Below are 115,343 nucleotides of genomic sequence, written 5' to 3' on the forward strand. Positions count from 1 at the left end.
AACTACGCCTATCCGGTCACGATTGAACGTGAGCAAGGGCGAGTCAAAAAGTTACAGCCCGGACAGAGCACCACGTTTGAGCTAACGTACAGCTTGTTGAGTAACGCGGGTGCGGTACAAAAAATGGAACAGAAAGTGAAAGCCATTCAGGGCGACAACAAAACTACGCTGACGGAAAAACCGATCGCCGTCGAGTAACCGCCATCTATTATGCCGACCACCGATGTGGTGGTCGGCTATCTCATGTGACGATAACGTGTTGTCATCATCACGTGACGCCATAATTATCTTTTCTTATCCGTTTTTTCATTTTACGCGTACCTTGAGGAAGGTATTTGTTACGTATTTGATCAGGGGATGAGGATGTCGTTGAAAGATGCGCTGCTCGCGCTGTGTGTTGTCGTGTTATGGGGCGTGAATTTTGTCGTAATTAAGGTCGGGCTGAACGATATGCCGCCTTTTTTACTGGCAGGGCTGCGGTTTTCGCTGGTGGCGCTCCCGGCTATTTTATTTGTTCCTTTCCCGCGTATTCCTCTGAAATGGCTGCTCGCCTATGGCATGACGATTAGCTTTGGCCAGTTTGGTTTCTTGTTTCTCGCTATCAAATTGGGTATGCCCGCGGGAATTGCATCGCTGGTATTGCAGGCTCAGGCCTTCTTTACACTGCTGGTTGGCGCGATCTTACTGTCGGAAAAGCTGCGCTGGAATCACGTTGTTGGCATTCTGGTCGCTGCGATAGGGATGGTGGTGCTGGCGGAAGGGCGCACAGCGCTGCAAATGTCATCCGGTATGACCACCACTACGCTGCTGCTGACGCTCGCGGCAGCGCTGTCATGGGCGGTGGGTAACATCACTAATAAAATAATCATGAGTAAAAATAACGATGTACGCATCATGTCGTTGGTGGTGTGGGGTGCATTAGTGCCCGTCGTGCCGTTTTTCATCAGTTCATGGCTGTTTGAGGGCAAGGAGGTGATTGTTCACAGTTTAACCACCATCCAACTGCCGACGATTTTATCTCTGATGTATCTGGCGTTTGCGGCAACGATTATTGGCTACGGGATTTGGGGCAGCCTGCTGGCGCGCTACGAAACCTGGCGCGTGGCTCCCTTGCCGCTGCTGGTGCCGGTGGTTGGGCTGGTTAGCGCCGCTGTATTCCTTGGCGAATCCCTCTCGCTATTACAGATCGTGGGGGCAGTGCTGATTATGGTTGGTCTGCTGGTCAATGTGTTTGGTGCGCGGCTGCGTGCATGGCGGCCTGCGCGGCAACCATAGCAGAACGTATTAACTTGCAGGAGAAAACAGCGCCCGCCGGGCGCTGTCGAGGTTGCTGACAAAGTTCGCAGAGCGGGGGTAACGGATAGATCGTAAAGACGCTGTAAACACGTCCTTGTGCGCTCGGCTTGCGCCATCCCTGGCGCAAACGCTTTACTATTCTATTCCGTTACGCCCGTTTTCATTCGACAAGTAGGTTTGTCAACGGTCTGAACAGCGCCCGTCGGGCGCTGTCGATCATCATTATCCCCGCGCTTTCACCGCCTGACGCATCCCTTGCGCCAAAATATCGCTCAGATCGGCTGTCACCTGCTCCACTAAACCTGACCGTTGGGTGAGATCTTCCTCCCAGTGTGCGGTATCGGCGAGCACCTCGTTGACCAATTCATACACGGTTAGATCGGTTCCCACGCGTGGCCACAGCTGGCGGTAACGGGTGAGCCACTGTTCATCATCCTGTAAAGGATAAGTCTCGCCCGCTCGTTCTCCACGGTAGAAGGCAATCAGCGCGGCCAGCGCAAACGTCAACCGTGCCGGAAAGCGCCCGTTGCGGTGGCCTGCCAGCAGCTGTGGCAGAATACGTGTGCGGAATTTAGTCATGCCATTGAGTGCGATGGAGAGCAACTGATGGCGAATATAGGGATTCTGAAAACGTCCGGTGACGGCATCGGCAAATTCACGCAACTCATTCGCCGGTAAATCCAGCACTGGGATGATCTCTTGATGTAGCGTATTTTCTACAAAGCGACGGACATCGGCGTCCTGCATCGCTTCACCTACCGTATCCAGCCCGCAGAGCCAGGCAACCGGAACCAGAGCGGTGTGTGCACCATTCAAAATCGCCACTTTACGTTCTTTATACGGCCTGATGTCGTCAACAATGCGGATATTAAGCGGACATGCCGCAAGTTTCAGCTCATCCGCCAGCCAGTGGGGGCCTTGAATGACAAAGAGGTAAAAATGTTCGGCGGTATCCAAAAAGGCATCGTGGTAGCCCAGTTTCTCTTCCAGCGCTGATGATTCTTCACGCGGGTATCCCGTTACGATCCTGTCTACGAGCGTGGAACAGAAGGTATTTGCCGTCTCAATCCAGTCGATAAACGCGGGTGAGAGTTGCCATTCCTGAGCATAGCGTAGAACCAGAGTTTTGAGCGCCTCACCGTTATAGTCGATCAGTTCGCAGGGGATGATGACCCAGCCTTTATCGCTCTCACCGTTAAAATGCGTAAAGCGTTCCAGCAACAGGCGTGTCAGCTTGGCAGGAAAGCTGACCGGCGGCGTATCGTTGAGGCTGTCGCCAGCGTGATAGCTGATGCCCGCTTCCGTGGTGTTTGAAAAAACAAAACGAATGGCGGCGTTATGGGCTAATGCCAGATAATCGGCAAAATGCTGATACGGGTTAATCTCGTTATTCACCGAACGGATCAGGCGCGCATCGCTGACGGCCTCGCCCTGTTCGTTAAGTCCCCTAATGACCGTAGTGTAAAGCCCATCTTGCGTATTGAGCGACGGTGGAAAATCGGTATTAATGGGGCGCACAATCGTTACGCCCGCCTGAAGATCGGTCTTCTCATTCAGCACATCCAACAGCCAATCTACAAAGGCGCGCAAGAAGTTGCCTTCACCAAACTGAATCACTTTTGTTGGATAGCATGCGCCGGGAAAGTCTTTCCGATTCAATGTCTTCATGATTATTCCCTCATCAGAATGTGATGACGCCTTTGATTAGCTCGCGGTTGTTAATGACATCCTTTTCATAGATGTCAGCCAATGTGGCAAACGGGTAACGGTGCGTCAGCATCATTTCTGCGGTGAGTTTGCCTTCAGACATCAGACGTCCCACTTTGGCGAAATCTTCCGGTGTGGCGTTACGGCTGCCCATCATCGTGGTTTCTTTCTTATGGAATTCAGGATCGGAGAACTGCAAATCACCTTTAAATAGACCGACAAACACGATGCTGCCACCGTGGCGGATCAGGTTAATGGTGTTGTTCATCGCATGTTGGTTTCCCGTGGCATCAATCACTTTCTCTGCCAATGAACCGCCAAATTCGGCACGTAGCTGGGTTTCAAAATCCTCGGCAGAGGGATCGACGACCGGCAGATTCAGGTTGGCAATGACGTGTTCGCGGCGGGCAGCGCTGGTATCCGCAACGACCACCTGAGCGCCGTCTGCTTTGGCGATGGCTGCTGCACCGAGGCCAATGGGGCCGGCACCGACGACCAGCACCTGTTCGCCATGTTGCACTTTCGCCCGACGAACGGCATGCGCGCTAATGGCGTAGGGCTCGATTAATGCTGCCGCTTGTGGATCGATCCCTTCTGCCAGCAGTACGTTTGTGGCGGGCACCGCCAGATATTCGCTGAATCCGCCATCCTGATGTACGCCAATGACTGAAATTTTCTCGCAGCAGTTGGTACGGCCGCTCTTGCAGGCTGGGCATTGCTGACAGGCTACGTAGGGAATGACGGCCACCTGCTGACCTTTTTTAAATTGATGTACATTTTTGCCTGTATCGACAACCTCACCACATATTTCGTGACCTAATACGCGTGGGTAGCTAAAAAAGGGTTGATTCCCTCCCCAGGCATGAATATCTGTTCCACAAATACCCACAGACTTAATTTTAATTAATGTTTCACTCTCACCCGGAATAGGTATTTCACGTTTTTTCCAGACAAGTTTTTTCGGTTCCTGGCAGATCAATGTATTCATTGTTGACATGATTCTTCTCTCCTGTTTTTTGTTTTTTCAGATATTGATGAAAAAAAATATTGATGAGAGACAGGAGCTGTAAATTGTGAATACGGACTCATAAAAATGTTTTAAATCGGTTTTTAATGTGTGCAAAAAAGGAGATCTCTCATGAGCCGTTCACAAAATTTACGTCACAATGTGATTAACCAGATTATCGACGATATGGCTCGTGGTCATATTCCGTCGCCTCTGCCGTCGCAAAATGCGCTGGCGGAGATGTATAACATCAGCCGCACGACGGTGCGCCATATTCTGGTTCATCTGCGTGACTGCGGTGTGCTTACACAGGTTGGCAGCGATTATGTGATTGCCCGAAAACCCGGCCACGACGATGGGTTCACCTGCATTACCGCGCCAATGGATGAGCAAAACCGTATTTTCGAGCAGGCGTTTTTCACCATGATCAACCAGCGTCAGCTCCGTGTCGGCGAGGTCTTCTCAGAGCTACAGCTCGCGCGTGACGCGGGTGTCAGCCCGGTGGTCGTACGCGAGTATCTGTTAAAATTTGGGCGCTACAACCTGATTCAGAACGAAAAACGTGGGCAGTGGAGCATGAAAGAGTTCGATCAGGCCTACGCGGAACAGCTATTTGAATTGCGGGAAATGTTGGAGACGCACGCTCTGCAACATTTCCTCAATTTGCCGGACGATGACCCCCGTTGGCTACAGGCCAAAACCTTGCTGGAACGCCACCGTATGTTACGTGACAGCATTGGTAACAGCTTTCGTATGTTCTCGCAGCTTGACCGCAACTTTCATGCGCTTTTACTCTCTGCTGCTGAAAATGTCTTTTTTGATCAGTCTCTTGAAATCATCTCTGTGATATTTCATTTCCACTACCAGTGGGATGAAAGCGATCTCAAACAGCGCAACATCATCGCGATTGACGAGCACATGACCATCCTCAGCGCACTGATTTGTCGAAGCGATCTGGATGCCACGTTGGCGCTACGTAACCATTTGAATTCAGCTAAACAATCGATGATTCGCTCAATTAATCAGACAGCGCGAGCTGATCATTAAAAACCGATTAAAAACCATAAATCATTATCAAGAGCACGGTTTTATCAAAATAAAAACGCCTGAGAAATATCTCTTATCTATGCTCACGAGAAGTCGACTTTATTAATAAAAATCGTGAGTGGTGATGAAATATTTCATTGCTTTCCGTTTAAAACCACTTTGCTCAACCCTGCGTTGAGTAAAGATAAAATTATAATTTCCAGGAGCCAGACGTGGAAAAAAATAATATAACGCTAGACCCGCGTTCTTCGTTTGATACCCGTTCTTCAGCACCGCCAGAGGGAATAATTCAGCGCAGTAGTCGAATTAAACGTATTCAAACTACCGCAATGATTATGCTATTTTTTGCGGCGGTGATTAATTACCTCGACCGAAGTTCTCTATCGGTGGCTAATTTAACGATTCGTCAGGAATTGGGGCTAAGCGCAACGGAAATCGGGGCATTGCTCTCCGTTTTCTCTCTTGCCTATGGGATTGCACAGCTCCCTTGTGGCCCGTTGTTGGATCGTAAAGGCCCGCGCATTATGCTGGGCCTTGGGATGTTTTTCTGGTCACTGTTTCAGGCGCTGTCTGGCATGGTACACAGCTTTACTCAGTTCGTACTGGTTCGCATTGGTATGGGAATTGGTGAAGCACCGATGAATCCATGTGGCGTGAAGGTGATCAACGACTGGTTTAACATCAAAGAACGTGGCCGCCCGATGGGATTCTTTAATGCGGCTTCAACTATTGGTGTTGCGATAAGTCCACCCATTCTGGCGGCGATGATGTTAGTGATGGGCTGGCGCGGTATGTTCATTACCATTGGTCTATTCGGCATTTTCCTCGCTATCGGCTGGTATATGTTATATCGCAACCGTGAGCAGATCGAACTCACCGCGGATGAGCAGAATTACCTGAACGCGGGCAGTGTGAACGCTCGCCGCGATCCGTTGAGCTTTATTGAATGGCGCAGCCTGTTCCGTAACCGCACGATGTGGGGCATGATGCTGGGTTTTAGCGGCATCAACTATACCGCGTGGTTATACTTGGCCTGGCTGCCCGGCTATCTGCAAACGGCTTATAATCTGGATTTAAAAAGCACGGGTCTGATGGCGGCGATCCCTTTCCTGTTTGGTGCCGCCGGGATGCTGGTGAACGGCTATGTCACGGATTGGTTAGTGAAAAAAGGAATGGAACCGATCAAGAGCCGTAAAATCTGCATCATTGCGGGTATGTTGTGCTCAGCCGCTTTTACTTTTGTGGTACCACAGGCGACAACCTCAATCGAGGCGGTGTCACTGATTAGTATGGCGTTGTTCTGTATCCACTTCGCGGGAACATCGTGCTGGGGGCTGATCCATGTTGCCGTCGCGTCGCGTATGACGGCATCGGTCGGCAGTATCCAAAACTTTGCTAGCTTCATCTGCGCATCATTCGCCCCGATTGTGACCGGCTTTATTGTGGATACCACGAATTCCTTCCGTCTGGCGCTGATCATCTGCGGCTGTGTGACGGTATTGGGTGCGCTGGCCTACGTTTTCCTCGTTCGCCAACCGATTAGCGATCCTCGTAAGGATTGATTCTCCGCCGTCCCGCATCCTTATTTGTTCTTTTCTTTTGCGGGGCGGTTTTTTGTCACGTTGCTTTATGACGGTGCGTATAGATCGTGCCGGGTCGCAAAGGTGGCACGACATGTTCGCAATTTCTCATGCCTTTCCTACGCTTTTTACTGCCGTTAGTGAGTCTGTTGAGCCGCTGCTGTTTGTTGGCGCGGACTTTGCAAAACCTTGTCGAAAGAGTAGTCATAAAATACGGTGAGTAACATCAACGGGGTAAAGGGGTCTTCATGAGAATAAAAAATGCGGTATTGGGATGCAGGACGTCAGGAAAATGGCTGCTGTCGATGAGCACGGTGGCGCTGCTGGTGACGGGAACCGTGCAGGCTGCGTCGGCTCCTGCGGTGGAAGCGAAAAACGGCATGGTGGTCAGCTCGCAGCACCTGGCTTCGCAGATTGGCGTCGATATCATGAAAATGGGCGGCAATGCGATTGATGCCGCCGTGGCCGTTGGCTACGCACAGGCGGTGGTGAACCCCTGCTGTGGCAATATCGGCGGCGGTGGATTTATGACGCTGCATCTGGCCGATGGGAAAGACACCTTTATCAATTTCCGTGAAACCGCACCCGCGGCGGCCAGCGCCAACATGTATCTCAACGCGGATGGGAGCGTGAAAAAGGATGCGAGCCTGTACGGCTATCTGGCCGCTGGCGTACCGGGAACGGTACTGGGGCTGGATACTGCGCTACAAAAATACGGCAAATTGACGCGTGAGCAGGTGATGGCTCCGGCGATTAAGTTGGCGCGTGAGGGCTTTGAACTCACACGTGCGGATACCGACATTTTGGATACCACCATCAAACGCTTCAAGGCCGATCCTGAAGCCGCGCGCATCTTCCTGCGCCCTGACGGCAGCCCGTTGCAACCGGGTGATAAACTGGTGCAAACCGATCTGGCGAATACACTGGCGGCAATTTCTGCTCAAGGGCCAGATGCCTTCTACAAGGGCACGATCCCACAGGCAGTGGAGAAAGCGGCGAAGCAGGGCGGTGGCATCCTGACGGCGGCTGATTTTGCCGATTATCGCATTACCGAAACGGCACCAGTAACCTGTAACTATCGCGGTTATCAATTCGTCTCTTCACCACCGCCCAGCTCTGGCGGCGTCACGATGTGTGAAATTCTCAATATTGTCGAAGGCTATGATCTTAAGTCGACGGGCTTTAACTCGGCAGCCACCGTTCATGTGATGACCGAAGCGATGCGCCACGCGTACATGGACCGCAATACCTACCTCGGTGACCCGGCGTTTGTCAGTAACCCCGTTGAGCGCTTATTGAGTAAGGATTACGCCGCCGACATTCGCAAACAAATCGAGCCGGAGAACGCGACGCCGTCCAAAAACGTACAGCCGGGGATTGGCCCGCATGAGCGACCAGAAACCACGCACTATTCCATCGTGGATAATCAGGGCAATGCAGTGTCCACCACGTATACCGTGAACGGGCGTTTTGGGTCGGTGGTGATTGCGCCGGGCACGGGTTTCTTCCTCAATAACGAAATGGACGACTTTACCGTTAAAGTTGGCGAGAAAAACCTGTACGGGTTAGTGCAGGGGGAACGTAATTCGATCGCCCCCGGTAAGCGCCCACTTTCGTCCATGAGCCCGTCACTGGTGACGAAAGACGGCAAAGTCTTTATGGTGCTCGGCTCGCCTGGTGGTTCGCGTATAATCACCATCACGCTGCAAACGGCGCTGAATATCATCGATCACGGTATGGCACCACAGGAAGCGGTAGATGCACCGCGTATCCATCACCAGTGGTTGCCGGATGAGGTGTATTACGAACAGCGCGGGCTGTCTGCCGATACGCTGAACCTGCTGAAGCAGCGCGGCTACAAAATGGTAGAGCAGACCCCTTGGGGCGCAGCGGAGCTGATTCTGGTCGGTTTACCGGGGGCGGTGGGCGTGACACCGGCGGATTCGGGTAATGACTCGGCGGTATCCGGTAAAGTGCGCGAAGGCTACCTGTACGGTGCCAATGATATCCGCCGTCCGGCTGGTGCGGCGATCGGGTATTGAGGTTAAGGAACCTCAGGGGGGCGGTTCTCTACCCCCCTGATTTCAGCGCGTTAACGTCCTGCTACGACCAAGTAATCAGAGAAAAGATTGAGCTCATTTCTGCAATTCGTAGACTTTGAACGTATTCTCGCTATCGATACCGATCAGCTTATTTTCTCCAGCACGACGGAAGACGAAATCGTCTTTCTGGCCTCGTGGAATACGAACCAGACCATTATCGAGCTGCGCCTTAACCGAGGCGTTCCCTTTCATTTTTACCGTACCGTCTTGTGCGATAAACAACTCTGCTCCACCGCTGCGTGTGACATAGTGCCCTACCGGCAAACCAGAAGTTGGGGAGGAAATATCACTCTCTGTGAGCGATTGTAGCGCTTCGGCTTTTGGACATCCTTTATTGTTCCATTCCAGCGCATCGCAAGCACGCTGTAGTGCATCTCGTGCTGCAAGGTATTGTCCGCTATACCACAAGGCGTTGGCCGCTTCGTTGCACATTTTCCCTGACAGCCCGATACGACATGATTCAGAAAGGGTAGCGATCCACTCTGGATCGGATGGCATGGGTAAATCCAGATTCGTTGTCGCGGCTAATGCTTTTTTAATTCGATCGCCGGAAAAGGCGACACTGTCCCAACGGTCACAAGCGGCGTAAATATTATCTCGGCATAGTTTTTTAAGTGCATCAACATCACTTTTTTGCACTAGCGCCGAGCATTCTGACATATTATTCCAACATTGTTGGCCTACTTCACTCTCTGGTTTTTTTACATTCTCACTACACTCTTTGGTCTCCGTTAAAACATATTCTCCCGAGAAATCTTTAAGTGTTTTATGGTCGGGGGAGATATCAAAGTCTGACGTCATGAGTGATTCCATGGAGACCATGTCAACTTTGTTACCATTCAGAACGTAGTGTGATGTGATGCGGTCATTTTTATACACTTTGTGTAATAGCTGTGTATTCATGACATGAATTTCAAATCCACGATCGCTTGTGTAGATCCCGCAGCTGAGCCCAGAAGAGGGCTGTGCGAGGGCGGGGAATGCGAAGAAAGTTATGATGAAAAGGAAAAACGTACGTAATTGCATAAATAAAGACATTGCTTTTCACTCCATTGATGTTTGCATTCATTGCCACAATCGTTTGGCAAGAGCGCAAATCATACTCGTATAACTCCTCAATGGCGAACGTATTCTTTTAATTAACCAGTAAAATATAAGGTGATAATGTTACTATCACCCGACTTTACTGCTTCTGCAATATATTCAATTGCATTATAAAAAACTTTACCTGATATCATTGCATCTATTTTTTTCTTATTTTGGACCTTCCCACTGAAGCTTCGACTTCATTTCTTGTGGAACCATCTCAAAAAGAGATGATATAAGCTCTTTCTGACCACTATAAGCTATTGAAATATTATCATTACAGTTTTCAATATAATACCTTGCTTGGTTGTTAAGAAAATAGATGTCGTGATCTTCAAAATCTGGTGTCAAGATCGTGTAAGCTAGGTTATGGACAAGTTCCGCTTCATAGTAGCATGATAAATCAGATGCTTTTTTATGTTGTTGCATGTTCCTGATATAAGGAATGGAAAGTAACAACATTTTTATATATATATCGTTCTTTTTTAATTTTTTCATGAATATGATTTTCTCTCTATTTCTGTTATATTTTTAAATTATCTTCGGTACTTTCCATTCAAATTTTACTCTAAAATGATCTGAAAGGATTCTTAATAATATTTTATATTATTATCATGTTACCTCAGCCAAAATGGCAGATCATCAGACCCCAGCGCATCATACTGTTCGAGGGGACGATTTTTATCTTCGATAAACCAAGGTAAATCAGAGATAACGGTTTTTACAGAGACGTAAGTGCCAAAATCATGATAAAAAGATTCGGCCGATTTTATGGCATGATGCAAATTTTTAAAATGTTCTGAAAAAATGGTCGCCAAATTATCTTTATCAAAGCATAAAGTTGATAAATTAATATTTCTGCCAATATCACCCCAATTTATTTCTGTGGGTAAAGTTCGACTAAATAGCGTCTCTATCTGAATTGCTTGCTCGGAAGCGAGATGGAGATCATTTTTTTCCAAGTAGCGACGATAAAGTCCATCAGCCAACAAACTAGTATCCATCCCTGAAGTGACCTGCGCGATACATTGGAAAAAAATATACATATCAAGAGATGTACCGCAGTTGTAGACGGTATGTCCACCATGGAATCCTACGTTTTTCATTTCGTCATGAATCCTATATCTGTCACGCTAAGTATTTTATTTGGTTACAATTTCTTTGATGTTCGCACTCTTTTGAGCATCAGTCACAGCCTGCCTGCGTATATCAATAATAATCTCTTGCCTCATTCCTGCAGGTAAATTCGCCTGACGTTCAATGGCTTGTTTTGATTCAATGTTAATCAGACCATTTTAGTTAGTAGCCAGATTATAAATTTTTTACTCTCCACCAATCAGCAATTGATAATTTATCATCCCCAGTGACGTTTGGGATACGAAAATATTTATTCATATTGCTTTTTTGTATTATTCATCAATACTTTCTTCTTCGTCAGGAAGAAAATAAATGTTAAGTGAGCACTCTAGATCTAAATCAGCTAATGCTTTCATTTGCTCTGGCCAGAGAACGGGGCCACCTTCGCCATGTGCAGACCACCACACGCACCTCAGTGTCATTTGTATGCCAGAGGTGTTTTGCAACTCTCGTAATCCAGAATGAGAGGCGCTTAGCTTATCGATGACCCAGTCAATATGCTCTCTTAAATCTTTCGATTTAACATTGTTTTCAGATGAAAGAAACCATGATGATATTTTTACCTTGCGTGTACGTCCAAGGCTATTTGTTATTTCATCACCAACTATAAATTTCTCTGTTGGCTCGATGTTTAGTAATTCACTAATGTTATCTGGATGCATTTCACCAGGATAGATTGATAGCATTGCATGGCATTCTAGGCATGTCTGAAAATCAGGATCTACGGCGTTTATCCTTGAGTGGATAGGATTCATTATAAGCAATCTCCGATGTTTCTGAGTATTCTACCAGTGTGATCAATATAGTCGCCATTGTCTAATATTCTTCCGTGAAAATCATGTCATAAACTGTGATCCTAGCTGATAATAATTTATTTCATGAGAGTCGATGGTGTGGCGAACTGGGTTTCGGCATCAATTGTATCATGCCAGTTATCCTGCGATATTTTATTATGATCACATGTGCTCATAATTATTCCCTCATCTCAGGCATGAATCTTACATTGTTACTATAAAGTGTGTTTATATTAACGAATAGGGACAGCCCGGCAGGGGGCGCTCTACCTGCGTTATTCTGGTTTTTTATCAACTAATCCTAATAAAGACATGTCATAGAGAAGATCTGATTTTTCTTCCTCAGTGATCTCCTCTAACAACTGTTCCAGAGAATGTTCAGTGAAAATTTTTTCTATCATCTCTCTATGATATTTCTCTGCTTTTCCTGGTCCTCTTCCTGCGATCATAATTAAAGATAATACCTCAAGCATTAAATTTTCAATGGGGAAATCATAAGCATCTTCAGACTGGTAGTAGGCATGCCCTATTTCTGAGTCCCCATACTCCCATAATTCACCTAATTGATTAAAGGTGTGTAACTTATGACGACAGCATAAATAGTAATCTTCCAAGAAACTCCTACGTATTTTATTATAATTTAATCTTTCTTCACTCATTTTTTCTTTCCTGATTTCAGTATGATTCCATTTTTTATAGCACGTCTATTTTTATACATTTTATTAAATTTTTAAATAACACCTAAATAGCTTTCACATTCAGGCTGTTAATTAAAGACTGCCAACTTATAAGAAATTACACAGCCTTATGGGATTTCGACCTAGAAAGAGCCACTCTGCCGCCTCTATTTTAAACTATCTTGGGTCCTTCCCATTCAAGTTTTTCTCTCAAATCATCCGGAACAATTGAGAAAAGGTCAGAAAAAATTTTTAAGTGGTCGTTATAAAGCATACTGATCTTTGCGTTACAATTTTCATAGTAATATCTACAGTGATGATTTAAGAAACGTATGTCATCATCTTTAAATTCTTCATGAGACAACAGGGAATAGAATCCATGAATCAACTGTGTCTCATATATCGCGGAACGGTTTCTAATTCTGCGAAGAAAGCTAGACTGGGCCACCATGCGCAAATGAGGTAGTGTTACTTGTAGTATATCGATGTAAATTTCATTTTTTTTCATTATACCTCCCTCTAAAATTGGGTTTAGTAAATAACTTAGTGATAGTTGCAACCGAGGATAGCGGCCCACAAGGGCCGCTTTGTTATTTATTAGGATTGCTTATCAATCAATCCCAGTAAAGACATATCATAGAGAAGGTCTTTTCTATCATCATCAGCTATACAGTCGAGGAGTTCATTTAGACTGTGTTTTGATAAAATAGTTGAGATTACATCTTTGTGATATTTTTTAGTTTGTTCAGTCTCCCTTCCTGCGTCCGATATAAGGGTAATGACTTCAAGCATTAGGTCTTCTGTTGGTGAATTAAAGGAGCCTTCCAATGCATCATAGGCAAATGCATGCTCGGACTCATTCTCACTCCATGTTTTACCGTTTCCTTTTGATACCAAATTTTTATTTTGGCAATAAGAGTAGCATGCATTAAAAAAAATGTTCTTTATTTCGTCATAATTGTTCATTTTCAATTCATCCTTTCTTCTTCGGAATCAATCTGACATGATTGTTATCTAACACGTCTATATTAATATTAGGATATCTATCTTGGAATTTTTTCATAACACCTAAACAACTCTCACAGGATGCCCGTTCTGTGAATATGGGGGTTACACTGCCTTTTGCTGAGATATTTCTTCCTAATCTATCGGCTAAGTTATCTAGTATTTTGTATTCTGAATCAGTGTTTCTTGAAATAGGTCTCACAGCCTGCGGTTGGCGTCACGAGGCTTTTTGACAGGTACTGATTATCGACGCCTGCTTTCCCGATGCCCGCGAATGTATTCGCTATCGAAATGCTAAATCCTAAGGTTTCTTTAGCCTCAAGATGAGGTCAATTAATTATTTTTTTGGCGGCGGCCCGCAAGGGCCGCTCTATCTTAACTATTTAGATTTCTTTTCAATCAATCCAAGTAGTTGCATGTCATAAAGTAAGTCTTTCTTCTCATCTTCGCCAATATCTTTAATCAGTTCTTCCAGAGAGTTTTCCGCAAGTATATCAGTAATGAATTTTCGTAGGTTAGACTCTACATCTTTCAGTCCTCTACCTGCTTTAAGTATTAGTGTGAGTACATTAAGCATGAGGTTTTCTATAGGCCGTTCGAATGCATTTTCATATTGATAGTAAGCATAAGCTATTTCTTCGCCACTATATCCCCATTTTTCTCCGGTTTTTTTGTATGTATCTAATTTGCTTCTACAGCAGCTGTAAAAACAGTCTAAAAATTCAGCTTTTAATTCATAATACGTTATGCGGTCTTCCATTAATTTTTTCTCCGAGGGATAAGCATTACATCATTGTTATCGAGGATTTCTATTTTGATATTTGGATATTTTTTCTGAAACTGATCCACTACGCCTAGGCAGCTTTCGCACGCAGCTCGCTCTGTGAAGATTGTCACCGTCCCTTTAGCATCTGTGTTTTTTCCTAATTTGTCAGCTAGATTGTCCAATATCTTGTATTCTGAATCAGAGTTTCTTGATATTTTATCTCCCGCCTTATTTGGCAAAATCATATGAGTAAAGTTGCTCTGACTACCTTTTCCTACAAAACTTTTTTCTCCAATGTCAATCTTACTGTGTGCCGCCATGGATTTTGGCATGTCGGGTATATCAATTTGTGCCACGGCTACATTACCTGAGGTTCTTATGTCATGTGAAAATGGTGCTCTTGCGTCCAGCACCTGCTGCCTAAAGCCAGCCGCTTGCTGTATGGTCTTCTCATTAATCAGATAACTTTTCCAGCTTGCGGTTGGCGTCACGAGGCTTTTTGACAGGTACTGATTACCGACGCCTGCTTTTCCGATGCCCGCGAATGTGCTCGCTATCGAAATACCAAATCCTAAGGCTTCTTTAGCCTCAAGATGAGGTCAATTAATTATTTTTTTGGCGGCCCATAAGGGCCGCTTTGTTATTTATTAGGATTGCTTATCAATTAATCCCAGTAAAGACATATCATAGAGAAGGTCTGATTTTTCTTCCTCGGTGATCTCCTCTAACAGCTGTTCAAGAGGATGTTCAACGAGAATTTTTTCTATCATCTCTCTATGGTATCTTTCGGTTATTTCTGGCCCTCTTCCTGCGATCATAATTAAAGATAAGACTTCAAGCATCAAATTTTCAATGGGGAAATAATAAGATCCCTCTGCTTGATCATAGGCATAGCCAATCTCTTGAAAGTAAATATTTTCTATTTCTTTCCCTTTGTTTTTAACAAATATCATGTTTCTACAGCAGTCATAATATTTAATTAAAAATGATTCTTTTATTTCTTTATAATAAATATGTTCCATTTTCTAGTCCTTTCTCCCAAAAATAAGCCTGACACCATTATTATCTAAGACATAAACTTTAATTTCAGGTTTTTTTTCTGAAATTTTTCAATAACACCTAAACAGTTTTCACATGCTGGTTTTTCAGTGAAAGTAGTTTTATTATTGATTTTGGTGATCGTCTGTGCAGCCACTTCTAAGAAATGGCCTGTTCACCGAATGGTAAATAGGCTTGCAATTTAAATGATATCAATTAACTATAGGTCGACGTTTTTTATGTTCATATTTATTTCCCATGAAAATGGATTTTTTAACTATTCACAACATCCATGAATTAAATTTCATGGATGTTGTCTAAATTACTCTTAATCTCTTATTTTGGACCTTCCCACAGAAGTTTCGACTTCATTTCTTGTGGAACCATTTCAAAAAGAGATGATATAAGTTCTTTTTGTCCACTATAGATTATTGAAATGCCATCGTTACAATTCTCAATATAATACCTTGCCTGATTGTTAAGAAAATAGATGTCGTGATCTTCAAAATCTGGCGTCAAGATAGTATAAACTAAGTTATGGACAAGTTCCGCTTCATAGTAGCATGATAAATCAGATGATTTTTTATGTTGTTGCATGCTCCTGATATAAGGAATGGAAAGTAACAACATCTTTATATATATTTCGTTCTTTTTTAATTTTTTCATGAATATGATGGCTCCTCTATTTATTAGTGTGTTGTTTTAAATCAGATACTTTATGATGTTATTCTTCAGGAGAAAAATAGATATCAAAAGCACACTCTAGATCTAAATCAGCTAATGCCTTCATCTGCTCTGGCCATAGTACTGGGCCAGAGTGACCGACTGCCGACCACCATACACAGCTGAGTGTCATCTTAACGCCAGGTATATTTTGTAGTTTTTTTAGACCCTCTTGGCAAGGATCAAGCTTAGCGATAATCCAATCAATATGATCTCTTAGGTCTTTTGAAGAAATGAAGTCTTCGGATGACAGAAACCATCCTGATGTTTTTACTTCACGGGTTCGACCTAAACTATTTGTTTTTCTATCACCAATGATATTTTTCTGAGTCGGTTCAATATTGAGGATCGCGCTAACTTCATCAGGGTGCATCTCACCAGGATAAATCAGCAACTTTGCGCGACACTCCAAACATGTCTCATAGTTCGGATTTGGCGGTGTGATTCTTGAATTAACAGTGTTCATGGTAAGTAATCCTCAATATTACCAATTATGTAAACCAATTTATCTATATAATTTCCGAATTTTCTGCTCTATTTTTAAATTATCTTCGGTAATTTCCATTCAAATTCTCCTCCTAAATGATCTGGAAAGATTCTTAATAATATTTTTATTATTTAATTACCCCTGAGCCTATGGTTGGCTCAGGGGGATGGGTTTTATATTATTATCATGTTATCTAAGCCAAAATGGCAGATCATCAGGCCCCAGTGCATCATACTGTTCGAGGGGACGATTTTCATCCTCGATAAACCAAGGTAAGTCAGAAATAACGGTTTTTACTGCTTCGTATTCATACCCCTGATATGAATTGAAAAGATGGTAATTTATTTCAGCAGATTCCACACACTCTAAGAATGCTTCGAAATAACGCTTGAATATATCTGATAGCATAGCTTGATTCGGATTTATCCAGCTTTTTTCTCGACAGCCTATCATTTTATGATCCCAATCAATTGATGTACTGGGGAAGATAGAAAACAAGTCTCTTACTCTATTCATTTTTTCTTTAGCAAGTGATAGTTCTTCAAGGCGTAGATACCTCTTGTAGAGTCTATCAACTAAAATATCCCAATCTGTATCTGGGTAGTTCAATTTTGTTAAATTGTTAATACACTGAAAGAATAGTGAAAGATCATTGACTGTGCCCAGCTCAACGACTAAACCTCCACCACTGAATCCTATTGTTTTCATTCTGTTTTAAACCTGATTGATGAAGGGGTAATACTGCCATTGGATCTCTCGGCTATACTTTTTCTGATAACTGCTGTTTTCCTTTGTGTCATCTGTCGCGCCCCAGCTCCGCAGGCCATGGCTTAGCATCGGGTTGAGCGTAAAATATCCCCCGACCAGCGTGGTGCTATAGCTGAGCCCAAGGCTGGCGCTACTGACCGTAGGGCTGCTGACCTCGAGGCGCTCACCCGCCATCCGGTTCTCGGTGCGTCGACGAGAGAGCGCGCCATCCAGCGCCAGCTTCTGCTTCCCATCCCGATAGAGCGTTCTGTTGAGGCTGAGCCGATGAGTGTTGCTTTGTCCTTCATAGCGATACGCGCTGCTGCCGATCGGGATCGGTTGGAAAAAGTCATTCCAGGCGTATTGGTAGCCGAGCGTCCAGTAGCCATAAGGCAAAGACATCCCGCCCGATAAGGCTTTGCTGCCGTAGTTATGGCTGAACGCGCTATCGCGGCTGGCGGTGAACCACCAGCGATCGGCGAGCCGCAGCGGGTTATCGAGGGTAAGGCGGGTCGAAAGCTGTTCGCGCCCCGTGTTTTTTTGTCCGCTGTTGTCAGCGCTGAGAGAGAGGGTGACAGGACGGGCTTGCGTGGTGCGCTTGAGATAAACAATCGAACTCCCTGCTTGTTTTCCCGGTTGAATATCAATGGCAACCTGCTGCGAAGGCAGACGATTCAACTGTTCCATCCCTTGTTCGATGTCGCGCAGATTAAGAATATGTCCTTCCAGCCTAGGGAAGGCCATCTTGATTGCGAGTGGCGTTTCCCCTTCCATGCGAATAGCTTCTATCTTTCCCTCGCTGACGCTGATGATGAGCGTGCCGCCGGAGAGGTCTTGCTCCTGTAAATAGGCCTGACTGGTGACAAAGCCACGATTGAGGTAGGCATTGGTGGTTTCCCTCACGGCGTTATGGATTGTGGCTAAATCAAGGCAGCGGCTTTGGTAGCGTTGCTGAATGGCCGTGCGATCTTTCGCTGGGAGCGACTCTGCATCATGAAAGACAACTTTTTGGATGGGGAAGCAGACGGCATCTCTTGTGGTTGGTGCGGTGACCGCCGGTATTGTTAAGGTTGTGCTGTTTTCCAGCGATAAACGCTGCTGTTTGGCCTGTTCCAGTAATGACTTTTGTTGGAGTTCCAGCGCATCTCGATCCGTTGGGCTGATGGCGGTGGCGGCAAAGGTTGAGCTGCTGAGACTCAAAAAAATAAGGCTTATAAAAGAAAGGGTTTTACACAAAATGAACGCAATCCTTACGTTGATTTACATTTTGCGCTTATATACACAAATGCCTTATGCCGTGGCTAGGTAAAATCGATACCCGATAGAAATTCGACAGAATGCATTGAGAAGTTTAATTTATGAGAATAAAAATGATAGTCATTATCATTTTTATATAATTAGGCAGATAACTCTATCGCAAGATAGCGTTATCTTTATATTTATCATAGGGTTTCCGCTGTGGTGGAAACCCTATGAAGTTTGAAGCGAGGAAGGCTATTTAAAGTCTGCGTACGGCGTAAGCGGTTGCGGCGGGCTGTCGAGATCGCCCTGCCAGCCGGCCGCTGAGTAGCGCAGGTAGAGGAGACCGTGGCTTGGGGTATAGTCCTTCGCTTGCTGAATATCAATACCGACACCCAACGTCCAGTGTGAGCTGAGGCGGCGTTCGACGACTGCACGTGCCGTATAGCCGAAGCCGGAACTGCTACTTCCCTGCTCGATGGTGTCTCTGTCGGTGAGCGCGGCGTTACCGAGCAGGCCAGTTAGCGGATAGCGGCGCTGGTCTTTGGTAGAGGAGCGTGACCACGACAGCGATCCGCCAAGTTCCCATGACCAGTTTTCTGTCCGCTGCCGATAGTTTACCGGCACGCCCAGCGAGAAGTATTGCTGTGGACTGTAGTAGCCGCCCTGACCGAGTGAATAGCCGCTTAAGTCTTTCTGGTGGCGCCACCACATGCTGTTCAGGCCGACCGTGACGCGTCGGTTATCTTCGTTAATCAGCTTGTAGTAGTAGCCTGCCATCGCACGGGCGCGATCGTTATCGGCCACGTTTTTACCGGTAATCTGGTGGACGCTGAAATCACTCCAGACGCCGTGTGCTTCGCCCCGATCGTAGCTCAGACCAAGGCTGACACCCGCCGCACGTACGCCGCCCCAGGTAATGCCGGTGCCCGGATCTCTGGTGCCGCCGAATGCCAGTAATGAGCTGGAGATCGGACGGCGTGAGGCGGTCGCTGTCCAGCCGATCTGGCGCCAGTCGCCGCTGTAGCTGGCACCGCCGACGACATCGACGACGTCAAAGCCGAGCGGCGTGGTGCCGATATCCGCTGACCAACGGTTGTTTTTCCAGCCTGCGGCGACGCTGGTTCCGGTGGCTTTCTGTGATTTCCCGTCGAAACAGTCCCGCGTGGCGCAGGTGCCGAAGGTTTCTCGGTAGGCACCGGTACTGTCTGCTGAGAAGGAACCGGCGTTCATCTGCACAGTATCGGTGCGGAAGAAGACGCGGCCATCGTACAGCGGCATATCTAACTGCAACAGGGTGTTGTGGGCGCTTAGATCGGAAATCCCCCCGGTGCCGCTTGAACTCGAGTAATCATGATCGAGGGTGACGGTAATATCCTGTTTGCGATACAGGTCTGCGGCATCGGCGCGGATGCTGCGTTGTAGCCAGTCGTCGCTGCGATTATTACGCGTCAACCGGGTGTAGTCGTCGTCACTTTGTGGCAGCGCGGGGGTAATGCCGCTGGCGACCATGGCCTGTTTATAGTCCTGCTTTGCCTGCTCTGGTTGAGACTGCTGCTGTTCAACGCGCGCTGCATCGCGATAGACCAATGCTTTCCCCTGACCGATCGGTTCTTTCTGTGCGTCGATTTTTAGCTGACGGAAAAGCGCGGTCGATTTTTGTGGATTCCCTACCGCTTGCCAGGCGTTGGCGACGCGCCGTTGGCCGTTGAGTGTATCTGCTGCCTGCGCTGGAAGCTGGTTCAGACGCTGACGCGCGTCATCTTGTCGACCCTGTGCGATAAACGCGTCGATCTCACCTAATTGTGCATCGGGGTTCTGCGGTTCTCGTGTACGAATGCGTTGATATTCCGCCAGCGCCGTCGCGTATTCACCCCGAGCCAGCGCCCAGTCTGCCAACAGCAGGTCGATACGGGAGTCTGTCGGTTGCTGACGCAGAAATGCAATGGCAGCGGATTCGTCACCCGCATCGCGCATCGCTTCCGCTTTCGCCAGCGTGGTCTGAATTGTCAGGCGCTGGGATAAATCGCGCATGTCATCGCTCCACTGCGCAGTAGGCAATGTGTTCAGGTGAGCGAGTGCTTGCTCATCCCGGTTGGTGGATGACAGGTAAAGTGAATAAACATAGTTTTTTTCCGCGTTGGCTGGTGGAACGGCAGCAGCACCGTGTACCACGCTGTCCGCCTGCTGCGTTTTCCCCTGTTGGCGCAGCACTTGGGCATAGTGATAGGCCAGCCAGACGTCATTCGGATCTTGCTGGTTCGCCTGACGATATTTTTCCTCCGCCTGCGCCCATTGCTGCTGTTCTGCCAACTGATCCGCCTGCTGTTTCAGGATGTCGAGTTGCAGCGCCGCCAGCGTCTCTCGCATTGTATTCTGCTGGCTGCGCGGCAGGCTGTTGAGGTAAGCGAGTGCTTTCTCCGGCGATTGACGTTGGTAAATACCGACCAGACCGCGCAAGGCGTTGTCATTGCCGGGTTCGAGATGTAACGCCTGTTGGTAGAGCGGTTGTGCGGCGGCATCATTTTTACTGGCAACGGCCACGTCGCCCAGACCAATCAGCGCATAGGCATTGGTGTTATCCATCTGGCGTGCCTGTTGATACTTCTGCCGCGCCAGCGGTAGATTGTTGGCCTTCAGCGCATTGTCACCTTCCGCAATGGTGGTCCAATACTGTGTGCTTTGGATGAGTCCTTCCCATTTGCCGCTGTTCAGGCGATTCACATCCGCCTGTAATGCCTTCTGGAACTGCGCCAGTGCTGTTACCCGATCGCCTGCACGCAGGTAAACCAGACCAATTGCACCGATTAGCTCAGGATCGTTTGGTGTGGCAGCCAGCGCTTTATTTAACTCGCCAAGCGTGGCGCTATTGCCGCCGCCATCCTCAATCTGTGCCAACGCGCGCAGCCGACCTTGATAAACAGGGTCGGCGAGTATTCCCTGCTGACGACTGAGTTCTTTACGTGCAGTTTCCGCCTGCTCACCTTCATCAAACACGGTCAGAAAACGGTTTAGTTCAGCCACGCTTTGTGGCGTAACCAGCATCCGGCCGATAATTTCCAGCCACAGCGAAGCCGCCTGTCCACGCCCGACAGGATCGTTAGAAAGCTGCTTCAGTAGAGGATAGGCTTGTTCGTTACGATTCTGACTAAACAACAAGCGCGATAGCGCCATGCGCAGCGGCACATTATTCGGATAGGCCTGATCCAGCGTTTCCAGTTGCTTAATGGCAAGAGGTTGCTGGTTTGGCAAACGTGAAACCAGACGCCAATACTCCACGGCAAGATCGAGTGTGGGTGGGTCGCCGTGAAAGAGCGCGTCGTACTGCACTTTGGCTTCCGCATAGTGCCCAGATGCTGATAACAAGCGCGCCTGCTGCAATTGTTTACGCGGCTCTTCCTGCGTCAGCGCCAGCGTCATTGCTGACTGACGGTAGATTGCAGAGTCGGGTGCCACAGCCTTCAACTTTTCCAACTGCTGGCGAGCCTGCGCCTGATCGCCTTGACGCAGTACCAGCCGCAACCTGGCAGCGATAACATCGGGGTTATCCGGGTTGATCAGCTCCAGTCGATAGAGCGACTGGCGCACGATATCGTCTTTATTGCTGGCTTCTCCCAAACGCACCTGATCCATCAGGAACTGCTCTGGTGATGCGGTTTCTGCGCTGTAGGCCTGCGGTGCCGCAATCAACAATAACGGGAGGAGTCGCAGCCAGTTTACGGTGTTGTTGTGCATTGGCTGCCTCGGGACGGTAAAAGTTGGCCTTGTGACGTGAAGCGGTAGCGCTTCTCATCCCATCCCTGACCAAAGAGCGTCAGGGATGCAGCGAAATAGGCATTGTCGCCCGGTGGATTCGCGGTGAGCCGTTGTCGCTGGGCCGCTAGTGCATCCGGCTGGCGTGATAGCATTGGCAGCAGTGAAGCGGAAAACCCTACCGGCCCCTGTCCGGTGACGGCACCTGTTGCCGTGTCCGTTTTTTCAGGTGGTAGCCCTTGTTGGATCGTGTGTTGAATCATGGGCTGAAACTGTTTGATCAAGTCGGCTTTTCCTCTGCTGCTATCAGCCATCATCCCCGCCCATAGATAGACGCGAATGGCGTCATAGCTACCGACATTGGGTTTGGTGGTATCGGGTTGCCAGCCTTTGTCTTTTTGCCAGATGACCCAATCAGGCGAAAACCCTTTCGGCGCGGTTTCCAGCAGCAGGCGCTGCGTGGTGCGCTGCATGTTCTTCCACGTTTCACCCAGCGGAGCAAAGCGAGCCAGCAACTGTGGCGGCAGGTAGCTGGGGTTTACGCGCCAGCTTTCTTTTTCTGCAAAGCCTACCTTGCCAGGCAATAGCATCACGCCCAGCCCCGGAATCGTCACGACCTCTTCCTTAGCAATACGTTTAAGCAGTGCCGTCCCCAGCGTTTTGTAGCGCGTATCTTTCCACAACCGACCCGCTTCAAGCAGGTTATAGGCGATCCACAAATCGGCGTCGGACGCGGAGTTAGGGTCGAGCACCGTCCACTGCTTATCTTTGCTTTCTCCCCACAGCCAGGCGGGTAGGTTGGCACGTAAATCGCCTGCGGACAGGTTGTTTTCCGTCCATTGCAGCAGCCGATCAAACATCTCTCGATCGTTGGCGACCAGGGCAAAGAACATGGCGTAGCTTTGCCCTTCAGACGTGGTGATTTTATTGGGGGCGGAGGTATCAATCACCCGCCCTTGCTCGCTGATGTAATACCGTTTGTACTGTTCCCAGGCGGGCCAGTCACAGACGGCCGCGGTGGCTAGGGAAGCCCATAGCCACAACAGCGTTGGGATCAGGTAGCGCAGCACGCGTGGCATGGTGCGTTAATCCCTTTCATCTGGTGACAGGCGACGGCGGCTGAAGAATTTCAGGCCACGCCACAGCAGCCAGGCAACAATAATCACGGTGAGCGTCGATATGACCGCGAGCCAGATGGGATGTTGTGCTAATGCGTGCCAGATACGTTCCCACCACGGCAGATGACCGACGTAATAAACGTCTCCGACACGCAGATTATTGATGCCTGACTCGCGGATGACGGAAACGGAACCGAACAGCGACGCTCTTTTCTCGCTGTCGATTAGCGCGTTGTTGAGTAACGCATAGCCCTGTGGACTATCGGCCAGTAGGGCGACAACACTGCGCTGGTCGTGATACGGGGATTGAAAGCCAATAATCGCCGACATCGCCCCCGCGCTGCTGACGGTGGTTTTACTGTCTGGCTTCGCGTCAGAATCGGGCGAGCCGATGTCTGGGATAGCGGTCTGGCGTATCGGCTGCTTGATCCAACTTTGCGTTTGCTCGACCAGTAGATTGATCTTGCCGTCGTCATGCAGTTCAGGCGGGATCGCGCCGATCATCAAAATATCGCTGTCCTGTTTGTCGACCTGTGTCCAATCATCGCTGAGCTGTACCGCCAATGCTGGGTAGCCAGTTTGTGCCCCAATATTGCCGATGGCGTTCAGCATTGCGCTGACCTGAGCGGGTTGAGGCTGTTTGTTCACCAGTACCAGCGTTTGTGATAGGTCAGCCAGCCGGCTGAATGGGTAGCCCGCATTGGCAAAGGCACGCAGATCCGGCATCGCCATAAAGTGGCGATAACCAGAGAAGTTAATGGTTGAATTGCTATCGATGACGGCGTGATTCACGACCGGTGTATAGGTTTCACAGCGGTCAGCAGTGCCGCTGGAGAGCAGCGTGGTGTAATTGAAATCAAAGCGCAGCTGGTTGATGGTGCCGAGTTTCAACGCAGGGATAGTCAGGGTTTTGTTGGAATCCAATAACCCCTGTGTGAGCGGCAAACGCATCAACAGTGAATTCTGGTCGTGTTCCGCTGCCAGCGAGAAGGCTTGTACAAACTGATTATTTAGATTGATGCTCAGACGTGAACCGTCCTGCACCTGCGGCGCGGTGTAGCGATATTTCAGGCGCATATCGATGCCCTGACTGCGGATAAGAAACAGGTCAGGCGGCAGGTTCATCGTCAGTGAAATTGGCCGAGGTACGATACCGTCGGTCTGCAACTGCTCGTTATATTGCTGAAGCTCGGCGAAGGTCATCGGGCGGTCGGTGCGTACCCAGTTTGGCGCATCATACGGTTGGCGTGGGGCGAGCTGTTCGACCTTATCGATGGTAACGCTTTGCCCACGGAACAGCGTGTTCCCCTGTGCAATGCCCTGCACGGCGGTGAGCAACTCATTATCATCACGACCCTGTACCAATAACAGCTTAACGTGGGGATCGTTAGGGTGGCTGATGATAGACACTGTCGGTCCGTTTACGGCCGGGGCATCATGCAGGAAATCAGGGCGCTTGTCGTTGGTGGCGAAAACAATGCCGTGGCGATCTGGCAGTTGGTTGAAAAGAGCAGGGAAAGATTGCCCACGCCATTGTGCTTTGCTGCCAAACCAGGAGGCGAGCATGGCGGCGGCACGCTGTTGCACCAGATCCGGCTGGCCGGCAAAGACAATAGGCAGCGTCAACGGTCGCGTATCGCGACTGTCAAAAAATGGTGCGGGGAACGGCGATAGGTCGTCCTTCAGCGTCAGCTTCTGGAATTGCAGATTGAGCGCGCTGGCTTTGCTGACATCCAACCACAGGCTGGTGCTGGCTGGATTTTCACAGATGTTTTGATAATGACCGACGAACACCAGTTGCAGGCGGTTGAAGTCCGTGATGTAGCGCGGGTCGATAGGAATACGGACGCGGCTGGATTTACCCATCTGCTCTTTGCTAATGGTGGTGACGCCCATCAGCTCATTGTTCAGGTAAACCTTGATATGAGATTCGGTGGGGATTAGCGCCGGTGACGGCGTAAATTCGAGGTCAAGCGACGCCTGCGTGACCACCTCATCACTGCGAACGCCGAATTCAATCTGTCCGTCGGGATTAATACCGCGCAGCGCAAAGGAGCCCGGTGCAGGCGCAATTTGCGCAAACGGCAGCACCATGTTGCGCACGGCGGCGTTGGCTGACGGTTGCACCAGTGGGATCGTGGGCATGTTCGTCGTAGACATGCCAGTCGCTGGCGCGGCGGTGGCAGCATTGGCGGGTGGCAGGGCGGCACCTCCCGCAGCCGGAGTGGGTGCGTGCGGCGCGGTGACAGCCTGAGATAATGAGCTGACGCCTAAAGCCAATGCGGTGAACCAGATTATTTTTTTCGTCATTGTGTCATCATCAATGTTAAGGGTCTTTTTCTTTGTCGGGAAAAAGACCGTTGGTCACGGCCTGTGAATGGCAATCAAGCCACTGTCTTTTCTGTAAACAGGTTCTCTTGTGCAAATCGCGTTTCATGGGCAGATGGCGTATTGCCCCGATGTACGGCCTTTTTCGCCAGTACAGCATCTGGCTGGTCAGTTACTGCGCGTCTTCCTACATAGCGCGGGATGAATGACACAACCCACACCACGACGTTGAGGAAGGCCAGGATAATATTGCGTATCACTGGCGGTGCGTAATCTGCCAGACGCAGGTAGCCGCGAAAGCCAAGTGCCAGTACATCGACCAGACTTTCGACCGGTTTATCCTGCGGGAAGCTGTCTTGCCAGAGCGCCCAGGTATCGGCGCGGGCAAAGGTACATTGAATGAAATCAATATGCTGGCGGATGCTCAGGTTGGTCATGCGTAAGCCAATTTTATTGTCGAATGCGCGGGTGACGCTGAAAGGGAAGGCGTACTCCTGCTGGCCGCGTTTTAGCAGCAGCGAGACGTTGTCTCCGACCTGAAGAATACCTGATTCACGGGCTTCAACGCCGACTCCGCCGTCAGAGTAGTCGCGCAAGACGCAAGGGAAAAGGTGGCCATCGGCACGGAGGATGGAAGCGGACATCGACATTTCCACCCGGTGGGCCTGACGTACCTGCTTGGCTTCTACGGCAACCGCGACGGCTCCGCCTAAAATGGTCATGTTGTACACGACCCACAGCAGGCTGATGAGCACCGTCATGATCTCTTCCGGCGGCCCGTAAATTAGACGCCAGAGGCCATACACGACCCCTGCGATATTCAGCAGCACCAGCACCAGATAAGGTCGCGTAATCACCCAATCGACATGCTGTTCTTCCACCAGTCCGCCTTTGGCCGTCACGTTGAATTTCCCTTTGTGTGGGTTAAACAGCGCGACGGTAGTCGGGCGGGCGATGTACCAGGCCAGCACGGTTTCATAGATCTCACTCCAGAACGAGTGACGGTAGCGTCCCTGAATGCGCGAGTTGGTCAGGCTGGCGTGCACCATGTGCGGCAGCACGTAGAGCGCAATAGCTAACGCCGGGGCGAAGATGATGTAAGCATGCATCAGGAGAAACGCCAGCGGCGCGGTCAGGAAGATCAGCCGGGGAATACCGGACAGAAAGTGCATCATGGCGTTGGCGTAACACAGCCGCTGTCCTAGCTTCAGCCCTTTGCCGAACAGCGGGTTATCCAACCGGAAAATTTGCACCATCCCGCGCGCCCAGCGAATACGCTGACCGATGTGAGCCGAGAGACTCTCGGTTGCCAGTCCCGCCGCTTGCGGAATGCGGATATAGGCTGAGCTGTAGCCACGGCGATGCAGACGCAGTGAGGTGTGGGCATCTTCCGTCACTGTTTCGACCGCGATGCCGCCAATCTCATCCAGCGGTTTACGCCGCAGAATGGCGCAGGAGCCGCAGAAGAACGTGGCATCCCACATGTCGTTACCGTCCTGAACCAGACCGTAGAACAGTGTGCCTTCATTGGGCGTACGGCGGAAGCGTCCCAGATTGCGCTCGAACGGATCGGGCGAGAAGAAATGGTGCGGTGTTTGTAACATCGCCAGCTTTTTATCTTTGAAAAACCAGCCCATGGTTAACTGCAAAAAGGAGCGGGTAGGGACGTGGTCGCAGTCGAAAATGGCAACGAACTCGCCTTTTGCCTGCTTCAGGGCATTGTTGATGTTCCCGGCTTTGGCATGTTCGTGTGTGACGCGGGCGATGTAATGGACGCCGACTTCTTCTGCGAAGGCCTTAAATTCGGCGCGGCCGCCGTCATCCAGAATATAGATGTTGAGCTTGTCTTTAGGCCAGTCGATGCCTAGCGCGGCATACACCGTTGGTTTCACCACGCTCAAGGGTTCATTATAGGTCGGGATCATCAGATCGACGGTCGGCCACGTATTGCTGTCTTCCGGCAGTGAAACCGGGTGGCGGTTCAGCGGCCAGATCGTCTGGAAATAGCCTAGCACCAACACAACCCAGGCGTAGGTTTCCGCTGCGAGCAGTAACAGGCCACATACCAGGCTGACAGGGTCGTCCCAGTTCAGGGTTTCGGTATAGCGCCACCACAGGTAACGGCAGGAAACCGTGAAGGAAAGGGCAATCATCATGAGCGTCGGCATGCGTCCCGGCATGTTGCGAACGAACATGGCGATGCCCCACAGCAGCGTCATGAAAATAAACTGCGACAGCAAATCAAACGGCTGCGTGATGCACAGGAGTGCCAGCGCCGCACACAGCAGACTCAGTGCCACCGTGACCAGCCTTTGTACGCGGTTCGTCGGTGTGGTGCCTGATTGACTATCTTCGCGTTCGTTCGTATTCGCGTGGCTAAAGCGGGCGAACAGCGCTTGCTGCGCGTTCATGTAGCGTTGCCGCCAGCGCGGCAGCGCGGAGAAGTAATTGCGGCGCGATGTCGGCAACTGGCCATTTTTGATGGTCAGCAGCCAAATACCCTGCGTCACATAGCGAAGCACATCGGCTGGGCGCGGGCGCTGAGGCGAGATGTGCGGGAACCAGTAGGTTCGCTGCGCGCGAATCTGTTGCCATCCCTCAGACTCCAGCCGCAGGACGATCCAGCCGAGTATCGCAAACAGCGTGGCGAAAAAGGCGGCAAAGGCGGAGGCACCCTGCTGACGATAGCTGCGGTAGCGCCGCTGTATCGCCTGTCTGGCGGGCGGAACGAGGAACAAGCGCAGGATGCCACTCATACGCCGCTTTCCTTAACGTGAATCAGGCACCAGTTTGCCAGCGTCATGATCTCTTCCGCTGCCACGCTGTCCGGGCGACATTCGCCCAGCGGTTGCTTCAGCATCAGCGATTCTGCTAAGGCTTCGTCACGGTGTACCACCAGCGGCAGCAGGTGTGACAGCGTGTGCAGCCAGAGCTGGTGCAAATCCTGTTGAAGTGTGCTGAGAGTAGAAAATTGATTCACCAGAAAATGGCACTGGCGCGGCAAGGCCTGCTGATGTAAGCGCGAATGGCAGTTGGCATCGGCCACCACCACCTGAAAAACGGTATTCGCGGTGGCTAACGCCTGCCGCGTGAGCGGGCTATTGTCTGCCGGTACATCGATCAGTATCCAGCGATGGCGACCTGCCGCGCTGAGCTGTGCCAGATTGTTTTGCCAGAGTGCGGGGTGCTGGTGGTAATGCTGTTGGAGCGTCGCGATCTCCTGTGTATTCAGGCGACCAAACGGCAGGAAATCCAGTCCGGGGAGATATTGCATGGCACCCGTTTGCCACGGCGCGCCATCGGCTTCCGCTCGCGCCCAGCCGCGGCGCTGTTCAAACGGCATATTAAAATTAATGCGCAGCAAGTTGTCCGGCGAAAAATCAATCACCAGTGCGGATTCGCCCAGCCGTTGGAAGGCCCAACCCAGCGCGGCGGCGATTGAGGTGGTGCCTACGCCTCCGCGGATTCCTTGCAATGCAATAACGGGCATTGTCAGTTGCTCCCAGCCGGTTCTTTTAATTCATCCAGCAGCGGCCAGCGAGCCATCATTTGGCTCAGACGCGCCTGACGGGAAATATCGATATAGCTTATTTCAGGCAAAGAAAAAGCCTGACTGAGAACCCGTAGATCGTCGTCGGTTCTTGCATTTTCGGTTAAATCGGCGCGTGCGCTGGTATCTATACGAGTCGGTTCGTTATTCATCCCATGCCTCTGAAATAGGCTATCCATTATCATTGATATCGATAAAGGGAAAACATCCAAATAACAGATGTGGTGCGTCTTTTACTGCACCCATAACAGACAGTCTGGCAGATGAAGGGTTACGCCTCTGCTGTCTTTAATAAGGAGTCAGGTGTGCCCGTTAACTATAGCAATGAATTGATGATTGCAATGTGAATAGGAAAAAATAGTAACGGGTGATTTATCAAGGGATAGGAATAATTTATAGCGCAAAGTTGTGATCCTTCGGGGGGCTGCTAGAGTTTATTTTGACTGCGTCATTCTCGTCATACTTCGAGTTGCCTATGCGTTGACTTTCTTAAGTACCCGGCCCGCCGTAAAGGGCTGCGGCAAGCAGCGTTCAAATCTGCTCCCAGCAGGTTTGCTACTCCAGTCTCCTACTGGTGTATGTCTTATAGCCGCCTGCCTGCAATTCGAATTATCTAGGGAATATTTAAGGGTTGGTTGCTGCCATTAACGGAAAAGAAAATCAGTCTATGAAGCAGAACTTTTCATTAGGTATCCGTCACCTTTGGGATGAGTTGGCTACGCTCCAACTGGCGGGATTTTATTGGGTGAATATTGACCGACAGGTTGATGCCGCATTATTTTGCCAACAAGTTATGCATAGCCAAAATAACGACGCGAGAGTGGCGTTAATCGGCTGTGGGGAACGGTCTGACGCGCTGTTGACGACATTGTTTAATACCGAAACAAAACAGTTATCTTGCTATATATTGCCGGAAAATAAAGCCGCGTTGCTGAATTTAACCGATGACTTGATGCGCGCATTACGTCCGAAACATCGTCTGTTAGTGCTTTATGCTCCCGCCAGCCTGTGGAGAGATATCTCACCGGAAAGACTACAGCGCTGGGTGGATGACACGGCAGTATGGCTACATCAGCGCCAATGTACGCTGGTGGTTCTCAGCCATAGCAGCGGCGTAACCCGTTTGAGAAATATGTTGATCTCCCAACACCGCGGGCTTTACGGCTTGGCCAGCCTGCAATGGCAGCAGGATCGCGCACAGTATCTGGTGTCATGGTGGGCAACGGAAAGAGGCGTGCGGGCGAATAAGGTACAGATGCTGCAACCCGATCATGGCGGTTGGCAAATGCTGGCGGAAGAGGAACCCATCCTCACACCATCTCTGAATGACGATGGGCTCTTTCTGATGGAAAAGAGCGTGATGGAGGGTGCCCCCGCGCTGTCAGAAAATTGGCAGTTACTGGACGATAATGCCATTTTGGTACAAACCGGCATGTTGACGAATGCGGCGACGCTCGTTTTTGCACTGAATCAAACCAATCAGGTGGATACACTCGTCAAACAGGTTCATAGCCTGCGGCGGCAGCGTGGTGAATTGCTGAAGATTGTGGTGCGGGAAATGAAGCCCTGCCTGCGCGCCAGCGACGAACGCTTGTTATTGGCGTGTGGCGCAAATCTTATTGTCTCCCATTCAGAACCGCTATCTCGCTTCCTGACACGGATTGAAAGCGTGCAAGGGCAGCGCTTTACTAAACATGTTCCTGTCGATGTCGAGGTTCTGCTGACCACCATGCGGCCGCTGCAAATTAAGGGCTATCAGCCGCCTGAGACCTTTCGCCAGTCTGTGCAAATGTTGATTGATAGTACGTTGATGCCTGAAGGCAGCAAAGGCGTGCTGGTGGCATTGCGCCCGGTTCCGGGGGTACGAGCAGCGCAGGTGCTGACGCTGTGCACGCTGCGGCGTTTTGGTGATGTCGTCACGATCGCGCAGGGCCGTCTGTTTTTATTTCTGTCTAATTGTCGTTTGAATGAATTGGATATCGCGCTGAAGTCTATCTTCCGTCTTCCGGTAGATGAAGTGTTCAGTAATCGGATTGTGTGGTCACAAGACTTACAGATTTTAGCGGAAATCAAATCGTTGGTGCAGGACAGCACTTCCGGGCAAGAACAGCAGATTAATGATTACGTCCAATTGCAGCAGACCGAATCTGCACCACGCAGCCAAACGCCGCGGCGTGAGCCTATTGCGATTGATTTACTAAACCCTGATTTACTGGGACCCGATTTACCGACCCGTGTACCGGGAGAACCATCATGATGAACCTGATTGATATCGTTCAACTGGTGCTATTAAGCGCAGTCATCTTCTTTACGCTCGGCTATTTGGCGCACCGTGTGATTCCCCACTGGCTTCAGTATTGGAAAAACAGGCTGTTGTCACCGCGCTACCTGAAGCCAGCAAGTGTCTGGATGCGTAGCCCTTCTTCAACCAAGACGGTCTCAACCAAGCCGACTTCAGCAGAGACTAAAAAATAAAATGGACGAAAAAACACGCAAGCAACAGCAGGATACGCAAAAACAGCAGGATATATGGCGCTACTGGCGCGGGCTCGGTGCCTGGAATGTGTATTTCTTGCTGAAATTTGCCCTGTTATGGTTTGGATACCTGAATTTTCATCCGTTGCTTAACCTGGTATTTCTGGCGTTTTTGTTGTTCCCGATCCCCAATGTCACGCTGCACCGCTGGCGTCATATTATTGCTATCCCACTCGGTATTGGGCTTTTTTACCACGATACCTGGCTGCCGGGCATCAACAGTATTCTCAGCCAGGGGACGCAGGTTGCTGGCTTTAGCGCCGCCTATTTGCTGGAGCTGTTAAACCGCTTCATTAACTGGCAAATGGTCGGTGCGGCTGTGGTTATCACCGTGGCCTACCTGTTTTTCGCGCAGTGGATTCGTATTACGGTGTTTACCGTGGCGGCGCTGACATGGCTAAACGTTGTCAATCTGGCAGCCCCTGCCGTTTCGCTGATGCCGACGGCCTCGATGGCACCCGCGCCCTCGGCGGCGGCTTCCCCAGCGGGTGGAGATACTGCGCTGCCTGAAGCCACGTTACCGCCAACGAACGCGAACCTCACCGCTTATCTGAACCAGTTTTATACGCGAGAGAAAGCACGAACTACGGCCTTTCCTACCGCGCTGCCACAGGATGCACAGCCGTTTGATCTCCTGATTATCAACATTTGTTCGCTGGCATGGTCGGATATAGAAGTGGCGCAGTTGGAAAATCATCCGCTGTGGAAGAAGTTCGATATCCTGTTCCGTCAGTTTAATTCCGCTACCGCGTATAGCGGACCGGCGTCAATTCGCCTGCTGCGGGCAAGCTGTGGTCAACAGTCTCACACCGATTTGTACCAGCCAGTGAACCAGCAGTGCTTCTTGTTCAGTAATTTGGTGAAACTGGGTTTTGAAGAGCAACTGATGCTCGATCATTCCGGCGTCTTTGGGAATTACCTGCGTGAGGTGCGTGAAGAGGGTGACATTCAGATTCCGATGCTGTCACAGGAGGGCATCAGCCACCAGATTACCTCGTTCGACGGTGAGCCGATTTATAACGATTTGGAGCTGTTAAATCGTTGGTTGGGTGAGCGAAATAAAGCAACGCCGACGCGTAACGCGACCTTCTTTAACCTGATTCCGCTGCATGATGGTAACCGCTTCGTGGGCACCAACCAGTCGGCTGACTATGCGCCACGTGCAAAGATTCTGTTTGACCAACTGGATGCTTTTTTTGACGTGTTGCAGAAATCTGGTCGCAAAGTCATGGTGGTGGTGGTACCGGAGCACGGCGCAGCGCTGGCTGGCGATAAGATGCAAATGTCTGGCCTACGTGATATTCCCAGTCCGAGCATCACGCATATTCCTGTCGGCGTAAAACTGTTTGGTTTGCAGGCCCCGCATCAGGGCGACGCGCTGGAGGTGACGTCACCGAGCAGCTATCTGGCGATTTCGGAACTGGTCGCACGGATGGTGGATGGCAAAGTGTTCACCGCACCTTCTGTGGATTGGCAAACGCTGGCGAGCACGTTGCCGCAAACGGAAGCGATTTCGGAGAATGAGAACGCGATCGTGATGCAATATCAGGGAAAACCCTACATTCGTTTGAACGGCGGAGACTGGGTGCCATATCCGCAATAGCGTCAATCGCCATAACATAGTGCGAATCGTTTAAGTATCGAGATACACGGGGCGACCACCGGGGTGAGGCATCTCTGCGGGAATCTCCCCTTGTGTTTCCCCTAAAAACGGGCTTAAGTGAGCAGGAGTAGCCCGTCATCACACGTCTTATCGGGTAGCGGCGAGGCTGCTGCCCGCCTTTCTTCATCGCTCGTTATCTTCGCTCTGCCCCTGAATCGCTATGCTGGCTTATACAGGGGATATCCCCTATTCTGAGGCCGCGTTACGGCTCCCACCAAAGGGAGCCTAGGATTAAGATGAAATCCCCTGAGCACCAGCAGAAAACAGCGTTGAGGCGGCGATAAGCTGCCTTATACTGTTTGCTGCGCGTTACTGGTGCGCGTGGCGGTGCGTTTTTCGCGCTGGGTATGGGGCAGATATTCAGATCTGCATAAAAGGTTGACGGAGAAAGCGCTTGCGGCTCAGACGTTCATTAACGATTAAACAGATGACAGCCGTGTCTGCCGTGGCACTGGTGACAATCAGCCTGTTCATCGTCATACAGCTTTTCCACTTCGTTCACCAGCGCCGTGAAGATTATGCCAAGCAGTTGGAAAGCATCGCGTATTCCGTGCGTCAACCACTGACGGACGCGGTGCTACAAGGGGAGGTGCAACGCGCTGGCAATATTCTGGATAGCTTGCTGCCGGTTGCCTTTCTTAGCCGGGCAGATGTATTGCTGCCGGATGATTTTCAGACGCTCCACGCCAATTTCCCGAAAGAACGCCCGGTGCCGGACTGGATCGCGCGGGTCTTTAAGCTGCCGATCCGTATCTCTATTCCACTCTATTCGCCACCGCAGACGCAATATTCGGCACCGCTGGCGCATCTGGTCTTGCAGGCAGATTCCTATCGGATGTATCAATTTATCGTCAGCACCTTTTCAACCATGTTGGCGACGTATCTGCTGCTGGCGTTGATTATGTCGATCGCTATTACCTGGTGCATTAACCGACTTCTGATACACCCGCTGCGTGGGATTATTGTCGAGTTACAGAATCTACCGCCGGATGCGATGCTTCACCGACCCCTCACGCTGCCACCCTGGCATCAGGATGATGAGCTGGGCGCGCTAGTGCGCAGCTACAACCGTAATCAACAACTGCTGGAGCAATCTCTCTCTGCCAGTACTGAAGGTGTCGGGTTGCCGGACAACGCGCATTTTATACGACGCCTTGAGCAGCGTCTGGCGGATGCGACTCCGTTTAGCCTGCTCGTTTTTGGGCTTGATTCCTCCGCCAGCCAGAGTGATATGGCTGCGCTGGCGAAGCAATTCTGTGCGGTGATAGAAGAACAACATGAGGCAGGGAGCCTTTATCTGGCGCGCCTCGATTGTGACGAGTTCGCTATCATCGGGAAGACGCTAGAATCCGCTGGACGGGCGCAAGATTGGGCACAAAACGTGATGCTGGCGATTAATTCCCCCTTTTTACCTACGGGATCGCACCCTGCTCGGGCTGTCAGCGCCGGTGTCCTAACGATTACCGACCCTCGGCCAGAGGAGGCGGCACTGCGTTTGTCGCAGGCGCGTTTCGCCATGCAGCTGGCGCGGTGTGATAAGAAATGCGGTATTCATCTCCTTATCGCGTCTTCCTGAGTATTAAAAGGTAACGGAAATGTTACTTTTTATCGTGGTATTCCCTGAACGGCATCTTCCCCGTATAGCGGGGCTTTGAGAGCTTTTTACGGATTTTTTATGCTGTAAAAATGTGCATCTGTTACAAGTAAATTGCACTGATGTTTCTTTATAACTCTTGCTGACGTGATTCAGCTCTTGTTTTTAACCTGTCGTTCACAAACTAAACTTATAAAACATTCTCAGCTTGTTATTGCAATGTTACTTTCCGGCGCAATCACAGGCGGCATTTTCGTACCCTATTCCCCTCCTGTGTTTTCCCCACCATAGGACGTATGTATGAAAACATCAATTTTTAAAAGTCTTTATTTTCAGGTTCTTGCCGCCATTACGATAGGGATACTGTTGGGGCATTTCTACCCCCAGCTTGGTGAGCAAATGAAGCCTCTGGGCGATGGGTTTGTTAAATTAATTAAAATGATTATTGCGCCGGTTATCTTCTGTACGGTCGTAACCGGTATCGCAGGCATGGAAAGTATGAAGTCGGTCGGTCGTACTGGTGCGGCCGCTCTGCTGTATTTTGAAATTGTGAGTACGATTGCGCTGATTATCGGTCTGGTCGTGGTCAACGTGGTGCAACCAGGCGTGGGAATGAATATCGACCCGAGTACGCTTGATGCTTCTGCGGTGGCGGTCTATACCCAACAGGCTTCGCAACAGGGTCTGATTCCATTCCTGATGGATGTGATCCCGGCGAGTGTGGTTGGTGCGTTTGCTAGCGGTAATATCTTGCAGGTTCTGCTGTTTGCTGTGATGTTTGGCTTTGCGCTGCACCGCCTGGGGCCAAAGGGCAAGGTCATTTTTGATGTGATCGACAGCTTCTCCAAGGTCATTTTCGGCGTCATTAACATGATCATGAAATTGGCTCCTCTGGGTGCGTTCGGTGCCATGGCCTTTACCATCGGTAAATATGGCGTTGGTACGCTGGTGCAGTTGGGGCAACTGATCCTCTGCTTCTACATCACCTGTGTTCTGTTTGTATTTCTGGTGTTGGGCAGCATTGCGAAAGCAACGGGCTTCAGTATCTTCAAATTCATTCGTTACATCCGTGAAGAACTGCTGATCGTACTGGGTACGTCCTCTTCTGAATCCGTGCTGCCACGTATGTTGGAGAAGATGGAGAAGGTCGGTTGTAAGAAATCTGTCGTCGGGTTGGTTATCCCTACCGGCTATTCGTTCAACCTTGATGGCACCTCCATCTATCTGACAATGGCGGCAGTGTTTATCGCTCAGGCAACCAACAGCCACATGGATATCTGGCATCAGATTACGCTGCTGGTGGTGCTGTTACTGTCCTCTAAAGGCGCAGCAGGCGTGACGGGAAGTGGGTTTATTGTACTGGCAGCAACGCTGTCTGCCGTAGGCCATCTGCCTGTTGCTGGTCTGGCGTTGATTCTGGGTATTGACCGCTTCATGTCAGAAGCTCGTGCGCTGACCAACCTGATTGGTAACGGTGTTGCGACTATCGTGGTAGCAAAATACTGCCGCGAGCTGGATGAGAAGAAACTAGACGCTGAGCTGTCCGGTAACAATAAGGGCGATAACGCGGCCACGCCAACGGCACAGTCGTAATTCCAGCATGCAGTTGTAAGCATGTAGTTATCATGTAAGCCTGGTTCTCGTAAGCCTAGTTTTCTAAATCAATTCCCTACGGCGCTCTGCACCGTGGGGAATTCTTTTGTCTGTAAATTTTTTGTGTGTAAACAAGCTGCACCCAACTCAACGGTTTTCCTCCACTTTTTGAACGTCCCAAAACGTAAAAATATTGTTAAATATGACTATTTTTATCTTTTTTGCAGATTATTTCACCTCCTGAAGTGACATAGACAAAAGCGCGCTGTCCAAGGGAATGGTACACTTCGCGTCTTCAATTTTTTTCCGTGATATATCCACGAGAGTGTGCGGTGGCAGACGCAAGGCCACCATAATGATCAACAATAACCACATTATTATGTTGGATAGCTATAAGTAGGGGTTCACATGCAGGGCACCAAAAAGGCGCTTTTCGTTGGTGGTGTGTTGCTGGCCATGGTCAGCAGCAGCGTGCAGGCTGAAGCACTACAGCCCGATCCTGCCTGGCAGCAGGGTAAACTGGACAATGGTTTTACCTGGCAGTTATTAACCACACCACAGCGCCCCGGCGATCGGGTTGAGCTACGTCTGGTTGTTAATGCTGGATCGTTGCTGGAAAACGCCCAGCAAGTGGGCTTTGCACATTTTCTTCCTCGTCTGGCACTCGCGCCCGGTGATAAGCTGTCCGCTGCTCAGTTGCCTTCCATGTGGATGCGTGACGCTAACGGTTCACGCGTCCTGCCCCCGGTCATTGTTTCGTACGATTTCACGTCGTATAACCTGAGCCTGCCGAATAATCGCCCGGAACTGCTGAAAGAAGCGTTGGCGTGGCTAGCGGAAAGCGCAGGGCAGATGACGTTCGACGAAAAAAGGCTACAGGCCGCGCTGAAGGTTCCCGATCAGGTGACCACCTTTCCGATTAACCCGCAGGACCCGAGCTGGCGCTATCGCCTGAAAGGCTCACCCCTATTGGCGCACGATCCGGCTCAAGACGTTAAACCGCCGCTGAATGGCGAGCAACTTCAGCAATTTTATAAAACCTGGTATACGCCAGATGCGATGACGCTCTACATCGTTGGTCATGTGGATAACCGCAACGTGATCGAGCAGATCGGTAAAGCCTTCTCCCCGTTGGAAGGCAAACGCGAAACGCCTGCGCCGCTGCCGACATTAAGCCCGCTGCCACCACAGGCGATTAGCCTGATGAATAACAATGCTCAGCAGGATACGCTGTCGCTGATGTGGGATGCGCCGTGGCACCCGATTCGTGAATCTCAGGCGCTGGTTCGCTACTGGCTGGGTGACATGACGCGAGAAGCGATGTTCTGGCACCTTCAGCAGGTGCTCGAGAAGAGCCCGCAGAAGGGCAACAATCTCCGTTTCGACTGCAACGTGTTTTATACCCGCTCTCAGTGTGCAATTCATATGGATGTCCCGAATAGTGAGAGCGTTGAGCCGAGTGTGATATTTATGGCGCGCGAGCTGGCTACGCTGCGTGAAAAAGGGCTGACACAACAAGAGTTTGACGCGTTGATCGCGCGTAAGACGGACGAGTTGAATAAGCTGTTTGCCACCTATGCACGTACCAGCACGGACATCCTGATGGATCAGCGTTTGCGATCCCAGCAGAATGGTGTGGTGGATATTGCTCCCGAGCAGTATCAGAAACTGCGTCAGACTTATCTGTCTGCCTTAACGCTTGATATCCTGAATCAGGAGCTGCACCAGCAACTGGTACAAGATACGACGATGATGTTGATCCAACAGCCGGGTGAACCTGAAGCGAATATGAAGGCGCTACAGGAAACCTACGACCAGATTATGACGCCAGCCGTCGAACCTGTTGCCAGCGCGTCTGCGGCAGCGTCTGAAGACGCTAAATTACAGGACAAGGCTCCCGCTGCGCAGTAATCCCACGATCCGTAAAGAGAAAAGGCCGCAGTCGCGGCCTTTTGCTTATTATCACACGACGTCATGTTTACGCAGGCATCGCGTCAAGCGGGATGATCGCGCCACGGTATTGAATGACTGTGCTAGCCGTCAGGTGACCGCGCTCTGCCGCTTCCTGCGTGCTGCCGCCGTTCAGGCGAACTGATAGATAGCCCGCGCTGAAGGAATCACCTGCGGCCGTGGTATCAACCACTTTCTCTTTTGGCAATTTTATTGCAGGGACATCAACCAGCGCTTGTCCGCGCTCTGACACGATACAGGAATCGGCACCGCGTTTGATGACGACTTCGCTAACGCCCAAACCGTGCGTCCGTTCCAGCACCGCTTCCAGCGGCTTTGTTCCCCACAGCATGTCTTCGTCATCCAGCGTCAGGAAGGCAATATCCGTACAGGACAAGATGTCGGTGTAGGCCTGTTGCGTTTCTTCCTTACTCTGCCACAAGCGTGGGCGGTAGTTGTTATCAAAAATCACTTTACCGCCGTTGGCGCGGCAGGCGCGCAGCAGAACGAGGAGACGCTGACGGCTTTCGGCATTCAGAATCGCTAGACTGATGCCGCTCAGGTAGAGATAGTCAAATTGCGCCAGCGCCTGACCAATTTTTTCTGCTTCCGGGCTGTCCAACCAGTAGCGTGCCGCGGCATCGTTGCGCCAATAGTAGAATGTGCGTTCGCCGCTATCGTCGGTTTCAATGAAATATAAACCGGGCAGTTTGTTATCCAGCCGCTGAATCAGGTCGGTTTTCACCCCTTCGTTTTGCCAGGCGGCAACCATCTCTGTACTGAAGCTATCGGTGCCGAGTGCGGTCACGTAATGCACGCCCAGCTTTTCAGCGTTTACCTGACGGGCAATGTAAACGGCAGTGTTCAGCGTATCGCCGCCAAATCCACGGTTAAGATCCGTGCCCTTCTGCGACAGTTCGATCATGCATTCGCCGATTACGGCAATGTTAGTAGTTGTCATCACTTTTGGCCTGTTTGAAAAGGTACCCTGGGACGCGAATTATTCGGGTATAAAAAACGCGAAATTAACCTCAGTCTCAACATTACGTGAGACTGAGTCAATAGCCTTGAAACGATGTTTTATTTTTTCATGACGCAGATCGGAAAACCAGCGCTTTCCCGCTGTTTTTAGCGAGGAGGGGGCGGTTCTTTCTCTTTCTCTTGTTCGCTCTGGTCTGTCGAGATGTCGCCTTTGTAGTTCGCCGTCGCGATCCAGGCAGCGCAGAAAAGCGTTAGGCGCGCGAAGAAATAGAAGAACGCCATTAGGCCAATAACCGAGCCGAACGCAGCTCCTGAAGGAGAACTCGCGAGTTTAGGCAGCGCGACGGTCATCGCGAACTTGATGGCTTCAAAACCGACGGCGGCAATCAGCGTGCCGCGAAAGAGTGCTTTTCGTTTGGGTTTATGACGCGGTAAAACAAAAAATATCCATAGAAATAACAGATAATTGGCAAATATAGAGATGGATAGCGCAATCAGCGTCAACGCGGGGCGCAACCACTCAATGCCATCCAGCCCCAGCGCGGTCACAATCATGTTCTGCGCGGTGCCAGCAACGGAAGTCAGGAAAAGCGTGATAATTAGCGCAATAACCAAACCGGTCAGCGACAGGAAGTCCCGCGTGTACTGAAAGTAAATTTTTTCTTCATCTTTTGGGTTCCGCTCCCATACGTCGCGCGACTGAGCGCGAATCGCTTCACGCAGATTTCCCATCCAACTGATACCAGAATAGAGTGCGATCAGCAAACCGGTAAGCCCGACGGTGGTACGCTGCTGTACGGCGGTGTTGACGGTACTTTTCAACGTATTAGCCAGATTGGGATCGCTGATACTGTTGACGATGCGGTTAATCAGCCCGGTCAGCAGGTCGGGGTTAGAGGCCAACACGAAACCTACGGCGGCAAAAGACACCATGAGAATGGGGATCAGCGACAGAAAGGAAAAATAGGTAATTGCCGCGCCAAACTGGTTGCCCATGCGATCGTTGAAACGTTCGCCTGCGCGAATCAGGTGTGCCACGCTGGGAATCGCCTGAATTCGTGCGGCCAGACGTTTGCTCTTGCCCAGAAACGAGAGCGGCTTCTGTGGCAATGTGTCCCCTTCTGGGGTTGACGATGTTGGTTTGCGATCCGGGTCTGCCGGTACAGGCATTGCGTTTCTCCTGTGTTCGGGATTATAAGATTGATTATAACCAACAATATAAGAATGTTACTTTTCGATGTTTTTTGAACGTACGTCATACACGGACGTTAAGCGAGTGAATTTTCCATGCCAACACCTTCCCCATCCGAACCGGCGCTGAGTGGTCTGCGCCTTAATCTGAGTATCGTTTCGATTGTGGCGTTCAACTTCGCCAGCTATTTGAATATTGGTCTGCCGCTGGCGGTGCTGCCGGGGTATGTGCATGACCACCTTGGCTATAGCGCATTCTGGGCCGGATTGGTCATCAGCCTGCAATATTTCTCCACGCTATTGAGCCGCCCCCATGCCGGTCGCAGTGCTGATGAAAAAGGGCCGAAAAAGATTGTCGTTTGGGGATTAGTCGGTGTCATGCTGAGCGGCGTGTTTTATCTGTTTGCTGCCTTTAGCGATGCGTCGCCCGCGATCACGCTGCTGCTGCTGTGTCTCGGACGTGTCGTGCTGGGTGCCGGACAGAGCTTTGCAGGAACCGGTGCAACGCTCTGGGGCGTTGGCGTGGTGGGCTCCCGACATATCGGGCGCGTGATTTCGTGGAATGGCATCGCGACGTACGGTGCGATGGCGATTGGTGCACCGCTCGGCGTCTGGCTCAATCATGTTGGTGGGCTAAAGCTGCTCTCGGTGTGCATCATTCTCATCGCCGCCGTGGCGATTATCTTCGCGCTGCCGCGTCCGGCCGTGCAGGTCGCGCCCGGTAAAAAGATTCCCTTCCGCGAAGTACTGGGGAAAGTCTGGGTTTACGGCATTATTCTGGCGATCGCCTCTGCGGGTTTTGGCGTGATCGCCACATTCATCACGTTGTTTTATGCCGATCGTCATTGGGATGGGGCTGCGCTGACGCTGACCATTTTCAGTTGCGCTTTTGTTGGGGCGCGGCTGGTTTTCCCTAACAGTATTCAGCGGTTTGGCGGGCTGCGCGTCGCGATGGTGTGTTTTGTGGTTGAAATTGTAGGCTTGCTGCTGGTGTGGGGCGCGGTGCAACCGCTCATGGCGGAAGTCGGCGCATTCCTCGCAGGGGCGGGTTTCTCTTTGGTATTCCCAGCATTGGGGGTTGTGGCCGTCAAGGCGGTATCACCACAGAATCAGGGCAGTGCGCTGGCAACCTATACGATATTCCTCGATCTGTCGCTGGGCATCGTCGGGCCAGTGGCGGGCGTACTGATGGGCTACACCGGCATCGCTTCTATTTATCTGGCGGCGGCGCTGCTAGGACTGGCTGGTTTGACGCTGACGTGGCGGCTGACTCAGCGAATCACCAGCGTATAAGAGAATGACAATACAGGCCGTAGACAATCCTAATTCATGAAATGAAAACGGGGATAATGGAATAGAAGAGTAAAGCGTCCGCGCCAAGGATGGCGCGGCTCGAGCGTACATGGATGTATTTACAGCGTCTTTACGATCTATCCATTATCGCCGCTCTGCGTGCTTTGTTATGTCCTTCGAATAGCCACCGAAGTGGCTACTCTCAGACGATAGCGTCGATTATTTCAGCTTCAGCGTGTGGATGATACCTTCCGCTTCGCTCTGCGCCTGTTGCTGATTGCTGGCTGGCAGCGTGATCTGCAAGGTCAGCAGTTGATTTTCCACTTTGCCTAGTACTACTGAGGAATAAGCCTGCTGTCCGCTACTAGTGATAATGCTGTCGAGCTGTTGCAGCTTCTTGCCGTCAACGTCGATGGTTTTGTTGGTGACGACCTGAAGGTTGGCGTCACGCGAGCGCTGATGATTTTCCAGACGCTGTGCCAGCACGGCCAACTCGTCCGTGGTGTCATCGCCAAGAATCACGATGACAGCTTTCTGCCCGTTGTCATTCGCGTAAACGTGCATGTTGTTTGCTTGTGTACCGACTTTACCGCTTTGGTCACTCATATCGGCTGGTAGAGTAAACGCAATTTTACCCTCCAGTAATTCAATGTTCTGGCCCGCGCTGGCTGCGGCGGCAGGTTTATCTTGTGCGCCCGCTTTTGCGGCGTCATCCGTTTTGCCATCACAGGCAGCAAGCAGGCCGACAAGCAGGCCGACACCGAGGTATTTGATTACATTCGACATAGGTTCCCTTTCTCTCGTTTTTTAACAGGTAATCTTTTTAAACAGGTAATAACAGTATGGCACCTTATTCAGATAGCAAAAACAAGCGTTTTGTTGTTGCAAACCATTGTTTGAGCCTGCGTTATTTTTACAAAACGATGAGTGGCTTAAGGAAAAAGGCGGTGTGAATCACCGCCCGATAAGAATTAATGGTGACTGCTGGCGGAGTGATAGTCGGCAGTGCTTTTCTGCTCGCTCAGGCGTTTGAGCACCATGTTCAGCATGACACCGTACATCGGCAGGAAGAACGCCAGACTGATAAGCAGTTTGAAGGCATAATCCACCATCGCAATTTCGACCCAGTTTGCTGCCATGAAAGCATCGGTACTGCGGTAAAACGCGATGAAGAAAAAGGCCAGCGTGTCGCTGAAGTTACCAAACACGGTTGAAACAGCTGGTGCCACCCACCACGCACGATTCTGACGCAGTCGATTGAAAACGTGGACATCCAGAATTTGACCGAGAACATATGCCATGAAGCTGGCGCAGGCGATACGTGCCACGACGATATTCACCTGACTCAGCGCCTCGAATGACTGCCACGATCCCTGATAAAACAGTGACGAAACCAGATAGGAGATCGCCAACGCAGGCACCATGACGGTCAGAATGATACGACGCGCCAGCGGTGCACCGAAAACCCGAACCGTCAGGTCAGTGGCCAGAAAAATAAACGGGAAGGTAAACGCGCCCCAGGTAGTATGAAAACCGAAAATCAATACCGGGAGCTGAACCAGATAATTACTCGACGTAATGATCAGGACATGGAACAACGATAGCCAGATCAGCGCCGTAAGCCGCTGCTGGGGAGTAAAACGATACATAATGTGACCTTTTTGGTTATTGGGGTTAGGGAACCCAAGGAATAACGTGCAGATTTATGCTGCAACGCGGCGGCATAATACGCAATTGCCTCGCTAATGCAATGTCTTTTGCCAGGAAAAGATGGTTGTTTTCTGCGCAAACGTTGTCGTCGCTTGCGTCGGGAAATCCTCAGCGTAAACTAAGGCGGTTTTTTGATTCCAGTACTGAGAATGTTGATGACCGATCCCTTTACCAACCCGGATGAAACCCTTGATGCGCAGGGGTTGCGCTGTCCTGAGCCTGTGATGATGGTACGTAAGACGGTGCGCCAGATGGAAACCGGGCAAACGCTGCTGATTATTGCCGACGATCCGGCCACCACTCGCGATATTCCCGGTTTTTGCGTGTATATGGAGCATGAGCTTCTGGCGCAGGAGACCGAACAGCTTCCCTATCGTTATCTGCTGCGCAAGGGTTAATACTCGTCATACTTCCAGCCGCAGGTACGCGGCGTTACACCGCGCACCGTAGACTGCGATTAGTCCTGTTTTCTCAGCAGCCGCAGCGCGTTGGCGGTGACCAGTGCCGTTGCGCCGGAATCCGCCAGCACGGCGAGCCACAGCCCGGTAATGCCCAGAATACTGGTGACCAGAAATACGGCTTTCAGCCCCAGTGCGATCGTAATGTTCTGACGAATATTATGCTGCGTCGCTCGCGACAGGCTAATCATGGCCGCCAGCCCAGTCAGGCGGCTGTGGGTTAATGCTGCATCGGCGGTTTCCAGCGCCACATCTGTACCGCTTCCCATCGCGATGCCGATGGTTGCGGCTTTCATCGCTGGCGCGTCGTTGATGCCGTCGCCCACCATCGCTACGGGGTGCTGCTTACTCAATTCGCTGACTGCCGTAACTTTATCGGCAGGGAGCAGGCTGGCTCGGTAATCGATCCCCAATGTCGCGGCAATGGCTGCCGCCGCACGGGGATTATCGCCCGTGAGCATGACGCCGCGAATCCCCAACTGCTGTAGGGCATCCAACGCTTCACGCGCATCGTGGCGCAGCGTATCGCTCAACGCCAACAAACCTAGCAGCCTGTCGTCTTCTTGCACTACCACCACGGTTTTCCCTTCGCTTTCCAGCGAATCAACCCGTTGCAACCAGTCAGCATCAAGCAGATTGGGCGTGATGCGAGTTGGGGCGCTGACCTGAATCCGTTTGCCGCCTATCGTACCTTCAACGCCGACACCTGCCAGCGCTTTACGGTTTTCTGCCATCGGCAGAAATGTGCTGCTGGACAACGCATGCTGGACGATGGCTTTGGCAAGCGGATGGTGCGAGCCTGACTCCACTGCGGCGGTTCGCGTTAGCAGCGCCGTTTCGCTAATACCTGTGGCGGGTAACACGTCCGTCACTTGCGGCTTGCCTTCCGTCAGCGTACCCGTCTTATCAAACGCGATGGTCTTGATGCTGCCCAGCGACTCCAGCGCTGCACCGCCTTTAATCAGCGCCCCACGGCGCGTTGCCGCAGCCAGTCCAGACGTAATCGCCGCAGGCGTTGAAATCACCAGTGCACACGGGCAGCCGATTAACAGCAGCGTCAAACCGCGATAAATCCACTCTTGCCACGGCTGTGCCAGCAGCAATGGCGGCACCAAAATCACCAGCAGTGACAGCAGCATGATGGCTGGTGTGTAGTAGCGGCTGAACTTATCAAGGAAGCGTTCTATCGGTGCGCGCCGCTCTTCTGCTTCTTCTATCAGTTGCAGAATGCGGTCGATGGCGCTGTTGCCCGGCTGTGAAACCACACGTAACTGCACAACCCGATCGACGCACAGGCTACCTGCGGCAATTTTTTCACCCGGTGTGCGCTCAACGGGCACCGATTCGCCGGTCAGGGCGCTTTCATCAAAGCTGGCGTCGTTGTTCAATAGCTCCGCATCGGCAGGGAGTCGCCCGCCGGGGGCGACTTCAATGACATCACCGGGGACCAGACTCGCAACAGGGACGAGGCGTCGCTGCCCGTTTCCGACGACCGTTGCGTCTTCAGGAAGCAGCGCCATCAGTGCCGTTACGCCACGCCGGGCGCGGTTTGCCGCGTAAGACTCCAGATATTCGCCCAACATAAACAGCAGCAAAATAACGGTGGCTTCGGTGGTGGCACCAATTAAGAGCGCCCCGATGGAGGCCACGCTCATTAGCGTCTCAATCGCGAAGGGTGTACCCGTACGAATGAGCTGCACCGTTTTTTTCAGGATTGGAATCAGCCCGACAATTGTGGTTGCGATAAACGCGATCTGCCCGCCGCGCTCGCTTAGCAGGGAAAGTCCCCAGCTTGCAGCAGCCAGCAAAGTGAAAAGTATTAAGAAACCATATTCATGTACGAAACGACGTACGGTAGAGGTGTCGGGTGGTGCAATAGGGAGTGCGGTGTCCTGCAAGGTGAAGCCCGCTTGCTGAACAGCATGTTGAACCTGAGGGCGAATATCGGTGTAGGCATCAACCACCAGTTTTTCGGTGGCGAACAGCACTTTGGCTTGTTCAATTCCGGTGATATTTTTTACTGCATTTTCGATTTTACGTGCGCAGCTGGGACAATCCATTCCGCTGATTTTCCAGCTGAAACGCTGGTTGGGTCGGGGCCTGTCGCTGTCGCCACCGTCGGGGTCGTCAGAATCCGCGCTACCGCCGCTGTCTGACGAATGCTGCTCTGTGCCACACGCGGTCTGTACTACGGCATCAGACGTGTGTTTGGTTGAACAGCAACTGTGGTCGGCGTGGCTCGAATGCTGGGTGTGTTCACTACAGCAGCTTTTAGTGCTGTGCGTGGTGCTGCGTGGCGCATGGTGAACGCCGTTATTGCAGCAGGCTGATTTCTCAGCGCTGTGATGGTGCTGATGAGAGTGCATGTCTTCCTCCTGGGTTATTAGTGATTGCCATTCTCATCAGGAACTTTACACCGCCGCTCAAGGCTTAGCCAGATTTTCGTGAGCGCCGCGAACGTCAGAAATAGAGGGAGCGAACAATCAAGAAATGGCCGCCAAAATAGCCCGCCGCCACAATCGCCTGATGGGCGCGGAACGGGAAACGATAATGGTGAATCAGCCATACCGCATGGGCAATAAACAGCAGTACGGTGCCCGTCAGCAGGGAGAAGTTCGCGTTTGTCCCCAGCGCAAAATAACGTTCACCGGCAATCCAGACCATCAGCGTCGTCATGATAATAAATGCGCAGGCAGGCCAGCGCTGTGCGTCCAGTCGCCCCCAAATAATGGCGATAAGCAGTGCAGCCACCACGATCAGCGTCAATGCCAGCGGCCAGAAAAACGTGAACGAGACTTGCCCGGTAAAAAACCCGATGGTGTACAGCAAATGGGAAAGGAAATAGGCCGCAAAGGCGTAAAGCAGGCGTTGAGTCGGGAGCAGCAGCAGGGTATCTGCCACCAGCGTTGCCAGTAACCCCAGCACGATCAGGTAGCCCGGCACGCTGAGCAGCGGTGTCTGCCAGGCTAGCGCCAGCAGCAATAGCATGGTGACGGGTTTGAATAACCAACGCTGCCACGTTGGGCCACGATAGCTGGCGTCCACATACAGCCAACCAGAAAAAAGCACAGCAATAAATGACCAAAGCATAGCGTGTCCTTTTTGTGTTTTTGTTTGTGTCAGGATAAAAATAAACCGTTCTTTATCCAGTGTAGGGGATTGTGAGGAAGTTAAACAACACGGCGTGAGACGGATACGCCTTCTGTGAGCTTCATGTTATGTTATCGCCTGTTTTTATTGTAGATGGGCGCCGCGACGTCGCTGAAAGGAGCATTGTGTTGAATGAGTAATGAATCCGCACTTTATCGTATTCAATTTATAAATAACGGTAAGAACTACCAGCTTTATGTGCGTGAGTTGGTACAAAGCAGCCTGTTCGGTTTTATTGAAATTGCCGACTTTGTGTTTGATAGTCAGTCTACGCTGTTGGTTGACCCGTCAACCGAGAAGCTAAAAACGGAATTCTCCGGCGTTAGCCGCAGTTTCATCCCTTTGCAGGCGATTATTCGTATTGATGCCGTGACGGAAAAAGGCAGCGCTCGCATTTCTGATTTAGGCGATAACGTCACCGCGTTCCCTTACCTTCCCGGTAAAAAGTCCTGATTTTTGCGGTGCGCCCTCTGCGGAACGAAAGGGCACGGTATTGATGCTTGGTGCCCCAGGAAATATTGTGTCCCGGAAGCGGTTACGGCTTCGGCGGCTTAGGCTGTTTTTTCTGCCACGCCAGTAGTTCAAACACGCCAAAAAGGAAAATACGTGCCTGAAGCGCGCGGTTCAGCGCAGGGCTGTCTTTCGGTTGGCTGGATTTCAGCAGCAGCAGTTGGAAACCGTGCATCAGAATCATAAATATCATCGCCACGGTCATGAAGATATTCAACGGCTTGGGAAACGGCTGAATCAGGTTAAGCAACAGAAATCCCCACACGCCAAGCATCAATAATCTGCCAAGGTTAATCAAAATCATCTCTTACCCTTATGTTGCTGCAAAGATCACTGACGGATGTACAAACGGTAGGCGACCTGACCCGCAATCTTTTCACGGTGTAGTTGCCAATTCTCTGGGATGGTCAGTTGCGCATTTTCCGCTTCGGTTTCCACGTAAATCCACGCGTCTGGTGCCAGCCAGCCCTGTTGTTCCAGCAGAGCAAGCGTGTTGTTCATCAGCTCCTTGCGGAACGGCGGATCGAGAAACACGACGTCGAACGGCGTACCCGGTTGCGCCAGCCAGTTCAGGGCATCAGTATTGACCACCTCAGCGTTTTCCGCCCGAAGCAGCGCCAGATTTTGCGTTAATTGCTGGGCGACTGCACGCTCCATCTCCAATAATGTGGCATGAGCCGCATAACGGGACAGCGCTTCCAGCCCGAGTGCGCCGCTGCCAGCAAAGCAGTCCAGACAGCGCGCTTGTTGAATCACGGGAGCCAGCCAGTTAAACAATGTTTCCCGCACGCGGTCAGTGGTGGGGCGTAAACCGGGGCTATCAGGTACCGGGAGTTTTCTGCCGCGCCATTGACCACCGATGATTCGGATTTGTCCGGCGGCTGACGATGCATTTTTTTTAGCCATAGCTCACAGGGTTATTGTTGTGCCGCATCATCATGGTGTGGATGCGGGCAGGAAATTTCTGGCGCTATTCTAACGGCGGTTACGTGTAGAGGGAATGTTAAGATGGGCGTTAAGGCGCTTAAGCCAAAATTTTGTGCTGTCGGCGGTCTTCGGGTAACACGCGGCGTCTGACACACTTCGTTACGGACATTGCCTTTCGTTACGAAGATTGTGAGTAGCGAGGAAGATTGTCTGCCATTGCTCCTGCTGGCTGCGTGTTGCTGTCGGCAGGAAAGTGTTAAACTTGTTGTTTAAATATGATTTTCATTGATTGATTCGCTGCGGTGAGCAGCGTGGAGCGCGATTACACATGTCAAAAGAAAAGAAGCGCGGTTTTTTTTCCTGGCTGGGACTTGGGAAACAGGAAGAAAAACAAGAAGAGAAGCCGGTCGTTGAAGATGCGCCCGTTGCTGAATCAGATGCCGCCGCATCGACTCACCAGACCGTTGAGCCTACGCCGGAGCGCGTAGAGCAACCTCTGCCGGAAGAATCGGTAGTGGAAGAAAATAGCGTTGTTGACGAAAAGAGAGAGGTTGAAGCGCAAGCGTTGACCCCATTGGTCGCTGAGCGTGAGGATACCGTTGCGGCAGGCGAATCGACACATGTAGCCCCAGACGTTAGCGCGTCGTCTCCGATTATTCCCGCAACAGACGATCGTGACCCGATCGAGCATGACGTCCTCGATCGGGATGCTCTCGATCCGATCGTGCAGGACGAAGAACAAGAACCCGCGCAGTTAGATGACGTGCCTGTTGTGGCGCAGGAACAAGAACGCCCAACGAAAGAAGGTTTCTTCGCCCGCCTGAAACGCAGCCTGGTGAAAACGCGCCAGAACTTAGGTTCCGGATTTATCGGATTGTTTCGCGGTAAGAAAATCGACGACGATCTGTTTGATGAACTGGAAGAACAACTGCTGATTGCGGATGTTGGGGTCGAGACGACCCGTAAGATCATCGGCAGCCTGACGGAACACGCCAGTCGCCGCCAACTGAAAGATGCTGATACGCTTTTTGTGAAGCTGAAAGAAGAAATGGCGGAGATCCTTGCTAAGGTGGACGCCCCGCTGAATATCGAAGGTAAAACGCCGTATGTCATTCTGATGGTTGGCGTTAATGGCGTGGGCAAAACCACCACCATCGGCAAAATGGCTCGTCAGTTCCAGGCACAGGGTAAATCTGTGATGCTGGCGGCGGGAGATACCTTCCGTGCGGCAGCCGTCGAGCAGCTTCAGGTCTGGGGACAGCGCAATAATGTGGCGGTGGTCGCGCAACATACGGGTGCGGATTCGGCATCGGTGATTTTCGATGCGATTCAGGCCGCGAAAGCGCGCGGTATTGATGTCCTGATCGCAGATACCGCGGGGCGTTTACAGAACAAAGCGCACCTGATGGAAGAGCTGAAAAAGATTGTGCGCGTGATGAAGAAGCTGGACGAAGACGCGCCGCATGAAGTGATGCTGACGTTGGATGCGAGCACTGGGCAGAATGCAGTGAGCCAGGCCAAGCTGTTCAATGAAGCGGTCGGGCTGACGGGTATTACCTTGACTAAACTGGACGGCACCGCGAAAGGCGGGGTGATTTTCGCCATTGCCGACCAGTTTGCGATTCCTATCCGCTATATTGGGGTAGGTGAAGGCATTGAAGATTTACGGCCATTCAAGGCCGACGATTTTATTGAGGCACTTTTTGCCCGAGAGGATTAAAACGGATGATTCGTTTTGAACAAGTCAGTAAAGCTTACCTCGGTGGGCGTCAGGCATTGCAAGGGGTGGATTTCCATCTGCGCCCTGCGGAAATGGCGTTCCTAACTGGCCATTCCGGCGCGGGGAAAAGTACCCTGCTGAAGCTGATTTGTGGCATTGAACGTCCCAGCGCGGGTCAGATTTTGTTTGGCGGCCACAATATTAGCCGCCTGAAAAAACGCGAAGTTCCATTCCTGCGACGTCAGATCGGCATGATCTTTCAGGATCACCACCTGTTGATGGAACGCACGGTCTATGACAACGTCGCGATGCCGCTCATTATCGCGGGTGCCAGCAGTGAGGATATTCGTCGTCGGGTCTCTGCGGCGCTGGACAAGGTGGGCCTGCTGGATAAAGCGAAAAACTATCCTATCCAACTGTCCGGCGGTGAACAGCAGCGTGTGGGCATTGCGCGCGCGGTGGTGAATAAACCCGCCGTGTTGCTGGCGGATGAGCCGACTGGCAACCTGGACGAAGCATTGTCAGAAGGGATTTTACGCCTGTTTGAAGAATTCAATCGTGTTGGCGTCACGGTACTGATGGCGACGCATGATACCGGGCTGATCGCTCGCCGTCATTACCGTGTGCTGACGCTATCGGATGGCCGCATGGTGGGGGGAAACCACAATGGCGAATAACGTCCGTAATGCGAAAAAGCCTGTCGCAAAAGCGAAAGCACTACGCGGTGGCTGGCAGGAACAGTGGCGCTATGCCTGGACCAATACGCTGGCTGATATGCTGCGCCAGCCGCTTGCTACCTTTTTGACTGTGATGGTCATCGCCATCTCGCTGGCGTTGCCCAGCATCTGTTATCTGGTATGGAAAAACGTCAGTCAGGCCGCCACACAGTGGTATCCATCGCCACAGTTGACGGTATATCTGGATAAATCGCTGGATGACAACGCCGCGCAGGCTGTCATCACGCAGCTTCAATCCGAAGACGGCGTTGATAAAGTCAATTATCTGTCGCGTAATGAAGCGATGGGCGAGTTCCGCAACTGGTCTGGTTTTGGCGGCGCGCTGGATATGCTGGAAGAAAATCCGCTGCCGGCAGTCGCGATTATCACGCCGAAAATGAGCTTTCAGGATTCCACCACGTTGACGACGCTGCGCGACCGCGTGGCGGCGGCGCAGGGCGTGGATGAAGTACGGATGGACGACAGCTGGTTCGCACGACTGGTGGCGTTGACTAACCTTGTCGGACAAATTTCAGCGACGATTGGTATCCTGATGATCGTTGCCGTCTTCCTGGTCATCGGTAACAGCGTGCGTCTGAGTATTTTCAGCCGCCGTGAAACCATCAACGTAATGAAGCTGATCGGCGCGACGGACGGTTTTATTCTGCGTCCGTTCCTGAATGGTGGGGCGGCGATGGGGCTGGGTGGGGCGGTGCTGTCGCTGATTTTATCGCAGGCGCTGGTTTGGAAACTGGATGCGGTGGTGGCGCAGGTTGCTGCCGTCTTCGGTACGACGTTTGCCGTCAAAGGGCTGAGCTGGGATGAGTCCCTGCTGCTGCTGTTAATCGCCGGTATGATTGGCTGGCTGGCCGCCTGGCTGGCAACGGTACAACATTTACGTCGTTTTACACCACAGTAAGCTTTTTCTGGTATAATTTTCCCCTGTAATTCAGACCGTATTGCAGGGGAAACCTCCTCAGCGCCATCTCTTCTTTGTACTTCCCGCTGTGCTTTCCCCTTGATCCACCGTTCGTTTGTCTCCTGCTTGATCTCTGGCATGAGGTGAATAAAATGATAGGAACTTGCGAGCGAAATCACAGTCTGAATAGACGGATTTTAAGGTATTCGATAAATACGCTTTAAGGTGCCGCATTTTGCCATTTTCGCGCAAAACGATGCGGTGAAGCAGTGCTAAGATAGCCGACTGTAATATGACGAGCAGAGTAATTGAGAGGGTTGAATGACCAACGATATGCAAACTTTCACCTTAGTTCCCCAGGGCAGTCTGGAAGGGTATATTCGTGCCGCCAATGCCTATCCGATGCTGACGGCGGAGGAAGAGCGGGCGCTGGCTGAACGACTGCATTATCAGGGCGATCTGGAGGCTGCTAAGCACCTGATTCTGTCACACCTGCGCTTTGTTATTCACGTTGCCCGCAATTATTCCGGCTACGGCCTACCGCAGGCAGATCTGATTCAGGAAGGGAATATCGGCCTGATGAAGGCGGTACGTCGCTTCAACCCTGAGGTTGGCGTGCGTCTGGTTTCTTTCGCCGTGCATTGGATCAAAGCTGAGATTCATGAATACGTGCTGCGTAACTGGCGTATCGTGAAAGTGGCGACCACTAAAGCACAGCGTAAACTGTTCTTTAACCTGCGTAAGACGAAAACGCGCCTCGGCTGGTTTAATCAGGACGAAGTCGAATTGGTCGCGCGTGAACTTGGGGTGACCAGTAAAGACGTGCGCGAGATGGAATCCCGTATGGCGGCACAGGACATGACGTTCGATCCGACGCCGGAAGAGGATTCTCACGACGGCAAAGCGATGTCGCCGATGCTTTACTTACAGGATAAATCGTCTGACTTTGCCGATGGCATTGAAGAAGACAACTGGGAAACGCATGCAGCCGATAAGCTCACTTATGCGTTGGAAGGGCTGGATGAACGTAGCCAGCACATTATTCGCGCGCGCTGGCTGGATGATGACAACAAATCCACCTTGCAGGAACTGGCTGACCGATACGGTGTTTCCGCCGAGCGTGTGCGTCAGTTAGAAAAGAATGCGATGAAAAAACTGCGGGCAGCAATAGAAGCCTAATTGCTTTCATTGTGTCTTGGTAAGCGACCGGGTAATGCCCGGTCGTTTTGTTTGTGTCTGCGGTGAGCGGCAGGAATTCGAGGGCGGTTTACGGCTTCTCTGAATTGATGGCATCAAGAATCAGCGGCGTTTCTTTTCTACGGATATAACGCCAGCCGCCGGATACCGGTGAGAAGCCGCAGGACACCATAAACCGTGCCAGCACGTCCTCTTTGATCGCGGCATGATTGGCCGTTGCCAGCCACCACTCTTTAACCTCAGGAAGCTGACGACGCGCTTCGTCAATCAAAAGTTGCCCTACGCCACGTCGCCGCGTGACTTCTCGCACCATCAGATCGCTCAGTTCCGCATATTCCCCTTCAATCTCGACCAATACTCCGCCTAACAGCCGATCGTTAAAACGGGCGGTAAACAACCGCCGATCGAGCGTGAGCCCTTCTTCGAGTAACTCAATGTTCTGATGCGGCCAAATTTTCGCCAGATCAATTTTATCCTGAGGGCTGAACCGGGTGAGGCATTCAACGGTTAGTTTCATTTTTATCGGCACTCCATCATGTGAGTGAAGAATAATGTAGTTGTTTTGTAGTGGAACAGTTGTGTAATTTGAGCGTTATGGTTAATAGGGCAAATGTTTTTCTCATTCTTTGTTTTTCGAGTAATCCATCAACAATTAATGCATAAAGTAGAATATCTGACTATATATAAATTAAATGCTGGTTTTTGCATCTGGCATTTTATGCTGTTTGCTCCGCTTGTTTCTGACAGTGTTAGTTGATTTGCAGCATAATATTCCTGTTTAATAATATGAAAAATAAAGCCTTATTAGAAATTATTACTAATAATAACCTAAGCCTTTCTTACTTATAAGAAAATAGCCAGGTTATGGCGGATGGCGGTCAGGTTTTCGGCAATATCCATAATGACAGATGGGGTAAAAAGAATGAAATTCAGTAAAGGTAAAGTATTGCTGATGAGTTGCGTGGCGGTGGCGTTTAGCCACGCTGTTAATGCTGCCGATATTAAAGTTGCGGTTGTTGGCGCGATGTCTGGTCCCGTTGCGCAGTATGGTGATATGGAATTCATTGGCGCACGTCAGGCTATTGCCGATATCAACGCAAAAGGCGGCGTAAACGGCAACAAACTGGTTGGCGTTGAATATGATGACGCGTGTGACCCTAAGCAGGCGGTTGCCGTCGCGAACAAAGTCATCAATGACGGTATCCGTTACGTGATTGGGCATCTGTGTTCCTCCTCCACGCAGCCAGCATCTGATATCTATGAAGAAGAAGGCGTGATCATGATTACGCCTGCGGCAACCAACGCCGATTTGACGACGCGCGGCTACAAAATGGTGCTGCGCACGACGGGGCTGGACTCCGATCAGGGGCCAACTTCGGCGAAATACATTGTCGAAACCCTCAAACCGCAGCGTATCGCCGTGGTTCATGACAAACAGCAATACGGTGAAGGTCTTGCCCGCTCTGTTCAGGATAGCCTGAAAAAAGCCGGTGCGAATGTTGTGCTGTTTGAAGGTGTGACGGCGGGTGACAAAGATTTCTCCACGCTGGTTGCGCGTCTGAAGAAAGAAAACGTGGATTTCGTTTATTTCGGCGGCTACTACCCGGAAATGGGGCAGATTCTGCGTCAGGCGCGTCAGGCTGGTATGACAACCAAGTTCATGGGCCCAGAAGGTGTGGGTAACTCCTCGCTGTCTAACATCGCAGGTGATGCATCTGAAGGCATGCTGGTGACGCTGCCGAAGCGTTATGATCAGGTGCCAGCTAACCAACCGATTGTGGATGCGCTGAAGGCCAAGAAGCTGGACCCAACGGGCCCATTCGTCTGGACGACCTACGCTGCGCTGCAATCACTGACCACGGCGATGGCACGTACCGGTAGTGATGAGCCAGAAAAACTGGTCGCGGATCTGAAAGCGAACTCCGTGGATACCGTAATGGGACCATTAAGCTGGGATGCAAAAGGCGACCTGAAAGGGTTTGAATTTGGCGTATTTGAGTGGCACAAAGACGGTACTTCCAGCGCAGTGAAATAATCATCATGTCGGGGAGGCGGTAACGGATAAATGCCGTTGCCTGCCTTTTCGACGTGGAGAGCATTCTTCGCTTTCTGAGTGTGTACCACTACTAATCCCTCAATACCGAAGCCCCCGTTGCCGCAAGGCGCGGGGGCGGCATTTAAGGTTAAGGTATGTCCGAGCAGTTCCTCTACTTTCTTCAGCAGATGTTCAACGGCCTGACGTTGGGCAGCACCTATGCGCTGATCGCCATTGGCTACACCATGGTTTACGGCATTATCGGTATGATTAACTTCGCGCACGGCGAGGTTTACATGATCGGTAGCTATGTTTCCTTTATCGTTATTGCGGCTCTGATGATGATGGGCATCGATGCTGGCTGGCTTCTGATTAGCGTCGCCTTCGTTGCCGCCGTGGTCATTTCCAGCGCCTACGGCTGGAGTATCGAACGGGTGGCCTATCGGCCTGTTCGAACGTCAAAGCGTCTGATTGCACTGATTTCTGCCATCGGGATGTCGATTTTCCTGCAAAACTACGTCAGCCTGAATCAGGGTTCACGTGATGTTGCGCTGCCGAGTCTGGTGACCGGGCAGTGGGTGCTGGGCGAAAGCAATGGCTTTGCCGCCACCATTAGCACCATGCAGTTGACCATCTGGATTGTGACATTCCTCGCCATGCTGGCGCTGACCCTATTTATTCGCTATTCCCGTATGGGGCGCGCCTGTCGCGCCTGTGCGGAAGACCTGAAAATGGCCAGCCTGCTGGGTATCAGCACCGACCGCGTTATCTCTCTGACCTTCGTTATTGGCGCACTCATGGCCGCTGTTGCGGGTGTGTTGCTGGGACAATTTTACGGTGTCATCAACCCCTATATCGGCTTTATGGCCGGGATGAAAGCCTTTACGGCTGCGGTGCTGGGCGGGATTGGCAGTATCCCTGGCGCGATGATCGGCGGGTTGATTTTGGGTGTAGCCGAAGCGCTGACGTCCGCTTACCTGAGTACGGAATACAAAGATGCGGTGTCATTTGCGCTGCTGATAGCGGTGCTGCTGGTGATGCCAACTGGTATTCTGGGTCGCCCGGAGGTTGAGAAGGTATGAAACAGCTCAACCTGTTTAATGCGTTTGTTTCCGCGTTCATGCTGCTGGTGCTGGCCTCGTTTTTAATGGGCATGCAACTGGCGCTGGATGGCACCAAACTTGTGGTGCGCGGTGCCGATGAAGTTCGCTGGTATTGGATTGGTGCGGGCTGCATCGTGGTGTTCTTCTTCCAGTTGATTCGCCCGTTCTTCCAGCAAAGCATCAAGAAATTTTCCGCACCGTCACTGGTTCTGCCGAGCTTTGATGGCAGTACGCCACGGCAGAAGGTATTGGCTGCGGCATTGATTATCGCCGCGATCGCCTGGCCGTTTCTGGTCTCGCGCGGTACGGTGGACATCGCTACCCTCACGCTGATTTACGTGATGCTGGGTCTGGGCTTGAACGTTGTAGTGGGTCTGTCCGGTCTGCTGGTTTTGGGCTACGGTGGGTTTTACGCCATTGGCGCGTATACCTATGCGCTGCTGAACCACTATTACGGATTGGGCTTCTGGGAAAGTTTGCCGCTGGCGGGCATGGTGGCGGCGCTGTCTGGCTTCCTGCTGGGGTTCCCGGTGCTGCGACTGCGCGGTGACTATTTGGCGATTGTGACGCTCGGGTTCGGTGAAATTGTCCGTATCCTGTTGTTGAATAATACCGAAATTACCGGTGGCCCGAACGGCATCAGCCAGATCCCTAAACCGACCTTCTTTGGTCTGGAATTTGGCCGCAGCGCACGCGATGGTGGATGGGATACGTTCCACAACTTCTTTGGCCTGCAATATGACCCCAGCGACCGCATTATCTTCCTGTATCTGGTCGCGCTGCTGCTGGTCGTGTTGACTCTGTTTGTGATTAACCGTCTGCTGCGGATGCCGCTGGGACGTGCCTGGGAAGCATTACGCGATGATGAAATCGCCTGTCGTTCTCTGGGGCTGAGTCCAACGCGCATCAAGCTGACCGCTTTCACCATCAGCGCCGCATTCGCGGGATTCGCCGGTACGCTGTTTGCCGCGCGTCAAGGGTTTGTCAGTCCTGAATCGTTCACGTTTGCAGAGTCGGCCTTTGTGCTGGCTATTGTCGTGCTGGGCGGCATGGGCTCGCAGTTTGCGGTCATACTCGCTGCGATTCTGCTGGTCGTGTCCCGTGAGCTGATGCGCGATCTGAATGAATACAGCATGCTGTTGCTGGGTGCATTGATGGTTCTGATGATGATTTGGCGTCCGCAAGGCTTGCTGCCGATGAAGCGTCCTGAAATGAAGTTGAAAGTCGCGAAGAAGGAAGAGCAAGCATGAGCACGCAGCCACTGTTATCAGTCAGAGGTCTGATGATGCGTTTTGGCGGCCTGCTGGCGGTCAACAACGTTGAAATGGATATTCATGCGGGCGAAATCGTCTCGCTGATTGGTCCTAACGGGGCGGGAAAAACCACGGTCTTTAACTGCCTGACTGGTTTTTATCGTCCGAGTGGTGGCACCATCATGCTGCGCGATCGTCATCTGGAAGGGCTGCCCGGACAGGCCATTGCCCGTATGGGCGTGGTACGTACGTTCCAGCACGTTCGTCTGTTCCGTGAAATGACGGTGATCGAGAACTTGCTGGTCGCACAGCATCAACACCTGAAAAGCGGTGTGTTTGCTGGGCTGCTGAAAACACCGGGCTTTCGTCGCGCGGAAGCGGATGCGCAAGAGCGTGCGGCCGTGTGGTTGGAACGTATAGGCCTGCTGGATTTAGCGAACCGTCAGGCGGGGAATCTGGCGTACGGCGATCAGCGTCGTCTGGAAATTGCCCGTTGCATGGTGACGCGGCCTGAGCTGTTGATGCTCGATGAGCCCGCAGCGGGTCTGAACCCGAAAGAAACTGACGAGTTAAATCAGCTGATTGCGGAGCTGCGTGATAGTCATGAGGTGTCTGTTCTGTTGATTGAACATGATATGAAGCTGGTCATGGGAATTTCCGATCGAATTTATGTCGTCAATCAGGGCACGCCGCTGGCACAAGGCACCCCAGCTGAAATTCGTAACAACCCGGATGTCATCCGTGCATATCTGGGTGAAGGATAACGTTTATGCTGTCATTACATCAGGTTTCTGCCCACTACGGAAAAATTCAGGCGCTACATCAGGTTAGCCTGCATATCAATCAGGGTGAGATTGTCACGTTGATCGGTGCCAACGGTGCCGGTAAAACCACGCTGCTGGGGACGCTGTGCGGCGATCCGCGTGCGACGGAAGGCACAATCACGTTTGACGGTAAGGACATCACACACTGGCAGACTGCGCAGATTATGCGTGAGGCCATCGCGATTGTGCCAGAAGGCCGCCGCGTCTTTTCCCGTATGACGGTAGAAGAAAATCTGGCGATGGGTGGGTTCTTTGCCGAGCGCGATCAGTATCAGGAGCGCATTGCGCGCGTCTACGATCTGTTCCCGCGTCTGTATGAACGACGCGCCCAGCGTTCTGGCACCATGTCCGGCGGTGAACAGCAGATGCTGGCGATTGGCCGTGCGCTAATGAGCCAGCCGCGTTTGCTACTGCTGGACGAGCCGTCGCTGGGGCTGGCACCGATTATCATTCTGCAAATTTTTGATACTATCCAGCAACTGCGAGAAGAGGGCATGACCATCTTCCTGGTGGAGCAAAATGCCAACCAGGCGCTGAAACTGGCTGACCGGGGTTATGTGCTTGAAAACGGTCATATCGTGTTGGAAGATACCGGTGCGGCATTGTTAGCTAATGAAGCGGTACGCTCGGCCTATCTGGGCGGATGATATTAATAAATAGTCGATATCGGGCCGGTTTACCGGCCTGTTTCGTAGAAGGGTTAAGAAGACATGGCTATTGAAGGGTTGTTAGCGCACCGCATCGCTCAGTTAAAAAGTTCCGCCATCCGTGAACTGCTGAAACACAGCAAGATGGAAAACATTATCTCGCTGGCTGGCGGGATTCCGTCAGATGCATTGTTTGATTTTGAAGGGTTAAACCAGGCTACGCAGTTGGCAATTACCGAACAGCCGAAAACGGCGTTCCAGTATGGCTTAACCGAAGGCAGCAGCGTGCTGCGCGATCGCATTGCCGATCTGTGCGCGGTGCGCGGCGTAAAAACACGCGGCGACGATATTGTTGTGACGGCAGGTTCACAGCAGGCGCTGGATCTGATTATGCGTGCGATGGTCGACCCGGGCGATGTGTTTGTTGTTGAACGCCCAACGTATCTGGCGGCGTTGCAAACGCTGGAACTGGCACAGGCGCAGGTGATGTCTGTGTCATCCGATGCCGACGGTATGGTGGTCGATGAGCTGGAAGAATTGCTGAAGACGCAGCGCATCAAAGGCGTTTATATCGTACCGAACTTCGGTAACCCGAGTGGCGTGACGCTGAGTTATGAACGTCGCCTGCAATTGATTCAACTGGCGGAGCGCTATGGGTTTGTCATTATCGAAGACGACCCGTATGGTGAGCTACGCTTCACCGAAGAACGTAACCCGACGCTGTTCCAACTGGCGCAGGATAAATTGGGTAGCACGGAATACGTGCTGTATACCTCCACGTTCTCGAAAGTGCTGGCACCGGGGCTACGTCTTGGTTGGGCGATTCTGCCGGATTGGCTGCTGCACAAAGTGGCGATTATTAAACAGGCCGCCGATCTGCACGCCAGTGCCTTGTCGCAGACCGTCGCAGAATGCTATCTGGGGCTGGGACGTCTGGATACGCAGATCGAAAAAATCCGCCATGCCTATAAGCACAAAGGCGAACTGCTGGCACAGCTTATTGAGAAGGAACTGGGTGATGTGATCACCTTTAACCAGCCTAAAGGCGGGATGTTCCTGTGGGCGAAGTTCCGTCAGGATAACTTCAACACCACTGAATGGCTGAAGAAGACGCTGGAACAAGGCGTGGTCTTCGTACCGGGTGAGTTCTTCTTCCCAGACAACATTGATTACTCAACGCTGCGCCTATCCTTTGCGACGGCAACGGATGAGCAAATGCATGAAGCGGTGGCTCGCCTGCGTCGGGCGCTGTAATTGCTGATAAGGCTCAATCTGTTAATGAAAAAACCGCTGATATTTCAGCGGTTTTTTTGTATGTAGACAACGGATCTTGGTAATCGAGATGTTGTATGAGAGCAAATGTGTGCGATTTCGACCCCCTTCACCATGGGCGTAAAATGCATTTGCGGCTACAGATTCGGCCGTTCCCATTCTTTAAAGAGGGGGTTTAATGGGAATAAACGTTCTTCATGCAGTTTCATATGCTTTAAATAGCTCAGAGGCACACATTGCGTACGCATTGTGGTTCTATGCCCCTGATTTGTTATCAATGGTCATGTTTTTTACCGCGGCACTGATGGCGACAATTCAATTGATGCCGTTGGGTAAAAAAGCCTAGCCACAAGCCGCCCAAGAGGGCGGCTTTTTACTGTAGGTTGTAGCAAAAAGTGGCGTGGTTAAAACGTTTCCCAGTTTTGGTTACTCGAATGACTGGCTAACGCCAGTTTCGGCCTTGAGAGCGTAGCCACCTGCGGCGTGGCTCGCTGTGGCTGGATGCTGTCAATTTTGAACGCGCCCATCAATTCAAGCAGATTTTTGGCCTGTTGGCTCAGGCTATCTGCGGCGGAAGCCGACTCTTCAACCAGTGCCGCGTTCTGCTGAGTGACCTGATCGAGCTGGTTCACCGCATCATTGACCTGAGAAACGCCCTGTTCTTGTTCGTGGGTGGTCAGGCCGATCTCATTAATCAGGTCGGCGACACGCTGTGACTGTTCTACGACTTCTCCTATGGTTACGCCCGCTTCGTTAACGAGCGCCTCACCGGCTTCCACTTTTCCTACGCTAACGCCAATCAGATCCTTGATTTCACGTGCAGCAGAAGCGGAGCGTTGAGCCAATGAGCGAACTTCTCCGGCGACGACGGCGAACCCGCGTCCCTGCTCTCCCGCTCGCGCGGCTTCGACGGCGGCGTTGAGCGCCAGAATGTTGGTTTGGAAAGCAATACCGTCAATCACGCCGATAATATCGCCGATTTTACGTGAGCTAGCCGTGATCTCTTCCATGGTCCGCACGACGTTGTTGACGACATCTCCTCCTTTACGGGCGGCGACACTGGCTGAGTTGGCGAGCTGTGCAGCGGTACGCACGGTGTCGGCGTTCTGTTTAACCGTGGTATTCATTTCTTCCATGGAAGCAGCGGTTTCTTGCAGGTTGGCAGCCTGTTCTTCCGTGCGCTGGCTGAGATCGGTATTCCCCATCGCAATCTGACTAGCACCCGTGGCGATAGACTCGCTGCTTTGATGGACTTGCCCGACGATATTGCTCAGGCTTTGGCGCATTTCCTCCATTGCGGCGAGGACGCTGGTCGTGTCTCCGGCGCGTCGTTCAATCGCGACAGCAAGATTCCCCTGTGCAACCTGACGGGTAATCTCCAGCGTGTAGGCCGGTTCCCCACCAAGCTGGCGCTTGATTTTCCGGGTAATCCACCAGGCAACAACACCTCCCAGTAGGGCAGAACCCAGTGCGATGATCAGCATTAGGGTGCCAGCGTGTAACGCATTATTCTCAGATTCATTGGCGAGCGTGACGGTAAGCTGTTTTTGCATTCCAACCATTTTATCCAAAATGTCGAATACGCTTGCTTGCGTGGTGCGCACTTCCGTCAGCAGAAAGTTACGAAATGCGTCGTGTTCGCTGGTCATGGCCAGGTCGATGGCTTTTGTCATGCTGTTGGTATACGCGGGGCGAGCCTGTTCCAGCGTGGCGAGCAGTGTTTTAGCCTCGCTATCCACTGCGTTTTTACGTATTTGTGCGAGCAAGTCGCTATTACGTGCGATGGTTTGTTCGATGCGATCTTTTTCCACCTTCATTTGCTGCTGATCGGCCAGAAGTGCAATATTTCTGATGGATCGTGCCGCGATGTTGACGTTGTCCTTAACTTCCTGCATTAGCAGGAGATTGGAAATACGTGTTTGTGACAAAAACTGAATATTCCCCCCGAGTTTTTCTAATTGAACGCGGCCTAATATGGCGACTAAAAAACCAATAACGATAATGAGCGTAAAGCCTGCTCCTAACATTTTTCCCAAACTTATGTTCTTCATGATGTTCCTTTTTTATTTATTGAAGTCTGACACAGCAGGTGTCGTTGTTTTATGCTAGGGGTGATGGTACAGACGCGATTCGCCCCACGGACTCTATTGTTTTCATCATTCCGCTTATCTCCCAACGTTTCTTCGATGCAGGAGTATCGGCGACATGTATGCCCAGTCGCTGCATTGGCGAAAGGAAATAATTGTCGCTTTCATACGCGTATGGAATGCCTGTTGGGAATATTTACAGGCTAAGAGAATGACAAATAAAGTGTAGGCAATAACGTGGTAGGTTGATGGCAGAATAAACGTAACAAAAACCCCTGATTTATTGGGTGGCAGAAATTTAATATTATTTTCTTATGGTAAATAGGATAGGTAATAAATATTAATCAATAAATTTATACCTAATAAGAGGTATTTCTTTTATTTATTTCCATTAGTTTGTAACGTGTTATTTCTAATTGTGATGTTTATTATTTTTTGCAGTTTTTTTAACCTTGTTATTTATGCTTGCTATTCCTAGACCATAAATAAAGCTGCTGAGGGTTCAGCAGCTTTATTTTTATGGTTTGACCTTGAAGGAGACGCCAGATTAGTCGTATGCGTTAAAAGGTTTCCCAGTTATCGCTGCTGGCGTTACCTGATTGGCTGGCTAAAGCCAGTCTTGGCGCAGCGGGTTGTTTCACCTGTGACGCCAGTCGTGGTGCTTGTGCTTGAATGCCGCTGATTTTGAAAACGCCCATTAATTCGAGCAGCGTTCTGGCCTGTTCACTCAGGCTGTCGGCGGCAGAGGCTGATTCTTCCACCAGTGCGGCATTCTGTTGAGTGACCTGATCGAGCTGATTCACCGCATCATTCACCTGAGCTACACCCTGTTCTTGTTCATGCGTTGTCAGGCCGATTTCGCTGAGCAGGTTCGCAACATGTTGAGATTTTTCTACAATATCTTTGATAGTGATGCCTGCGTCGTTAACCAGTTTCTCACCCATTTCCACATTGGCCACGCTCACGCTAATCAGATCTTTGATTTCACGCGCGGCGGAAGCAGAACGCTGCGCCAGAGAGCGCACTTCGCCTGCGACCACGGCGAAGCCACGGCCTTGTTCACCGGCTCTGGCCGCTTCAACGGCGGCATTCAGTGCCAAAATGTTGGTCTGGAAGGCGATACTGTCGATGACGCCGATAATGTCGCCGATCTTGCGAGAACTGGCCGTAATATCTTCCATCGTTCGCACAACGTTATTAACCGCCTCACCGCCTTTTTGTGCCGTAGTGCTGGCAGAATGGGCTAACTCCGTTGCGGTGCGCACGGTTGCTGCATTCTGCTTCACGGTGGTATTCATCTGTTCCATTGAGGCAGCGGTTTCCTGAAGATTCGCGGCCTGTTCTTCTGTACGCTGGCTGAGATCGGTATTTCCCATCGCAATCTGTGTCGCGCCCGTGGCGATAGATTCGCTGCTCTGATGTACCTGGCCGACAAGGTTACTCAGGTTTTGGCGCATGTCTTCCATCGCCGCCAGTACGCTCGTGGTGTCTCCGTCGCGCAGTTCAATCATAACGGCCAGATTCCCTTGTGCAACCTGACGTGTCACTTCCAGCGTGTAGGCTGGCTCTCCTCCAAGCTGACGTTTAATGGTTCGGGTGATCCACCATGAGATAAGCATGCCCAGCGCGACAGAAAGCAGGGCGATAATGACCATCAGCGTACCTGCGTTAGTCGCATTTTTTAAAGACTGGTCGGCAATTTCAACCGTGAGCTTCTCTTGCCAGTTAACCATGTCATTCAAGGCATTAAAGACAGCATCCTGCTTGGCTTTTACATCGGTTAATAACAGGTCGCGTGCTTCGCTATTCTTGCCTGCCGTTGCCAGCGTGATGGCCTCTTTCATGGCAACGCTGTAAGCTGGGCGTACCTGTTCCAGTAGTGTTACCAGTTCCTTGGCATGCTTATCGACAGTGCCATCGTCTATTTTTGCCAGTAACGCGTTATTGCGGGAGATTATCTCCTCGATACGCGTTTTCTCTTCCTGTATGTGCTTCTCGTCTTCCAGCAGTACTAGATTTCTGACAGCAATCGCATTGGTGTTAATGTTGTCTTTAAACTCTTCCATCATCAGAAGGTTGGCGATACGGACTTGTGACAACACTTGAATGTTTTCGCCGAGTTTGTCTAACTGGATACGACCAAATATCGCCACCAGAAAACCGATAGCGATGACCAGAGTAAAGCCAGTCCCTAGCATTTTACCCAGGCTGCTATTTTTGATGAGATTCATTTTGTCCCTTATTATATGTTGAAAGCGATTATTGTTAAAACTGGTGTACTTTTAATGTGAAATAGACGTTGCGAGAACATATTGATTTTGCAAACGTCATTGCGTTTATGCTTCCCTTTACTCATTGCCCGTTTCCTTATGGTAATAAACGCAAGCTGCGCTTACTGGTTCCTGTGACGTTATTCGTTAAATGATGACGATGGTGGATAAAATGCGGTGTGCTGTGAGTGTGAGTCCGATCGGAGAACAGTTACATATAAGAAGAAATGATGGCGCAGGAGTATAAAGGGATGAAAGGAAAGCCGCAATATCGGTAGGGTTTATACTTAGTGCTAGCAGAGGTGGGGAAGTGTAATGTTAAATTGACAGCGATGTTAATAAACGTTGCGGGTATGATTTTTTGCTTATTTATTCAGCCCTAAAGCGATATTTGTTTTTTATTCATTCTTTTTTTTCGAAAGATATGATGTTTTTACCATCATCTATTTGATGTTTTTATAATCGTAGAATGGAGTTTCTCTTGTTTTCTATTGATTTTATTCTATCTCACTTAATATAAAGCTAATTGCTGATTTTTATTTTTTATTAATTGTTTTTCCCTATTGAAAGTGTTGGCTCTTTTCTTCCATTTACGGTGTAAACGTACTGGGGGGTGGTGTGATGAGCTCATGTCATCAAGGAATAAAAAAAACCGCCGATCGCTCAGCGGTTTTAGATTTCTTTCGATTAGCCGTTAAAAGGTTTCCCAATTTTGGCTATGGCTTCCCGTTTTGCTTTTCGGATTGGCGAGGGAAAGCGTTGCGCTGGTGGGTCTTTTCAGCGGCGATGCAACGTGCGGTGACGACCCGCCTTCAATGATGAAGATTTTCATCAGCTCTACCAGATGAGCGGCCTGATCGCTCAGGCTATCGGCAGCGGAAGTGGATTGCTCAACAAGCGCCGCGTTCTGCTGGGTGACCTGATCGAGTTGGTTAACAGCATCATGAATCTGTGAAACGCCGGACTCTTGTTCCTGCGTGGTGACGCCAATTTCGTTGATCAAGTCGGCAACATGGCGAGCCTGACGCACTAATTCTTCGATCGTTGCTCCTGCATCACTGACGAGTGCGGAACCAGCTTCGACTCTTTCGACGCTGTGGCCGATCAGCTCTTTAATCTCTTTGGCGGCGGTGGCGGAACGCTGTGCTAATGAGCGCACCTCGCCTGCGACCACGGCAAAACCACGCCCTTGCTCGCCCGCGCGTGCGGCTTCGACTGCGGCGTTGAGCGCCAGGATATTGGTCTGGAACGCGATGCCGTCAATGACGCTGATGATGTCGCCAATTTTTTGCGAGCTGTGGGTGATTTCTCTCATGGTGATAACAATATTGCTGACGGCTTCGCCGCCTTTAGCCGCGGTATTGCTGGCGGCCTGCGCCAGTTGGGCGGCGTTACGCACCGTATCTGAGTTCTGGCGTACGGTTTGGCTCATCTCTTCCATGGAGGCGGCGGTTTGTTGCAGGTTAGCCGCCTGTTCTTCCGTGCGCTGGCTGAGGTCGGTGCTGCCTGCGGCGATTTGGCTGGAACCGGTCGCGATGGACTCACTGCTTTCTCGCACCTGTTCAACAATACCACTCAGGCTTTTGCGCATGTGGTTCATGGCGGACAATAGACTGGTTGTGTCGCCTGCCACCAGATCAATCGGTATGGCGAGATTACCTTGGGCGATTTCCTGCGTGACCAACGTAGCGTAGGCGGGTTCACCACCCAGTTGTTTCTTGATATGGCGAGTAATCAGCCAGGCGATGCATACGCCAATCAATGACGCTATGCCAGCCAGCATCAATAGCGAATTGCCATCATAGTAAGACTCTTCAATCGCATTGGTGGCCGTTTGCGTGGTGTAGTCTTTCTGCAACTGAATCATGGTGTTCAAGTTGTTGAAAAGTTTGGTTTGTATCGGCTCAAGCTGGGTTCTGACTAACTCGATGGATTCGGCCTGTTTATTGTTGAGCGATAGGGCGACGGATTGGCGGCCTACGGTGGCAAATTCAGTGCGGTTTTGCTGAAGCTCACCCAGGATATTACGGACCTCTTTTGCCCGCAAATTCTGTTCCAGTTGAGTGACAAGCTTCGCGTTTTTGGCGCTCGTGGTTTCAATCAGTTTTTGGTTGTCCTCCAGAACCGTTCTTTCCGTTGTGATCAGCATGCGCAACGTGGCTTTGATCGTGACGTTCAGATTATCTTTCAATTCTTGTAGCACGATGAGGTTGGCAAGATGGTGTTTAGCAAGGTTGTCTGTGGTATTACCGAGGCCAATCAGATGCATTCTGCCGAAAATGGCCACTAATAGGCCGATAATTATAACAATGGCAAAACCCGAACCGACCTGAGTACCCAGTTTCATTTTTCTTATACGCTGCATGTTATCCTCATGATCTATTTAAAATATTTATTATTACGCGAGTTTCCTTTATTCCTCAGAAGCAATGTATTGGCACAGTTCCCGATCCTTCAGATGAATAACTGACCCGTTCAGTTTGGAATATCGGCATTTTTCGGGAAAACATTGATTTTAATTCTTACTGCTGTGGTATAGCGCACGATGACAAAAAAACAGAAATATCGTGCGTAAGGGGGGCGAGGAAAAGTAAGCAGGGGGAATGCAGGACATCCCCCTGTGGGTCATTAGAACTGTTCCCAGTTTTGGCTATGGCTCCCCGTACTGCCTGTAGGGGTTGTCAGTGAAAGTTTTGCGCTTGAGGGCCTTTTTAACGTGGGTGCACTACGCTGTGAGGAGCCGCCTTCAACGATGAAGACTTTCATCAGCTCTACCAGATGGGCGGCCTGATCGCTCAGGCTATCGGCGGCGGATGCGGATTGCTCGACGAGCGCGGCGTTCTGCTGAGTGACTTGGTCGAGTTGGTTAACAGCATCATGAATCTGTGAAACGCCGGACTCTTGTTCCTGCGTGGTGACACCAATTTCGTTGATCAAGTCGGCAACGTGGCGAGCCTGACGCACTAACTCTTCGATCGTCGTTCCTGCGTCACCGACCAGAGCAGAACCTGTCTCAACTTTCTCGACGCTGTGGCCGATCAGCTCTTTAATCTCTTTGGCGGCGATGGCGGAACGCTGTGCTAATGAGCGCACCTCGCCTGCGACCACGGCAAAACCACGCCCTTGCTCGCCCGCGCGTGCGGCTTCTACCGCGGCGTTGAGTGCCAGGATATTGGTCTGGAACGCGATGCCGTCGATGACGCTGATGATGTCGCCAATTTTTTGCGAGCTGTGGGTGATTTCTCTCATGGTGGTAACAATATTGCTGACGGCTTCACCGCCTTTAGCCGCGGTATTGCTGGCGGCCTGCGCCAGTTGGGCGGCGTTACGCACCGTATCTGAGTTCTGGCGTACGGTTTGGCTCATTTCTTCCATGGAGGCGGCAGTCTGTTGCAGATTAGCCGCCTGTTCTTCCGTGCGCTGACTGAGGTCGGTGCTGCCTGCCGCGATCTGGCTGGCGCCGGTCGCGATAGATTCACTGCTCTCACGTACCTGTTCAACAATACTGCTCAGGCTTTTGCGCATACCGTTCATTGCCGCGAGTACGCTACGATCGTCTCCGGGGCGTAGATTGACCGCAACGGCCAGATTTCCCTGTGCAACCGCTTGGGCGATTTGTGCAGCGTAAGCTACCTCGCCGCCCAACAAGTTTTTGATGGTGCGGGTAATCAGCACGGAAACCAGAATACCGACGAGAACCGCAAGCGCCGCGAAGAAGATCAGGGTGTTACCATCTGAGCGTGCTTCCTGCATGGCGCTTGCCGTCATCTCCAGCGTTCGCTTTTTCTGTAATTCCGTCATGCTGTCGAGCGCGGCGAAAACCGGTGCCTGCGTAGCCTGCATTTCATTAACCATGAGCTGCACGGCTTGCGCTCTTTCTTCCGCGTTTTCGGATACGCCAAGCTCAACCGCTTTATTCACCGCATCTCGGTAAGCTGGGCGTGCCTGCGTCAGGTTGTCTAGCAGGCTGCGGGTTTCTGGCTCAGACAGGTTTTCATACAGCTTGGATAGGGTTTCTGTATTACGAGCAATTTGCTGATCGATCAGGCGCTTTTCTTCCTGAATTCGGCTCCTATTGTCTGTCAGGCCGATAGTACGTACCGAACGTGCCACAGCATCAAAACCGCTTTTAGCATCCTGTATCAGGATGAGGCTGGTGAGGTTTTTTTCGGACAGCGACTCAATATCTTCGCCTAGGTCGAGCAAATGCACACGCCCCAGAACGGCGACCATCAGACCGATGATAATGACAGAGGCGAAGCCAGTACCCAACATGGTGCCAAGCTTCATTTTTGCTAAAAAATTCATAGTGTTCCTTTATTATTTTTCATCGGCTGATGCAGGTTTAGCCTTATGGATTGGGCTGCTATCTACGATAGGTCAGGAATAGGGCGTCTTGCTGATGACATGCACGTGTTATGCAGACTTGCCTGACAGGAGCGCGCGTTGTCTCTTGCCATGGACATATTATAAAGACAGTGCATGGATAGGCAGATGTGGAATATAAGAGTAAAACGGGCGTATTTTTTGGCATAAGGCGGAAAACCGCTGAATATCAGCGGTTTTCCGTAGTGAAACGTTGAAATTCTTACATAACCAGCCACAGCGCCCAGGTGAAGAGGAAACCTGCCAGCCCGAGCAGAGTGGTCAGCACCGTCCAGGTACGCAGGCCATCGGCGACGGACAGCCCCAGATATTTGGTGACGATCCAGAAACCTGAGTCATTAACGTGCGACAGACCCAGCCCGCCAAAGCAGGCAGAGAGCGTCACCAGTACCAATTGCATCTGATTCAGGCCACTGACGGCTTCGCTCAGCAGGCCGCAGGTGGTAAGAATAGCGACGGTGGCTGAGCCCTGCGAGGCACGTAGCGCCAGCGACAGAATAAATGCGGCAGGCACTAGCGGCAGATGAATGCTGGTCAGCGTATCCGCCAGCGCTTTACCGACGCCCGATTCCACCAGCACCTTGCCGAACACACCACCGGCACCCGTCACCATGATGACGACCGCAGCGGCAGGCATGGCATCGCCCATAACGTTGCCGGTCTTTTCAAGCGACCAGCCTCTACGCATAGCGATAAAGTAAAAGGCGAGTGCCAGGGCAATCAGTAGCGCAACAGCAGGGGAACCGACCAACGTGGTGATATTACGCAGTGGGTGGCCTGCTGGGAACAGCGTCGCCGCCACGGTGCCGAGCATGATAATGGCGATAGGAATGACGATCAGCGCCGTAACCAGACTGGCGGAAGGCGCATTCTTATGTGGCGTCACCTCATTTTTTTCTTCAGTTTTTGCTAATTGCAACTGCTCCAGCACATCAACAGATAGCGCGTACTGCCGACGGTTAATATATTTCGCAACCCAGAAACCGATGATGCCGACAGGAATAGAGATCGCCAGTCCTAATATAGTTAACCAGCCCACATCGGCTTTTAACAAACTGGCTGCCGCAACCGGTCCAGGATGAGGGGGCAGGGCGACGTGAACCGTCAACATCACACCCGCGACGGGCAGACCGAATTTAAGTGGAGAGACTTTCGCGACTTTCGCAAAGCCGTAAATAATCGGGGCGAGGATAATAAAGCCGACATCAAAAAAGACCGGAATACCGAGAATAAATGCTGCCATAGTCAGCGCCGCAATAACGCGTTTTTCTCCCAGTGTTTGGGTAAATTTCCTTGCCAGAGATTCGGCTCCGCCAGAAATTTCGATCATTCTTCCCAACATGGCACCCAGTCCAATGATCATGGTGATCGAGCCGAGAACGCCTCCCATGCCACTGGACATGACTTTCATTATTTCTTCTGTGGGTATTCCGGTTGCCAGCGCGACGAGCAAGCTGACAACCAGCAGTGCGACAAAGGGCTGAATTTTAAATTTAATGACCATCAGCAACAGGAGTAATACCCCGGCGATAGCGATGCAGAGTAAGAGCGAGGTGGCCATGTTCTTATCCTCATTGACCCATTTTGCAATTCAGAGGCTGAAAAGGTAGTGGGTTATTGTTTTATTTGAATAAAGGGATGCCTCGACTCCTGCAATATATACAGGAGTCTGACCTATTCTTTTTTATTTATTCGCGTCTAACGACGATGTCTCTGGTGTTAATATTATTTCCTGTAATAAGTGAATTAGTGTTTTTTCTCCAGCCAAGTTTTAGCCCATCCTAATCCGTCTTCCGTTTTACCTCGTGGGTTATATTCACAGCCAACCCAGCCGGAATACTTCACGCGATCCAGTTCGGCAAAGATGAATGGATAATTAATCTCTCCTTCATCGGGTTCATGTCTCGCAGGAACTGAAGCAATTTGAATATGTCCGATGCGGCCATCCAAATCGTGAATAATTTGCGTCAGGTTGCCATCGACAATCTGCGCGTGGAAGAAATCTAGCTGGATATAAACGTTTGGGCGATCGATCAGATTGGCTAATTCCAGCGCCTGATACTGACTGGCGAACAGGTAATTCGGTTTCACCTTCGCACTCAGCGCTTCAATCATGATATTGATGCCGTGTGGTGCAAATTTATCGGCCGCGTAGCGCAGGTTATCGATAAAGGTTTGCTGATAGGCCGCGCGGTCTTCACCGGGCGGCACGACGCCCCCCATCACCAGCACAGAAGGGCAGTTGAGCGCCAGCGCATATTCCAGCGCGTTATCGATATCCCGGCGGGCATTTTCAATGCGGTCGGGCAGAGCAGATACGCCCCATTCGCCCGCTGCAATATTGCCGGGCGCGGTATTGAATAACACCTGCTTCAGGCCATTTTCCCGTAGCTTTTCCGCCAGCAGCGGTGCCGGATACTCATAAGGAAACAGATACTCAACCGAGGTGAAACCCGCATCGGCAGCGGCTTTAAAACGGTCGAGAAACGGCACATCGGTAAACAGCATAGAAAGATTGGCAGCAAACTTAGGCATGGTTAACTCCTCGGCTCATCAAGAGAGCTCGGCAATATCGTCAGCGGTGAGGTAGCGAATTTTTCGATCGCCGAGAATAAAAATCAGCTTGGCGGTTTCTTCCAGCTCTTCCATGTTGTCCGCCGCCGCACGCAGATCCTTGCCAGTGACGACTGGGCCGTGGTTAGCCAATAAGAATGCCTTGTAGCGCGAGGCCAGCTTCGCCAGATCTTCACCAAGCCGGGCATCGCCGGGGCGATAATAAGGCACGACGGGCACTTTACCGACGCGCATCACCACATAAGGTGTGAACGGCTTTATGGCATCCTGCGTATCCAGCCCTTCCAGACACGAGAGCGCCGTCAGGTAGGTGCTGTGCAGGTGAACGATTGCTTTGCATTCGGGATCGTTACGGTAAATCGACAGGTGAAAGCTAACCTCTTTCGACGGCTTATCGCCGGAGAGCCACTCACCGCTCAGGCTGACTTTGGACAGCCGCTCGGCATCCAGTTCACCGAGGCAGGAGCCGGTCGGCGTTGCCAGCAGCGTGCCGTCATCCAGTAACAGCGAGAGATTGCCCGCCGAACCGGTGGCATAGCCGCGTTGGAAAAAGGACGCGCCCAGTTTGACCATGTCCGCGCGTGCACGCTGTTCGCTGTTCAGCGCTGCCTCATTGCTGTGGTGTTTTTCACTCATGCGGCAAACTCCTTTTGGGCGCGGGCAAAAAAGTCTTCATCACCGAAATTGCCAGATTTCAACGCCAGCGACAGCGGATGATTGGTGGAACGTACCCACGGTACGCCGGGGGAAATAGACGGCCCGATATGGAACGCATGGATGCCCAAGGTTTGCACCACAATGCTGGAGGTTTCCCCGCCCGCGATGATGAAGCGCTGGAAGCCGTGTTGCTGAAGCTGGCGGGCGACAGCGGCAAACAGTTTCTCTACTGCCTGACTGCTGGCTTCCGCCCCCCAGCGCTGCTGAATCTGCGCCAGTTCATCGGATGACGAGGTGGCGTACAGCAGCGGCGCGAGCGCGTCGTCACGATGCGCTTTCACCCAGTCGGCCAGTTCCTGCACGTAGGCGTGCTGAGCATCATCGCTTGCTAAGCAGCGAGCGACGTCAATCGCACGACCTGCCGCCTGTTTCAGGTAGTGAGCGACCTGCTTGTTGGTCATCACCGAACAGGAACCGGATAGCACAACGCCTGCACCGGATTGTGGCTTGCCCGCCTCGGTGGCGGAACCAGTCTGTGCCGCGGGCTCTGCCAATTGACGTGCCAGGCCAATCGCCAGACCGGAACCACCGGTGACCAGCTTCATATCGCGCAGCGCCTCGCCCTGTGTTAACAGGTGCTGTTCGTTCAGCGTATCCAGCACCACATAGCGTATGCCTTGTTCTTTCAACTGCGTCAGCCGCTGCTTAACAGCCTCTGCACCCTGATCCATCACCGCATAAGGCACCAGCCCGCAGCGTCCGGCTGCCTGCTGTTCCATGACGCGCATCAGGTTGCTATCTGTCATTGGCGTGACCGGATGGTGGCGCATTCCAGACTCGGACAACAGCTGATCCATCACGAATAAATGGCCCTGATAGACGGTTCTGCCGTTCACCGGCAGCGCCGGAGAAATGATGGTTTGCGTTTCGCCAAGCTGCGCTAATAGTGCATCGGTCACTGGACCGATGTTGCCTTTCGCGGTGCTATCGAAGGTGGAGCAATATTTAAAGTAGAACTGCTGGCAGCCCTGCTGTTGCAGCCACGCCAGCGCCTTGAGTGAATCCGCCACAGCCTGTTCCGCCGGGCAGGAACGCGATTTCAGGCTAATGACCACGGCCTGCGTGTCGACCTTAAAATCGGACGGCGGTACGCCGTTGAGCTGCACGGTCGGCAGCCCGTTGTTCACCAGAAAGCTGGCGATATCCGTGGCACCGGTAAAATCGTCGGCAATCACACCTAGCTTGATCATGGCGCCTCCTTCTTTTCCGGCAGCGTAATGCCGTTAAAAATCTTGATGACCGCGCTATCGTCTTCTTTGCCGAATCCGGCGTTGCTGGCGGCGGTAAACATATTGAATGCGGTGGAGGCCAGCGGAAGCGGGAAATGGAGCGATTTGGCGGTGTCGGTGACCAGCCCCAGATCTTTCACGAAAATATCAACGGCGGATTTTGGCGTGTAGTCGCCATCGACAACGTGGCGCATGCGGTTCTCAAACATCCAGGAATTCCCAGCGGCGTTGGTCACCACGTCGTACATGATATCCAGCGGAATATCGGCACGCGCGGCCAGCGCCATCGCTTCTGCGCCAGCGGCGATGTGTACGCCTGCCAACAGCTGGTGGATAATTTTAACGGTCGCACCCAACCCGATCTCTTCACCGATGCGATAGACCTTGCCCGCGACGGCATCGAGCACGGGTTTCAGTTTCTCAAAAGCCAGATCGGAACCGGATGCCATCACTGTCATATCGCCTGCGGCGGCTTTCACTGCACCGCCAGATACCGGTGCATCCAGCATGATGAGCTGATGCTCAGCCAGACGCTGTTCAATGTTTTTGGCATCCTGCGCGGAGATCGTGGAGGACACCATAACCACGGTGCCGGGCTTGAGTTTCGCTGCGACCTGCGGCTCACCGAACAGAATCCCATTCACCTGCGCGGCGTTCACCACCAGCAGCACGACCGCATCCAGCTTGTCAGCGAAGGCATCAATACGCGTGTCAGCCTGCGCCGCACCCGCCTGACGTAAGCGTTCCAGTGCTTGCGGATTGATATCGACACCGTATGTCGTCAGGCCAGCGTTGATGCAGGACGCCGCAGCGCCAAAGCCCATGGAACCCAGACCGATAACGGCGACAGCATAATCAGAAGTCTTTTTCATCGTGGTTGCCTTGTTAAAATTAGTGATTTTTTGTTCTCTGGTGTTAAATATAAGGACTATCAGAACAAAATATGGTGATTTTTATCACATAAATTAACATTTAAATCGTGATGATTCAGTGTAGTTGAACCTCGCTGGGAAGGTGATTTCCATTATTATCTTTATATATCAGATAATTATTTCTATTTTGGCATTGAGCGATGAGAAAGGTTGTTATGTCTGGCGTGGTTTATGACGTGAATTTATGATAATTATCGTCATCAAACGGGGTGTTTCTCACAATATTTATCAGCCACCCTATTTATCAGACCAGCACAACCAAACAGGGAACGGACAGCGTGATTCCAGTAGAACGTCATCAACAGATTCTGGCGCTGATCGCCGAGCGCGGCGCGGTAAGCATTAACGAACTGACCGAGCGACTGGGCGTGTCGCACATGACGGTACGGCGCGATGTGCAAAAACTGGAGCAGGACGGCCTGCTGCTGAGCGTTTCCGGCGGCGTGCGTTCGCCTGAACGGCTGGCGATTGAGCCGTCGCATCAGGATAAATCGGTGATGTTCAGCCAGCAGAAAGAAGCAATTGGCAAACTGGCGGCACAGCATATCCCGTTCAATAGCTGCATTTATCTGGATGCAGGCACCACGACGTTATCGCTGGCGCGCGAACTTGCCGAGCGTGACGATCTGCTGATTGTCACTAACGATTTTGTGATTGCTGCTTTTCTGATTGAGTCCAGCCAGTGCCGCATGATCCACACCGGCGGCACGCTGTGTCGGGAAAACCGCTCCTGCATTGGCGAAGCGGTGGCACAGGCGCTGCGCAACCTGTTTATCGATATTGCGTTTATCTCCGCGTCTTCCTGGAGCCTGCGCGGGCTGTCCACGCCGAACGAAGACAAAGTGGTTGTGAAACGCGCGGCGGTAGAAGCTAGCAGCAAGTGCGTACTGCTGTGTGACACCTCGAAATACGGCCGCATCGCCACCCATCTCGCCACGCCGCTCAGCGTCTTCGACAGCATCATCACCGACGACGGCCTGCCCGTCGCCGCCAAAGACGCGCTGGGCAAAATGGGGGTTGAGGTGCTGGTGGCGGGGTGAGGGTGGTGTTTATGTCTGTTTGTCTAACTGGCAAAAATATCCAGACCTTTCTCGTTGATTATATTGAGAAGACGTAGCACAGCCCCTGAGGGTTTTTTCTCATTTCGTTCCCATTTTGAGACGCCAGCGGGATTTGATCGATATGGCTGCAAACCTTGTGTCAAAATCACGTACCGACTTTATGCTTGAAGCAGCCTGCCGCAAGGCGCAGGACATCTTGTTGGATCAACGTTTGTTTATTTTGGATAACGAACAGTTTGATGGATTGTTGGCCGAGTTGGATGCGCCTATCACCGCAGAGCGTCATGCCCGCATTAACGATCTTATGTGTCGTCAATCGCCATGGGAATAACAGCACCAGAGCCATTACTGATAATTGTTCTTGGTGGCATGCTATTGATTGAATACATCCTTATTTAGCCACTTTTTAAATATCAAAAAAGTGGCACATAGGTTCCATTTGCTGATGCAGGATTCGGATGATAAGAAGATCTTCTTCTCGTATGCGGTAGAAAATAGCGTGTTGCCTATGATCGAATCGGCGCACACCTTGGCTAATTTCAGGGTACTCTTGGCCTATATAAGGGGATTCTGCTAGCAGAATCAGCGTATTCTCTAGCGACTCTGTATAATTGTCAGCCTGACTGATGCCGTAGTTGATCAATGTGTACTCAAAGATGCCTGCGAAATCTTCTGCTGCAAGATTAGAGAGTTTATACATTCCGTTCGCGCTTCTTTTTTGCCGCAATTTCACGCAGCGTCAACGAACTTTCTCCACTTTGCTCCCCTGCATAAATCGCTTTTTTCAGAGCCTCTGTTTTGGATTCTTGTTGTTCAAGAAGACGAAGCGCTGACCTGATGACTTCACTGGTAGAACTATAGCGACCGCTATCTATTAATTTGGAGACAAAGTCATCCAGTTGTTCGCCGATCGTAATACTTGTCGTTCTAGGCATAAAACCTCCTGTGTTATCTATTAACACAGATGGTAGCACAGAACAGCCTACTTAGTAGCCAATAAGAAGACGTTCTTTCCTTGTCACTTTCCTGTCATCTTCCAGTTATTTTTCTGTCACGAGCCCGTGTCATGTTTACCTTCGCATAAAAAACGCCGTGATGATGGCGAACTTAATCGATTGCAGGAGACAGGCATGTTCAACAACACAACTCGTAAAACACATGCTATTCGCACCGCAGCGGCGTGTGTGGCATTCGCGCTGATGAGCGCTGGTGCGCAGGCCGCGACAGAAATTCCTTTTTGGCACTCCATGGAAGGCGAGTTAGGGAAAGAAGTGAATTCTCTGGCTGACCGTTTTAACCAAGCACACAGCGATGTAAAAATTGTACCGGTCTACAAAGGCAACTATGAGCAGAACCTGGCTGCCGGGATCGCGGCCTATCGCGCGGGGAATGCGCCCGCCATTTTGCAGGTCTATGAAGTCGGTACCGCCACCATGATGGCAAGTAAAGCCATCAAACCTGTCTATGAAGTGTTCAAAGACGCTGGCATTAATTTCGATGAGTCGGTGTTTGTACCGACAGTCTCCGGTTATTACACCGATGCGAAGAGCGGCCACCTGCTGTCGCAGCCATTTAACAGCTCGACCCCTGTGCTGTACTACAACAAAGATGCCTTCAAGAAGGCTGGTTTAGATCCAGAGCAGCCGCCGAAAACCTGGCAGCAGATGGCGGAATACACCGCCAAATTGCGTGCTGCTGGGATGAAGTGTGGCTACGCCAGCGGTTGGCAGGGTTGGATTCAGATTGAAAACTTCAGCGCCTGGAACGGTCTACCTGTCGCGACCAAGAACAACGGTTTTGACGGCACCGATGCGGTACTGGAGTTCAATAAACCTACGCAGGTCAAACACATCCAGCTGTTGCAGGACATGAACAAGAAAGGTGATTTCACCTACTTCGGGCGCAAGGATGAGCCGACCGAGAAGTTCTACAACGGCGAATGTGCCATGACGACCGCATCTTCCGGTTCGCTGGCAAATATTCGGGAACACGCCAAGTTCAACTATGGTGTTGGCATGATGCCGTATGACGCCGATGCGAAAGGCGCACCGCAGAACGCCATTATCGGTGGTGCCAGCCTGTGGGTGATGGGCGGTAAAGATGCCGCGACCTACAAAGGCGTCGCTGAGTTTATGAAGTTCCTGGCTGAGCCGGAAAATGCCGCTGAATGGCACCAGAAAACCGGTTACTTGCCGATCACTACGGCGGCGTATGAGCTGACGCAGAAGCAGGGCTTCTATGAGAAAAACCCTGGTGCAGATATCGCTACGCGTCAGATGTTGAACAAGCCACCGTTGGCGTTCACCAAAGGTCTACGTTTGGGCAATATGCCGCAAATTCGTACCGTCGTGGATGAAGAATTAGAGAGCGTATGGACAGGTAAGAAGACGCCACAACAGGCGTTGGATAGCGCGGTAGAACGCGGTAACGCGCTGCTGCGTCGCTTCGAGCAGTCAACGAAGTAATACGTCATCGTTGAGTAATACCGGGCCGAAGGGAATCGGCCTGTTTCTTTTCTGTTTGCAATGAGTTACCGCATGACAACATCCCGCCCCGTTTTTCGCAGCAGTTGGTTGCCCTATGTGCTGGTGCTGCCGCAACTGCTGATTACCGTAATTTTCTTTATCTGGCCTGCTGGTCAGGCGCTGTGGTATTCGGTGCAGAATCTGGACCCGTTTGGGCTATCCAGTGAGTTCGTCGGCATGGAAAACTTCAGACAGCTGTTCAATAACCCCTACTACCTCGATTCGTTTTACACCACGCTGATATTCAGTTTTCTGGTGGCCGGGTTTGGCATGCTGATTTCACTCTTTCTGGCCGCACTGGTGGACTATGTCATTCGTGCCAGCCGCCTGTATCAGACGTTAATCATCCTGCCCTATGCTGTGGCGCCTGCCGTCGCTGCCGTGCTGTGGATGTTTCTGTTTAACCCCGGACTCGGGCTGATTACCCATTTTCTCGGACTACTGGGCTATACGTGGAATCACGCGCAGCACAGCGGGCAGGCGATGTTTTTAGTCGTACTGGCGTCAATCTGGAAACAGATTAGCTATAACTTCCTGTTCTTCCTCGCTGCGCTGCAATCGATCCCCCGTTCGTTAGTGGAAGCGGGTGCGATTGATGGCGCTGGACCCGTACGGCGGTTCTTCAATCTGGTACTGCCGATGATCTCGCCAGTGAGCTTCTTCTTGCTGGTGGTCAATCTGGTCTATGCCTTTTTCGATACCTTCCCGATTATTGATGCCGCGACGGCCGGTGGGCCAGTGCAGTCGACGACCACGCTGATCTACAAGATTTATCGCGAAGGTTTTGCAGGGCTGGATCTGTCCAGTTCGGCGGCGCAGTCGGTGATCTTGATGCTGTTGGTTATCGGGTTGACCGTTATTCAATTCCGGTTTGTTGAACGGAAGGTGAATTATCAATGAAGGTGAATCTATGAAGGTCAATGGCAATGATTGAGAATCGTCGCGGGTTAGATATTTTCAGCCACGTCATGCTGATTGTCGGCATTCTTGCCGTGCTGTTTCCGCTGTACGTGGGGTTTGTCGCTGCCACGCTGGATAATCAGGAAGTCTTTCAGGCGCCGATGACGCTCATCCCCGGTGCTCACCTGTGGGAAAACCTGCGTTACATCTGGCTGCACGGCGCGGGCAACAACACCACGCCGTTTGGACTGATGCTGCTTAACAGCTTTGTGATGGCATTGGCGATTACGGTGGGAAAAATCACCGTATCGATCCTGTCCGCTTACGCCATCGTTTATTTTCGTTTTCCGCTACGCAGCCTGTTCTTCTGGATGATTTTCCTGACGCTGATGCTGCCGGTGGAAGTACGTATTTTCCCGACGGTGGAAGTGATTGCGCGGCTCGACATGATGGATAGCTATACCGGTTTAACGCTGCCGCTGATGGCGTCGGCGACCGCCACCTTTCTGTTTCGCCAGTTCTTTATGACGCTGCCGGATGAGCTGATGGAAGCGGCGCGTATCGACGGTGCCAGCCCGATGCGTTTCTTCTTCGACATGGTACTGCCGTTGTCGAAAACCAATCTGGCTGCGCTGTTTGTGATCACGTTCATCTACGGCTGGAACCAGTACCTGTGGCCGCTGCTGATTGTCAGCGATGCCAATCTGGGCACCGCCGTCGCCGGGATTAAAAGCATGATTGCCTCCGGCGATGGCGCGACCCAGTGGAATCAGGTGATGGCTGCCATGCTGCTGACCATGCTGCCGCCGCTGCTGGTCGTGTTACTGATGCAGCGCTGGTTCGTTCGCGGTCTGGTCGACAGCGAAAAATAAATCGAGACGAATTTCGGAAACGCTTATGGCATGTTTAAAACTTCAGGCCGTCACCAAGTCATACGATGGCAAAAATCAGATTATCCAACCCATCGATCTGGACGTCGCGGACGGCGAATTCGTGGTGATGGTCGGGCCGTCAGGCTGTGGCAAATCGACGCTGCTGCGCATGGTGGCAGGCCTCGAACGCACCACCAGCGGTGATATCTACATTGATAACCAGCGGGTCACCGATCTGGAGCCAAAAGATCGCGGTATTGCGATGGTGTTCCAGAACTACGCGCTTTATCCGCATATGAACGTGTTCGACAATATGGCTTACGGCCTAAAAATCCGTGGCTTCGGCAAAACACAGATTCGTGAACGGGTAGAAGACGCGGCACGCATTCTGGAGTTGATGCCGCTGTTGCAACGCAAACCGCGTGAGCTATCAGGCGGCCAGCGTCAGCGCGTGGCGATGGGGCGGGCGATTGTGCGTGAACCGGCGGTGTTCCTGTTCGACGAACCGTTGTCGAATCTGGATGCCAAACTGCGCGTGCAGATGCGACTGGAATTACAGCAACTGCACCAGCGCCTGAAAACTACCAGCCTGTACGTCACGCACGATCAGGTCGAAGCGATGACGCTGGCGCAGCGCGTCATCGTGATGAACAAAGGGATTGCCGAACAAATTGGCGCACCGGCTGATATTTATCGTCGTCCGGCCTCGCTGTTCGTGGCCAGCTTTATTGGTTCACCGGCGATGAACCTGTGGTCGGGGCGCATTAGCGATGACGGTTGCCGCTTTGAAATCGGTGAAGACATCGCGTTGGCGCTACCTGAACCGAAGCCGCAGTGGCGTGCTAAAGCATTGACGCTGGGGGTACGCCCAGAGCATATTCAGCTGGCGACGCGCGAAACGGGCGGTATCCCGTTGCAGATTTCAACACTCGAACTGCTGGGCGCGGACAATTTAGCGCACGGTAAGTGGGGCGGACAAAACGTGATTGCACGGCTCTCTTATGAGCACTGTCCCGCTATTGGCTCGACGCTTTGGCTGCATTTGCCAACGTCATCATGGCACCTGTTTGATTCGCAAAGCGGATTACGGATGGAATAATGGAAACAATCTGGCCTTACCCGAGCATTGTCGCCCACCGCGGCGGTGGCTCACTGGCACCGGAAAACACGCTGGCGGCGATTGATGTTGGTGCCAGCCTCGGTCACAATATGATCGAATTTGATGCCAAGCTGTCGCAGGACGGCCAGATTTTCCTCCTACACGACGACACGCTTGAGCGCACCAGCAACGGCTGGGGCATTGCAGGAGAACTGCCGTGGGACAAGCTGGTCGGGCTGGATGTCGGCGGCTGGTACGGTCATAAATTTGTTGGTGAACGCCTGCCGCTGCTATCGGAAGTGGCAAAACGCTGCGTGCAGTACGGCATGGCGGCCAATATTGAGATTAAACCCACCACCGGATATGAAACCGAAACCGGGCGGGTGATTGCGCTGGCGGCACGCCAGCTGTGGGCCGATCATCCGGTCGCACCGCTGCTGTCATCGTTCTCCATCGAAGCCCTGGAAGCGGCGCAGCAGGCGGTGCCAGAACTGCCGCGTGGGCTGCTGCTGGATGAGTGGGAAGAGGACTGGCTGGCGTTAACGCAGCGTCTGGATTGTGTGTCCATCCACCTGAATCACAAACTGCTGACGGCGGAACGTGTTGCGGCGCTGAAAGCGGCGGGTTTGCGCATTCTGGTTTATACCGTTAACCAACCTGATCGCGCGCAAACTTTGCTGGATTGGGGCGTTGACTGTATCTGTACTGACCGGATAGATTTAATCGGGGCTAACTTCGCGACCGGCTGAGGTCTGCCTCCTTCCCGTAATAGCGTGCTGCGGCGATATTGATATCGTCGCAATAAAGATAATGCGGCGATCCTCTTTCTGACTCGGTGCCGGTAATAAGGAAGTGGCGTCATGCCCGCATTTATTGTTTCGCTTTGGCACCAGATTTTTCTGTCGTTACCCCTCTTTGTTCTTATCGCACTCGGCTATAGCCTGATTCGCTACGGTAAATGGCCGACCACCGTGACCGACGGTATGACACGCTTTGTCTTCTCTGTGGCGATGCCCGCCATGCTGTTCCGTCTGATGTCGGATTTCTCCAAACGCCCGGTGGTGGATGCCCGGTTGCTGATCGCCTTTTTCGGTGGTTGCTTGTTGGTGTTTGTCTTAGGCCGCATCGTGGCGCGCAAGGTCTTTCATCTTGATGGCGTCTCTGGCTCGCTGTTTGCGCTGAGCGGCATCTTCTCTAACAACGTGATGCTGGGGCTGCCGATTGCCACACTGATGCTCGGTGAAGAGTCGATCCCGTCGGTCGCGCTGGTGGTGGTGTTTAACGGGCTAATTTTGTGGACATTGGTGACGGTATCGGTGGAATGGGCGCGTAACGGCGCGCTGTCGCTGCAAGGCTTTACCAAAACCGCGCTGGGCGTGCTGAAGAACCCGCTGATTATCGGCATTCTGTCTGGTACGGCGTTCAGCCTGACCGGCTTGCCGCTGCCGTCGTACGTCGATCAGCCGCTTTCCATGCTGGGGCAGATTGCCGCACCGCTGTCGCTGGTGGCGCTGGGGATGGGGCTGGCGGAATACCGCGTGCGTGACGGTTGGCAGATTAGTACAGCGATTTGTACCATCAAGCTGTTGGTACAACCGTTGGTGATCTGGGGGATTGCTATCGCTCTCGGCCTGCCGGAAATGGAGACGCGTTCGGTCGTCCTGCTGGGGTCGATGGCGGTGGGCGTCAACGTCTATTTGATGTCGCGCCAGTTCGATGTACTGGGCGGCCCGGTGGCCTCCAGCCTGCTGCTATCAACGGCGATGGCGGCGTTAACCACGCCGTTGATTCTGACGCTGATGGGTGTGCGGTTATAAGGCCGCAGCAGCCTCAGGGGTTCTGTTTAATGGGCGGTGGTGGTGTGGTTCTCTGCGACCGCTCTAGATCCTTCTGTAGCTGCTGCTGGCGCTGTTGCTGCAACTGCTGGTTACGCTGCTGGAGCTGCTGATTCAGCTGTTGCTGCTGCAATTTTTGGCTCTGCTGCATACTTTGCTGTAGCTGTTTCTGGCTACTGATGCCATTTTCAAACTGCTGCTGAGGCGTGGGCGCTTGTATCGCGTTGGCGTTTGCCAGCAGTGGCAGGCCGAGCAGAGCCGCACAGGCCAATAATGTCTTAGGGTGTTTCATTAAACCTCCACACAGGCTGTATGCCCGCATCGTGTTTTCATCAGTGCATTAGCCTGATGTGTTTCATTAAGTGTAATCGCTGTGGATGAAAACGTCGTGCAGAGTAATCCGCATTCCTGTGTGCGCAGGCTTTGGGTCGCTCCGTTGGAATGCGTTATACTGCGACGGAATTTTTCTTCGTGGTTGACGTTATCTCATGTTCCATATCGCGCTCTATGAACCGCAAATTGCACCAAACACCGGCAATATCATCCGATTAGCTGCCAACAACGGCTGTACGCTTCATTTGATCGAACCGCTTGGGTTTGATTTTGAAGAGAAGAAACTGCGCCGTGCAGGGCTGGATTACCACGATCTGGCGAAGGTCAGCCGTCATAAGAACTATCAGGATTTTCTGGCCGCAATTCCCGGCCAGCGCATTTTCGCCTGTACGACCAAAGGCAGTCGTCCCTATGACCAGCCGACGTATCAGCCGGGCGATGTGCTGCTGTTTGGATCGGAAACGTCCGGCCTGCCAGACGAGATCCGCAACGGCTTCGAATCGGATTTCCGTATCCGTATTCCCATGCAGTCCGATAGCCGCAGCCTGAATCTGTCGAATGCGGTGGCGATTATCAGCTATGAAGCCTGGCGGCAAAATGGCTTCGGCGGTTGCCTGTAACCGCGTTTGCTACAGCCTGCCGCTGGCGGATTTCTTCAGTGGCGGATTTACCAGAAACACCACCTCTCCGCGATAATAGGGTGACGTGGCAAGGCGCTGCTGCCATTGCGGTTCCCACTTACCGTTTTGTACCAGCCCTACCCGGAAAGGAAGGGTCAGCTTCATCAGCGCGGGTAGGTACTCGGTGTAGTTGGTAATGGTGCTGCGCCCCTGATAGGTTTGCACCACCACTTCATCCAGTTTGCCCTGTAAGCGGTTCAACGCTGACACATCCCCCGTTTTCGACCAGTCGAGCAGCCCGGTAATGCTGAGCTGACAATCTTCGGGCAAACGCTCGCGCAACTGCGTTAGGAAGGCGACATAGCCCGCCAATTGATAGCTTTTGGCGTCAAAATCTATCTGAATCCCGACCACCTGATTACCGTGGCGCTGCCACTTTTCCCGTAACTTCAGCATCCGGTTGAGATGGCGATCGGAAAGCTCTAGCGTGGTCATGCGGAAAGCCAGCCACATGCGCTTAACGCGCAGCTGGCTGGGGGGAACGCCTTGACGCAGGAAAACGACGTTACCCTGACGACGAGCGACTTCTCCCTGATGCAGGTAAAGTGTCTGCGCCTGATGCAGAACCTGCTGTGGCCGCACCGCGGCCCAGAGCCAAAAGTCCTGATAGCGCGTTGCATCGACGATGGTGTTTGCCGCGTTGACGGTTGAAGGTGCAGCGTTAACGGGAGCGGCCTGCGTACACAACGAGAGTACGCAGGCCAGCACGATTGACGGCGTTACCAGTAATAATCGAGCTTTTCTGCCCACACGCTGCCTTTGTATTTGGTTTTCAGTTGGGTAAACCAGGCTTTGCGGGTTGCTTTGCTGATTTCCTGTGGGCCACAGTCGTTATAGCCGCTTGGTGCATAGCAGTAGACCGCGCGATACAAGGCATAGGTTTTGTCTTCCGGTGGCGCTTTTGGATCGGCAATCACCTTCATGTAACCATCCAGACGATTATATTCGGTGCCGACGAATTGCGTTGGCGCGTTGGTGAGCCCACTCAACATGCTGCCTTCACCCCAATCGAAGCCCACGCTGTTATTGGTGCGCAGGAAGAACTCGCCGAGGCAGTTAATCGCACGTGCATCGTTGGGGCGTTGGTTCAGCGTTGTGACCACGTCATTCAGCGCTGGGCATTGATAGTCTTCCTCGGTGTCGCTGCCGTCCCAGTCAAAGGCCGTTAGATCCTCCTGATTCCAGCTTTGATTTTCGCTGCTGACCAGCGGCGCAATGTCTTTTCGCAACTGAACGTCTTTGAGATAGCTGGCGTAATCACCGTGGGTTAGCGATTTGGTTAACAGCGTATGCAGCGCGATAGCCCGCTCTTCATGGCTTTGCTGTGGGCCTGTTTGCTGACGGAGCAAATCGGCATTGGCGCTAATTTTCAGCACGGCGGAACGGAAACGCAGGTTTTTCACCGGGCTGTCGGCGGTAAAAATTCGCTCTGGATGAACGGCCTTGACCAGCGTTTCCGCCAGTGCCAGTTGCAGGAACTGGTTTTGCGTGTACCCCATGTTATGCGTTAATAGCTGGCGCCAGTGCGCCTCTGCCTCATCCCAGCGCTCCAGACGTACCAGCGCCCGACCGCGTAATACTTGCAGACTAAAACGCACGGTATCGGTCAGATCGTTCGCCTGTGTGGCGGGAACGCTGTTAACCACGGCAGCGTAATCTTTTTGACCATAAAACAGCTGGGCGGCTTGAAGGTAGCTGAACGCGTCCTGCATGTTGTCTTGCTCAAACAGCGGTTTCTGCGCGGCTAGCTCATCGGCGGATAAGGCGGGTAAAGCCAGCCAGCCTTCGTCTGAACGCAAGCGTTTGAGATCTTGCACCATCGTCAACGGCGCGCTGCCCGGTGCGCTGATGAACTGCCGATTTTCCAGCAGCTTATTGTCGATCTCATCGTTCAATTCAAGGAGGTCTTCGACGTCGGTGGTGCCGTCCAGTTCGTGTTGGTACGTTTTCGCCAGAGCATTCGTATCGTTCATGATCCAGTATGCGCGACGATACAGTCCGTTAGCGGAATCGGTGTATTGCCCCTCGGGATACTGTTTCAGATAGTCATCAATATGCTGAACGGCCAACTGAGCGGCGGCTTTATCGGCTTTACTGGCATCGAACATATTGTATTCATCCAGTGCGTTTTCCATGGCTTTATTGATTGCCACGCGAATTAGCATGTAGCGCGAGGTTTCCGCAACCCACGGCTGTGGCGACGACGTTAACGTCTGAAAACCGCTTTCCGCCTCACCAAAGTGACCCTGGTAAAACGCCAGAACCGCGAACAGATAGTGCGTGAGTGCGCCAGCGTGTCCTTCGTCTGGCAGGCTGGCAAGCCCCTCGTTCAGCGCCTCTTCGGTATACAGCGGGTTGAGGAGATTCACCCGCTGATGTGCCAGTATCGTACGCTGTTCCTCGGTGAGCTGCTTATCTGCCAACAGAACGTCAAAAAACGCTTCCAGCGTGGAGAGCGCATTGGAAATGTGCCGTCCTTCGTTATCATCAGGCGAAAACGTGGAGATCGTGCTCTGAACGGACAAAGGCAGATGCAGCTGTTTCGCTTTGTTGAGCGTCGAAAGGTAAGGCGCATCAGCCGTGACATCCTCTCCTGACTCTGACGTCTGAGGCGTTTCCGTCGCCGCGAGCCCCATGACTCGGTACGCCGTGAAAGGATCGATACGTGAACGCGCTTGATCGGGTAAAGGATGGGGTAACGGAAGCGAAATTCCGTGGAGACGGCTTTGCAGCAACATCAGATTCGTACGCGTGTCATTACCTGGTTGCAGGTAAGGCAGGGCGGACATGCCGCATTCTGAGTCGGAAAAGCCGCACACTCCATCGCTGGAACTGAATGCCTGACTGCTCATTAACGCGGTCAGTACGCCAGCCAGTAGCGTTACTCCTTTCATGGTTGGTATCCTTCTTTAACACGGGTCTTGCCTGTTTTCGGCATGAGTGACGATCACTCTACGCAATCGCGTAAAAAACGCAATGTCGAGTCATCGTAGGGGATAACCTGACCACTGAATAAATAATTTCGACGGTGTTTTCTAATCTGGAAAACTTCATTTTCCTGAATTTTTATTTATCTTCTATTAATAATTGTAGATGATTGTTATTTTTTATTTGGTCATTATATTTCTTGCTAAAAAATATAATCATATTTTATGAGCTACAAGACATATCTCCGTGCAGGCGATATCTCACGGCTATTATTTTCTGGTTTATTCAACGATCTAGTACTCACCATTTCTACTTATAGCTACCCACCGAGTGTAATGATGTTTTTCGAAATCATATCAGTTTTTGTAAGAGGGATATTATGCTGAATGCAATGAAGATGGCCGCCTGTGTACTGGTCGTGCTGGTAACTGCACCCCACTCGGTGAGTGCTGACGGCATTAACGTAAAAATTATAGGTACTCTTACGTTGACGGCCTACCATTCATCGCCGACTGACGGGTGTTCATCCGACTACAGTATTACTTTACCCGTTTCGCTAAAAAATGGATTTATCACTCTGACAGGTTTGGAAGTATTTGATACCCGTAAAAATAGCGGGGAATATGACGTCAGGCTTATACCGAGTTTCTATGCCACTGATGGTGAAAGTGCTTTATTAGTAATGCATCGTAATACGTCTAGATCGTGGGAACACTGGGTAGTTGATAATGACGCTATGTGTCATGCTTCTGATAAGCGTCAGCAATTGACTTGCTGGAAAAAAGCGAGAAAACTCCGTTCGCTAGCAAAATTATGGCTGGCACACAGGGCGTGTAAGACGACCTTAATAAAAGCCCTACGCCTTTCCTTTCACAAACCCGCTAAGCTGGATAGGATGCTCATATTGGAGTTGGACTATCTGTAACGTATTTATCTGCGGTGACTACGCTTCTGGTTTGGATTTTTCTGGTTACTTCGGATCAATTCATATTTCTTTTTCAGATATATCTGATATTTTTAAGGTTATTTAATTACGCATTTATAGCGAGTGAAGAGTAACTCTCTTCTGGCGAGTGTGGTAATGGGAAATAGAATTTTCTTTTCTTTTCCATTTTGGAAATGTTTATTTTTCTTTTTTTTTGTTTACTTGCTTTTAATGTTTATAGATAATTTGTGAAATTTATTTATTCCAGTTGCTATTTTTTCATTTGTTAAAGTACGTATTTTACGGTTTTTTATTAATTACATGGCCGACATGGCCGGTTGAAATCTGGTGAAATGGCGCTGTTTTTATTTCTTATTTTTGTTCGCCTCACGGTGGCGGTGTTGTCTGGAAATTATTTTTTTCATTAATTTAATCATTCTGTGAGTTTTATTCTCGCAGTTACCTGTCTGGCAGAGTCATTCCTGCCGACGTTGTTAATCTATAAAAAACGAAGAGGTTATGATGATGATGAATACAGTAACAAAAACCGCTTGTGCACTGGCGGTTTTGGCCGCGACATCAACCAGCGTGATGGCTGAAAGTATTGATGTCAGAGTCATTGGCACCATCACGCCGACGGCCTGCAAGCCCATCCTGGCCGGTGGCGGTACCATCGATTATGGCGTTATTCCGCCAGCATCGTTGAAAAAGGACACCTTTACGGTGTTAGCGGAAAAACAGGTCGATTTTTCCATAACGTGTGATGCCCCTGCGAAAGTCGCGGTGAATGCTATCGGTACGAAGGCCGATACAGTCACAGATACAAACAAAGCTGCTGGTGGCTATGATCCCTTTAGGGGCAAGCTCTTTGATATGCCTTCTGTAAATGTCACAGGGTTAGGGAAATCTGATGACGGCAAGAATATCGGGGGATATGGCATTCGGTTTGTACCGGATTCCTATACTGTTGATGGTGGCAGTGCTTCATTACTGGTGCGCCAGAAGGCGTCTGATGAGTGGGACAGCTTAGTACACGATAATGGCTCCTTGTTTGGTGTGTATTCTAAACTCCAGCAGCTAACCTGGGCAGAAAAAGGTGGGAAAACGCCGGTCGCTTTCAAAACGGTGGCCGGTAAACTGGGCGTGCAGGCTTATATCACCAAAACCTCCGATCTTGACCTTTCCAAACCCGTCAAGCTGGATGGCCTGACCACGCTGGAACTGCATTACCTGTAATGTTTTTCTCTGCTGTCGATTGGGATCTGTGCCCAGTTTTTTATGACTAATACGCGTCTCTTTTATTTTTAGAGACCAAGGGTGTTCCGTATGCGTCTTTCTGCACCATAAACCGCAGAGATATATTCTGGATATTTTTACATTTTTCAATTTTAAAAAGTTTATTTCTTTTAACGTTTCTTCTTGGCAGGTAAATTTCTGCTGGTTCTTTTAATTAATAAACATGAAGAGGTTATTATGATGATGATGAATACAGTAACAAAAACGGCCTGTGCACTGGCGGTTTTAGCCGCGACATCAACCAGCGTGATGGCTGAAAGTATTGATGTCAGAGTCATTGGCACCATCACGCCGACAGCCTGCAAGCCTACCCTGTCCGGTGGGGGTACGATTGACTATGGTGTTATTTCGCCAGCGTCGTTAAAGAAAGATTCACTTAATCAACTCGGTATTAAGAGTGTGGACTTTGCTATCACCTGTGATGCGCCGGCAAAAGTTGCATTGAAAGCGATTAACGGCCGCCCTAACACCGTGGCTGGACGGGGAGATGACAATAAAGGTGGCGCTTCCTATCGACCTGACAATATTGGCGGTGATGTTGCAGACTACGTTGTTGGGCTGGGTCTGGATGGTAATAAAAAAATAGGCGGATATGCCATTGCAATGACAAATGTTAGTGCGGATGGCAAATCGGTTGATTATGGGATTCAAGGTTTAAATTCAGGTGACAAATGGACTAAATACGGCAAATCTTATTTCTATTACACAGTGCCAGTGATATCCAGTTGGTTTAAACCTGGCACAACTGATCCTATCGCTTTCACCACTCTCGTTGGCAAGCTGGATGTCCAGGCCTACATCAACAAAACCTCTGAGCTTGACCTCTCCAAACCCGTCAAGCTTGATGGCCTGACCACGCTGGAACTGCATTACCTGTAATGTTTTTTCCGTAATAAACTGCGGAGATATATTTTTATTTATTTTCTAATTTGGAAAGGTTTGTTTTTTTATTATTTTTAATATTCCTGACTGCTTTTTGAAGATGATCACTTCACTGGTTTTTTATTGGCACCTGTATTGATTAATTGATTGTGATTTCCTGGGTGCTACTCAATTGAATTAAGGGGGTGATGTAAAAATAAAATAATGCGGTTGTTGATGATGTTTATTCTCGCAGTTATCTGTCTGGCAGGATTCATTCCTGTTGACGTTATTAATCTATAAAAAACGAAGAGGTTATTATGATGATGATGAATACAGTAACAAAAACGGCCTGTGCACTGGCGGTTTTAGCCGCGACATCAACCAGCGTGATGGCTGAAAGTATTGATGTCAGAGTCATTGGCACCATCACGCCGACGGCCTGCAAGCCCACTCTGGCCGGTGGCGGTACCATCGATTATGGTGTTATTCCGCCAGCGTCGTTGAAAAGTGACACCTTTACGGTGTTAGCGGAAAAACAGGTCGATTTTTCCATAACGTGTGATGCTCCTGCGAAAGTTGCGGTGAATGCTATCGGCACCAAGGCCGATACGGTCACCGATGCAAAAAAATCTGCTGGTGGCTATGCCCCTTTTCTGGGCAAGCTCTTTGATATGCCTTCTGTGAATGTCGCAGGGTTAGGAAAATCTGATGACGGCAAGAATATCGGGGGATACGGCATTCGGTTTGTTCCGGGCTCCTACACCGTTGATGGTGGCAGTGCTTCATTGCTGGTACGCAAAAATGCGTCTGACAACTGGGGCAGTGCGACATTTGATAATGGCTCCTTGCTTAATTACACTTCTAAAAGCCATCAGCTAACCTGGGCAGAAAAAGGCGGGAAAACGCCGGTCGCTTTCAAAACGGTTGCCGGTAAACTGGGCGTACAGGCTTATATCACCAAAACCTCCGAGCTTAACCTCTCCAAACCCGTCAAACTGGACGGGCTGACCACGCTGGAACTGCATTACCTGTAATGTTTTTCTCCGCTGCCGACTGGGCTCCGTGCCCAGTCTTTTCTGGTTTTCTCTGACCAATTCCTGTTTCTTTTATTTTTAGAGACCGAAGGTGTTTCGTATGCGTTTTTCTACTTTTTGTGTGGCTTCGCTTGCCGCGCTGTGGTTGCTATCCGTCAACGCTCATGCAACGGGCATGCTGCCCGAATCTTCAGTTGTTATCGTAGAGGGAAGTGATGGTGAAGGTGCCATCAACCTGAAAAATACGGATGCCTTTCCCGTATTGCTGCTAACGACGTTGCAGGATATTGAGCACGACCAGGAAAAATTACTCATCATCACCCCACCGGCTGCTCGTGTCGAATCTGGCAAAACCCAGCGTGTGCGTTTCATGCTGACGACGAAAACACCACTTAAAACCGAACGTCTTAAACGCGTGATATTTGAAGGTGTACCTCCTCAGGAAAAAGACGGCAACGTCGTGCGTATGACCGTGCGACAGAACCTGCCAGTCATCATTCGCCCTGCTGGCCTTGCCCGTGATGAGGCTCCCTGGAAACGCCTTGTGTGGTCTCTCAAGGAAGGAAAACTGAGCGTCCATAACCCATCACCTTATGTTGTTCGCCTTGGTGTGGGCGTTACGACATTGCCAAACCGCTCGAACTGGATGCTGCCGCATGCTTATATCCTGCCGGGACAGCAACTGACACTGACCAGCGAGGTAAAGCAAACCAGTGGCGTAGCAAACCGAGTCCAGATCTCACCTGCTACGACGTGGGGTTTTACTGTCGATAGCTATGAAGCGCCTCTGGTGCCGTAAGGGGGCGATGTGTCACATGAACCGTACACCAAGCTTCCATCGCGGCGTTGCCGTCTTTCGTTGTTAATCGCTTTTGGCTGTGCCAGTTGTGTGGGTGTGGCTGGCGCAGCGACTGATAACGCCAATGATGATAGTCTCATTTTTGATGAGAGTGTTTTGGGTGACCGTGGTATTGACCCTAGCATTGCCAGGCTATTTAGCCACGCACCGCGTTTTATGCCAGGTGAGTCCACCGTGTTGCTGGCGGTAAACGGCGATAATCGTGGACGCATTAAGGTGCGTTTTGATGAAAAAGGGACATTATGCGCCGATCGCGCCTTTCAGAATCAGGCTCAACTGGTATCGCCACCTGGGTATGCGGATAGTGCGGCCTGCTTCGACCTGCGCCAGGCCTGGCCTCAAACTGACATACAGGTTGAACCGGGCGAGGGTAAAGTTTATCTGTTCGTCCCACCGGAAGCGCGTAGTGCATCAAGCACTGAGCAGGGAAACTGGCAACATGGCGGTGTGGCGGGCATGCTCAACTATGATGCTATGTATATGAGCTCGTCTGGCGGCGCGGGAGGCGTCGATTTCAGCCAAATCGGTACCGAAGCGGGGTTTAATGCTGGCGATTGGCTGGTTCGCAGTCGCCAGACGTTTACCCGCTTTAATGGGCAGGAGCGTATTAACCACCAGGCTGCCTACGCTCAGCGTAGCTTTGTTGGCCTTAAAAAGGTACTACAGGTTGGGCAGGTCAGCCTATCCAGCTCTTTGTTTGGTGCTGGTCAAGTGCGAGGGTTCCAAATGTTCCCGGAATCGGCACTGACATCAGGGCAGGGAGGTGCTGGCTTGGTTGAGGGGGTGACTGAGACGCCATCCGTTGTCGAAGTTCGCCAGTCTGGCGTGCTGATTTACAGCGCTGCCGTGCCAGCGGGGCCTTTCCGGCTACAAGGTTTTTCACTGCTCAATGTACGCTCCGATCTGGTCGTCACACTGACGGGCACTAACGGTCAGGCGCGACAATTTATCGTCCCTGCGGCGACGCTGTTGGCGCGTGCGCCTTTGATTACACCAGGACTGTCGTTTGGTGCTGGTCGCCTTGAACAGCAGGGCAGCGAATCCCCCGTGCTGGGAACGATTGCTTCTGGCTGGCAGCTCACCCCCTTCACAAGCCTTAATGCAGGTGTCTTAGGATCATCCCCTTACCGCGCGGGTTCCATGAGTGTGGAAACCCAATTGTTTGATCCGACTCGCCTTAGTCTTCAAGGTACGCTGGCTCAGGATGTGGAGCACAGTAATACGGGTACGTTACTGTCAGCAATGCTTGGCCACAGCCTGAACGAACGCCTCGGCGTTAGCGTGAATGGGAGTCAACAGACGGCCAAATACCGTGAACTGAGCGATGCACTGCAACGGCGTTCTCTCAACAACCCGAATAGCCAAAGCCGCAGTCGCTATCAGTGGGGGAGCGGTATTCACTGGTCGGAAGATGTACTTGGCAGTTTTTCCCTGTCATGGGCGCGTAGCACGACTTTTGCTGGTAACAACACTGATTATCTGCGTGGCAGTTGGAGTCGTCAGTTTGGTCGCGCCTATCTGGGCGCGAGTCTTGAACGCAATACGGGTACGCTCAGCGGTAAAGCGGATAATCGATTGTACGTCTCGTTCAGCATGCCGCTGGGTGAGGGGCGTAATATCAGTAGCTACCTGAACACGGCTAAACGCAGTGCTCGTACAGGTGTACGTTACAGTGACCGTACCAGTCAGGACCGTGGCTGGAGCATTTCTACCGATCGCGATCTGCGTAATCATCATACTTCTGCCAGCGGTAATGTGGATTTCGTGACGCCTGTTAGTCAGCTCAGTGCCAGCCTTAGCCATAGCAGTGATAACTATACCAGTTGGTCAGCACGCGCCAGCGGTGCCGCAGTGCTTCATAAGGACGGCGTGACACTATCCCCTTATCGTGTGGCAGATACTTTTGGTATTGCTCGGGTGGGGAAAGAGTCAGGCGTGCGGTTGGATACACCAGGAGGGCCGGTGTGGACTAACCGATGGGGATATGCCGTCCTCCCAACGCTGAATGGCTACCGTCGTTCAGGCATTCAAATCGACACCCGCAGTCTGGACAAGAATGTTGATGTCAGCAATGCCTGGCAAGAAACGGAAATGGCACGGGGTGCCATTGGCCGGGTAGATTTTGATGTAATACGCACGCGTCGTGTGCTAGTTGACGCGGTGATGGCGGATGATAAACGCATTCCGGCTGGCGCTAGCGTGTTTGATGGTTCCGACAGCCTGGTGACGGTAGTGGGTGAAGATGGGTCGGTTTTTGTGCCAGATGCTACTCCCGGCATGGTGTTGGCGGTGCAAAGCTCGGGCAAAACCGTGTGCAGCATGAAACTTGACTTGCCGGAGAAGGTGGACACATCGGGCTTCTATGAAAATGCAACGGCAACCTGTCGATAAGGAGAATGATATGAATATGTTTTGTGGGCGATGGGCGCTTGCGCTGTTGATGAGCGCAGCCTGTGCCAATGCTACCGACCTTATTTCCCCCCCTGTTACTGAAGGTGGCGTGATGCCTGAGTGGCAACCTAATACTCGCTGTACCCTGTCAGCTAGTAATCCAGTGGTTGATTACGGCATCATGTCACGTTGGCAGTTGCAGGATGTTGCGAGGGGCTCGGTGTCTCCTGGTACGCGTTCACTGATGCTTAACGTGGCTTGTCCGCACACCCGAACCATGAAATTACTGATTCAGGGAGAAGGTAGTGAACAGGGAGGGCTGCGTTACGGTGGACACGGGGTTACCCGCCTACGCTTGTTGGATGTACAGTTGGATGGAAAAGCTGTGGAACTGCGAACACTGACGTCAACGGGGGAATGGGGGGATAATGGTGGTCAGGCGATGATGTTGACCCCCGGACAGCAACTGGTGCCAGTGGTTCAAGGGAGGCTCGTCGAGGGGAAGGCCTTGACTGCACGCTTGGAAGTACAACCGATACTGGCAGAACAGGAGGCCCACGTCAGCAGCCCGCAACGCAGCGAATCGGTATTGACGTTGACGTTGGCCAATTAGCCCGCTTTATAGCCCCCATTGACCGATAAAATTGAGTGGCGTGGCGCATTGGGGGCTGTTATTTCTGAGATGATTTTTCGTCACTTATCAATAAATATACCGACCCTGAATCGGGATGAGCAATAAAAGGCTTTCCGGGTATTGTGGTGAATATAATTAAGTGTTTTTAGATGAAATATTGCCAGCAGACTATCAGATGGAAAAGGAGTGTGTTTTAATAAGAGGTAGATGGCTAAAGAGTGAGGATGAGTGATATCAGTGTAGGTACCTATGAGTGCATTAATAAAACGTGATCGGAAACGGAAATAATCCACCCCATCGCCTATGGCGAACTCCCTTCTGAAATATGGTTGCATTAATTTCGCCATCATCGATAACTGACGTAACTATATATTAACCATAGAAGGTGGAGAATCATCTCACAGAAAATTTACGTGTGTATATTAAGTGTTTAATGAGTAAGGGGATATTGGTTTTTGTGCATTTGTAATGAATGAAAAGTGATAGTTTTTTGAAAATGCAAATTTAATTCATGATTATAAATAACCAGGGTTATTATTATGATTTATAAAAATAAACTAGTAAATGATTGGGTCATTTTTTATACGGTTGTTGAATGTGGGAGTTTGTCGCTGGCAGCAACAAAACTTGGCACGAGTGTATCAACGATCAGTAAATCAATTGCAAAAACAGAGTCGCTCCTGGGCTCCACGTTGCTTCGAAGAAGTTCTCGTGGGATTGAGATGACGAATTCTGGTCATTCTACGTATAAAAAAGCGAAATCTATCGTATCGTCTATTTATTCTCTGCTATCTGAAATTGGTGATGATACAGGGGTGATTCGTGGAAAAATTAGGTTCTCTGCACCGAATGTTATGTGTGAAAATATTGCGAATCAATGGATATTTGATTATATAAATGAGCACAAAGAAGTTTGTGTTGATTTATTTTCAAGGGAGCGAAGTGATTTGTCAGTGAGTTCTCCTGAGTTTGATGATCTGGTGTTGAAAAGTGGGTTCATGAATAGTCCAGATTTAGTCCATTGTAAATTGACACCTATGCCTCTTGTTATGTGTGCATCGCCTGATTATTTGAATGAAAACGATGAAGTTACCGATCCTCACGATCTTAATAACCATGGTGTTTTGATGTTAAACCATCCATCGTTGGCAGAATTAACCTTTATGAAGGAAGACGAAAATATTCAGAAAACCATAAATATCAATGCGAGATTAATTTCAAATAATGTGGCAGCGATAGTCAATCTGGCTTTAGAGGGGAAAGGTATTTGTGTTGCTTCTCCGTATTGGTTTATTAGGGACTACCTTAATTCTGGGAAATTAAAAATGGTCCTTCCTGACTGGAAAATACCGACATTAGACACTTATCTGGTATGGAGGTATAGGGAATATCAATCCCCGTTGATGATTAGTTTCAGAAAATACATACAGCAGAAGTGGGAGGAACTTTCATTTGGGGAATGCACTCAGTAGCCTGATGGTTCGACAAAATTTTTCTGCGACACGAGTCCTAAATAGGATGGGCTTTACTGGCTTACTGGAGTGTCCTGACGCATTGAGAGAAAACCAATGCGTCAGGACAGGTCTACCTAGCCTACCGTTGATGCAACGGTAGCCAGATGATTAAGCGCAACCCACCCAGTGGGCTGTCTTCCGCTTTTACCCACCCTTTGTGCTGCGTAATCGCGGTTTCCACAATAGCGAGCCCCAAACCGCTACCGCCAGATTCGCGGTCACGCGCTTCATCGGTACGGTAGAAGGGGCGGAAAATCTGTTCACGATCTTCCGGGCTAACGCCGGGGCCGTCATCATCCACTTTGATGGTGATGCCCTGATTATCCACCGAAAAAGCCACTTCGATGTGGTTGTGAGAATAACGCAGCGCGTTGCGCACGATATTCTCCAGCGCACTGTCGAGCGAGGCCGGGTTACCGAAGAGCGTCCAGGGGCCTGGAGGGTAAGGGACTTCCAGCGTTTTACCCATCTGCTCGGCTTCAAAAGCTGCATCGTCTAGCACATTGCCCCACAGTTCATCAGCATGCAGGAACTCGCGGGTCAGTTCATTCTTGTGCTGATTGCGCGACAGCACCAGCAGGTCGTTAATCATGCTGTCGAGCCGCTGGGTTTCCGTCTCGATGCGGTTCAGTTCATTGCCTTCTCCCTGACGCCGACGCAGTAGCGCCGTTGCCAACTGCAAGCGCGTCAGCGGCGTCCGCAGTTCGTGCGAGATATCAGACAGCAGACGTTGCTGTGCGGTCACCATCCGTTCCAGCGCACTGACCATTTGGTTAAAGCTGACGCCCGTCGCCTGAAACTCCTGCGGGCCAGATTCCAATTCAGGATGCTGACGTAAATTACCTTTGGCGACTTCATCGGCGGCGTGCTTGAGCTTACGCGCGGGTTTCGCCAGGCTCCAGGCGAGCCAAAGCAAGAGCGGTGAACTGATTAACATGGTGAAGATCAGTAGCAGCAAAGGACGGTCAAACAACAGGCTAATGAAATCGGACTGCGGGCTGCTGGCAGGACGAATCAGATAAAGCTGGTAGTTGTCATCACCATCGCGGATCGCAAAAGGACCGAGAAGCTCAATGCGGCCGTAATTTTTCTTTTGTGGATGATCGGCGTTATCCGACAACCCGATAAAATTACGCACGATCGGAGTTTCATGCTTCTCTGCGCCAAAGATCCGGCCTTCGCTGGTGACCAGAAAAAGGCGCTGCCCCGGTGGAGCCCACTTCTCCAACACCCAGAACAGTCGTAGCCACCAGCGCAGATCGTTGGCAGGGGTGTTGGCGAGGTCTGCTTCAATGTGCTGTTCCAGCATGATGCCCTGCCGCTGCTCGTTTTCCAGCAGGGCGGTAAGCTGGCGCGAGTCCAGCTTGGGCACCATCAGAACCAGCATGAGTACCAGCGCCAGCGTTAACCAAAAAATGGCAAAGATACGGGCGGTCAAACTATTGATCATGCAGCCGATACCATCAAATAGCCTCGTCCACGCAGCGTTTTAAACCAGGGCAAACTGTCTTTACGCTCTGGCAATTTACGCCGCAGGTTCGAGATATGCATATCGATCGCACGGTCAAACGGCGTCAGCCGTTTCCCCAGAACTTCCTGACTTAAATGCTCGCGGGAAACCACCTGTCCTAACCGCTGCGCCAGCAGATAGAGCAGCGTGAATTCGGTGCCTGTCAAATCCAGTACAACATCGTCAAAGCTGGCTTCCTGCCGTCCGGGATTCAGACGCAGGCCATCGACTTCCAGCGTTGGCGCGCTGTTATCACCCGCCTGCTGTTGATCGGTCCAGTTGGAACGGCGGAGAATCGCGCGAATTCGTGCCACCAGTTCCCTATCGTTAAAGGGTTTCGGCAGATAGTCATCCGCACCCAGCTCCAGGCCAAGAACGCGATCTAACTCACTGCCGCGGGCGGTCAACATGATGACCGGCGTTTGATGCTGCTGTCGTAGTTCTTTTAATGTATCGATACCGTTTTTCTTCGGCATCATTACATCCAGTAATAACAGGTCAATGGTGTTATCTATTATCTGTAACGCCTGCTCGCCGTCGTAGGCGACAACGACGTTAAAACCTTCCATTTCGAGCAACTCTTTCAATAAAGCGGTCAGCTCTTTATCGTCATCAACCAGCAGAATTTTATTCATGTTTTCTCTACCTCCAAGGGCAAAATACGACATAGATTAGCGCTATTCCATGACTTTACGTAGTTTTACATCCTCTGACGCATGTTTGCAGCAAGATGCGTAGACTCATGCTCATTGATTCACAAAATGACGTACCGCTCTGGAGAGTTATTGATGCAACAGTTCGCAACCTTATCTCTTGCTTCACTGCTTATGTTAGGCACTTTTACCGCCTTTGCAGCAGAGAAGAGTGGAGATGCTCCGGTGAGCAGCGGCTGGCATATTGATGATTCCGCCACGAAAGGCGTATCCAGCCAGCAAGGTATGTTCGATGGCGTGAGGTTGACTGAGCAACAGCGTCAGCAAATGCGTGATTTGATGCACCAGAGTCGTCAGGACAAACCGGCGTTTAACATCGAAGATATTAAAGCCATGCATCAGTTGGTGACCGCAGAAACGTTTGATGAAGCGGCGGTGCGAACGCAGATAACCCGAATGATGAGTGTGCAGATTGAGCGTCAGATTCAGATGACCCGAGTGCGCAACCAAATGTATAACCTGCTGACGCCAGCACAGAAAGACATTTTAGAGCTGAAGCATAAGCAACGAATGAAAGAGATGCAGCAGCAGATATCCATGTTTAACCAGATGGCCGCGCCATCACCAGGCACCACAAGCGATACTGAGACAGAGAATCCCGAGTAGTAGTGTAGTAAGTAGTCTGTAAGCGTAGTGCAGTCCGAGTAGCAAATGTGTAGTAGGTACACACCCTGTTTTTCCTTGCCATAGACACCATCCCTGTCTTTTTGCCCTCCATGATGGAGGGCTTTTTTTTGGGTTTTTTTAACGTTGATGGCGCATCTTGGCGCTAATAAGTCTGTGTCCGATTTACGTGGGTAAGATCATTCTTCAGCATAGTGAAGTGCTGCCATTAACTGGCATAATACACATGTCATTCTCGGTCAATATCTTAACGGGATACACCTATTGGGCATGCGCAGGTGTGTTGGCCTATACTCGTCATACTTCAAGTTGCATGTACGTTGGCTGCGTTCACTCACCCGAATCACTTACTTGAGTAAGCTCATCGGGATGAAATGAGAGACATCCTGTCTCTCACCGGAGGCCAGCCTTTGGCTGGTCAAATTCGTTCCTGACGAATTTGTCCTTCTCTTGCCGCCTGCCTGAAACTTGAATTATTTAGAGTAGACACTCGTTAAGGCCGCGCTGGTTAGCGTCGATGCATAATCGTGGCCGAGAGAAACACTTATTGCCGATACTTGCTGATGAGAAAGAGCGGGTATATATCGTTATTATTGAGGTTTTCGCATGAAAAAAGTTACCGTTGCCGCAACACAAATGGCGTGTTCCTGGGATCTGCCCAAGAATATCGAAAACGCTGAAAAGCTGGTGCGACAAGCGCAGGCAAAGGGCGCGCAGGTTATCCTGATTCAGGAACTGTTTGCCGCACCGTATTTTTGTATCGATCAGAGCCCAGAGCACTATGCGCTGGCGCAGGAGCTGGAAACCAGCCCGCTGATTAAGCACTTCTCCGCACTGGCGGCGGAGCTGAATGTGGTGTTGCCGTTGAGCTTCTTTGAGCGTGCTAATAACGCCTATTACAACTCGCTGGTGATGATTGACGCAGATGGTTCCGTGTTGGACGTTTATCGCAAAACACACATTCCGAACGGCCCGGCGTATCAGGAAAAGCAATTCTTCATTCCGGGCGACACGGGCTTTAAAGTTTGGCAGACACGCTACGCGAAAATCGGTGTGGGTATTTGCTGGGACCAGTGGTTCCCAGAAACCGCACGTAGCCTGGCATTGCAGGGCGCAGAGCTGATTTTCTATCCGACCGCCATTGGTTCCGAGCCCGCCTACCCAGACATCGACAGCCAGCCGCACTGGACTCGCGTTCAGCAAGGGCACGCCGCCGCAAATCTGGTGCCGGTGATCGCATCCAACCGCATCGGTACGGAAGCCAGCAAATATATCGACGGTCTGGAAATGACGTTCTACGGTTCTTCTTTCATTGCCGATCAAACGGGGGCGCTGTTGGCACAGGCCAATAAGACAGATGAAGCTATTCTGGTGCATGAATTTGATTTAGACGCGATTGCCGCGCAGCGTGCGTCATGGGGCCTGTTCCGCGACCGTCGCCCGGAAATGTACGGCACCATTGCCACCTCTGACGGCAAGACCCGGAGATAAGTGATGTCACAGCTAGCTACTCCTCATCTTACCACGCCGCATCAGGATGGTTTTGCGATGCCCGCCGAGTGGGCATCGCATGATGCCGTGTGGATGATCTGGCCATATCGCACCGATAACTGGCGCGAGCAGGGTATTCCGGCGCAAAAAACGTTCGCGCGCGTGGCGGAAGCCATCGCCCAAAACACGCCTGTTATCATGGGTGTGCCTGCGCGTTACAGGGCGGATGCGCAACAAGTGATGCCGGTGAATGTTACGCTGGTGGAAATGGAAAGCGACGATGCATGGATGCGCGACACTGGACCCACTATCGTGCTGAATCAGACGGGCGAACGTCGGGGTATCGACTGGCAGTTCAATGCCTGGGGCGGTGAACTGGGCGGTCTGTATGAAGACTGGCGTCAGGATGAGAAAGTCGCGGCACAGGTGCTGGACTATCATCAGGCCGCACGCTATGCCGCGCCGCTGATTCTGGAAGGCGGCTCGATCCATGTCGATGGTGAAGGCACATTGCTGACCACAGCGGAATGCTTGCTCAATCCGAACCGTAATCCGCATCTGAGTAAGGCAGAAATCGAACAGCTGATGCGTGATTACCTCAGCATCTCGACGATTATCTGGCTGGAAGAGGGCGTGTACAACGACGAAACCGACGGGCATATCGATAACATGTGTTGTTTCGTGCGTCCCGGTGAAGTGGCGCTGCACTGGACGGATGATGAAAACGATCCGCAGTATGCACGCTCTGTCGCGGCCTATGAGGTACTGTCGGCCGCGCGGGATGCAAAAGGACGTGAGCTGAAAATCTGGAAACTACCTGCTCCCGGCCCGCTCCATGCGACTATCGAGGAAGCGCAGGGCGTGGACAGCGGCGATGCGATTGAGCGCCTTGCCGGTGCTCGTCTGGCGGGGTCTTATGTGAATTTCCTGATCAGCAACCAGCAGATTGTTTTCCCACTGCTGGATGAAAAGACGGATGACGTTGCACGCGATCTGCTGCAACAGATGTTCCCTGGCTACTTGATTAGCGGCGTGCCTGCGCGGGAAATCCTGCTGGGCGGGGGAAATATTCACTGCATTACGCAGCAAATTCCTGCGGCGAAGTAACGGTTGAGCAGCTAACTGACGGCTTAAAAGAAGTGTGGCGGACAGGGAGGGATGTCCGTTATAAAAAAGCCGGTTGGCGCAATAGCGTGAACCGGCTTTTTGATCGGACGAACCTTTGGCCGCCCATTTTCGATAAAGCTTAGCCGCGTTTAGCGTCGGCTGCGGCTTTCACGATAACGGCAAAGGCGTCGGCTTTCAGTGAAGCACCGCCAACCAGCGCACCGTCGATGTCCGGTTGGGTAAACAGCTCTGCCGCATTCGCCGCATTAACCGAACCACCGTACTGGATGATCACTTGTTCGGCAACGGCAGCATCTTGCTTGGCAATGTGGTCACGGATGAATTTGTGAACGGCCTGAGCCTGTGCTGGGGTTGCAGATTTGCCGGTACCGATAGCCCATACTGGCTCGTAGGCTACCACGGTGTTTTCAAACGCTTTCGCGCCCAGCGTATTCAACACGGCATCCAGTTGACGTGCGCAGACGGCTTCCGTCTGGCCTGCTTCGTTTTCTGCTTCAGTTTCGCCAATGCACAGCACTGGAATCAGGCCTGCGTCCTTCAGCACGCCAAATTTCTTGGCAATGAATTCATCGCTTTCTTTGTGGTAGGTACGGCGCTCAGAGTGGCCGATGATGATGTATTTCGCACCGATATCTTTCAGCATTTCAGCAGAGGTTTCACCGGTGAAAGCACCAGAAAGATTCACGTCAACGTTCTGCGCGCCCAGTGCAATGCGGCTGCCTGCCAGTTGGTGATTAGCTTGATCGAGGTAGATAGCAGGGGGGGCAATGGCTACGCCACAACCGTCAACGGTGCTGAGCTCTTTACGCAGGCCCGCGATCAGTTCGTTGACCATGTTTGTGCTGCCGTTCAGCTTCCAGTTACCCATAACTAATGGATGTCGCATCTTTTTTCCTCCAGCCGGAATCGCGAATGAATCAATATGTTAATAAATCAATGTATTAATGAACCGATGCATAAATTTTACTGCCGTCAGGCAATATAACTTGCCCACAGTATAGAGACGAAATGTGACCGTGGCTCTGTTTTTCGTCATGAATTACCGTGTTGATCACGGTTCAGATAGCGTTAGCTTAATCGGTTCAACAGCAAAAGTTAGCCCTTTTTCGCCGTCATCTGCAACCACATAACGCAAAGCTCCCTCCGTTTGCTGATAAAAGCGCTGCCCTTTGCCCTTTTCCAGCAATTCAGTGACCTTTTTCATACTTTGTTCTTCCGTCAGCGAAGGGGCGAACGTGCGTGCCAGTGCAGCCATATAGTCGATGGCCTGTTTACGGCGCACCGTTGTTTCTTGTTCGCTCTGTGGCTGCGGTAGCAGGGTGATTTGCAGCGTTTTGATTTTCCCTGTGCCTTTCTCCAATGCGGTTGAGGCATAGAGGTAGTCGTTGATTCGGCTGGCAGCCCGCGTCAACATGCTGGTGATATTACCGGTATCGACCACCCGAAATTCGCCGATCGGCAGCGTTGGGTTGCTCAGGTTGTAGCGAGAACGGAACTGTGTGATGGTTTGATCGAAGGTTGGCGCACCGGCTAGTAGGTACGGCGCATTGGATGAGGTTTTGGGCGGAAACGTCGGATCGGCTCCCGCGTGAGTCTGGTACAGCACCAGGGATGATAAAACCAACAGTGAAGCGATGCGTTTTCGTGTCATAGGGATTTAGGTCAGCCATTTCAGAAAATATGCAGGCCGATAACGGCGGAATACGTTCGATTAAAGCGGCATTTGTACGTCATTGTCAAAAATAGTCGGTGGTCGCCTGAAATCACATCAGCTTGTCAAAAAATAGGACATGACGGCCAAAAATCGCGTAAATATTGCAGGTAAACACCTCGGTTGAGGTAAAATCACCCACAATTAAAACAGATTTATTCGGCCAGACAGGCTAACAATTCAGGGCGTTATCGTTAATGACATTACAGCAATGGTGCTTCTCGTTTAAAGGTCGTATTGGTCGTCGTGATTTCTGGCTCTGGATGGGTATTTGGGTGGCGCTGATGGCGGTATTGTTTACGCTTTCTGGTCAACGCTGGCTGGACACGCAATTGACGGCGTTTGGTTTAGTGGCCTTGTTGTGGCCGACGGCGGCGATGATGGTGAAACGGCTGCATGACCGTAACAAAAGTGGCTGGTGGGCGCTGTTGCTAGTGGTGGCGTGGGTATTGGCTTCAGGGAATTGGTATATGTTCTCCGCCATCTGGCAGTGGGGCATTGGTCGCTTCTTGCCGATCCTGATTGTCGTGATGACATTGCTCGACTGCGGTGTTTTTCTGGGGACAAAAGGAGAAAATCGGTTTGGAGCAGAGGCGGAACCATTTCGCTTCCGCCGCTAATTAGAACAACTGGCTGTTTACCAATAGTTTTCGGCAGTCATATGACCGGGTCTGCGGCGCAGGTGTTTGGTCATGTTCCGCTCTTCTTTCAGCAACAGTTGAGTATCACGCACCATCTGCGGGTTACCGCACAGCATGACATGGCTGGTAGCGGTATCCATCGGCAAGCCTACTGCGGCTTCCAGCGTACCGTTGCTGATCAACGTAGGAATACGTCCTGTCAGCGAACCTGCTTCCTCTTCCCGGCTAACCACCGTTTGAATATGCAGCTTACCATGGTAGCGCTGCTGTAATTGCTGCATCAGCGGCAGATAGCTCAGATCGCGTGAGAACCGGGCGGCGTGAACCAGCACGATGTTCTTAAAGCGTTCCAGCCCCTTGCCTTCCTGAAGGATGGACAAATAGGGGCCGATCCCCGTCCCTGTTGCCAGCATCCACAGCGTTTCACAGTCAGGAATCTCTTCCAGCACGAAAAAGCCAGCAGCCTCTTTGACGATCATGACTTCCGAACCGGGTTGCATGGCATGTAAATGAGGACTCAGTTTGCCTTCCGGCACCGTCACCAGATAGAACTCAAGCGTAGGATCGCTGGGTGCGTTCACGTAGGAATACGCGCGCTGCACCTTTTCACCCTCAATCTCCAGCGCCAACTTGCCATATTGCCCGGCAGTGAATGAATCGACGGGTGCATGCACCCGAATGCTAAACAGACTTTCTGTCCAGTTTTCCACCTGAATCACTTTGCCTGTCACCCATTCAGCCATATTTTTCTGCTCCTGTTGTACCCGTCATACTTCAAGCTGCATGTGCGTTGGCAATACTCGGCTCATCTCTGAGCCTCGCCCTGGGGAGCCGCCGCAAGCGGCGTTCAAATTGGCTAAGCCAATTTGTTCTTACTCACCCCTGTCACTTACTTGAGTAAGCTCCTGGGGACTCGCGCGATTGCCGCCTGCCTGCAACTCGAATTATCTAGGGTATCGACGCCACTATTTGTGCATGTAAGTTGTGCGTCTACGATACGCCATTTATTAACAACTGTGAAACAATCAGTTAGCGACGGTGGCCTGCTACAGCAAGAATTCGTGCAGCGTACGATCCTTACGATCCAGATAGTGCGTCGATTTAATTCGGCGGATCGTGCGGGATTTGCCGCGGATCAGCAGCGTTTCCGTGGTTGCCATGTTGCCTTTACGCGCAATTCCATCCAGTAAGTCACCTTTGGTTATGCCCGTTGCGGAGAAAATTACGTTGTCGTTGCGTGCCATGTCGTCGAGTTTGAGGACATTACCCGCTTCGATGCCCATTTGCCGACAGCGTGCCAGCTCGTCTTCACCGATGCGGCGGTTTTCAGCGCTATCGCCTTTGACTTCATGACGAGCCAGCAAACGTCCTTGCATGTCGCCATCGAGCGCACGGATAACCGCTGCCGAAATCACGCCTTCTGGTGCCCCGCCGATACCGTACAACACGTCAACTTCGCTGTCCGGCATGCAGGTTAGGATGGATGCGGCTACGTCGCCGTCTGGAATCGCGAACACTTTCACGCCCAACTGCTGCATTTCTGCGATGCAGGCATCATGGCGCGGTTTAGCCAGCGTAGTGACGGTTAACTGGCTGAGCGGTTTACCCAGCTTCAGCGCGATATTGCGCAGGTTGTCCGTCAGCGGCAGGTTGAGGTCAATCGACCCTTTGGCCTCAGGCCCGACAATCAGCTTTTCCATGTACATGTCTGGTGCGTGCAGAAACGCGCCTTTTTCGCCGACGGCCAGCACAGCGAGCGCATTCGCCTGACCCATTGCCGTCATCCGTGTGCCTTCAATCGGATCGACAGCGATATCAACGGCATCGCCCAGGCCGGTACCAACCTGTTCACCGATGAACAGCATGGGCGCTTCGTCGATTTCCCCTTCGCCGATGACAATCTGACCGTTGATATTGACCTGATTCAGCATGATTCGCATCGCCTGTACGGCGGCATTGTCGGCGGCATTCTTGTCGCCACGACCTAACCACTTATAGCCTGCCAGCGCGGCTGCTTCAGTGACGCGCGAGAACTCGATGGCTAATTCACGTTTCATAAATACCTGTCTGTTGTCGATCGGGAAAGGAAGAGATGTGGACGAGGATTTTATCACAACGGGGGAAGAGGGAGGCTGAATGATAGGGGGAAAAAACGGGCGCGACAGACGCGCCCGATAGGAGGAATTAGGCGTCGTGCTCTTCCCAGTTACGGGCGCGGGCAACGGCTTTCTGCCAGCCGCTGTAGCGCACGTTACGCTCCACCGTTTCGATACTAGGGCGGAATTCACGCTCAATAGTCGCTTTGCTCTTCACTTCATCGAGATCGTTCCAGAAGCCCGTGGCAAGGCCAGCCAGGAAAGCAGCACCCAGCGCGGTGGATTCACGCACTTCTGGACGTTCCACGAGTGTGCCGAGGATATCGGATTGGAACTGCATCAGGAAGTTGTTGGCGACGGCGCCACCGTCAACACGCAGTGATTTCAGACGCGTACCGGCATCTGCCTGCATCGCATCCAGCACGTCACGCGTTTGGAAGGCGATGGATTCCAGCGTTGCGCGGATGATGTGGTTAGCATTCACGCCACGGGTCAGGCCGAAGATCGCGCCACGGGCATACGGGTCCCAATAAGGGGCACCCAAGCCGGTGAAGGCCGGTACGACATAGACGCCGTTGGTGTCCTTCACTTTCGTTGCGAAGTACTCGGAATCCATAGAGTCACCGATCAGTTTCAGCTCGTCACGTAGCCATTGGATAGAGGCACCGCCAACAAACACAGAGCCTTCCAGCGCGTAGTTCACCTCGCCGCGCGGGCCGCAGGCGATGGTGGTCAGCAAACCATGTTTGGACTGCACGGCTTCTTTACCCGTATTCATCAGCAAGAAACAGCCAGTACCGTAGGTATTTTTCGCCTGCCCAGGATTGACGCAAAGCTGGCCGTACAACGCCGCCTGCTGGTCACCTGCGATACCGGCGATAGGAATACGCGTGCCGCCTTTACCGCCGATGTTGGTCTGACCGTAGACTTCTGAAGACGCGCGCACTTCCGGCAGCATTTCGCGCGGAATATCCAGCGCTTCCAGCATGCGGGCATCCCATTCCAGCGTATGAATGTTAAACAGCATGGTGCGGGAGGCGTTGGTGTAATCCGTCACATGAACGCGCCCTTGCGTCATTTTCCAAATCAGCCAGGTATCAATCGTACCAAACAGTAATTCACCACGTTTTGCGCGTTCGCGGGAGCCTTCAACGTGGTCCAGAATCCATTTTACCTTGGTACCAGAAAAGTAGGGGTCGACCACCAGTCCGGTGGTGTTGCGAACGTACTCTTCCATACCGTCTTTTTTCAGCTTCTCGCAAATTTCAGCGGTACGGCGACACTGCCAGACGATCGCGTTATAAATCGGTTTCCCGCTCTCTTTTTCCCAGACGACGGTGGTTTCCCGCTGATTGGTGATACCAATACCCGCGACTTCATCTGCGCTGATATCGGCCTTAGCCAGCACTTCGACCAGCGTCGAGCTTTGTGTCGCCCAAATTTCCATAGGGTCATGTTCTACCCAGCCGGCTTTTGGATAGATCTGGGTGAATTCACGCTGTGACACGCTAATGATATTGGCGTCATGATCCAGTACGACAGCACGGGAACTGGTTGTGCCCTGATCGATAGCAACAATGTATTTTTTTTCCGGGTTCATAAATCCAATCCTGTAATGATTAACCGTGAAATAGGATGGTCGTGGCGTTAAGTTTAACGGCTTTCACGACGCGTGGTAGCTTCTGCCTCGGGTTCACACACATCGCATGGCAGGTTACGACCAATCAGTGCGCGATAACCGAAGGCACCCAGACAGGCACCGATAATGGGGCCGAAGATGGGAACCAGGAAGTAAGGAATTTCACGTGCGCCGGTGAAGGCCACGTCGCCCCAGCCCGCCAGGAAAGCGAACAGCTTAGGACCAAAGTCACGCGCTGGGTTAAGGGCGAAGCCGGTCAGCGGCCCCATGGATGCACCGATAACGGCAATCAGAATACCGATCAGCAGAGGAGCGAGCGGCCCGCGTGGGATGCCGTTACCGTCGTCGGTGAGCGCCAGAATCAGGCACATCAGAATCGCGGTGATGACGGTCTCAACCAGAAGCGCCTGCATCACGGAAATGTGCGGGTTCGGGTACGTTGAGAAAATGCCCGCTAAATTCAGGCTTTCTGTGCTGCCACGTACCATATTGTTAGTTTGTTCAAAATCCACAAACAGGTTGTAATACAGACCGTAGACCAGTGCGGCGGCACAAAATGCGCCTGCAATCTGCGCCACAATGTAAGGCACAACCTTGCGTCCATCGAAGCAGGCAAACAGCCACAAGGCGATAGTGACGGCCGGGTTGAGGTGAGCGCCGGAAATGGCGGCGGTCAGATAGATTGCCATCGCAACCCCCAGACCCCAAATGATGCTGATCTCCCACTGTCCGAAGCTGGCTCCCGCCAGTTTTAATGCGGCGACGCAGCCGACACCGAAGAAAATCAGCAGGCCAGTGCCGAGAAACTCGGCGATGCACTGGCCTTTTAGCGTTGAACGTTCTGCTTGGCTCATATTTTTTTCCTGCTGGGTAACGTACAGAGTGGTAGGTCTAAGGATACCGTTGGTGGCATCCCCTGTTTTAAATGTATTTATGATGTGAATTTATCGTTAATGCTCGAAAACGAGAAATATCGAAATTGAAATGTGTGTTGTGTGTCAAAAAAATGAGCGTATTCGCTTATAAAATGACTCGCAGTGGTTTTTCGTCCACGGTTAATAGTAACGTTCAGGTTAAATTTATTAACACAATAGGGGTAACGGGGAAGCGAATGGGGTAGTTTTCAGCCTGTGCGACTCGCTTTTCTATTTGCGCAGCCCGTTTTTCAGTTTGTACTGCCTGTTTTTCAGTTTGTACTGATAGTGTTAAGTAAGAAAAGCTGCCACACTCGCGTAGTGGGGGATGTACGCTAGACAGGGCGCCATTGGCTACATACAATTTCGCTATGGTCTGTCTTGCCAGCCGTCCCACGGTCAGGATTATGTTTGTGGGCGGATGACGCGACACCGTGAGTGTTGGTTACAGAGTCCGAAAGCCAGCGTTAACCGATCTTTGCCTTGTTGCGATTAAAAGGGGTTTGAAGAATGTCATTTGAAGTGTTTGAAAAGCTGGAAGCGAAAGTTCAGCAGGCGATTGATACCATCACGCTGTTGCAAATGGAAATTGAAGAGCTGAAAGAACAGAACAACACACTGTCGCAGGATGTTCAGGCGGCAGCGGGTTCACGTGAAGCGCTGGTGCGCGAGAACGAGCAGTTGAAAGAAGAGCAAGTGGTATGGCAAGAGCGCCTGCGCGCGCTGTTAGGCAAAATGGAAGAAGTCTAATCAGGCTTGCTGGCTCAGATGCCGGAACGGCTTAGCGATTGAGCCAAATAAAAAAGGGCGTATATCGCCCTTTTTTGTGGTGATGTTACCGCAACGAAAGCGCGGAAATTCAACGATATTATTCAATATCCAGTGGGTCTTCCGACAGAATAATGCCTGTATTATCGGCATACAGATGGTCGCCGGAGAAGAAGGTTACGCCGCCGAAGTTGACGCGGATATCGCTTTCGCCAATGCCTTCGCTGCCTGCACCGACCGGAATGGCTGCCATCGCCTGAATACCAATATCCAGTTCCGCTAAATCGTCAACCTGACGCACCGCGCCATAAACGACAATGCCTTCCCACTCGTTTTGTGTCGCCAACCGGGCGATTTCCGCGTTGATCAACGCACGGCGCACTGAGCCCCCACCATCGATCAGAAGTACGCGCCCAAGGCCGTTTTCTTCAAGGAGATCGAAAAGCAGGCCGTTATCCTCGAAACATTTCACCGTGGTGATTTTGCCACCAAATGAGGTACGCCCGCCAAAGTTGGAGAACAGAGGCTCAACAACATTCACCTCTTCGTGGTAGATATCGCACAGCTCGGAAGTATCGTATTTCATAGGATTAACGTCAGGTTGCCGCCGGGATCATGAGTATATCCCTTTCTGGCGGCTGTTGGCAAAATCATCAAATGTTAACTTGATGCGCATCAGTAAATACGCATCGTTTCTTGCCCGCGCTCACTTTACCCGCACTAACTCAGTATCACACCCACGGCGAACAGAATGTTGGTCAGCAGCGCGCCTTTCACCGTTTTTTCCAGCATCGGGCGCATACTGAATGCGCTGGTTTCACGCAGTACATAGCGCGCCTGCTTAATCAGCAGCGGGAGTGCCAGAATAAACAGCCAGCCCGCCAGACTGTGCAGATAAAACGTTGCGAACAAGCCAAGACAAACCGGTGCCAGCAGTAGCAACATCGTGTGGTAGAAGCGTGCTTTTTCCGCCCCAAGACGCACCGCCAGCGTGTTTTTTCCACTAAGACGATCGTTGTCGATATCACGCAAATTGTTGATATTCAGTACCGCGGTTGCCAGCAGGCCGCAGGCCGTTGCAGGCAGCATCACGACGCTGTCGAAATGGCCAGTTTGTAGATAATACGACCCTGCTACGCTGAGCCAGCCGAAAAAGATCAACACCGAGATATCGCCAAGCCCGATATAGCCATAAGGTTTGTTGCCGACGGTATAGGTGATCGCGGCAAAAATCGCTAGCAGCCCCAGAATCAGGAAGCCAAAGATATCCGCAGGCTTTTCACACGCCAGAATCACCAGACTAACGCCGGAAATGATGGTAAGCGCCACGGTCACGATGAGCGCATTGCGCAGCTGTGACAGCGTAATAGCACCGGTTTGGATGCCGCGCAACGGCCCGATGCGTTCCTCGGTATCGCTACCTTTTACCGCATCCCCATAGTCGTTCGCCAGATTGGAGAGGATTTGCAGCAGTCCGGCGGTCAACAACGCCAGTAATGCTACGCCCGGTTTAAAGCTGCTATGCCAACTCGCAATCGCCGAGCCGGTGACGATGGATGCAAAAGCTAATGGCAACGTTTTTGGACGCAGACTATCCAGCCAGGCTTTGGTTTTGCTGCTATGGGTCGATAAGGTCATGGTGTGCTTCAATTTTTATTGACGATTCAATTGCGTGAATCATCCGTTTATAAACAAAAAAAGTCAGTGATGGCGGCGTCAGAAACAAAAGTGGGAGGCCAACGCCTCCCACTTTATCGTTAATCGTGCGATCCGCGAAAACGGATTATAAGATAAATCGACTCAGATCTTCATCTGCTACTAATTCATCCAGATGATTACGTACGTAATCTGCATCAATGGTAACGCTTTGACCGTGCATTTCGCTGGCGTCGTAAGATACATCTTCGATCAGACGCTCCATTACGGTGTGTAAACGGCGTGCACCGATATTCTCGGTGCTTTCGTTGACCTGCCAGGCCGCTTCGGCAATGCGGCGGATACCATCGGCGGTGAACGAAATATCCACGCCTTCCGTTGCCATCAGCGCTTTATACTGTTCAGTCAGCGAAGCACTGGGTTCTGTCAGGATGCGCTCGAAATCTTCCGTCGTCAGCGCCTGCAATTCCACACGAATCGGCAGACGTCCCTGTAGTTCTGGAATCAGATCGGACGGGCTGGCAACCTGGAACGCGCCAGACGCGATAAACAGGATATGGTCAGTTTTGACCATACCGTGCTTGGTTGATACCGTGCAGCCTTCAACCAGCGGCAGCAGGTCGCGCTGAACGCCTTCACGAGAAACATCCGGGCCGGAGCTTTCGCCACGCTTACAGATTTTGTCGATCTCGTCGATGAACACGATACCGTGCTGCTCAACGGCTTCAATCGCCTGCTGTTTCAGCTCTTCTGGGTTCACCAGTTTGGCGGCCTCTTCTTCTATCAGCAGCTTGAAGGCCTCTTTGATTTTGACCTTACGGGCTTTCTGCTTCTGTCCTGCCAGATTCTGGAACATGGACTGTAGCTGATTAGTCATCTCTTCCATGCCCGGAGGTGCCATGATCTCTACGCCAACGGGGGCGGCAGCCAGATCGATCTCGATCTCCTTGTCGTCCAACTGACCTTCACGCAGTTTCTTGCGGAATGCCTGACGTGTTGCTGAGGGTTCCTGAGCGCTTTCTGCCTGTCCCCAGTTATTTTTCGCCGGAGGAATCAGCACGTCCAGAATACGATCTTCTGCCATTTCTTCCGCACGAAAACGATTTTTTTCGATGGACTGATGGCGCACCATTTTGATCGCGGAATCTGTCAGATCGCGGATGATGGAATCCACTTCTTTGCCGACATAGCCGACTTCAGTAAATTTGGTCGCTTCCACTTTGATGAACGGCGCATTGGCGAGCTTCGCCAGACGGCGAGCGATTTCGGTTTTACCTACGCCGGTTGGGCCGATCATCAGAATATTTTTAGGCGTCACTTCATGGCGGAGTGCTTCGTCCAACTGCATACGGCGCCAGCGGTTACGCAGCGCGATGGAAACAGCGCGTTTGGCTTTATTCTGGCCGATAATATAACTGTCGAGTTCGCTGACTATCTCGCGCGGGGTCATTTCAGACATGGTTGATCCTTACGCCTTGGAGGCTAATTCTTCTATCGTGTGGAACTGGTTGGTGTAGATACAGATGTCGCCAGCAATCCCCAAAGATTTCTCGACGATATCGCGGGCACCCAGTTCGGTATTTTCCAGTAAAGCGCGCGCGGCGGCTTGCGCGTAAGGACCACCTGAACCAATGGCGATCAGATCGTTTTCAGGCTGTACGACATCGCCATTACCGGTAATGATCAGTGAGGCATTTTCGTCTGCGACGGCTAACAGGGCTTCCAGCTTGCGTAGCATACGGTCGGTACGCCAGTCTTTCGCTAACTCGACAGCGGCTTTCACCAAATGGCCCTGATGTAATTCCAGCTTGCGCTCAAAAAGCTCAAAAAGGGTGAAGGCATCCGCGGTGCCACCGGCAAAACCAGCGATGACGCGGTCATGATAGAGACGACGTACTTTACGCACGTTGCCTTTCATCACGGTATTGCCCAGAGTCGCCTGTCCATCACCGCCAATAACCACTTGGCCATTGCGGCGTACGCTTACAATTGTTGTCACGAGTCAGTCCCCGTTTGAAGAAAAAGATCCCCGCATGACGCGGGGCACATTGATGTTATAGATGGGGGAACGCGTGGGGTTTTTCAACCCCCGCTGGCGAGAGGAATACAGTTTGATGCGCCCGCGCCTTTAAGACGTTGGATCATGCTGTCTGCGGCAGCACGGTTGTTGTAAGGTCCTAACATAATACGGTTCCAGCCGCCGTTGGAGGTTATGCGGCTTTCGATACCTGCAAACGCCAGCTGTGCTCTCACTGATTCGGCAGGGTCCATGGTTTTAAAGGAGCCACACTGAATCGCCCAGCGTTGCGTTTTTTCGACTTTTGGCGTTTCAGGCTGTTTAACCGGCTGTGACTTCGGTGCTTCCTGCTTTGGAGCTTCTTGTCTTGGCACCACTGGCGTCGCTTGCGTGACCGTTGGTGCTCGCGTTGCAGGCTGTGTCGTCACGACGGGTGGCTGCTGCATCGATTGCGTCGGTGGCTTAATGGTCACCTGCGAGCGTGGAACCTGCGTCTGGTCGTTATACGGCACTTCGGAAAGCTGTGTCGGTTGGCGACGCATATCAGACTGCATCTGTTCCAATAGCTGACGCTGTTCATCCGTCAACTGCACCGGCGAGCGGATCTCTCCACCCGCCGAAGGCTCCGTGGGTGCCGTGACGCCCAACTGACGATTTTCCAGTTCTTTGATGTAACGCCAACGTTCTTCCGGCTTGGGTGGCAGGCCATTACCTTTGCCCACGTTTTGATGCGGAAGGACGGGGGACTCTTCGGGTTTATTATGGGCGATGAAGTACAGACCGCCCGCGAAGGTGACCAAAACAGCAACAGCAAGCGCGACCATCGTTTTGGACGCACCTGAAGCGTTGCCTTTTTTTCGGCTATTTGTCGTTTTCCGACGCGTTCCTGATGAACGTCCCCGGCTCACGTAGTCTCTTTGTGCCACTGTCGTTTCGCTGTGAATTGATAGGTAAATGTACCCGTCATACTTCAAGTTGCATGTGCGTTGGCTGGGCTACTCGGCACACTTACGTGTGCCTCGCCCCGTTGGGGCCGCTGCAAGCAGCGTTCAAATCTGCCTCCGGTAGATTTGTCACTCACCCGAATCACTTACCTGAGTAAGCTCATCGGGATTCCTTCCCTTGCCGCCTTCCTGAAACTCGAATTATTTAGGGGATAACATAATTAGGGGGTCATGTTACTGAACCCTCAAATATTTGACCAGCACCTGAAGTCTTAAAGCCTGTTACGGACGTAATTCGGGGCGGCGACGCTGTCGCGTATGACCAGCTCACTGGACAATAGGCGGGAACCGCTTTGTACCGTATTACCTTGTAACTGCTCTAAGAGTAGCAGCATTGCCTCGCGTCCGATCTGATAGCGTGGTTGGGCGACAGAAGTCAGAGGCGGCCAACAGTACTGCGCTTGCTCGATGTCGTCGAAACCGATAATGGAGAGATCGCGTGGGATGTCCAGCCCCATTTTACGGGCCTGTGCCAGTACGCCCAGCGCCATGAGATCGCTATGGCAGAAGATAGCGCTGGGCGGCTGAGGATGTTGCATCAGCGCAATCAGACCGTTGATCCCCGTTTCGTAGGTGAAATCGCCCCGAAAAATATAGTGGTTATCGATGAGAATCCCATTGCGACGCAGAGCCTGAATGTACCCTTGCAAGCGATATTGACTCAGATGCATGTGCTCCGGGCCGGCAATGCAGGCGATGCGCTGGTGACCGGCCTGATACAGATAATGTACGGCTTCAAAGGCGGCGGTCAGATTATCGATATGCACGGTTGGCAGCGCCAGATCCGGTGAGAACTCATTCGCCATCACCATCGGTGGCAGATTACGCTGCTCTTCCTGGCCGGCATCAAATGGCAGGTTAGAGCCGAGCAACACCATACCGTCGATCTGTTTAGTGATAATCAGATCGACGAAGGTTTTTTCCCTTTGATGCTGGTGCGCGCAGTCGCCAATCAATACCAGATAGCCGTGTTCGGCAGCCGTTTCCTCGATCCCGCGAAATATTTCGGAGAAATAGGGATCGCAGATGTCGGGTACGATCGTCAGGATCGTGCGCGAT

106 protein-coding genes and 1 pseudogene (2 of these 107 cut by a window edge) are annotated in these 115,343 nt (G+C 51.5%); 46 read left to right on the plus strand and 61 right to left on the minus strand.

Annotated elements, in window-relative coordinates; translation table 11 throughout:
- Both E2566_RS00250 and E2566_RS00255 read left to right on the plus strand, forming a co-directional pair.
- On the plus strand, positions 1–198 hold the 3' portion of the coding sequence (locus E2566_RS00250) for an aldose 1-epimerase family protein (RefSeq protein WP_107168718.1). Its footprint begins 1,011 nt before the window's first position; the window shows 198 of its 1,209 coding nt (coding positions 1,012–1,209); its start codon lies off the left edge, out of view; its stop codon occupies positions 196–198.
- 165 nt (positions 199–363) lie between these two features.
- Positions 364–1,275, plus strand: coding sequence for an EamA family transporter (locus E2566_RS00255; RefSeq protein ID WP_107168613.1), 912 nt, complete (start codon positions 364–366; stop codon positions 1,273–1,275).
- Positions 1,276–1,518: 243 nt separating this feature from the next.
- On the opposite strand, the gene E2566_RS00260 is transcribed toward E2566_RS00255, so the two are convergent.
- Together E2566_RS00260 and E2566_RS00265 are read right to left on the minus strand one after the other, a co-directional pair.
- A complete protein-coding gene (locus tag E2566_RS00260) occupies positions 1,519–2,964 on the minus strand; it encodes a tagaturonate reductase (protein WP_107168614.1) in 1,446 nt (481 codons plus the stop codon).
- Between the two features lie 13 nt (positions 2,965–2,977).
- A complete protein-coding gene (locus tag E2566_RS00265; protein ID WP_107168615.1) occupies positions 2,978–4,000 on the minus strand; it encodes a zinc-binding alcohol dehydrogenase family protein in 1,023 nt (340 codons plus the stop codon).
- 141 nt (positions 4,001–4,141) lie between these two features.
- On the opposite strand from E2566_RS00265, the gene E2566_RS00270 reads away from it, so the two are divergent.
- The 3 genes from E2566_RS00270 to ggt all read left to right on the plus strand — a co-directional run bounded on the left by E2566_RS00270 (position 4,142) and on the right by ggt (position 8,678).
- On the plus strand, positions 4,142–5,056 hold the full coding sequence (locus tag E2566_RS00270) for a GntR family transcriptional regulator (protein WP_107168616.1): 915 nt from the start codon (positions 4,142–4,144) through the stop codon (positions 5,054–5,056).
- 212 nt (positions 5,057–5,268) lie between these two features.
- Positions 5,269–6,618 (plus strand): MFS transporter, encoded by a 1,350-nt coding sequence (locus E2566_RS00275; protein WP_107168617.1) that lies wholly within the window; start codon positions 5,269–5,271, stop codon positions 6,616–6,618.
- Between the two features lie 323 nt (positions 6,619–6,941).
- The gene (ggt, locus tag E2566_RS00280; protein WP_107168618.1) at positions 6,942–8,678 is read left to right on the plus strand and encodes a gamma-glutamyltransferase; all 1,737 of its coding nucleotides are present in this window, start codon (positions 6,942–6,944) and stop codon (positions 8,676–8,678) included.
- A 93-nt stretch (positions 8,679–8,771) separates the two neighbouring features.
- Here the strand turns inward: ggt and E2566_RS00285 are convergent, their stop codons facing one another.
- From E2566_RS00285 to bcsR, 21 genes are all read right to left on the minus strand, one after another.
- Positions 8,772–9,776, minus strand: a complete 1,005-nt coding sequence (locus E2566_RS00285) for a hypothetical protein (RefSeq protein WP_107168619.1) — start codon at positions 9,774–9,776, stop codon at positions 8,772–8,774.
- A 216-nt stretch (positions 9,777–9,992) separates the two neighbouring features.
- Positions 9,993–10,322: a zinc ABC transporter substrate-binding protein gene (locus E2566_RS00290; protein WP_205942459.1), complete on the minus strand. Its 330-nt coding sequence runs from the start codon at positions 10,320–10,322 to the stop codon at positions 9,993–9,995.
- Positions 10,323–10,441: 119 nt separating this feature from the next.
- Positions 10,442–10,930 (minus strand): hypothetical protein, encoded by a 489-nt coding sequence (locus E2566_RS00295; RefSeq protein ID WP_107168621.1) that lies wholly within the window; start codon positions 10,928–10,930, stop codon positions 10,442–10,444.
- Between the two features lie 303 nt (positions 10,931–11,233).
- On the minus strand, positions 11,234–11,716 hold the full coding sequence (locus E2566_RS00300; protein WP_107168622.1) for a DUF4279 domain-containing protein: 483 nt from the start codon (positions 11,714–11,716) through the stop codon (positions 11,234–11,236).
- Between the two features lie 314 nt (positions 11,717–12,030).
- Positions 12,031–12,414: a hypothetical protein gene (locus E2566_RS00305; RefSeq protein WP_107168623.1), complete on the minus strand. Its 384-nt coding sequence runs from the start codon at positions 12,412–12,414 to the stop codon at positions 12,031–12,033.
- A 190-nt stretch (positions 12,415–12,604) separates the two neighbouring features.
- Entirely contained in the window at positions 12,605–12,940 is a 336-nt protein-coding gene (locus tag E2566_RS00310) for a hypothetical protein (protein ID WP_107168624.1), read from the minus strand.
- A gap of 89 nt (positions 12,941–13,029) precedes the next feature.
- Positions 13,030–13,398, minus strand: a complete 369-nt coding sequence (imm2, locus tag E2566_RS00315; RefSeq protein ID WP_107168625.1) for an Imm2 family immunity protein — start codon at positions 13,396–13,398, stop codon at positions 13,030–13,032.
- Positions 13,399–13,405: 7 nt separating this feature from the next.
- Positions 13,406–13,639: a deaminase domain-containing protein gene (locus tag E2566_RS00320; RefSeq protein WP_205942460.1), complete on the minus strand. Its 234-nt coding sequence runs from the start codon at positions 13,637–13,639 to the stop codon at positions 13,406–13,408.
- 177 nt (positions 13,640–13,816) lie between these two features.
- The gene (locus E2566_RS00325) at positions 13,817–14,197 is read right to left on the minus strand and encodes a hypothetical protein (RefSeq protein WP_107168626.1); all 381 of its coding nucleotides are present in this window, start codon (positions 14,195–14,197) and stop codon (positions 13,817–13,819) included.
- Positions 14,197–14,694: a deaminase domain-containing protein gene (locus E2566_RS00330; protein WP_240618615.1), complete on the minus strand. Its 498-nt coding sequence runs from the start codon at positions 14,692–14,694 to the stop codon at positions 14,197–14,199. Before E2566_RS00330 ends, E2566_RS00325 begins: the two co-directional genes overlap by 1 nt.
- A gap of 156 nt (positions 14,695–14,850) precedes the next feature.
- Positions 14,851–15,225 carry a hypothetical protein gene (locus E2566_RS00335; RefSeq protein WP_107168628.1) on the minus strand — a complete coding sequence of 125 codons (375 nt, stop codon included), beginning with the start codon at positions 15,223–15,225 and terminating at the stop codon, positions 14,851–14,853.
- 352 nt (positions 15,226–15,577) lie between these two features.
- Entirely contained in the window at positions 15,578–15,907 is a 330-nt protein-coding gene (locus tag E2566_RS00340; protein ID WP_205942461.1) for a zinc ABC transporter substrate-binding protein, read from the minus strand.
- A gap of 58 nt (positions 15,908–15,965) precedes the next feature.
- On the minus strand, positions 15,966–16,430 hold the full coding sequence (locus E2566_RS00345) for a DUF4279 domain-containing protein (RefSeq protein ID WP_107168630.1): 465 nt from the start codon (positions 16,428–16,430) through the stop codon (positions 15,966–15,968).
- A gap of 210 nt (positions 16,431–16,640) precedes the next feature.
- Positions 16,641–17,159 (minus strand): hypothetical protein, encoded by a 519-nt coding sequence (locus tag E2566_RS00350; protein WP_107168631.1) that lies wholly within the window; start codon positions 17,157–17,159, stop codon positions 16,641–16,643.
- 6 nt (positions 17,160–17,165) lie between these two features.
- The gene (locus tag E2566_RS00355) at positions 17,166–18,398 is read right to left on the minus strand and encodes a ShlB/FhaC/HecB family hemolysin secretion/activation protein (RefSeq protein ID WP_240618616.1); all 1,233 of its coding nucleotides are present in this window, start codon (positions 18,396–18,398) and stop codon (positions 17,166–17,168) included.
- A 294-nt stretch (positions 18,399–18,692) separates the two neighbouring features.
- Entirely contained in the window at positions 18,693–22,172 is a 3,480-nt protein-coding gene (bcsC, locus tag E2566_RS00360; protein WP_107168632.1) for a cellulose synthase complex outer membrane protein BcsC, read from the minus strand.
- Positions 22,154–23,269: a cellulose synthase complex periplasmic endoglucanase BcsZ gene (gene bcsZ, locus E2566_RS00365; protein WP_107168633.1), complete on the minus strand. Its 1,116-nt coding sequence runs from the start codon at positions 23,267–23,269 to the stop codon at positions 22,154–22,156. The genes bcsC and bcsZ overlap by 19 nt, the downstream gene beginning before the upstream one ends.
- A gap of 6 nt (positions 23,270–23,275) precedes the next feature.
- Positions 23,276–25,618 (minus strand): cellulose biosynthesis cyclic di-GMP-binding regulatory protein BcsB, encoded by a 2,343-nt coding sequence (bcsB, locus tag E2566_RS00370; RefSeq protein ID WP_107168634.1) that lies wholly within the window; start codon positions 25,616–25,618, stop codon positions 23,276–23,278.
- A 74-nt stretch (positions 25,619–25,692) separates the two neighbouring features.
- On the minus strand, positions 25,693–28,392 hold the full coding sequence (gene bcsA / locus E2566_RS00375; RefSeq protein WP_107168635.1) for a UDP-forming cellulose synthase catalytic subunit: 2,700 nt from the start codon (positions 28,390–28,392) through the stop codon (positions 25,693–25,695).
- Entirely contained in the window at positions 28,389–29,126 is a 738-nt protein-coding gene (gene bcsQ, locus E2566_RS00380; protein WP_014917066.1) for a cellulose biosynthesis protein BcsQ, read from the minus strand. Before bcsQ ends, bcsA begins: the two co-directional genes overlap by 4 nt.
- 2 nt (positions 29,127–29,128) lie before the next feature.
- The gene (gene bcsR, locus E2566_RS00385; protein WP_165800637.1) at positions 29,129–29,338 is read right to left on the minus strand and encodes a cellulose biosynthesis protein BcsR; all 210 of its coding nucleotides are present in this window, start codon (positions 29,336–29,338) and stop codon (positions 29,129–29,131) included.
- A gap of 515 nt (positions 29,339–29,853) precedes the next feature.
- Between bcsR and bcsE the strand changes: the two genes are divergently transcribed.
- The 6 genes from bcsE (at position 29,854) to E2566_RS00415 (ending at position 38,482) form a co-directional block, all read left to right on the plus strand.
- Positions 29,854–31,443 (plus strand): cellulose biosynthesis protein BcsE, encoded by a 1,590-nt coding sequence (bcsE, locus tag E2566_RS00390; protein ID WP_107168721.1) that lies wholly within the window; start codon positions 29,854–29,856, stop codon positions 31,441–31,443.
- Positions 31,443–31,661, plus strand: coding sequence for a cellulose biosynthesis protein BcsF (bcsF, locus tag E2566_RS00395; RefSeq protein ID WP_080965276.1), 219 nt, complete (start codon positions 31,443–31,445; stop codon positions 31,659–31,661). Before bcsE ends, bcsF begins: the two co-directional genes overlap by 1 nt.
- A 1-nt stretch (position 31,662) precedes the next feature.
- A complete protein-coding gene (bcsG, locus tag E2566_RS00400) occupies positions 31,663–33,324 on the plus strand; it encodes a cellulose biosynthesis protein BcsG (RefSeq protein WP_107168636.1) in 1,662 nt (553 codons plus the stop codon).
- A 487-nt stretch (positions 33,325–33,811) separates the two neighbouring features.
- The gene (locus E2566_RS00405) at positions 33,812–34,960 is read left to right on the plus strand and encodes a HAMP domain-containing protein (RefSeq protein ID WP_107168637.1); all 1,149 of its coding nucleotides are present in this window, start codon (positions 33,812–33,814) and stop codon (positions 34,958–34,960) included.
- Between the two features lie 318 nt (positions 34,961–35,278).
- Positions 35,279–36,571 (plus strand): dicarboxylate/amino acid:cation symporter, encoded by a 1,293-nt coding sequence (locus tag E2566_RS00410; protein WP_107168638.1) that lies wholly within the window; start codon positions 35,279–35,281, stop codon positions 36,569–36,571.
- Between the two features lie 408 nt (positions 36,572–36,979).
- On the plus strand, positions 36,980–38,482 hold the full coding sequence (locus E2566_RS00415) for a M16 family metallopeptidase (protein ID WP_107168639.1): 1,503 nt from the start codon (positions 36,980–36,982) through the stop codon (positions 38,480–38,482).
- Positions 38,483–38,549: 67 nt separating this feature from the next.
- Here the strand turns inward: E2566_RS00415 and kdgK are convergent, their stop codons facing one another.
- Together kdgK and yhjD are read right to left on the minus strand one after the other, a co-directional pair.
- Positions 38,550–39,482, minus strand: coding sequence for a 2-dehydro-3-deoxygluconokinase (gene kdgK / locus E2566_RS00420; RefSeq protein ID WP_107168640.1), 933 nt, complete (start codon positions 39,480–39,482; stop codon positions 38,550–38,552).
- Between the two features lie 167 nt (positions 39,483–39,649).
- A complete protein-coding gene (gene yhjD / locus E2566_RS00425) occupies positions 39,650–40,672 on the minus strand; it encodes an inner membrane protein YhjD (protein ID WP_107168641.1) in 1,023 nt (340 codons plus the stop codon).
- A 117-nt stretch (positions 40,673–40,789) separates the two neighbouring features.
- Between yhjD and E2566_RS00430 the strand changes: the two genes are divergently transcribed.
- On the plus strand, positions 40,790–41,986 hold the full coding sequence (locus E2566_RS00430; protein ID WP_107168642.1) for an MFS transporter: 1,197 nt from the start codon (positions 40,790–40,792) through the stop codon (positions 41,984–41,986).
- 219 nt (positions 41,987–42,205) lie between these two features.
- Here the strand turns inward: E2566_RS00430 and E2566_RS00435 are convergent, their stop codons facing one another.
- Together E2566_RS00435 and E2566_RS00440 are read right to left on the minus strand one after the other, a co-directional pair.
- Positions 42,206–42,772 (minus strand): DcrB family lipoprotein, encoded by a 567-nt coding sequence (locus E2566_RS00435; RefSeq protein ID WP_107168643.1) that lies wholly within the window; start codon positions 42,770–42,772, stop codon positions 42,206–42,208.
- A gap of 185 nt (positions 42,773–42,957) precedes the next feature.
- Positions 42,958–43,635, minus strand: coding sequence for a 7-cyano-7-deazaguanine/7-aminomethyl-7-deazaguanine transporter (locus E2566_RS00440; protein ID WP_107168644.1), 678 nt, complete (start codon positions 43,633–43,635; stop codon positions 42,958–42,960).
- 216 nt (positions 43,636–43,851) lie between these two features.
- Here E2566_RS00440 and tusA point away from each other — a divergent pair, with 216 nt between their 5' ends.
- On the plus strand, positions 43,852–44,094 hold the full coding sequence (gene tusA / locus E2566_RS00445; RefSeq protein WP_107168722.1) for a sulfurtransferase TusA: 243 nt from the start codon (positions 43,852–43,854) through the stop codon (positions 44,092–44,094).
- A gap of 59 nt (positions 44,095–44,153) precedes the next feature.
- Here the strand turns inward: tusA and E2566_RS00450 are convergent, their stop codons facing one another.
- Positions 44,154–46,520 carry a zinc/cadmium/mercury/lead-transporting ATPase gene (locus E2566_RS00450; protein ID WP_107168645.1) on the minus strand — a complete coding sequence of 789 codons (2,367 nt, stop codon included), beginning with the start codon at positions 46,518–46,520 and terminating at the stop codon, positions 44,154–44,156.
- Between the two features lie 94 nt (positions 46,521–46,614).
- Positions 46,615–47,244, minus strand: coding sequence for a lysoplasmalogenase (locus E2566_RS00455; RefSeq protein WP_107168646.1), 630 nt, complete (start codon positions 47,242–47,244; stop codon positions 46,615–46,617).
- Between the two features lie 192 nt (positions 47,245–47,436).
- On the opposite strand from E2566_RS00455, the gene E2566_RS00460 reads away from it, so the two are divergent.
- Positions 47,437–47,757 carry a DUF1820 family protein gene (locus tag E2566_RS00460; RefSeq protein ID WP_107168647.1) on the plus strand — a complete coding sequence of 107 codons (321 nt, stop codon included), beginning with the start codon at positions 47,437–47,439 and terminating at the stop codon, positions 47,755–47,757.
- Positions 47,758–47,839: 82 nt separating this feature from the next.
- Here the strand turns inward: E2566_RS00460 and E2566_RS00465 are convergent, their stop codons facing one another.
- A complete protein-coding gene (locus E2566_RS00465; RefSeq protein WP_165800638.1) occupies positions 47,840–48,115 on the minus strand; it encodes a DUF1145 family protein in 276 nt (91 codons plus the stop codon).
- 29 nt (positions 48,116–48,144) lie between these two features.
- Positions 48,145–48,720, minus strand: coding sequence for a 16S rRNA (guanine(966)-N(2))-methyltransferase (rsmD, locus tag E2566_RS00470; RefSeq protein WP_107168649.1), 576 nt, complete (start codon positions 48,718–48,720; stop codon positions 48,145–48,147).
- A gap of 349 nt (positions 48,721–49,069) precedes the next feature.
- Between rsmD and ftsY the strand changes: the two genes are divergently transcribed.
- From ftsY to rpoH, 4 genes are all read left to right on the plus strand, one after another.
- Positions 49,070–50,461 (plus strand): signal recognition particle-docking protein FtsY, encoded by a 1,392-nt coding sequence (ftsY, locus tag E2566_RS00475; RefSeq protein WP_107168650.1) that lies wholly within the window; start codon positions 49,070–49,072, stop codon positions 50,459–50,461.
- A 5-nt stretch (positions 50,462–50,466) separates the two neighbouring features.
- The gene (gene ftsE, locus E2566_RS00480) at positions 50,467–51,138 is read left to right on the plus strand and encodes a cell division ATP-binding protein FtsE (RefSeq protein ID WP_005976428.1); all 672 of its coding nucleotides are present in this window, start codon (positions 50,467–50,469) and stop codon (positions 51,136–51,138) included.
- Entirely contained in the window at positions 51,128–52,096 is a 969-nt protein-coding gene (gene ftsX / locus E2566_RS00485; RefSeq protein ID WP_107168651.1) for a permease-like cell division protein FtsX, read from the plus strand. Before ftsE ends, ftsX begins: the two co-directional genes overlap by 11 nt.
- A 321-nt stretch (positions 52,097–52,417) precedes the next feature.
- Positions 52,418–53,275, plus strand: coding sequence for an RNA polymerase sigma factor RpoH (gene rpoH / locus E2566_RS00490; RefSeq protein WP_107168652.1), 858 nt, complete (start codon positions 52,418–52,420; stop codon positions 53,273–53,275).
- Between the two features lie 88 nt (positions 53,276–53,363).
- On the opposite strand, the gene panM is transcribed toward rpoH, so the two are convergent.
- The gene (panM, locus tag E2566_RS00495) at positions 53,364–53,810 is read right to left on the minus strand and encodes an aspartate 1-decarboxylase autocleavage activator PanM (RefSeq protein WP_107168653.1); all 447 of its coding nucleotides are present in this window, start codon (positions 53,808–53,810) and stop codon (positions 53,364–53,366) included.
- 405 nt (positions 53,811–54,215) lie between these two features.
- Between panM and E2566_RS00500 the strand changes: the two genes are divergently transcribed.
- From E2566_RS00500 to E2566_RS00525, 6 genes are all read left to right on the plus strand, one after another.
- Positions 54,216–55,328, plus strand: a complete 1,113-nt coding sequence (locus tag E2566_RS00500) for a branched-chain amino acid ABC transporter substrate-binding protein (RefSeq protein ID WP_107168654.1) — start codon at positions 54,216–54,218, stop codon at positions 55,326–55,328.
- Positions 55,329–55,483: 155 nt separating this feature from the next.
- Positions 55,484–56,410 carry a high-affinity branched-chain amino acid ABC transporter permease LivH gene (livH, locus tag E2566_RS00505; protein WP_107168655.1) on the plus strand — a complete coding sequence of 309 codons (927 nt, stop codon included), beginning with the start codon at positions 55,484–55,486 and terminating at the stop codon, positions 56,408–56,410.
- Complete coding sequence (locus E2566_RS00510; protein ID WP_107168656.1) at positions 56,407–57,681, plus strand: high-affinity branched-chain amino acid ABC transporter permease LivM; 1,275 nt, start codon at positions 56,407–56,409, stop codon at positions 57,679–57,681. The genes livH and E2566_RS00510 overlap by 4 nt, the downstream gene beginning before the upstream one ends.
- Positions 57,678–58,448: a high-affinity branched-chain amino acid ABC transporter ATP-binding protein LivG gene (gene livG / locus E2566_RS00515; RefSeq protein ID WP_107168657.1), complete on the plus strand. Its 771-nt coding sequence runs from the start codon at positions 57,678–57,680 to the stop codon at positions 58,446–58,448. The genes E2566_RS00510 and livG overlap by 4 nt, the downstream gene beginning before the upstream one ends.
- 5 nt (positions 58,449–58,453) lie before the next feature.
- Positions 58,454–59,155, plus strand: coding sequence for a high-affinity branched-chain amino acid ABC transporter ATP-binding protein LivF (gene livF, locus E2566_RS00520; protein ID WP_107168658.1), 702 nt, complete (start codon positions 58,454–58,456; stop codon positions 59,153–59,155).
- A gap of 63 nt (positions 59,156–59,218) precedes the next feature.
- Positions 59,219–60,409 (plus strand): aminotransferase-like domain-containing protein, encoded by a 1,191-nt coding sequence (locus E2566_RS00525; RefSeq protein ID WP_107168659.1) that lies wholly within the window; start codon positions 59,219–59,221, stop codon positions 60,407–60,409.
- A gap of 422 nt (positions 60,410–60,831) precedes the next feature.
- On the opposite strand, the gene E2566_RS00530 is transcribed toward E2566_RS00525, so the two are convergent.
- From E2566_RS00530 to ltnD, 9 genes are all read right to left on the minus strand, one after another.
- Positions 60,832–62,478 carry a methyl-accepting chemotaxis protein gene (locus E2566_RS00530; protein ID WP_107168660.1) on the minus strand — a complete coding sequence of 549 codons (1,647 nt, stop codon included), beginning with the start codon at positions 62,476–62,478 and terminating at the stop codon, positions 60,832–60,834.
- 596 nt (positions 62,479–63,074) lie between these two features.
- Complete coding sequence (locus E2566_RS00535; protein ID WP_107168661.1) at positions 63,075–64,745, minus strand: methyl-accepting chemotaxis protein; 1,671 nt, start codon at positions 64,743–64,745, stop codon at positions 63,075–63,077.
- Positions 64,746–65,478: 733 nt separating this feature from the next.
- Positions 65,479–67,149 (minus strand): methyl-accepting chemotaxis protein, encoded by a 1,671-nt coding sequence (locus tag E2566_RS00540; protein WP_107168662.1) that lies wholly within the window; start codon positions 67,147–67,149, stop codon positions 65,479–65,481.
- A 263-nt stretch (positions 67,150–67,412) separates the two neighbouring features.
- Positions 67,413–69,092 (minus strand): methyl-accepting chemotaxis protein, encoded by a 1,680-nt coding sequence (locus E2566_RS00545; RefSeq protein ID WP_107168663.1) that lies wholly within the window; start codon positions 69,090–69,092, stop codon positions 67,413–67,415.
- A 280-nt stretch (positions 69,093–69,372) separates the two neighbouring features.
- Positions 69,373–70,731, minus strand: coding sequence for a GntP family transporter (locus E2566_RS00550; RefSeq protein ID WP_107168664.1), 1,359 nt, complete (start codon positions 70,729–70,731; stop codon positions 69,373–69,375).
- 185 nt (positions 70,732–70,916) lie between these two features.
- Positions 70,917–71,705, minus strand: coding sequence for a 2-oxo-tetronate isomerase (gene otnI / locus E2566_RS00555; protein WP_107168665.1), 789 nt, complete (start codon positions 71,703–71,705; stop codon positions 70,917–70,919).
- Between the two features lie 18 nt (positions 71,706–71,723).
- On the minus strand, positions 71,724–72,380 hold the full coding sequence (otnC, locus tag E2566_RS00560; protein ID WP_107168666.1) for a 3-oxo-tetronate 4-phosphate decarboxylase: 657 nt from the start codon (positions 72,378–72,380) through the stop codon (positions 71,724–71,726).
- Positions 72,377–73,651, minus strand: coding sequence for a 3-oxo-tetronate kinase (gene otnK / locus E2566_RS00565; protein WP_107168667.1), 1,275 nt, complete (start codon positions 73,649–73,651; stop codon positions 72,377–72,379). Before otnK ends, otnC begins: the two co-directional genes overlap by 4 nt.
- Positions 73,648–74,562 (minus strand): L-threonate dehydrogenase, encoded by a 915-nt coding sequence (ltnD, locus tag E2566_RS00570; RefSeq protein ID WP_014917036.1) that lies wholly within the window; start codon positions 74,560–74,562, stop codon positions 73,648–73,650. The genes otnK and ltnD overlap by 4 nt, the downstream gene beginning before the upstream one ends.
- 338 nt (positions 74,563–74,900) lie before the next feature.
- Between ltnD and ygbI the strand changes: the two genes are divergently transcribed.
- The gene (gene ygbI, locus E2566_RS00575) at positions 74,901–75,662 is read left to right on the plus strand and encodes a DNA-binding transcriptional repressor YgbI (protein WP_107168668.1); all 762 of its coding nucleotides are present in this window, start codon (positions 74,901–74,903) and stop codon (positions 75,660–75,662) included.
- 23 nt (positions 75,663–75,685) lie between these two features.
- Here the strand turns inward: ygbI and E2566_RS21745 are convergent.
- Positions 75,686–75,784, minus strand: a pseudogene (locus E2566_RS21745) (helix-turn-helix domain-containing protein); the annotation flags it as partial.
- Between E2566_RS21745 and E2566_RS00580 the strand changes: the two are divergent.
- Positions 75,748–76,014 (plus strand): type II toxin-antitoxin system TacA family antitoxin, encoded by a 267-nt coding sequence (locus E2566_RS00580; RefSeq protein WP_107168669.1) that lies wholly within the window; start codon positions 75,748–75,750, stop codon positions 76,012–76,014. The pseudogene E2566_RS21745 and the gene E2566_RS00580 sit on opposite strands and share 37 nt — an antisense overlap.
- A 75-nt stretch (positions 76,015–76,089) precedes the next feature.
- On the opposite strand, the gene E2566_RS00585 is transcribed toward E2566_RS00580, so the two are convergent.
- Complete coding sequence (locus E2566_RS00585; RefSeq protein ID WP_012772866.1) at positions 76,090–76,383, minus strand: type II toxin-antitoxin system RelE/ParE family toxin; 294 nt, start codon at positions 76,381–76,383, stop codon at positions 76,090–76,092.
- Positions 76,376–76,618, minus strand: coding sequence for a type II toxin-antitoxin system ParD family antitoxin (locus tag E2566_RS00590; RefSeq protein ID WP_012772867.1), 243 nt, complete (start codon positions 76,616–76,618; stop codon positions 76,376–76,378). The genes E2566_RS00585 and E2566_RS00590 overlap by 8 nt, the downstream gene beginning before the upstream one ends.
- Positions 76,619–76,813: 195 nt before the next feature.
- Between E2566_RS00590 and ugpB the strand changes: the two genes are divergently transcribed.
- The 6 genes from ugpB (at position 76,814) to E2566_RS00620 (ending at position 82,896) form a co-directional block, all read left to right on the plus strand.
- A complete protein-coding gene (gene ugpB / locus E2566_RS00595) occupies positions 76,814–78,148 on the plus strand; it encodes a sn-glycerol-3-phosphate ABC transporter substrate-binding protein UgpB (RefSeq protein WP_107168670.1) in 1,335 nt (444 codons plus the stop codon).
- Between the two features lie 72 nt (positions 78,149–78,220).
- Positions 78,221–79,108, plus strand: coding sequence for a sn-glycerol-3-phosphate ABC transporter permease UgpA (gene ugpA / locus E2566_RS00600; protein ID WP_107168671.1), 888 nt, complete (start codon positions 78,221–78,223; stop codon positions 79,106–79,108).
- A gap of 26 nt (positions 79,109–79,134) precedes the next feature.
- Positions 79,135–79,980: a sn-glycerol-3-phosphate ABC transporter permease UgpE gene (gene ugpE, locus E2566_RS00605; protein ID WP_107168723.1), complete on the plus strand. Its 846-nt coding sequence runs from the start codon at positions 79,135–79,137 to the stop codon at positions 79,978–79,980.
- Positions 79,981–80,005: 25 nt separating this feature from the next.
- On the plus strand, positions 80,006–81,079 hold the full coding sequence (locus tag E2566_RS00610) for a sn-glycerol-3-phosphate import ATP-binding protein UgpC (RefSeq protein ID WP_107168672.1): 1,074 nt from the start codon (positions 80,006–80,008) through the stop codon (positions 81,077–81,079).
- Positions 81,079–81,828, plus strand: a complete 750-nt coding sequence (gene ugpQ / locus E2566_RS00615; RefSeq protein ID WP_107168673.1) for a glycerophosphodiester phosphodiesterase — start codon at positions 81,079–81,081, stop codon at positions 81,826–81,828. Before E2566_RS00610 ends, ugpQ begins: the two co-directional genes overlap by 1 nt.
- Before the next feature lie 111 nt (positions 81,829–81,939).
- Positions 81,940–82,896 carry an AEC family transporter gene (locus E2566_RS00620; protein ID WP_107168674.1) on the plus strand — a complete coding sequence of 319 codons (957 nt, stop codon included), beginning with the start codon at positions 81,940–81,942 and terminating at the stop codon, positions 82,894–82,896.
- Positions 82,897–82,909: 13 nt separating this feature from the next.
- Here the strand turns inward: E2566_RS00620 and E2566_RS00625 are convergent, their stop codons facing one another.
- Positions 82,910–83,206: a hypothetical protein gene (locus E2566_RS00625; RefSeq protein WP_107168675.1), complete on the minus strand. Its 297-nt coding sequence runs from the start codon at positions 83,204–83,206 to the stop codon at positions 82,910–82,912.
- 196 nt (positions 83,207–83,402) lie between these two features.
- Here E2566_RS00625 and E2566_RS00630 point away from each other — a divergent pair, with 196 nt between their 5' ends.
- A complete protein-coding gene (locus tag E2566_RS00630) occupies positions 83,403–83,867 on the plus strand; it encodes a tRNA (cytidine(34)-2'-O)-methyltransferase (protein WP_107168676.1) in 465 nt (154 codons plus the stop codon).
- Between the two features lie 9 nt (positions 83,868–83,876).
- On the opposite strand, the gene E2566_RS00635 is transcribed toward E2566_RS00630, so the two are convergent.
- Positions 83,877–84,677: a DUF3142 domain-containing protein gene (locus E2566_RS00635; RefSeq protein ID WP_107168677.1), complete on the minus strand. Its 801-nt coding sequence runs from the start codon at positions 84,675–84,677 to the stop codon at positions 83,877–83,879.
- Positions 84,647–86,821, minus strand: coding sequence for a PA5441 family protein (locus E2566_RS00640; protein ID WP_107168678.1), 2,175 nt, complete (start codon positions 86,819–86,821; stop codon positions 84,647–84,649). Before E2566_RS00640 ends, E2566_RS00635 begins: the two co-directional genes overlap by 31 nt.
- Before the next feature lie 413 nt (positions 86,822–87,234).
- Between E2566_RS00640 and E2566_RS00645 the strand changes: the two genes are divergently transcribed.
- The 8 genes from E2566_RS00645 (at position 87,235) to E2566_RS00680 (ending at position 96,330) form a co-directional block, all read left to right on the plus strand.
- Entirely contained in the window at positions 87,235–87,780 is a 546-nt protein-coding gene (locus E2566_RS00645) for a hypothetical protein (protein ID WP_107168679.1), read from the plus strand.
- Positions 87,781–88,299: 519 nt separating this feature from the next.
- Positions 88,300–89,016, plus strand: a complete 717-nt coding sequence (locus tag E2566_RS00650; protein ID WP_205942462.1) for a DUF1120 domain-containing protein — start codon at positions 88,300–88,302, stop codon at positions 89,014–89,016.
- A 183-nt stretch (positions 89,017–89,199) separates the two neighbouring features.
- Entirely contained in the window at positions 89,200–89,955 is a 756-nt protein-coding gene (locus E2566_RS00655) for a DUF1120 domain-containing protein (protein ID WP_234405976.1), read from the plus strand.
- 302 nt (positions 89,956–90,257) lie between these two features.
- Complete coding sequence (locus tag E2566_RS00660; RefSeq protein WP_052238875.1) at positions 90,258–90,974, plus strand: DUF1120 domain-containing protein; 717 nt, start codon at positions 90,258–90,260, stop codon at positions 90,972–90,974.
- 100 nt (positions 90,975–91,074) lie between these two features.
- Positions 91,075–91,773, plus strand: a complete 699-nt coding sequence (locus E2566_RS00665) for a fimbria/pilus chaperone family protein (protein WP_039551645.1) — start codon at positions 91,075–91,077, stop codon at positions 91,771–91,773.
- Between the two features lie 9 nt (positions 91,774–91,782).
- Positions 91,783–94,224: a fimbria/pilus outer membrane usher protein gene (locus E2566_RS00670; RefSeq protein ID WP_107168680.1), complete on the plus strand. Its 2,442-nt coding sequence runs from the start codon at positions 91,783–91,785 to the stop codon at positions 94,222–94,224.
- Between the two features lie 10 nt (positions 94,225–94,234).
- Positions 94,235–94,837, plus strand: a complete 603-nt coding sequence (locus tag E2566_RS00675; RefSeq protein ID WP_039551643.1) for a DUF1120 domain-containing protein — start codon at positions 94,235–94,237, stop codon at positions 94,835–94,837.
- 560 nt (positions 94,838–95,397) lie between these two features.
- Complete coding sequence (locus E2566_RS00680; protein WP_107168681.1) at positions 95,398–96,330, plus strand: LysR family transcriptional regulator; 933 nt, start codon at positions 95,398–95,400, stop codon at positions 96,328–96,330.
- A gap of 121 nt (positions 96,331–96,451) precedes the next feature.
- On the opposite strand, the gene cpxA is transcribed toward E2566_RS00680, so the two are convergent.
- Together cpxA and cpxR are read right to left on the minus strand one after the other, a co-directional pair.
- The gene (gene cpxA, locus E2566_RS00685; protein ID WP_107168682.1) at positions 96,452–97,822 is read right to left on the minus strand and encodes an envelope stress sensor histidine kinase CpxA; all 1,371 of its coding nucleotides are present in this window, start codon (positions 97,820–97,822) and stop codon (positions 96,452–96,454) included.
- Positions 97,819–98,517, minus strand: coding sequence for an envelope stress response regulator transcription factor CpxR (cpxR, locus tag E2566_RS00690; RefSeq protein WP_107168683.1), 699 nt, complete (start codon positions 98,515–98,517; stop codon positions 97,819–97,821). The genes cpxA and cpxR overlap by 4 nt, the downstream gene beginning before the upstream one ends.
- Before the next feature lie 153 nt (positions 98,518–98,670).
- Here cpxR and cpxP point away from each other — a divergent pair, with 153 nt between their 5' ends.
- The 3 genes from cpxP to aguA all read left to right on the plus strand — a co-directional run bounded on the left by cpxP (position 98,671) and on the right by aguA (position 101,817).
- Positions 98,671–99,201 carry a cell-envelope stress modulator CpxP gene (cpxP, locus tag E2566_RS00695; RefSeq protein WP_107168684.1) on the plus strand — a complete coding sequence of 177 codons (531 nt, stop codon included), beginning with the start codon at positions 98,671–98,673 and terminating at the stop codon, positions 99,199–99,201.
- Between the two features lie 624 nt (positions 99,202–99,825).
- Positions 99,826–100,710 (plus strand): N-carbamoylputrescine amidase, encoded by an 885-nt coding sequence (aguB, locus tag E2566_RS00700; protein WP_107168685.1) that lies wholly within the window; start codon positions 99,826–99,828, stop codon positions 100,708–100,710.
- A gap of 3 nt (positions 100,711–100,713) precedes the next feature.
- Positions 100,714–101,817 carry an agmatine deiminase gene (gene aguA, locus E2566_RS00705; RefSeq protein WP_107168686.1) on the plus strand — a complete coding sequence of 368 codons (1,104 nt, stop codon included), beginning with the start codon at positions 100,714–100,716 and terminating at the stop codon, positions 101,815–101,817.
- Between the two features lie 139 nt (positions 101,818–101,956).
- Here the strand turns inward: aguA and tpiA are convergent, their stop codons facing one another.
- Together tpiA and E2566_RS00715 are read right to left on the minus strand one after the other, a co-directional pair.
- Positions 101,957–102,724 (minus strand): triose-phosphate isomerase, encoded by a 768-nt coding sequence (tpiA, locus tag E2566_RS00710; protein ID WP_107168687.1) that lies wholly within the window; start codon positions 102,722–102,724, stop codon positions 101,957–101,959.
- A gap of 165 nt (positions 102,725–102,889) precedes the next feature.
- The gene (locus E2566_RS00715; RefSeq protein ID WP_107168688.1) at positions 102,890–103,489 is read right to left on the minus strand and encodes a YiiQ family protein; all 600 of its coding nucleotides are present in this window, start codon (positions 103,487–103,489) and stop codon (positions 102,890–102,892) included.
- Between the two features lie 257 nt (positions 103,490–103,746).
- Between E2566_RS00715 and E2566_RS00720 the strand changes: the two genes are divergently transcribed.
- Positions 103,747–104,169 (plus strand): DUF805 domain-containing protein, encoded by a 423-nt coding sequence (locus tag E2566_RS00720; RefSeq protein WP_107168689.1) that lies wholly within the window; start codon positions 103,747–103,749, stop codon positions 104,167–104,169.
- A 17-nt stretch (positions 104,170–104,186) separates the two neighbouring features.
- On the opposite strand, the gene fpr is transcribed toward E2566_RS00720, so the two are convergent.
- The 4 genes from fpr to E2566_RS00740 all read right to left on the minus strand — a co-directional run bounded on the left by fpr (position 104,187) and on the right by E2566_RS00740 (position 108,779).
- Positions 104,187–104,933 carry a ferredoxin--NADP(+) reductase gene (gene fpr / locus E2566_RS00725; protein WP_107168690.1) on the minus strand — a complete coding sequence of 249 codons (747 nt, stop codon included), beginning with the start codon at positions 104,931–104,933 and terminating at the stop codon, positions 104,187–104,189.
- 303 nt (positions 104,934–105,236) lie between these two features.
- Positions 105,237–106,247, minus strand: a complete 1,011-nt coding sequence (glpX, locus tag E2566_RS00730) for a class II fructose-bisphosphatase (RefSeq protein WP_107168691.1) — start codon at positions 106,245–106,247, stop codon at positions 105,237–105,239.
- 127 nt (positions 106,248–106,374) lie between these two features.
- Positions 106,375–107,886 (minus strand): glycerol kinase GlpK, encoded by a 1,512-nt coding sequence (gene glpK, locus E2566_RS00735; RefSeq protein ID WP_107168692.1) that lies wholly within the window; start codon positions 107,884–107,886, stop codon positions 106,375–106,377.
- 53 nt (positions 107,887–107,939) lie between these two features.
- Entirely contained in the window at positions 107,940–108,779 is an 840-nt protein-coding gene (locus E2566_RS00740) for an MIP/aquaporin family protein (RefSeq protein WP_005973324.1), read from the minus strand.
- Between the two features lie 570 nt (positions 108,780–109,349).
- On the opposite strand from E2566_RS00740, the gene zapB reads away from it, so the two are divergent.
- Complete coding sequence (gene zapB / locus E2566_RS00745) at positions 109,350–109,589, plus strand: septal ring assembly protein ZapB (protein WP_005973326.1); 240 nt, start codon at positions 109,350–109,352, stop codon at positions 109,587–109,589.
- A gap of 118 nt (positions 109,590–109,707) precedes the next feature.
- Here the strand turns inward: zapB and rraA are convergent, their stop codons facing one another.
- The 6 genes from rraA to cytR all read right to left on the minus strand — a co-directional run.
- The gene (gene rraA, locus E2566_RS00750; RefSeq protein WP_005973328.1) at positions 109,708–110,193 is read right to left on the minus strand and encodes a ribonuclease E activity regulator RraA; all 486 of its coding nucleotides are present in this window, start codon (positions 110,191–110,193) and stop codon (positions 109,708–109,710) included.
- A 134-nt stretch (positions 110,194–110,327) separates the two neighbouring features.
- Positions 110,328–111,245, minus strand: a complete 918-nt coding sequence (locus E2566_RS00755; protein ID WP_107168693.1) for a 1,4-dihydroxy-2-naphthoate polyprenyltransferase — start codon at positions 111,243–111,245, stop codon at positions 110,328–110,330.
- A 145-nt stretch (positions 111,246–111,390) separates the two neighbouring features.
- Positions 111,391–112,722 carry an HslU--HslV peptidase ATPase subunit gene (gene hslU, locus E2566_RS00760; RefSeq protein WP_107168694.1) on the minus strand — a complete coding sequence of 444 codons (1,332 nt, stop codon included), beginning with the start codon at positions 112,720–112,722 and terminating at the stop codon, positions 111,391–111,393.
- Positions 112,723–112,731: 9 nt separating this feature from the next.
- The gene (gene hslV, locus E2566_RS00765) at positions 112,732–113,262 is read right to left on the minus strand and encodes an ATP-dependent protease subunit HslV (RefSeq protein ID WP_005973334.1); all 531 of its coding nucleotides are present in this window, start codon (positions 113,260–113,262) and stop codon (positions 112,732–112,734) included.
- An 83-nt stretch (positions 113,263–113,345) separates the two neighbouring features.
- The gene (ftsN, locus tag E2566_RS00770; RefSeq protein ID WP_107168695.1) at positions 113,346–114,206 is read right to left on the minus strand and encodes a cell division protein FtsN; all 861 of its coding nucleotides are present in this window, start codon (positions 114,204–114,206) and stop codon (positions 113,346–113,348) included.
- A 290-nt stretch (positions 114,207–114,496) separates the two neighbouring features.
- Positions 114,497–115,343 carry the 3' portion of a DNA-binding transcriptional regulator CytR gene (gene cytR, locus E2566_RS00775; protein ID WP_107168696.1) on the minus strand. 197 nt of this gene lie beyond the right edge of the window, so 847 of the gene's 1,044 nt are visible here — the last part of the coding sequence; its start codon lies off the right edge, out of view — the gene reads right to left on this strand; the stop codon is at positions 114,497–114,499.

Source organism: Pectobacterium punjabense, from assembly GCF_012427845.1.
Taxonomy (GTDB): Bacteria; Pseudomonadota; Gammaproteobacteria; order Enterobacterales; family Enterobacteriaceae; genus Pectobacterium; species Pectobacterium punjabense.

Excerpts from the sequence above, each read along its gene's own strand:
- E2566_RS00540 (WP_107168662.1), bottom strand. The coding sequence starts at position 67,149 with ATGCAGCGTATAAGAAAAATGAAACTGGGTACTCAGGTCGGTTCGGGT.
- bcsA (WP_107168635.1), bottom strand. The coding sequence starts at position 28,392 with ATGAGTGGCATCCTGCGCTTGTTCCTCGTTCCGCCCGCCAGACAGGCG.
- E2566_RS00510 (WP_107168656.1), top strand. The coding sequence starts at position 56,407 with ATGAAACAGCTCAACCTGTTTAATGCGTTTGTTTCCGCGTTCATGCTG.
- E2566_RS00325 (WP_107168626.1), bottom strand. The coding sequence starts at position 14,197 with ATGGAAGACCGCATAACGTATTATGAATTAAAAGCTGAATTTTTAGAC.
- livF (WP_107168658.1), top strand. The coding sequence starts at position 58,454 with ATGCTGTCATTACATCAGGTTTCTGCCCACTACGGAAAAATTCAGGCG.
- glpK (WP_107168692.1), bottom strand. The coding sequence starts at position 107,886 with ATGAACCCGGAAAAAAAATACATTGTTGCTATCGATCAGGGCACAACC.
- ugpB (WP_107168670.1), top strand. The coding sequence starts at position 76,814 with ATGTTCAACAACACAACTCGTAAAACACATGCTATTCGCACCGCAGCG.
- E2566_RS00530 (WP_107168660.1), bottom strand. The coding sequence starts at position 62,478 with ATGAAGAACATAAGTTTGGGAAAAATGTTAGGAGCAGGCTTTACGCTC.
- bcsQ (WP_014917066.1), bottom strand. The coding sequence starts at position 29,126 with ATGCCCGTTATTGCATTGCAAGGAATCCGCGGAGGCGTAGGCACCACC.
- E2566_RS00285 (WP_107168619.1), bottom strand. The coding sequence starts at position 9,776 with ATGTCTTTATTTATGCAATTACGTACGTTTTTCCTTTTCATCATAACT.
- cpxP (WP_107168684.1), top strand. The coding sequence starts at position 98,671 with ATGCAACAGTTCGCAACCTTATCTCTTGCTTCACTGCTTATGTTAGGC.
- E2566_RS00305 (WP_107168623.1), bottom strand. The coding sequence starts at position 12,414 with ATGAGTGAAGAAAGATTAAATTATAATAAAATACGTAGGAGTTTCTTG.
- E2566_RS00660 (WP_052238875.1), top strand. The coding sequence starts at position 90,258 with ATGATGATGATGAATACAGTAACAAAAACGGCCTGTGCACTGGCGGTT.
- E2566_RS00550 (WP_107168664.1), bottom strand. The coding sequence starts at position 70,731 with ATGGCCACCTCGCTCTTACTCTGCATCGCTATCGCCGGGGTATTACTC.
- livH (WP_107168655.1), top strand. The coding sequence starts at position 55,484 with ATGTCCGAGCAGTTCCTCTACTTTCTTCAGCAGATGTTCAACGGCCTG.
- rraA (WP_005973328.1), bottom strand. The coding sequence starts at position 110,193 with ATGAAATACGATACTTCCGAGCTGTGCGATATCTACCACGAAGAGGTG.
- ltnD (WP_014917036.1), bottom strand. The coding sequence starts at position 74,562 with ATGAAAAAGACTTCTGATTATGCTGTCGCCGTTATCGGTCTGGGTTCC.
- E2566_RS00715 (WP_107168688.1), bottom strand. The coding sequence starts at position 103,489 with ATGACACGAAAACGCATCGCTTCACTGTTGGTTTTATCATCCCTGGTG.
- E2566_RS00680 (WP_107168681.1), top strand. The coding sequence starts at position 95,398 with ATGATTTATAAAAATAAACTAGTAAATGATTGGGTCATTTTTTATACG.
- aguA (WP_107168686.1), top strand. The coding sequence starts at position 100,714 with ATGTCACAGCTAGCTACTCCTCATCTTACCACGCCGCATCAGGATGGT.
- E2566_RS00350 (WP_107168631.1), bottom strand. The coding sequence starts at position 17,159 with ATGAAAACAATAGGATTCAGTGGTGGAGGTTTAGTCGTTGAGCTGGGC.
- bcsR (WP_165800637.1), bottom strand. The coding sequence starts at position 29,338 with ATGAATAACGAACCGACTCGTATAGATACCAGCGCACGCGCCGATTTA.
- E2566_RS00525 (WP_107168659.1), top strand. The coding sequence starts at position 59,219 with ATGGCTATTGAAGGGTTGTTAGCGCACCGCATCGCTCAGTTAAAAAGT.
- ftsX (WP_107168651.1), top strand. The coding sequence starts at position 51,128 with ATGGCGAATAACGTCCGTAATGCGAAAAAGCCTGTCGCAAAAGCGAAA.
- E2566_RS00340 (WP_205942461.1), bottom strand. The coding sequence starts at position 15,907 with ATGAAAAAATTAAAAAAGAACGAAATATATATAAAGATGTTGTTACTT.
- E2566_RS00335 (WP_107168628.1), bottom strand. The coding sequence starts at position 15,225 with ATGGAACATATTTATTATAAAGAAATAAAAGAATCATTTTTAATTAAA.
- E2566_RS00535 (WP_107168661.1), bottom strand. The coding sequence starts at position 64,745 with ATGAATCTCATCAAAAATAGCAGCCTGGGTAAAATGCTAGGGACTGGC.
- E2566_RS00755 (WP_107168693.1), bottom strand. The coding sequence starts at position 111,245 with ATGACCTTATCGACCCATAGCAGCAAAACCAAAGCCTGGCTGGATAGT.
- E2566_RS00405 (WP_107168637.1), top strand. The coding sequence starts at position 33,812 with ATGACAGCCGTGTCTGCCGTGGCACTGGTGACAATCAGCCTGTTCATC.
- tusA (WP_107168722.1), top strand. The coding sequence starts at position 43,852 with ATGACCGATCCCTTTACCAACCCGGATGAAACCCTTGATGCGCAGGGG.
- bcsG (WP_107168636.1), top strand. The coding sequence starts at position 31,663 with ATGGACGAAAAAACACGCAAGCAACAGCAGGATACGCAAAAACAGCAG.
- E2566_RS00720 (WP_107168689.1), top strand. The coding sequence starts at position 103,747 with ATGACATTACAGCAATGGTGCTTCTCGTTTAAAGGTCGTATTGGTCGT.
- zapB (WP_005973326.1), top strand. The coding sequence starts at position 109,350 with ATGTCATTTGAAGTGTTTGAAAAGCTGGAAGCGAAAGTTCAGCAGGCG.
- rpoH (WP_107168652.1), top strand. The coding sequence starts at position 52,418 with ATGACCAACGATATGCAAACTTTCACCTTAGTTCCCCAGGGCAGTCTG.
- E2566_RS00645 (WP_107168679.1), top strand. The coding sequence starts at position 87,235 with ATGCTGAATGCAATGAAGATGGCCGCCTGTGTACTGGTCGTGCTGGTA.
- E2566_RS00290 (WP_205942459.1), bottom strand. The coding sequence starts at position 10,322 with ATGAAAAAATTAAAAAAGAACGATATATATATAAAAATGTTGTTACTT.
- otnC (WP_107168666.1), bottom strand. The coding sequence starts at position 72,380 with ATGAGTGAAAAACACCACAGCAATGAGGCAGCGCTGAACAGCGAACAG.
- E2566_RS00310 (WP_107168624.1), bottom strand. The coding sequence starts at position 12,940 with ATGAAAAAAAATGAAATTTACATCGATATACTACAAGTAACACTACCT.
- bcsB (WP_107168634.1), bottom strand. The coding sequence starts at position 25,618 with ATGACGAAAAAAATAATCTGGTTCACCGCATTGGCTTTAGGCGTCAGC.
- E2566_RS00450 (WP_107168645.1), bottom strand. The coding sequence starts at position 46,520 with ATGCACTCTCATCAGCACCATCACAGCGCTGAGAAATCAGCCTGCTGC.
- E2566_RS00620 (WP_107168674.1), top strand. The coding sequence starts at position 81,940 with ATGCCCGCATTTATTGTTTCGCTTTGGCACCAGATTTTTCTGTCGTTA.
- E2566_RS00545 (WP_107168663.1), bottom strand. The coding sequence starts at position 69,092 with ATGAATTTTTTAGCAAAAATGAAGCTTGGCACCATGTTGGGTACTGGC.
- panM (WP_107168653.1), bottom strand. The coding sequence starts at position 53,810 with ATGAAACTAACCGTTGAATGCCTCACCCGGTTCAGCCCTCAGGATAAA.
- bcsF (WP_080965276.1), top strand. The coding sequence starts at position 31,443 with ATGAACCTGATTGATATCGTTCAACTGGTGCTATTAAGCGCAGTCATC.
- cpxR (WP_107168683.1), bottom strand. The coding sequence starts at position 98,517 with ATGAATAAAATTCTGCTGGTTGATGACGATAAAGAGCTGACCGCTTTA.
- ftsE (WP_005976428.1), top strand. The coding sequence starts at position 50,467 with ATGATTCGTTTTGAACAAGTCAGTAAAGCTTACCTCGGTGGGCGTCAG.
- tpiA (WP_107168687.1), bottom strand. The coding sequence starts at position 102,724 with ATGCGACATCCATTAGTTATGGGTAACTGGAAGCTGAACGGCAGCACA.
- aguB (WP_107168685.1), top strand. The coding sequence starts at position 99,826 with ATGAAAAAAGTTACCGTTGCCGCAACACAAATGGCGTGTTCCTGGGAT.
- E2566_RS00460 (WP_107168647.1), top strand. The coding sequence starts at position 47,437 with ATGAGTAATGAATCCGCACTTTATCGTATTCAATTTATAAATAACGGT.
- E2566_RS00295 (WP_107168621.1), bottom strand. The coding sequence starts at position 10,930 with ATGAAAAACGTAGGATTCCATGGTGGACATACCGTCTACAACTGCGGT.
- rsmD (WP_107168649.1), bottom strand. The coding sequence starts at position 48,720 with ATGGCTAAAAAAAATGCATCGTCAGCCGCCGGACAAATCCGAATCATC.
- E2566_RS00640 (WP_107168678.1), bottom strand. The coding sequence starts at position 86,821 with ATGAAAGGAGTAACGCTACTGGCTGGCGTACTGACCGCGTTAATGAGC.
- E2566_RS00650 (WP_205942462.1), top strand. The coding sequence starts at position 88,300 with ATGATGATGATGAATACAGTAACAAAAACCGCTTGTGCACTGGCGGTT.
- E2566_RS00585 (WP_012772866.1), bottom strand. The coding sequence starts at position 76,383 with ATGTATAAACTCTCTAATCTTGCAGCAGAAGATTTCGCAGGCATCTTT.
- ugpQ (WP_107168673.1), top strand. The coding sequence starts at position 81,079 with ATGGAAACAATCTGGCCTTACCCGAGCATTGTCGCCCACCGCGGCGGT.
- E2566_RS00435 (WP_107168643.1), bottom strand. The coding sequence starts at position 42,772 with ATGTCGAATGTAATCAAATACCTCGGTGTCGGCCTGCTTGTCGGCCTG.
- E2566_RS00345 (WP_107168630.1), bottom strand. The coding sequence starts at position 16,430 with ATGAACACTGTTAATTCAAGAATCACACCGCCAAATCCGAACTATGAG.
- yhjD (WP_107168641.1), bottom strand. The coding sequence starts at position 40,672 with ATGCCTGTACCGGCAGACCCGGATCGCAAACCAACATCGTCAACCCCA.
- E2566_RS00630 (WP_107168676.1), top strand. The coding sequence starts at position 83,403 with ATGTTCCATATCGCGCTCTATGAACCGCAAATTGCACCAAACACCGGC.
- E2566_RS00415 (WP_107168639.1), top strand. The coding sequence starts at position 36,980 with ATGCAGGGCACCAAAAAGGCGCTTTTCGTTGGTGGTGTGTTGCTGGCC.
- E2566_RS00590 (WP_012772867.1), bottom strand. The coding sequence starts at position 76,618 with ATGCCTAGAACGACAAGTATTACGATCGGCGAACAACTGGATGACTTT.
- E2566_RS00740 (WP_005973324.1), bottom strand. The coding sequence starts at position 108,779 with ATGAGCCAAGCAGAACGTTCAACGCTAAAAGGCCAGTGCATCGCCGAG.
- livG (WP_107168657.1), top strand. The coding sequence starts at position 57,678 with ATGAGCACGCAGCCACTGTTATCAGTCAGAGGTCTGATGATGCGTTTT.
- E2566_RS00300 (WP_107168622.1), bottom strand. The coding sequence starts at position 11,716 with ATGAATCCTATCCACTCAAGGATAAACGCCGTAGATCCTGATTTTCAG.
- otnK (WP_107168667.1), bottom strand. The coding sequence starts at position 73,651 with ATGATCAAGCTAGGTGTGATTGCCGACGATTTTACCGGTGCCACGGAT.
- kdgK (WP_107168640.1), bottom strand. The coding sequence starts at position 39,482 with ATGACAACTACTAACATTGCCGTAATCGGCGAATGCATGATCGAACTG.
- hslU (WP_107168694.1), bottom strand. The coding sequence starts at position 112,722 with ATGTCTGAAATGACCCCGCGCGAGATAGTCAGCGAACTCGACAGTTAT.
- bcsC (WP_107168632.1), bottom strand. The coding sequence starts at position 22,172 with ATGCACAACAACACCGTAAACTGGCTGCGACTCCTCCCGTTATTGTTG.
- bcsE (WP_107168721.1), top strand. The coding sequence starts at position 29,854 with ATGAAGCAGAACTTTTCATTAGGTATCCGTCACCTTTGGGATGAGTTG.
- ugpE (WP_107168723.1), top strand. The coding sequence starts at position 79,135 with ATGATTGAGAATCGTCGCGGGTTAGATATTTTCAGCCACGTCATGCTG.
- glpX (WP_107168691.1), bottom strand. The coding sequence starts at position 106,247 with ATGAAACGTGAATTAGCCATCGAGTTCTCGCGCGTCACTGAAGCAGCC.
- E2566_RS00255 (WP_107168613.1), top strand. The coding sequence starts at position 364 with ATGTCGTTGAAAGATGCGCTGCTCGCGCTGTGTGTTGTCGTGTTATGG.
- otnI (WP_107168665.1), bottom strand. The coding sequence starts at position 71,705 with ATGCCTAAGTTTGCTGCCAATCTTTCTATGCTGTTTACCGATGTGCCG.
- E2566_RS00265 (WP_107168615.1), bottom strand. The coding sequence starts at position 4,000 with ATGTCAACAATGAATACATTGATCTGCCAGGAACCGAAAAAACTTGTC.
- E2566_RS00625 (WP_107168675.1), bottom strand. The coding sequence starts at position 83,206 with ATGAAACACCCTAAGACATTATTGGCCTGTGCGGCTCTGCTCGGCCTG.
- E2566_RS00440 (WP_107168644.1), bottom strand. The coding sequence starts at position 43,635 with ATGTATCGTTTTACTCCCCAGCAGCGGCTTACGGCGCTGATCTGGCTA.
- E2566_RS00430 (WP_107168642.1), top strand. The coding sequence starts at position 40,790 with ATGCCAACACCTTCCCCATCCGAACCGGCGCTGAGTGGTCTGCGCCTT.
- ftsY (WP_107168650.1), top strand. The coding sequence starts at position 49,070 with ATGTCAAAAGAAAAGAAGCGCGGTTTTTTTTCCTGGCTGGGACTTGGG.
- E2566_RS00500 (WP_107168654.1), top strand. The coding sequence starts at position 54,216 with ATGAAATTCAGTAAAGGTAAAGTATTGCTGATGAGTTGCGTGGCGGTG.
- E2566_RS00675 (WP_039551643.1), top strand. The coding sequence starts at position 94,235 with ATGAATATGTTTTGTGGGCGATGGGCGCTTGCGCTGTTGATGAGCGCA.
- cpxA (WP_107168682.1), bottom strand. The coding sequence starts at position 97,822 with ATGATCAATAGTTTGACCGCCCGTATCTTTGCCATTTTTTGGTTAACG.
- bcsZ (WP_107168633.1), bottom strand. The coding sequence starts at position 23,269 with ATGCCACGCGTGCTGCGCTACCTGATCCCAACGCTGTTGTGGCTATGG.
- imm2 (WP_107168625.1), bottom strand. The coding sequence starts at position 13,398 with ATGAACAATTATGACGAAATAAAGAACATTTTTTTTAATGCATGCTAC.
- ugpA (WP_107168671.1), top strand. The coding sequence starts at position 78,221 with ATGACAACATCCCGCCCCGTTTTTCGCAGCAGTTGGTTGCCCTATGTG.
- E2566_RS00610 (WP_107168672.1), top strand. The coding sequence starts at position 80,006 with ATGGCATGTTTAAAACTTCAGGCCGTCACCAAGTCATACGATGGCAAA.
- E2566_RS00270 (WP_107168616.1), top strand. The coding sequence starts at position 4,142 with ATGAGCCGTTCACAAAATTTACGTCACAATGTGATTAACCAGATTATC.
- E2566_RS00410 (WP_107168638.1), top strand. The coding sequence starts at position 35,279 with ATGAAAACATCAATTTTTAAAAGTCTTTATTTTCAGGTTCTTGCCGCC.
- ggt (WP_107168618.1), top strand. The coding sequence starts at position 6,942 with ATGAGCACGGTGGCGCTGCTGGTGACGGGAACCGTGCAGGCTGCGTCG.
- E2566_RS00260 (WP_107168614.1), bottom strand. The coding sequence starts at position 2,964 with ATGAAGACATTGAATCGGAAAGACTTTCCCGGCGCATGCTATCCAACA.
- E2566_RS00455 (WP_107168646.1), bottom strand. The coding sequence starts at position 47,244 with ATGCTTTGGTCATTTATTGCTGTGCTTTTTTCTGGTTGGCTGTATGTG.
- fpr (WP_107168690.1), bottom strand. The coding sequence starts at position 104,933 with ATGGCTGAATGGGTGACAGGCAAAGTGATTCAGGTGGAAAACTGGACA.
- E2566_RS00665 (WP_039551645.1), top strand. The coding sequence starts at position 91,075 with ATGCGTTTTTCTACTTTTTGTGTGGCTTCGCTTGCCGCGCTGTGGTTG.